This is a genomic window from Actinoplanes sp. NPDC000266 (assembly GCF_042899005.1).
Lineage (GTDB): Bacteria > Actinomycetota > Actinomycetes > Mycobacteriales > Micromonosporaceae > Actinoplanes.
Map to the genome: position 1 here is coordinate 622,943 of NZ_JBIAZI010000002.1, position 109,011 is coordinate 731,953.

Annotated in this window: 116 protein-coding genes and 2 riboswitches (2 of these 118 only partly in view); of the genes, 58 read left to right on the forward strand and 58 right to left on the reverse strand. The window is 71.5% G+C overall.

Annotated elements, in window-relative coordinates:
* The 5 genes in view from ACFY36_RS09225 to ACFY36_RS09245 are tightly spaced (at most 19 nt apart) and all read left to right on the forward strand, a layout consistent with a single transcriptional unit that may run on beyond the window.
* Positions 1–1,870 carry the 3' portion of a DUF4132 domain-containing protein gene (locus tag ACFY36_RS09225; RefSeq protein WP_499745408.1) on the forward strand. 1,466 nt of this gene lie to the left of the window's left edge, so only the last 1,870 of its 3,336 coding nucleotides appear in the window; the start codon falls outside the window, past its left edge; the stop codon is at positions 1,868–1,870.
* Positions 1,867–2,982 carry an ATP-binding protein gene (locus tag ACFY36_RS09230; RefSeq protein ID WP_499745409.1) on the forward strand — a complete coding sequence of 372 codons (1,116 nt, stop codon included), beginning with the start codon at positions 1,867–1,869 and terminating at the stop codon, positions 2,980–2,982. The genes ACFY36_RS09225 and ACFY36_RS09230 overlap by 4 nt, the downstream gene beginning before the upstream one ends.
* Before the next feature lie 3 nt (positions 2,983–2,985).
* Entirely contained in the window at positions 2,986–5,538 is a 2,553-nt protein-coding gene (locus ACFY36_RS09235; protein ID WP_499745410.1) for a DUF5682 family protein, read from the forward strand.
* Positions 5,535–6,644 carry a VWA domain-containing protein gene (locus tag ACFY36_RS09240; protein ID WP_499745411.1) on the forward strand — a complete coding sequence of 370 codons (1,110 nt, stop codon included), beginning with the start codon at positions 5,535–5,537 and terminating at the stop codon, positions 6,642–6,644. Before ACFY36_RS09235 ends, ACFY36_RS09240 begins: the two co-directional genes overlap by 4 nt.
* Before the next feature lie 19 nt (positions 6,645–6,663).
* The gene (locus ACFY36_RS09245) at positions 6,664–8,808 is read left to right on the forward strand and encodes a YehQ family protein (RefSeq protein ID WP_499745412.1); all 2,145 of its coding nucleotides are present in this window, start codon (positions 6,664–6,666) and stop codon (positions 8,806–8,808) included.
* Between the two features lie 15 nt (positions 8,809–8,823).
* Here ACFY36_RS09245 and ACFY36_RS09250 read toward each other — a convergent pair whose 3' ends face one another.
* On the reverse strand, positions 8,824–9,507 hold the full coding sequence (locus ACFY36_RS09250) for a FadR/GntR family transcriptional regulator (RefSeq protein WP_499745413.1): 684 nt from the start codon (positions 9,505–9,507) through the stop codon (positions 8,824–8,826).
* A gap of 157 nt (positions 9,508–9,664) precedes the next feature.
* Here ACFY36_RS09250 and ACFY36_RS09255 point away from each other — a divergent pair, with 157 nt between their 5' ends.
* Positions 9,665–11,182, forward strand: coding sequence for a 2-isopropylmalate synthase (locus tag ACFY36_RS09255; protein WP_499745414.1), 1,518 nt, complete (start codon positions 9,665–9,667; stop codon positions 11,180–11,182).
* A gap of 12 nt (positions 11,183–11,194) precedes the next feature.
* On the opposite strand, the gene ACFY36_RS09260 is transcribed toward ACFY36_RS09255, so the two are convergent.
* From ACFY36_RS09260 to ACFY36_RS09270, 3 genes are all read right to left on the reverse strand, one after another.
* Positions 11,195–12,667 (reverse strand): tripartite tricarboxylate transporter permease, encoded by a 1,473-nt coding sequence (locus ACFY36_RS09260; protein ID WP_499745415.1) that lies wholly within the window; start codon positions 12,665–12,667, stop codon positions 11,195–11,197.
* 1 nt (position 12,668) lies between these two features.
* A complete protein-coding gene (locus ACFY36_RS09265; protein WP_499745416.1) occupies positions 12,669–13,127 on the reverse strand; it encodes a tripartite tricarboxylate transporter TctB family protein in 459 nt (152 codons plus the stop codon).
* Between the two features lie 65 nt (positions 13,128–13,192).
* Positions 13,193–14,167, reverse strand: a complete 975-nt coding sequence (locus ACFY36_RS09270; RefSeq protein WP_499745417.1) for a Bug family tripartite tricarboxylate transporter substrate binding protein — start codon at positions 14,165–14,167, stop codon at positions 13,193–13,195.
* A 65-nt stretch (positions 14,168–14,232) separates the two neighbouring features.
* On the opposite strand from ACFY36_RS09270, the gene tcuA reads away from it, so the two are divergent.
* The gene (tcuA, locus tag ACFY36_RS09275; RefSeq protein WP_499745418.1) at positions 14,233–15,666 is read left to right on the forward strand and encodes an FAD-dependent tricarballylate dehydrogenase TcuA; all 1,434 of its coding nucleotides are present in this window, start codon (positions 14,233–14,235) and stop codon (positions 15,664–15,666) included.
* Here tcuA and ACFY36_RS09280 read toward each other — a convergent pair.
* Genes ACFY36_RS09280 through ACFY36_RS09305 form a run of 6 tightly spaced genes read right to left on the reverse strand, consistent with a single transcriptional unit; the run spans position 15,663 to position 19,177 of the window.
* On the reverse strand, positions 15,663–16,454 hold the full coding sequence (locus tag ACFY36_RS09280; protein WP_499745419.1) for an SAM-dependent methyltransferase: 792 nt from the start codon (positions 16,452–16,454) through the stop codon (positions 15,663–15,665). The two genes, tcuA and ACFY36_RS09280, sit on opposite strands and share 4 nt — an antisense overlap.
* A gap of 39 nt (positions 16,455–16,493) precedes the next feature.
* Complete coding sequence (locus ACFY36_RS09285) at positions 16,494–17,447, reverse strand: S1 family peptidase (RefSeq protein WP_499745420.1); 954 nt, start codon at positions 17,445–17,447, stop codon at positions 16,494–16,496.
* A gap of 53 nt (positions 17,448–17,500) precedes the next feature.
* Positions 17,501–17,803 (reverse strand): GNAT family N-acetyltransferase, encoded by a 303-nt coding sequence (locus tag ACFY36_RS09290; RefSeq protein ID WP_499745421.1) that lies wholly within the window; start codon positions 17,801–17,803, stop codon positions 17,501–17,503.
* An 11-nt stretch (positions 17,804–17,814) separates the two neighbouring features.
* The gene (locus tag ACFY36_RS09295) at positions 17,815–18,120 is read right to left on the reverse strand and encodes a hypothetical protein (protein WP_499745422.1); all 306 of its coding nucleotides are present in this window, start codon (positions 18,118–18,120) and stop codon (positions 17,815–17,817) included.
* Between the two features lie 11 nt (positions 18,121–18,131).
* Entirely contained in the window at positions 18,132–18,515 is a 384-nt protein-coding gene (locus ACFY36_RS09300) for an AraC family ligand binding domain-containing protein (protein ID WP_499745423.1), read from the reverse strand.
* The gene (locus ACFY36_RS09305; protein ID WP_499745424.1) at positions 18,512–19,177 is read right to left on the reverse strand and encodes a (2Fe-2S)-binding protein; all 666 of its coding nucleotides are present in this window, start codon (positions 19,175–19,177) and stop codon (positions 18,512–18,514) included. The genes ACFY36_RS09300 and ACFY36_RS09305 overlap by 4 nt, the downstream gene beginning before the upstream one ends.
* Before the next feature lie 102 nt (positions 19,178–19,279).
* On the opposite strand from ACFY36_RS09305, the gene ACFY36_RS09310 reads away from it, so the two are divergent.
* Both ACFY36_RS09310 and ACFY36_RS09315 read left to right on the forward strand, forming a co-directional pair.
* Positions 19,280–19,717: an acyl-CoA thioesterase gene (locus tag ACFY36_RS09310; RefSeq protein ID WP_499745844.1), complete on the forward strand. Its 438-nt coding sequence runs from the start codon at positions 19,280–19,282 to the stop codon at positions 19,715–19,717.
* Between the two features lie 113 nt (positions 19,718–19,830).
* Complete coding sequence (locus tag ACFY36_RS09315) at positions 19,831–20,058, forward strand: hypothetical protein (RefSeq protein ID WP_499745425.1); 228 nt, start codon at positions 19,831–19,833, stop codon at positions 20,056–20,058.
* Positions 20,059–20,073: 15 nt separating this feature from the next.
* Here the strand turns inward: ACFY36_RS09315 and ACFY36_RS09320 are convergent, their stop codons facing one another.
* Positions 20,074–20,499 carry a nitroreductase family protein gene (locus ACFY36_RS09320; protein WP_499745426.1) on the reverse strand — a complete coding sequence of 142 codons (426 nt, stop codon included), beginning with the start codon at positions 20,497–20,499 and terminating at the stop codon, positions 20,074–20,076.
* Between the two features lie 36 nt (positions 20,500–20,535).
* On the opposite strand from ACFY36_RS09320, the gene ACFY36_RS09325 reads away from it, so the two are divergent.
* The 3 genes from ACFY36_RS09325 (at position 20,536) to ACFY36_RS09335 (ending at position 24,633) form a co-directional block, all read left to right on the forward strand.
* A complete protein-coding gene (locus tag ACFY36_RS09325) occupies positions 20,536–20,895 on the forward strand; it encodes a hypothetical protein (protein ID WP_499745427.1) in 360 nt (119 codons plus the stop codon).
* Between the two features lie 81 nt (positions 20,896–20,976).
* A riboswitch (cobalamin riboswitch) is annotated at positions 20,977–21,183 on the forward strand.
* A 112-nt stretch (positions 21,184–21,295) separates the two neighbouring features.
* Positions 21,296–23,638, forward strand: a complete 2,343-nt coding sequence (locus ACFY36_RS09330; protein WP_499745428.1) for a ribonucleoside-diphosphate reductase subunit alpha — start codon at positions 21,296–21,298, stop codon at positions 23,636–23,638.
* On the forward strand, positions 23,638–24,633 hold the full coding sequence (locus tag ACFY36_RS09335) for a ribonucleotide-diphosphate reductase subunit beta (RefSeq protein ID WP_499745429.1): 996 nt from the start codon (positions 23,638–23,640) through the stop codon (positions 24,631–24,633). Before ACFY36_RS09330 ends, ACFY36_RS09335 begins: the two co-directional genes overlap by 1 nt.
* Here ACFY36_RS09335 and ACFY36_RS09340 read toward each other — a convergent pair.
* From ACFY36_RS09340 to ACFY36_RS09380, 9 genes are all read right to left on the reverse strand, one after another.
* Positions 24,588–25,424, reverse strand: coding sequence for an ABC transporter ATP-binding protein (locus tag ACFY36_RS09340; protein WP_499745430.1), 837 nt, complete (start codon positions 25,422–25,424; stop codon positions 24,588–24,590). The genes ACFY36_RS09335 and ACFY36_RS09340 overlap by 46 nt on opposite strands.
* A complete protein-coding gene (locus ACFY36_RS09345; RefSeq protein ID WP_499745431.1) occupies positions 25,421–26,428 on the reverse strand; it encodes a FecCD family ABC transporter permease in 1,008 nt (335 codons plus the stop codon). Before ACFY36_RS09345 ends, ACFY36_RS09340 begins: the two co-directional genes overlap by 4 nt.
* Positions 26,425–27,390, reverse strand: coding sequence for a FecCD family ABC transporter permease (locus ACFY36_RS09350; RefSeq protein ID WP_499745432.1), 966 nt, complete (start codon positions 27,388–27,390; stop codon positions 26,425–26,427). Before ACFY36_RS09350 ends, ACFY36_RS09345 begins: the two co-directional genes overlap by 4 nt.
* 23 nt (positions 27,391–27,413) lie before the next feature.
* A complete protein-coding gene (locus tag ACFY36_RS09355) occupies positions 27,414–28,433 on the reverse strand; it encodes an ABC transporter substrate-binding protein (protein ID WP_499745433.1) in 1,020 nt (339 codons plus the stop codon).
* Between the two features lie 29 nt (positions 28,434–28,462).
* Positions 28,463–28,635: riboswitch (cobalamin riboswitch) on the reverse strand.
* Between the two features lie 35 nt (positions 28,636–28,670).
* Positions 28,671–29,414, reverse strand: coding sequence for a class I SAM-dependent methyltransferase (locus ACFY36_RS09360; RefSeq protein ID WP_499745434.1), 744 nt, complete (start codon positions 29,412–29,414; stop codon positions 28,671–28,673).
* A 595-nt stretch (positions 29,415–30,009) separates the two neighbouring features.
* Positions 30,010–30,543: a copper resistance CopC family protein gene (locus tag ACFY36_RS09365; RefSeq protein ID WP_499745435.1), complete on the reverse strand. Its 534-nt coding sequence runs from the start codon at positions 30,541–30,543 to the stop codon at positions 30,010–30,012.
* Positions 30,540–31,682 carry a Dyp-type peroxidase gene (locus ACFY36_RS09370; protein WP_499745436.1) on the reverse strand — a complete coding sequence of 381 codons (1,143 nt, stop codon included), beginning with the start codon at positions 31,680–31,682 and terminating at the stop codon, positions 30,540–30,542. Before ACFY36_RS09370 ends, ACFY36_RS09365 begins: the two co-directional genes overlap by 4 nt.
* Positions 31,679–32,188, reverse strand: a complete 510-nt coding sequence (locus ACFY36_RS09375) for a copper chaperone PCu(A)C (RefSeq protein ID WP_499745437.1) — start codon at positions 32,186–32,188, stop codon at positions 31,679–31,681. The genes ACFY36_RS09370 and ACFY36_RS09375 overlap by 4 nt, the downstream gene beginning before the upstream one ends.
* Positions 32,189–32,220: 32 nt before the next feature.
* Positions 32,221–34,194 carry a bifunctional copper resistance protein CopD/cytochrome c oxidase assembly protein gene (locus ACFY36_RS09380; RefSeq protein WP_499745438.1) on the reverse strand — a complete coding sequence of 658 codons (1,974 nt, stop codon included), beginning with the start codon at positions 34,192–34,194 and terminating at the stop codon, positions 32,221–32,223.
* 103 nt (positions 34,195–34,297) lie between these two features.
* Here ACFY36_RS09380 and ACFY36_RS09385 point away from each other — a divergent pair, with 103 nt between their 5' ends.
* Positions 34,298–34,843, forward strand: a complete 546-nt coding sequence (locus tag ACFY36_RS09385; RefSeq protein ID WP_499745439.1) for a hypothetical protein — start codon at positions 34,298–34,300, stop codon at positions 34,841–34,843.
* Here ACFY36_RS09385 and ACFY36_RS09390 read toward each other — a convergent pair.
* Positions 34,812–35,168 carry a hypothetical protein gene (locus tag ACFY36_RS09390; RefSeq protein WP_499745440.1) on the reverse strand — a complete coding sequence of 119 codons (357 nt, stop codon included), beginning with the start codon at positions 35,166–35,168 and terminating at the stop codon, positions 34,812–34,814. The two genes, ACFY36_RS09385 and ACFY36_RS09390, sit on opposite strands and share 32 nt — an antisense overlap.
* Before the next feature lie 123 nt (positions 35,169–35,291).
* Here ACFY36_RS09390 and ACFY36_RS09395 point away from each other — a divergent pair, with 123 nt between their 5' ends.
* From ACFY36_RS09395 to ACFY36_RS09415, 5 genes are all read left to right on the forward strand, one after another.
* Positions 35,292–35,870 carry a sigma-70 family RNA polymerase sigma factor gene (locus ACFY36_RS09395; protein WP_499745441.1) on the forward strand — a complete coding sequence of 193 codons (579 nt, stop codon included), beginning with the start codon at positions 35,292–35,294 and terminating at the stop codon, positions 35,868–35,870.
* An 82-nt stretch (positions 35,871–35,952) separates the two neighbouring features.
* Positions 35,953–37,410: a PepSY-associated TM helix domain-containing protein gene (locus ACFY36_RS09400; RefSeq protein WP_499745442.1), complete on the forward strand. Its 1,458-nt coding sequence runs from the start codon at positions 35,953–35,955 to the stop codon at positions 37,408–37,410.
* Between the two features lie 23 nt (positions 37,411–37,433).
* The gene (locus ACFY36_RS09405) at positions 37,434–37,661 is read left to right on the forward strand and encodes a zinc-ribbon domain-containing protein (RefSeq protein ID WP_499745443.1); all 228 of its coding nucleotides are present in this window, start codon (positions 37,434–37,436) and stop codon (positions 37,659–37,661) included.
* Positions 37,661–38,458, forward strand: coding sequence for a carbon-nitrogen hydrolase family protein (locus tag ACFY36_RS09410; RefSeq protein WP_499745845.1), 798 nt, complete (start codon positions 37,661–37,663; stop codon positions 38,456–38,458). Before ACFY36_RS09405 ends, ACFY36_RS09410 begins: the two co-directional genes overlap by 1 nt.
* Positions 38,459–38,499: 41 nt before the next feature.
* Positions 38,500–38,871, forward strand: a complete 372-nt coding sequence (locus ACFY36_RS09415) for a helix-turn-helix domain-containing protein (RefSeq protein ID WP_499745444.1) — start codon at positions 38,500–38,502, stop codon at positions 38,869–38,871.
* On the opposite strand, the gene ACFY36_RS09420 is transcribed toward ACFY36_RS09415, so the two are convergent.
* From ACFY36_RS09420 to ACFY36_RS09430, 3 genes are all read right to left on the reverse strand, one after another.
* Positions 38,872–39,489 carry a ClpP family protease gene (locus tag ACFY36_RS09420; protein WP_498688783.1) on the reverse strand — a complete coding sequence of 206 codons (618 nt, stop codon included), beginning with the start codon at positions 39,487–39,489 and terminating at the stop codon, positions 38,872–38,874.
* Positions 39,486–40,112: a ClpP family protease gene (locus tag ACFY36_RS09425; RefSeq protein ID WP_499745445.1), complete on the reverse strand. Its 627-nt coding sequence runs from the start codon at positions 40,110–40,112 to the stop codon at positions 39,486–39,488. The genes ACFY36_RS09420 and ACFY36_RS09425 overlap by 4 nt, the downstream gene beginning before the upstream one ends.
* A gap of 94 nt (positions 40,113–40,206) precedes the next feature.
* Positions 40,207–40,383, reverse strand: coding sequence for a hypothetical protein (locus tag ACFY36_RS09430; protein WP_499745446.1), 177 nt, complete (start codon positions 40,381–40,383; stop codon positions 40,207–40,209).
* Between ACFY36_RS09430 and ACFY36_RS09435 the strand changes: the two genes are divergently transcribed.
* Positions 40,382–41,239 (forward strand): hypothetical protein, encoded by an 858-nt coding sequence (locus ACFY36_RS09435; RefSeq protein WP_499745447.1) that lies wholly within the window; start codon positions 40,382–40,384, stop codon positions 41,237–41,239. The genes ACFY36_RS09430 and ACFY36_RS09435 overlap by 2 nt on opposite strands.
* 59 nt (positions 41,240–41,298) lie before the next feature.
* Entirely contained in the window at positions 41,299–42,000 is a 702-nt protein-coding gene (locus ACFY36_RS09440) for a hypothetical protein (RefSeq protein WP_499745448.1), read from the forward strand.
* A 41-nt stretch (positions 42,001–42,041) separates the two neighbouring features.
* On the opposite strand, the gene ACFY36_RS09445 is transcribed toward ACFY36_RS09440, so the two are convergent.
* The 7 genes from ACFY36_RS09445 to ACFY36_RS09475 are packed head-to-tail and all read right to left on the reverse strand — an operon-like array spanning position 42,042 to position 49,651.
* Positions 42,042–44,117, reverse strand: a complete 2,076-nt coding sequence (locus ACFY36_RS09445) for a PQQ-dependent sugar dehydrogenase (protein ID WP_499745449.1) — start codon at positions 44,115–44,117, stop codon at positions 42,042–42,044.
* A 5-nt stretch (positions 44,118–44,122) separates the two neighbouring features.
* Positions 44,123–45,022, reverse strand: a complete 900-nt coding sequence (locus ACFY36_RS09450; protein ID WP_499745450.1) for a LamG-like jellyroll fold domain-containing protein — start codon at positions 45,020–45,022, stop codon at positions 44,123–44,125.
* A 57-nt stretch (positions 45,023–45,079) separates the two neighbouring features.
* Positions 45,080–45,835, reverse strand: coding sequence for an ABC transporter ATP-binding protein (locus ACFY36_RS09455; RefSeq protein WP_499745451.1), 756 nt, complete (start codon positions 45,833–45,835; stop codon positions 45,080–45,082).
* A complete protein-coding gene (locus ACFY36_RS09460) occupies positions 45,825–46,541 on the reverse strand; it encodes an ABC transporter ATP-binding protein (protein ID WP_499745452.1) in 717 nt (238 codons plus the stop codon). The genes ACFY36_RS09455 and ACFY36_RS09460 overlap by 11 nt, the downstream gene beginning before the upstream one ends.
* A complete protein-coding gene (locus ACFY36_RS09465) occupies positions 46,538–47,563 on the reverse strand; it encodes a branched-chain amino acid ABC transporter permease (RefSeq protein ID WP_499745453.1) in 1,026 nt (341 codons plus the stop codon). The genes ACFY36_RS09460 and ACFY36_RS09465 overlap by 4 nt, the downstream gene beginning before the upstream one ends.
* A complete protein-coding gene (locus ACFY36_RS09470; protein ID WP_499745846.1) occupies positions 47,547–48,422 on the reverse strand; it encodes a branched-chain amino acid ABC transporter permease in 876 nt (291 codons plus the stop codon). Before ACFY36_RS09470 ends, ACFY36_RS09465 begins: the two co-directional genes overlap by 17 nt.
* 5 nt (positions 48,423–48,427) lie before the next feature.
* Entirely contained in the window at positions 48,428–49,651 is a 1,224-nt protein-coding gene (locus ACFY36_RS09475) for an amino acid ABC transporter substrate-binding protein (protein WP_499745454.1), read from the reverse strand.
* 100 nt (positions 49,652–49,751) lie between these two features.
* On the opposite strand from ACFY36_RS09475, the gene ACFY36_RS09480 reads away from it, so the two are divergent.
* Together ACFY36_RS09480 and ACFY36_RS09485 are read left to right on the forward strand one after the other, a co-directional pair.
* The gene (locus tag ACFY36_RS09480; protein WP_499745455.1) at positions 49,752–50,780 is read left to right on the forward strand and encodes a LacI family DNA-binding transcriptional regulator; all 1,029 of its coding nucleotides are present in this window, start codon (positions 49,752–49,754) and stop codon (positions 50,778–50,780) included.
* Positions 50,777–52,528: a Gfo/Idh/MocA family oxidoreductase gene (locus tag ACFY36_RS09485; protein ID WP_499745456.1), complete on the forward strand. Its 1,752-nt coding sequence runs from the start codon at positions 50,777–50,779 to the stop codon at positions 52,526–52,528. Before ACFY36_RS09480 ends, ACFY36_RS09485 begins: the two co-directional genes overlap by 4 nt.
* 1 nt (position 52,529) lies before the next feature.
* On the opposite strand, the gene ACFY36_RS09490 is transcribed toward ACFY36_RS09485, so the two are convergent.
* Entirely contained in the window at positions 52,530–53,246 is a 717-nt protein-coding gene (locus ACFY36_RS09490; RefSeq protein ID WP_499745457.1) for a hypothetical protein, read from the reverse strand.
* 104 nt (positions 53,247–53,350) lie between these two features.
* On the opposite strand from ACFY36_RS09490, the gene ACFY36_RS09495 reads away from it, so the two are divergent.
* Positions 53,351–53,962, forward strand: coding sequence for a DUF1345 domain-containing protein (locus tag ACFY36_RS09495; RefSeq protein ID WP_499745458.1), 612 nt, complete (start codon positions 53,351–53,353; stop codon positions 53,960–53,962).
* Between the two features lie 53 nt (positions 53,963–54,015).
* Here the strand turns inward: ACFY36_RS09495 and ACFY36_RS09500 are convergent, their stop codons facing one another.
* From ACFY36_RS09500 to ACFY36_RS09515, 4 genes are all read right to left on the reverse strand, one after another.
* Positions 54,016–54,219: a cold-shock protein gene (locus ACFY36_RS09500; RefSeq protein ID WP_097323584.1), complete on the reverse strand. Its 204-nt coding sequence runs from the start codon at positions 54,217–54,219 to the stop codon at positions 54,016–54,018.
* Between the two features lie 139 nt (positions 54,220–54,358).
* Positions 54,359–54,544: a hypothetical protein gene (locus ACFY36_RS09505; protein ID WP_499745459.1), complete on the reverse strand. Its 186-nt coding sequence runs from the start codon at positions 54,542–54,544 to the stop codon at positions 54,359–54,361.
* A 165-nt stretch (positions 54,545–54,709) separates the two neighbouring features.
* Positions 54,710–55,357 carry a hydrogenase nickel incorporation protein HypB gene (gene hypB, locus ACFY36_RS09510; RefSeq protein ID WP_499745460.1) on the reverse strand — a complete coding sequence of 216 codons (648 nt, stop codon included), beginning with the start codon at positions 55,355–55,357 and terminating at the stop codon, positions 54,710–54,712.
* Between the two features lie 21 nt (positions 55,358–55,378).
* On the reverse strand, positions 55,379–55,708 hold the full coding sequence (locus ACFY36_RS09515; protein ID WP_499745461.1) for a hydrogenase maturation nickel metallochaperone HypA/HybF: 330 nt from the start codon (positions 55,706–55,708) through the stop codon (positions 55,379–55,381).
* 132 nt (positions 55,709–55,840) lie between these two features.
* Here ACFY36_RS09515 and ACFY36_RS09520 point away from each other — a divergent pair, with 132 nt between their 5' ends.
* From ACFY36_RS09520 to ACFY36_RS09580, 13 genes are read left to right on the forward strand one after another with little or no spacing between them, the layout of a single operon-like run.
* The gene (locus tag ACFY36_RS09520; protein ID WP_499745462.1) at positions 55,841–56,857 is read left to right on the forward strand and encodes an NADH-quinone oxidoreductase subunit B family protein; all 1,017 of its coding nucleotides are present in this window, start codon (positions 55,841–55,843) and stop codon (positions 56,855–56,857) included.
* The gene (locus ACFY36_RS09525; RefSeq protein ID WP_499745463.1) at positions 56,854–58,617 is read left to right on the forward strand and encodes a nickel-dependent hydrogenase large subunit; all 1,764 of its coding nucleotides are present in this window, start codon (positions 56,854–56,856) and stop codon (positions 58,615–58,617) included. Before ACFY36_RS09520 ends, ACFY36_RS09525 begins: the two co-directional genes overlap by 4 nt.
* Positions 58,614–59,072, forward strand: coding sequence for a NifU-related iron-sulfur-binding protein (locus ACFY36_RS09530; RefSeq protein WP_499745464.1), 459 nt, complete (start codon positions 58,614–58,616; stop codon positions 59,070–59,072). Before ACFY36_RS09525 ends, ACFY36_RS09530 begins: the two co-directional genes overlap by 4 nt.
* Complete coding sequence (locus ACFY36_RS09535; RefSeq protein WP_499745465.1) at positions 59,069–59,632, forward strand: DUF5947 family protein; 564 nt, start codon at positions 59,069–59,071, stop codon at positions 59,630–59,632. The genes ACFY36_RS09530 and ACFY36_RS09535 overlap by 4 nt, the downstream gene beginning before the upstream one ends.
* Positions 59,629–60,267 (forward strand): DUF6084 family protein, encoded by a 639-nt coding sequence (locus tag ACFY36_RS09540; RefSeq protein WP_499745466.1) that lies wholly within the window; start codon positions 59,629–59,631, stop codon positions 60,265–60,267. The genes ACFY36_RS09535 and ACFY36_RS09540 overlap by 4 nt, the downstream gene beginning before the upstream one ends.
* Positions 60,264–61,283, forward strand: coding sequence for a hypothetical protein (locus ACFY36_RS09545; protein WP_499745467.1), 1,020 nt, complete (start codon positions 60,264–60,266; stop codon positions 61,281–61,283). The genes ACFY36_RS09540 and ACFY36_RS09545 overlap by 4 nt, the downstream gene beginning before the upstream one ends.
* On the forward strand, positions 61,280–61,399 hold the full coding sequence (locus ACFY36_RS09550) for a DUF6893 family small protein (protein WP_499745468.1): 120 nt from the start codon (positions 61,280–61,282) through the stop codon (positions 61,397–61,399). The genes ACFY36_RS09545 and ACFY36_RS09550 overlap by 4 nt, the downstream gene beginning before the upstream one ends.
* The gene (locus tag ACFY36_RS09555) at positions 61,399–61,860 is read left to right on the forward strand and encodes a hydrogenase maturation protease (protein ID WP_499745469.1); all 462 of its coding nucleotides are present in this window, start codon (positions 61,399–61,401) and stop codon (positions 61,858–61,860) included. The genes ACFY36_RS09550 and ACFY36_RS09555 overlap by 1 nt, the downstream gene beginning before the upstream one ends.
* A 5-nt stretch (positions 61,861–61,865) precedes the next feature.
* Positions 61,866–64,451 carry a HypC/HybG/HupF family hydrogenase formation chaperone gene (gene hypC / locus ACFY36_RS09560; RefSeq protein WP_499745470.1) on the forward strand — a complete coding sequence of 862 codons (2,586 nt, stop codon included), beginning with the start codon at positions 61,866–61,868 and terminating at the stop codon, positions 64,449–64,451.
* A 15-nt stretch (positions 64,452–64,466) separates the two neighbouring features.
* Positions 64,467–64,709, forward strand: coding sequence for a HypC/HybG/HupF family hydrogenase formation chaperone (locus tag ACFY36_RS09565; RefSeq protein WP_097323615.1), 243 nt, complete (start codon positions 64,467–64,469; stop codon positions 64,707–64,709).
* On the forward strand, positions 64,706–65,809 hold the full coding sequence (gene hypD / locus ACFY36_RS09570) for a hydrogenase formation protein HypD (protein WP_499745471.1): 1,104 nt from the start codon (positions 64,706–64,708) through the stop codon (positions 65,807–65,809). Before ACFY36_RS09565 ends, hypD begins: the two co-directional genes overlap by 4 nt.
* Entirely contained in the window at positions 65,806–66,870 is a 1,065-nt protein-coding gene (hypE, locus tag ACFY36_RS09575; protein ID WP_499745472.1) for a hydrogenase expression/formation protein HypE, read from the forward strand. Before hypD ends, hypE begins: the two co-directional genes overlap by 4 nt.
* A 1-nt stretch (position 66,871) precedes the next feature.
* Positions 66,872–67,600 (forward strand): DUF6390 family protein, encoded by a 729-nt coding sequence (locus ACFY36_RS09580; protein WP_499745473.1) that lies wholly within the window; start codon positions 66,872–66,874, stop codon positions 67,598–67,600.
* On the opposite strand, the gene ACFY36_RS09585 is transcribed toward ACFY36_RS09580, so the two are convergent.
* The 4 genes from ACFY36_RS09585 to ACFY36_RS09600 all read right to left on the reverse strand — a co-directional run bounded on the left by ACFY36_RS09585 (position 67,564) and on the right by ACFY36_RS09600 (position 70,213).
* Positions 67,564–68,103, reverse strand: coding sequence for a hypothetical protein (locus ACFY36_RS09585; protein WP_499745474.1), 540 nt, complete (start codon positions 68,101–68,103; stop codon positions 67,564–67,566). The genes ACFY36_RS09580 and ACFY36_RS09585 overlap by 37 nt on opposite strands.
* A gap of 123 nt (positions 68,104–68,226) precedes the next feature.
* Positions 68,227–68,781, reverse strand: a complete 555-nt coding sequence (locus ACFY36_RS09590) for a DUF5947 family protein (protein WP_499745475.1) — start codon at positions 68,779–68,781, stop codon at positions 68,227–68,229.
* Positions 68,778–69,257, reverse strand: coding sequence for a NifU-related iron-sulfur-binding protein (locus ACFY36_RS09595; RefSeq protein ID WP_499745476.1), 480 nt, complete (start codon positions 69,255–69,257; stop codon positions 68,778–68,780). Before ACFY36_RS09595 ends, ACFY36_RS09590 begins: the two co-directional genes overlap by 4 nt.
* On the reverse strand, positions 69,254–70,213 hold the full coding sequence (locus tag ACFY36_RS09600; RefSeq protein ID WP_499745477.1) for an NADH-quinone oxidoreductase subunit B family protein: 960 nt from the start codon (positions 70,211–70,213) through the stop codon (positions 69,254–69,256). The genes ACFY36_RS09595 and ACFY36_RS09600 overlap by 4 nt, the downstream gene beginning before the upstream one ends.
* A 123-nt stretch (positions 70,214–70,336) precedes the next feature.
* Between ACFY36_RS09600 and ACFY36_RS09605 the strand changes: the two genes are divergently transcribed.
* Positions 70,337–70,870, forward strand: coding sequence for a helix-turn-helix domain-containing protein (locus ACFY36_RS09605; protein WP_499745478.1), 534 nt, complete (start codon positions 70,337–70,339; stop codon positions 70,868–70,870).
* Positions 70,871–70,878: 8 nt separating this feature from the next.
* On the opposite strand, the gene ACFY36_RS09610 is transcribed toward ACFY36_RS09605, so the two are convergent.
* Together ACFY36_RS09610 and ACFY36_RS09615 are read right to left on the reverse strand one after the other, a co-directional pair.
* A complete protein-coding gene (locus ACFY36_RS09610) occupies positions 70,879–71,760 on the reverse strand; it encodes an alpha/beta fold hydrolase (protein WP_499745479.1) in 882 nt (293 codons plus the stop codon).
* A gap of 124 nt (positions 71,761–71,884) precedes the next feature.
* Complete coding sequence (locus ACFY36_RS09615; protein ID WP_499745480.1) at positions 71,885–73,702, reverse strand: glycoside hydrolase family 15 protein; 1,818 nt, start codon at positions 73,700–73,702, stop codon at positions 71,885–71,887.
* 126 nt (positions 73,703–73,828) lie between these two features.
* Between ACFY36_RS09615 and ACFY36_RS09620 the strand changes: the two genes are divergently transcribed.
* Positions 73,829–74,263: a VOC family protein gene (locus ACFY36_RS09620; protein ID WP_499745481.1), complete on the forward strand. Its 435-nt coding sequence runs from the start codon at positions 73,829–73,831 to the stop codon at positions 74,261–74,263.
* Here the strand turns inward: ACFY36_RS09620 and ACFY36_RS09625 are convergent.
* Together ACFY36_RS09625 and ACFY36_RS09630 are read right to left on the reverse strand one after the other, a co-directional pair.
* Positions 74,235–75,095: a DUF6910 family protein gene (locus ACFY36_RS09625; RefSeq protein ID WP_499745482.1), complete on the reverse strand. Its 861-nt coding sequence runs from the start codon at positions 75,093–75,095 to the stop codon at positions 74,235–74,237. The two genes, ACFY36_RS09620 and ACFY36_RS09625, sit on opposite strands and share 29 nt — an antisense overlap.
* A gap of 10 nt (positions 75,096–75,105) precedes the next feature.
* Positions 75,106–75,708: a GDSL-type esterase/lipase family protein gene (locus ACFY36_RS09630; protein WP_499745483.1), complete on the reverse strand. Its 603-nt coding sequence runs from the start codon at positions 75,706–75,708 to the stop codon at positions 75,106–75,108.
* Between the two features lie 74 nt (positions 75,709–75,782).
* Between ACFY36_RS09630 and ACFY36_RS09635 the strand changes: the two genes are divergently transcribed.
* On the forward strand, positions 75,783–77,216 hold the full coding sequence (locus ACFY36_RS09635) for an amino acid permease (protein ID WP_499745484.1): 1,434 nt from the start codon (positions 75,783–75,785) through the stop codon (positions 77,214–77,216).
* A gap of 72 nt (positions 77,217–77,288) precedes the next feature.
* Positions 77,289–77,741 carry a hypothetical protein gene (locus tag ACFY36_RS09640; protein ID WP_499745485.1) on the forward strand — a complete coding sequence of 151 codons (453 nt, stop codon included), beginning with the start codon at positions 77,289–77,291 and terminating at the stop codon, positions 77,739–77,741.
* Between the two features lie 655 nt (positions 77,742–78,396).
* Here the strand turns inward: ACFY36_RS09640 and ACFY36_RS09645 are convergent.
* Positions 78,397–78,750 (reverse strand): STAS domain-containing protein, encoded by a 354-nt coding sequence (locus ACFY36_RS09645; RefSeq protein WP_499745486.1) that lies wholly within the window; start codon positions 78,748–78,750, stop codon positions 78,397–78,399.
* 161 nt (positions 78,751–78,911) lie between these two features.
* On the opposite strand from ACFY36_RS09645, the gene ACFY36_RS09650 reads away from it, so the two are divergent.
* The 3 genes from ACFY36_RS09650 to ACFY36_RS09660 are packed head-to-tail and all read left to right on the forward strand — an operon-like array spanning position 78,912 to position 80,275.
* The gene (locus tag ACFY36_RS09650; RefSeq protein ID WP_499745487.1) at positions 78,912–79,256 is read left to right on the forward strand and encodes an STAS domain-containing protein; all 345 of its coding nucleotides are present in this window, start codon (positions 78,912–78,914) and stop codon (positions 79,254–79,256) included.
* Positions 79,257–79,266: 10 nt separating this feature from the next.
* On the forward strand, positions 79,267–80,004 hold the full coding sequence (locus tag ACFY36_RS09655) for an STAS domain-containing protein (RefSeq protein WP_499745488.1): 738 nt from the start codon (positions 79,267–79,269) through the stop codon (positions 80,002–80,004).
* A gap of 28 nt (positions 80,005–80,032) precedes the next feature.
* The gene (locus tag ACFY36_RS09660) at positions 80,033–80,275 is read left to right on the forward strand and encodes a hypothetical protein (RefSeq protein WP_499745489.1); all 243 of its coding nucleotides are present in this window, start codon (positions 80,033–80,035) and stop codon (positions 80,273–80,275) included.
* Between the two features lies 1 nt (position 80,276).
* On the opposite strand, the gene ACFY36_RS09665 is transcribed toward ACFY36_RS09660, so the two are convergent.
* The 3 genes from ACFY36_RS09665 to ACFY36_RS09675 form a co-directional block, all read right to left on the reverse strand.
* Positions 80,277–81,059 (reverse strand): polysaccharide lyase family 7 protein, encoded by a 783-nt coding sequence (locus ACFY36_RS09665; protein WP_499745490.1) that lies wholly within the window; start codon positions 81,057–81,059, stop codon positions 80,277–80,279.
* 80 nt (positions 81,060–81,139) lie between these two features.
* Positions 81,140–81,643: a hypothetical protein gene (locus ACFY36_RS09670; protein WP_499745491.1), complete on the reverse strand. Its 504-nt coding sequence runs from the start codon at positions 81,641–81,643 to the stop codon at positions 81,140–81,142.
* A 116-nt stretch (positions 81,644–81,759) separates the two neighbouring features.
* Positions 81,760–82,914, reverse strand: coding sequence for an ROK family transcriptional regulator (locus ACFY36_RS09675; RefSeq protein ID WP_499745492.1), 1,155 nt, complete (start codon positions 82,912–82,914; stop codon positions 81,760–81,762).
* A gap of 156 nt (positions 82,915–83,070) precedes the next feature.
* Between ACFY36_RS09675 and ACFY36_RS09680 the strand changes: the two genes are divergently transcribed.
* A complete protein-coding gene (locus ACFY36_RS09680) occupies positions 83,071–85,137 on the forward strand; it encodes an alpha-galactosidase (protein WP_499745493.1) in 2,067 nt (688 codons plus the stop codon).
* Positions 85,138–85,160: 23 nt separating this feature from the next.
* Entirely contained in the window at positions 85,161–86,105 is a 945-nt protein-coding gene (locus tag ACFY36_RS09685) for an acetylxylan esterase (protein ID WP_499745494.1), read from the forward strand.
* On the opposite strand, the gene ACFY36_RS09690 is transcribed toward ACFY36_RS09685, so the two are convergent.
* Positions 86,088–86,768: a hypothetical protein gene (locus tag ACFY36_RS09690; RefSeq protein WP_499745495.1), complete on the reverse strand. Its 681-nt coding sequence runs from the start codon at positions 86,766–86,768 to the stop codon at positions 86,088–86,090. The genes ACFY36_RS09685 and ACFY36_RS09690 overlap by 18 nt on opposite strands.
* Before the next feature lie 24 nt (positions 86,769–86,792).
* Between ACFY36_RS09690 and ACFY36_RS09695 the strand changes: the two genes are divergently transcribed.
* The 3 genes from ACFY36_RS09695 (at position 86,793) to ACFY36_RS09705 (ending at position 89,768) form a co-directional block, all read left to right on the forward strand.
* Positions 86,793–87,749, forward strand: coding sequence for an RNA polymerase sigma-70 factor (locus ACFY36_RS09695; protein ID WP_499745496.1), 957 nt, complete (start codon positions 86,793–86,795; stop codon positions 87,747–87,749).
* 81 nt (positions 87,750–87,830) lie between these two features.
* Positions 87,831–88,988, forward strand: a complete 1,158-nt coding sequence (locus tag ACFY36_RS09700; protein WP_499745497.1) for an NAD(P)/FAD-dependent oxidoreductase — start codon at positions 87,831–87,833, stop codon at positions 88,986–88,988.
* A 12-nt stretch (positions 88,989–89,000) separates the two neighbouring features.
* Positions 89,001–89,768 (forward strand): aminotransferase class IV, encoded by a 768-nt coding sequence (locus ACFY36_RS09705; RefSeq protein WP_499745498.1) that lies wholly within the window; start codon positions 89,001–89,003, stop codon positions 89,766–89,768.
* A gap of 37 nt (positions 89,769–89,805) precedes the next feature.
* Here the strand turns inward: ACFY36_RS09705 and ACFY36_RS09710 are convergent, their stop codons facing one another.
* Together ACFY36_RS09710 and ACFY36_RS09715 are read right to left on the reverse strand one after the other, a co-directional pair.
* A complete protein-coding gene (locus tag ACFY36_RS09710) occupies positions 89,806–91,854 on the reverse strand; it encodes a M14 family zinc carboxypeptidase (RefSeq protein WP_499745499.1) in 2,049 nt (682 codons plus the stop codon).
* Positions 91,855–91,914: 60 nt separating this feature from the next.
* The gene (locus ACFY36_RS09715) at positions 91,915–92,502 is read right to left on the reverse strand and encodes a class I SAM-dependent methyltransferase (RefSeq protein WP_499745500.1); all 588 of its coding nucleotides are present in this window, start codon (positions 92,500–92,502) and stop codon (positions 91,915–91,917) included.
* Between the two features lie 99 nt (positions 92,503–92,601).
* On the opposite strand from ACFY36_RS09715, the gene ACFY36_RS09720 reads away from it, so the two are divergent.
* Entirely contained in the window at positions 92,602–93,327 is a 726-nt protein-coding gene (locus ACFY36_RS09720) for a YwiC-like family protein (RefSeq protein ID WP_499745501.1), read from the forward strand.
* On the opposite strand, the gene ACFY36_RS09725 is transcribed toward ACFY36_RS09720, so the two are convergent.
* Entirely contained in the window at positions 93,320–94,285 is a 966-nt protein-coding gene (locus tag ACFY36_RS09725) for a helix-turn-helix transcriptional regulator (RefSeq protein ID WP_499745502.1), read from the reverse strand. The genes ACFY36_RS09720 and ACFY36_RS09725 overlap by 8 nt on opposite strands.
* Positions 94,286–94,339: 54 nt before the next feature.
* Between ACFY36_RS09725 and ACFY36_RS09730 the strand changes: the two genes are divergently transcribed.
* Positions 94,340–94,738: a VOC family protein gene (locus tag ACFY36_RS09730; RefSeq protein WP_499745503.1), complete on the forward strand. Its 399-nt coding sequence runs from the start codon at positions 94,340–94,342 to the stop codon at positions 94,736–94,738.
* A 7-nt stretch (positions 94,739–94,745) separates the two neighbouring features.
* On the opposite strand, the gene ACFY36_RS09735 is transcribed toward ACFY36_RS09730, so the two are convergent.
* From ACFY36_RS09735 to ACFY36_RS09745, 3 genes are all read right to left on the reverse strand, one after another.
* Positions 94,746–95,660 carry an alpha/beta hydrolase gene (locus ACFY36_RS09735; protein WP_499745504.1) on the reverse strand — a complete coding sequence of 305 codons (915 nt, stop codon included), beginning with the start codon at positions 95,658–95,660 and terminating at the stop codon, positions 94,746–94,748.
* 10 nt (positions 95,661–95,670) lie between these two features.
* Entirely contained in the window at positions 95,671–96,342 is a 672-nt protein-coding gene (locus tag ACFY36_RS09740; protein ID WP_499745505.1) for a GNAT family N-acetyltransferase, read from the reverse strand.
* Between the two features lie 89 nt (positions 96,343–96,431).
* Positions 96,432–97,484, reverse strand: a complete 1,053-nt coding sequence (locus ACFY36_RS09745) for a P1 family peptidase (RefSeq protein WP_499745506.1) — start codon at positions 97,482–97,484, stop codon at positions 96,432–96,434.
* 23 nt (positions 97,485–97,507) lie between these two features.
* Here ACFY36_RS09745 and ACFY36_RS09750 point away from each other — a divergent pair, with 23 nt between their 5' ends.
* A complete protein-coding gene (locus tag ACFY36_RS09750) occupies positions 97,508–98,533 on the forward strand; it encodes a LacI family DNA-binding transcriptional regulator (protein WP_499745507.1) in 1,026 nt (341 codons plus the stop codon).
* On the opposite strand, the gene ACFY36_RS09755 is transcribed toward ACFY36_RS09750, so the two are convergent.
* Together ACFY36_RS09755 and ACFY36_RS09760 are read right to left on the reverse strand one after the other, a co-directional pair.
* Positions 98,481–99,215 (reverse strand): siderophore-interacting protein, encoded by a 735-nt coding sequence (locus tag ACFY36_RS09755; RefSeq protein WP_499745508.1) that lies wholly within the window; start codon positions 99,213–99,215, stop codon positions 98,481–98,483. The genes ACFY36_RS09750 and ACFY36_RS09755 overlap by 53 nt on opposite strands.
* On the reverse strand, positions 99,212–100,231 hold the full coding sequence (locus tag ACFY36_RS09760) for an iron-siderophore ABC transporter substrate-binding protein (protein ID WP_499745509.1): 1,020 nt from the start codon (positions 100,229–100,231) through the stop codon (positions 99,212–99,214). Before ACFY36_RS09760 ends, ACFY36_RS09755 begins: the two co-directional genes overlap by 4 nt.
* A 99-nt stretch (positions 100,232–100,330) precedes the next feature.
* Between ACFY36_RS09760 and ACFY36_RS09765 the strand changes: the two genes are divergently transcribed.
* The 4 genes from ACFY36_RS09765 (at position 100,331) to ACFY36_RS09780 (ending at position 105,333) form a co-directional block, all read left to right on the forward strand.
* On the forward strand, positions 100,331–101,290 hold the full coding sequence (locus ACFY36_RS09765) for a FecCD family ABC transporter permease (protein WP_499745510.1): 960 nt from the start codon (positions 100,331–100,333) through the stop codon (positions 101,288–101,290).
* On the forward strand, positions 101,287–102,249 hold the full coding sequence (locus ACFY36_RS09770) for a FecCD family ABC transporter permease (RefSeq protein ID WP_499745511.1): 963 nt from the start codon (positions 101,287–101,289) through the stop codon (positions 102,247–102,249). Before ACFY36_RS09765 ends, ACFY36_RS09770 begins: the two co-directional genes overlap by 4 nt.
* 118 nt (positions 102,250–102,367) lie before the next feature.
* Entirely contained in the window at positions 102,368–102,646 is a 279-nt protein-coding gene (locus ACFY36_RS09775) for a hypothetical protein (protein WP_499745512.1), read from the forward strand.
* Between the two features lie 35 nt (positions 102,647–102,681).
* On the forward strand, positions 102,682–105,333 hold the full coding sequence (locus ACFY36_RS09780) for a cation-translocating P-type ATPase (RefSeq protein ID WP_499745513.1): 2,652 nt from the start codon (positions 102,682–102,684) through the stop codon (positions 105,331–105,333).
* Here ACFY36_RS09780 and ACFY36_RS09785 read toward each other — a convergent pair.
* Positions 105,320–106,501: a cation:proton antiporter domain-containing protein gene (locus ACFY36_RS09785; protein WP_499745514.1), complete on the reverse strand. Its 1,182-nt coding sequence runs from the start codon at positions 106,499–106,501 to the stop codon at positions 105,320–105,322. The two genes, ACFY36_RS09780 and ACFY36_RS09785, sit on opposite strands and share 14 nt — an antisense overlap.
* Before the next feature lie 87 nt (positions 106,502–106,588).
* Between ACFY36_RS09785 and ppk2 the strand changes: the two genes are divergently transcribed.
* From ppk2 to ACFY36_RS09800, 3 genes are all read left to right on the forward strand, one after another.
* Positions 106,589–107,365 (forward strand): polyphosphate kinase 2, encoded by a 777-nt coding sequence (gene ppk2, locus ACFY36_RS09790; protein WP_499745515.1) that lies wholly within the window; start codon positions 106,589–106,591, stop codon positions 107,363–107,365.
* Between the two features lie 159 nt (positions 107,366–107,524).
* Complete coding sequence (locus ACFY36_RS09795; protein ID WP_499745516.1) at positions 107,525–108,385, forward strand: sulfotransferase domain-containing protein; 861 nt, start codon at positions 107,525–107,527, stop codon at positions 108,383–108,385.
* Between the two features lie 22 nt (positions 108,386–108,407).
* A protein-coding gene (locus ACFY36_RS09800; RefSeq protein WP_499745517.1) for a molybdopterin-binding protein crosses the window boundary here: on the forward strand, positions 108,408–109,011 show its 5' portion. It continues 551 nt past the right edge of the window; the window shows 604 of its 1,155 coding nt (coding positions 1–604); it begins with the start codon at positions 108,408–108,410; the stop codon falls past the right edge of the window.

The following is a 109,011-nucleotide window of genomic DNA, read 5'->3' on the forward strand; positions in this document are numbered from 1 at the left end:
CGCGTACGACGCCGACACGTGGATGCGGGTCGCCGCCGACCGGTTCGGGACCGCGCTGCTGCCGGTCATCGTCTCGCTGGCCCGGCAGGCGCCCGGCGAATACGCGCCGCTGCTGGCGCCGTACACCTCGCCCGAGCTCGCCGTGCTCATGGCCGGGTGGCTGGCCCGGCTCAAGACCACCCGGCAGCACGCGCTGCAGTGGCTTCTGCGCCACCCGGCCGCGGCCGCCCGCGCTCTCGTGCCGCCCGCCCTGCAGAAGGCCGGGGCGCCGCGGCGCGAGGCCGAGCAGGCGCTGCTCGCCCTGCACCTCAACGGTCACGGCGACGCCGTGCGGGCCGCCGCGTCGTCGTACGGGCCGGAGGCGGCCGCGGCGATCGGCGTGCTGCTCGACACCGACCCGCTGACCGTGCTGCCGGCCAAGATGCCGCCGGTGCCGTCGTGGGCCGTGGCCGGGCTGCTGCCGCCGGTACGGCTGCGCGACGGCTCGGGGGCGCTGCCCGCCGAGGCCGTGACGAGCCTGGTGAGCGTGCTCGCCATCTCGCGGCTCGACGATCCGTACGCCGGCCTGGCCCTGGTCCGTGACGCCTGCGAGCCGGAGAGCCTGGCCGAGTTCGGGTGGGGCCTGTTCCAGCGCTGGCAGTCGGCCGGGGCCAACGCCAAGGAGAACTGGGCGCTGACCGCGCTCGGCCTGATCGGCGACGACGAGACGGTCCGGCGGCTGACCCCGCTGATCCTCACCTGGCCGGGCGAGGGCGGGCACGCCAAGGCGGTGACCGGCGTGAACATCCTGGCCGCCATCGGCAGCGACGTGGCCCTCATGCGGCTGCACGGCATCGCCCAGCGGGCCAAGTTCAAGGGCCTGAAGAACACCGCGAACGAGAAGATGGCCGAGGTGGCGGCCGCGCTCGGGCTCAGCGCCGAGCAGCTCGCCGACCGGCTGGTGCCCGACTTCGGGCTCGACGCGGCGGGCAGCCTGCGGCTCGACTACGGCGGCCGTGAGTTCACGGTCGGCTTCGACGAGCAGCTGCGGCCGTTCGTGGCCGACGGGGCCGGCAAGCGGCTCAAGGCGCTGCCCAAGCCGGGCGCGCGGGACGACGCCGAGCTGGCCCCGCAGGCGTACAAGCAATTCTCCGCCTTGAAGAAGGACGTGCGGACCGTGGCCACCGACCAGGTCCGTCGCCTGGAGCGGGCGATGGTCACCGGCCGCCGATGGAGCGCCGGCGAGTTCCAGCAGCTGTTCGTCGACCATCCGCTGCTGTGGCACATCGTGCGGCGGCTCGTGTGGGCGGTGTGGGACGCCTCCGCCGAGCCGCTCGGCGCGATCCGGGTGGCCGAGGACCGTACGTTCTCCACCGTGGATGACGAGGAGACGACGCTGCCCGACGGCGCGACCGTGGGCGTGGCCCACCCGCTGCACCTGGGCGGCGACCTGGCCGCCTGGTCGGAGCTGTTCGCCGACTACGAGATTCTGCAACCCTTCCCGCAGCTGAGCCGGCAGACGTTCGCACTGAGCGCCGAGGAGGCGGCGGGCAGCCGTCTCACCCGCTTCGAGGCGGTCACCGTGCCCACCACCAAGCTGCTGGGGCTGGAGCGGCGCGGCTGGCGGCGCGAGGCGCCGCAGGACGCGGGCATGCAGAGCCGCATCGAACTGGCCGTGGCCGACGGCGTCGAGGTGGCCGTCGAGATCGAGCCCGGCATCGCGGTCGGCTACGTGGGCGAGTTCACCGACCAGAAGATCACTATGGTGATGCTGCACAACGGCACCGGCAGCCGCTGGCACAGCGACCCGCGCGGCCAGATCGCGCTGGGCGAGCTCGATCCGGTCGTCGCGTCCGAGATCATCCGCGACCTCACGGAGGTGACCGCGTGAGCCTCACCGAGATCGAGGTGACCGAGCCCGCCGACAGCGTGCAGCGGCCGCCGGCCGAGGTGCGCTTCGCCGGCGAGCTGGCCCGGCTGCGGGCGGCCGACAGCGCGGCCCGGCCGCCCGGCTGGGCGCTGAGCGTCCAGTCGGCCCGCCGGTTCGTCGTCGGCGACCCGGCGCTGAAGGTGAGCCGCAAGTTCGTGGGCGACCCGTCGCTGATCGACCGGGCCCTGATCACGCTGGCCACCAGCCGGGGGCTGATGCTGGTGGGCGAGCCGGGCACGGCCAAGTCGCTGCTGTCCGAGCTGATCGCGGCGGCGGTCAGCGGCGACTCGACGCTGACCATCCAGGGCGGGGCGGCCACCACGGAAGACCAGATCCGCTACTCGTGGAACTACGCGCTGCTGGTCGCCGAGGGGCCGTCCACCCGCTCGCTGGTGCCGGCGCCGCTGCTGCGGGGCATGGCCGAGGGGCGCACGGTCCGGTTCGAGGAGATCACCCGGTGCCCCCTCGAAGTGCAGGACTGCCTGCTCTCCCCGCTGTCCGACCGGGTGCTGGCCATCCCCGAGCTGACCGGGCCCGAGTCGATGGTGTTCGCCCGCGACGGCTTCAACATCATCGCCACCGCCAACACGCGCGACCGGGGCGTCAACGACATGAGCTCGGCCCTCAAACGCCGCTTCAACTTCGAGACGGTCTTCCCGATCGCCGACTTCGCCACCGAGCTGACCCTGGTCGCCGACGAGGCGGCCCGGCTGCTGGCCCGCTCCGGGGTGACGGCGGAGCCCCGGCGTGACGTGCTCGAGGTGCTGGTGACGACGTTCCGCGAGCTGCGCACCGGGGAAACCGCGCGGGGCGACTCGATGGACAAGCTGTCGGCGGTGATGAGCACGGCCGAGGCGGTGTCGGTGGCCCACGCGGTCGGGCTGCGCGGCTGGTTCCTGCGCGGCGAGGCCGGCAACGCCGAGGACATCGTGGCCTGCCTGGCCGGCACGGCGGCCAAGGACAACGCGGACGACCTCGCCAAGCTGCGCCGCTACCTGGCCCAGCAGATCACCTGGCGGGACGGCAATCAGTGGCAGGCTCTCCACCAGGCCCGCCACCTGCTGCCGGGCTGAGCCGTGCCGGTCACGTTCATCGGGGTCCGCCACCACAGCCCCGCCTGCGCCCGCCTGGTGGCCGACACCATCACCCGCCTCCGGCCGGCGTACGTCATGGTCGAGGGCCCGGCCGACGTCAACGGCCGGATCGGGGAGCTGCTGCTCGGCCACCGGCTGCCGGTCGCGGTGTTCAGCAGCTACCGCGACGACACCCGCCGGCACGCGTCGTGGGCCCCGTTCTGCGAATACTCGCCGGAGTGGGCGGCGCTGACCCACGGGCGCGCGGTGGGCGCGTCGCTGCGCTTCATCGACCTGCCGGCGTGGCACCCGGCGTTCGAGGGGCGTAGCAACCGTTACGCCGATGCGGAGCTGCGCTACGCCGACGTGATGGAGCGGTTGTGCCGCGCTTTCGAGGTCGACAATGTGGACGCGCTGTGGGACCACCTGGTCGAGATCGCGCCGGCGGAGGGCCTCGCGGAGAGACTGGAGGCTTACTTCGACCTCGTACGGGGCGAGTCCGCGGCCGGCGACTCCGACACCGCCCGCGAGGCGTACATGGCCTCATGGGTAGCGGCCGCCGCATCCGCCGCCGGCGACCGGCCCGTGGTGGTCGTGACCGGCGGCTTCCACCGGCCGGCGTTGGTGCGGGCGCTCGCCCTGCACGGAACGGCCGCCCAGCCGGGCACCGGCCTCGACCAAGCCGCCGACCGCCTCAGCCCTCGCCTCAGCCCCGGCCAGCCCGCCGCCGGCGCGGGCGCCACCACTCACCCCTGGCCGGACATTCCCGAAATGCCGGATGGGGCCATGGGTGGGAGCTTTCTTGTGCCGTACTCGTTTCGGCGCCTCGACTCCTTTGACGGCTATCAGTCGGGGATGCCGTCGCCCGGGTACTACCAGGAGTTGTGGGAGTCGGGGGTGGACGGGGCGGCCCGGCATCTCGTCGAGGCGGTGGCCGAGCGGCTCCGGAAGAAGCGGCAGCCCGTGTCCACGGCCGATCTCATCGCGGCGCGGGCCACGGCCGAGGGGCTGGCGACCGTACGCGGGCATCACCGGCCCGGGCGCACCGACGTGCTCGACGGGCTCGCGTCGGCTCTGGTCAAAGAGGCCCTGGACGTGCCGCTGCCGTGGGCTCGGCGCGGGACCCTCGAAGCCGGCAGCCATCCGGTCGTGGTCGAGATGGTGGCCGCGCTCAGCGGCACCCGGGTCGGACGGCTTCATCCGGAGACGCCGGCGCCGCCGCTCGTGCACGACCTGGACGCCGAGCTGGAACGCGCCGGGCTGAACGGGGCAGCCCAGCTGGAGCTCGATCTCACGGTCGAAGGCGACCGGGAACGCAGCCGGCTGTTGCACCGGGTGCGGTTGCTCGGTGTGCCGGGGTTCCAGCGGGAGAGCGGGCCGGCCACGGGGCTCGACCCGGTGCTGCGCGAACGCTGGACGCTGCGGCCGGGGCCGGAACGGCTGACCGCGGTGATCGAGGCCGGGGCGTACGGGGCGACGCTCGCCGACGCCTGCGCGGCCGTGCTCGCCGAGCGGGCGGCCGGGGCCGGGCGGGACGTGGACGCGCTCGCCCTCGTCCTGTTCGACGCCGCCCTGTCCGGGACGGCCGACGTCTCCGACCGCACCCTGGCCGACATCGAGGCGGCGGTCGGCGCCGCGCCCGACCTCGGGCCGCTCGGCCGCATGCTGGCCGTGGTGCTGACCATGTGGCGGCACGACGGGCTGTTCGGCACCGCCCGCAGCGCCACCCTCGCCATCGTCATCGCGGCCGCCGTCCGGCGTGTGCTGTGGCTGGCCGAGGGTGTCCGCGGCGGCGAGGCGCCGGCCGACCCGGGGCGCATCGGCGCGCTGGCCGCCTGCCGTGACGGGCTGCGGCACGCGGGCCGGGCGCTCGGGCTCGACCGGGAGGCCGCGATCGAGGTCGCCACCCGCGTTTCCACCGACCGGGAGGCGCCACCCGATCTGCGCGGCGCCGCGTTCGGGTTCCGCTGGGCGCTGCACGACGATCCATCCACGGTCGAGCCGCTGCGCGGGGTGCGCGGCGCCTTCGTGCCCCGCTCGGCCGGCGACTGGCTGGCCGGGCTGTTCGCGGTGGCCCGCGAGGAGGTGCTGCACTCCCCCGACGTGATCGGGCTGCTCGACGAGCTGCTCTCCGGCATGTCACCGGACGACTTCCTCGTCTCGCTGCCGGCGCTGCGGCAGGCCTTCGAATACTTCCCGCCGCGCGAACGCGAGACCATCGCCGGTCAGGTCCTGGCCCGGCGCGGCCTGTCCGGCACCGGGCGCGCCCTGCTCCGCGCGGCCGGGCCCGACCCGGCCGTGGTCGCGGCCGGAATGCTCCTGGACAGCCGCGCCGACACCGTCCTGCGGCGCGAGGGGCTGATCGGCGGCGACCCGGCTCCCGCCGACACCGCGGCCGTCCCGGCGGTCACGCCCGCCGCCGCCGTCACACCCGCCGCGACCGTCACGCCCGCCGCCGCCGTCACACCCGCCGCGACCGTCACACCCGCCGCCGCCGTCACACCCGCCGCCGCCGTCACGCCCGCCGCGACCGGTTCGAACGGAGACACGCTGTGACCGATTCTGATCTCGAACGCTGGCGGCTCGTGCTGGGTGAGCCGGCCGGCGCCATGGGCGATCTGGGTCCCGAGGCGATGCGGCGGGACGCCGCGTTGCGGTGGCTCTACGGGCGCGACGAGGAGCACGCCAAGCGCGACGTGCGCAGCGGCGGGGACGGGGCTTCGACGCTGAACACCGTGGACTGGCTGGACGACATCACGCGGCTCTTCCCGAAGGAGACGGTCGAGCGGCTGCAACGGGACGCGGTGGAGATCTACGAGATCACGGATGTGGTCACCGACCCCGAGGTGCTGCGGACCATCGAGCCGAACCCGGGGCTGCTCCGAGCCGTACTCCAAACCAAGCATTTGATGAACCCCGAGGTGTTGCGGCTGGCCCGGTGGATCGTCGAGGCCGTCGTCCGCGACCTCATGGCGAAGATGGCGACGGAGGTGCGGGCGGCCTTTACCGGGACCCGGGCGCGCCGGCCGAGCCGCTGGCGGCAGGCCCGCGACTTCGACGTCACGCGGACGCTGCGGGCCAACCTGGGGCACTACCGGCCCGACGAGCGGCGGCTCTACATCGAGACGCCGCACTTCTTCTCCCGTACGCGTAAGCAGGTCGACCAGTGGCAGGTGATCCTGCTCGTCGACCAGTCGGGCTCGATGACCGATTCTGTCATCCACTCGGCGGTGACCGCGGCGTGCCTGTGGGGCCTGCCGGGGGTGCGCACGCACCTGGTCGCCTTCGACACGGAGGTGGTCGATCTGACCAGCGATGTGGACGATCCGGTCGAGCTGCTCATGAAGGTCCAGCTCGGCGGGGGCACGGACATCGCGAGGGCGGTCCTGTACGGCGCCGGCCTCATCGAGCAGCCCCGGCGGGCGATCGTGGCGCTGATCAGCGACTTCTACGAGGGCGGCTCCGAGCAGCTGCTGGTCCGGGCGGTCCGCGACCTGGTCGAGCAGGGCACCAAGGTGCTCGGCCTGGCCGCCTTGGACGGCCAGGCCAATCCGGCGTACGACCGTGAGACCGCCCAGAAGCTGGCCAATGTGGGCGCCCCGGTCGGTGCGATGACTCCGGGGCAGCTGGCCCAGTTCATCGCCGAGCAGGTGGCGCGATGAGGCCCGGAAGGAGCGCCCGATGAGGGCGGATCTGCGGGCGCTCACGCCGGCCACGCTGGCCGAGCTGACCAATCGGGGGCTGGTCAAGCGGGCGGCGCGGGAGCTGGAACGCGAGACGCCGAAGCTGTCGGAGGACACGGACGGGACGGTGCACGCGGTCTTCCCGGACGGGACGAGCACCGGCCTGCCGCCGGGAGGTCTCGACGCGGGCACGTGCGGTTGCGGCGCCACGGGAGTGTGCCGGCACGTCGTCGGCCTCGTGTTGGCCTATCAGACCTGGTCGGACGGAGCGCCGGCCGACAGCACGGCTGCCACGTCCGGCGAGCCGGCGGCGACCGCTGCGACCGCTACGACCGCTACGACCGACGCTGCTGGGAGAGGCGCGGGCGCGCTCGCAGACGGCCGCGGCGCAACGGAATCCGGGGGCGGCGCACGGATACCCGGGGGCGGCGCACGGATACCCGGGGACGGCGGGAACGTGGCTGGAAAAGGCAACGACGCGGCGGAGGTCGGGCCGGCGGAGCTGTGGTCTCCGGGCGAGTTCACGGATGAGCAGCTGGACGCTCGGGTCGGGGCCCGGATGATGGTGGCGGCCCGGCGGGTGTTCCGGGGCGGGTTCGTGGCTCGGGTGCATCGGGGGCGGGTGGGGGATCCGGTTCCTACTGTGGAGTTGCCTACCGCCACCGTGCGGTTTCTCGTGCCGCATGACCTCGGGTTCGCGCGGAGCGACGCCGCGGCGGGGAGCCGGGATGATGTTCTCGCGCTCGCCGTGTGGGCGTTTCGGGCGGCCGACGCGCTCGGTGGGGAAGACGCCGATGTTCAGGTGCAGGTGGGTGGGGCGCCGGCCGGGACCACCGGGTTCGAAGCGCTGGGGCGCGCCGTTCAGCTGGCCGGGGTCGTGGTGCGGGAAGGGGCCGTTCATCTCGGGGCGGGGATGGGCGGGGAGATCGCGGCCGTGCGGGCCGGGCTCGAGGCGGCTCGGATGCGGTGGCCCCTGGGTGCTGTCGACGACCTGGTGGGGCAGCTGGAGGCGTACCGGGAACGCAGTGCTCGTTATCGGCCGGAAGCGCTGGCTGATCATGTGGCCGAGCTGGTGGCGCGGCATCGCAGTGTGACCCGTGGCGGGATGGCGCCGGTGTCGCGGGTGCTGGGGACCGACGAGGCGTCGGAGACGCCGTTGCGGCGAGCCCGGCTGGACGGGCTCGGTGCGCGGGTGTCGGCGGTGGGGGACGAACGTACGGTCGAAGTGTTTCTGGCCCATGCGGACAGTTCGGCGGTGCTCGTGTTGCGGCGGCAGTACGCGACCGACGAGAGCGGGCCGGCGCTCGGGCGGCGGCGGGTGGCCGGGGTGACCGTGGGGGCGCTGGCCGGTGGGGCGGTGATCACCGAGTCGGCGTCGCGGAGTGCCAGCCGGGCCGTGCGGCTGGGTACGCGGAGGCTGAGCCGCACCGAGGCGATGACCACCCGGGACACGTGGCGGCATCTGCCGCGGACCCTGCTCGTGCCGGATCTGGCGGCGCTGGCCGGGGAGCTCGACGCCCTGCCGCCGCGGCCGGTCCGGGCGCGGGTGGAGGCCGAGCTGGTGCGGGTGGTGCCGATCGCGGAGGTGCGGTCCGTGACGTACGCGCCGGGGGCGCAACGCGTCGACGCCGAGATCGCGGACGGAGCCGGGGTGACGGCGCGGGTCAGCGCGGTCCACGCGGCGTGCGCGCCGGGGCGGCTGGACGCGGTGGTGGCGGCCCTGGAGGGCGGGGCCCGGTTCGTGGCCGGCAGCGTGCGGCGCGGCGGCGGCACCGTCGTGATCGACCCGATCGGTTTCGCCTCGGACGACGGCGTCGTCGTGCCCGACCTCGCGGCGGCCGGCGGCGGGAACGATCCGCGGGACCGGCCGGGCGAGGGCGGCGATCCGCTGGGGCTGGCCGTGATGGACGCCGTGGGGCTGCTGGCCGAGGTGGCGCACCGCGGGCTGCTGCACCTGCCGTCGCCGATGACCGGGCGGCTGCGCGACGCCGCCAAGCGGCTCGAGACCGTGGGGCTGCGCCAGGCCGGCGCGGCGATCAGCGCGCTGGCCGCCCGGCTCGGACCCGATCCGGGGGACGACGCGGTCGAGGCGTGGGCCGACGCCTACCTGAGGTTGGGGCTCTGCGCGGAACTGCTGCCGTGACCGGCCGGCGGCGGTTCAGTCGCGCCGCAGCAGGGCCAAGGTGTTTCGCAGCTCCTGGCGCAGTGTCCGCTCGGCTGCCTCGGGATCCTGGGCGCCGACCGCGGCCACCAGCTGGGCGTGGGTGTCCTCGCCCGGGTTCGGGCGCCGGGCGCGCAGGCCGAGCAGGCGTACGAGGTCGATCAGTCCCTCCCGCAGCACCGGCAGGAACTCGGTGAACAGGTTGAGCAGGATCGGGTTGTGCGCGGCGGCGACGATCGCGGCGTGCAGGGCGATGTCGGCGTCGACGAACGCGGCGTCGTCCTCGCCGGCCGCCTCCACCCGGCGGGACATGGCGGCGGTGATGGCGGTCATGTCGTCGCCGGTGCGGCGGGCCGCGGCCAGGCGGGCCGCCTCCACCTCGAGGGCCACGCGGACCTCGTACACGTCGGTCAGCGCGGCCCGGCGCAGCTGGACCGCCCAGTTGACGCGGGGCTCGGCCGCGACCACGAAGACGCCGGCGCCCTGACGGGACTCGACCAGGCCGGCGCCGGCCAGGATGCGCATGGCCTCGCGCAGCGTGGGACGGCTGACGCCGAGCAGGGGCGCCAGTTTGTGTTCGCCCGGCAGCTTCGTGCCGACGCCCCACTCGCCGGAGCTGATCCGGCCGCGGACCCGCTCGGCGACCTGGGCGACGAGCGGTGACGGGCTGACCGGATCCATCGCACCAGACTAACTTGTCATACAACCTGACAAGTTCTATCGTGGGCGCATGGCGCTTCTTCTCCTTGGTCGCCGCTGCGGGGCCTGACACGGCCGGCACCCCGCAGCGGGTGGTCCGCGCGCCGGTCGATCAGAACCGACCGACCTGGAGACGAGAATGAATCCGCAACGACCCAGCGGCATGCCCTTCCACCGTTACCGCCCTGTTCACGACCGTGTCGAACTGCCCCTGACTGAGCGCGACTGGCCGACCAACCGCATCACCGAGGCCCCGCTCTGGGTGCCGGTCGATCTGCGCGACGGCAACCAGGCCCTGGCCGAGCCGATGGACACCGGCCGCAAGCGCCGCTTCTTCGACCAGCTCGTGGCGATGGGCTACAAGGAGATCGAGATCGGTTACCCCTCGGCCAGTCAGACCGACTTCGATTTCGTCCGTCACCTGGCCGCGACCGGCGTCCCCGACGACGTCACGGTCGTCGTCTTCACGCCGGCCCGCGAGGAACTCATCGACCGCACCGTGGCCTCGGTCGACGGCATCGACCGGGCGATGATCCACCTGTACACCGCGACCGCGCCGGTCTGGCGGGACGTCGTGCTCGGGCGTACGAGAAACGACGTCAAGTCCTTGATCCTTCAAGCCGCCGCCCATCTGGCCCGGCGCGCGCCCGGGCGCCGCTTCCAGTTCTCGCCCGAGGTCTTCAACCTGACCGAGCCCGACTTCATCCTGGAGATCTGCGACGCGCTCACCGCCCTGTGGGCGGCGAGCCCGGACCACCCCGTCGTGCTCAACCTGCCGGCGACGGTCGAGGTCGCCACCCCCAACGTGTACGCCGATCAGATCGAATACATGCACAAGAACCTCGCTCGCCGCGACGCGGTCATCCTGTCCGTGCACCCGCACAACGACCGCGGCACCGGCATCGCCTGCGCCGAGCTGGCGGTGCTGGCCGGCGCCCAGCGCGTCGAGGGCTGCGTCTTCGGCAACGGCGAGCGCACCGGCAACGTCGACCTGGCCACGCTGGCCCTCAACCTGTACGCGCAGGGCGTCGACCCGATGATCGACTTCTCGGACATCGACGCCGTCGTCCGTACCGTCGAACACTGCACCCGCCTGCCGCTGCACCCGCGCCACCCGTACGCCGGAAGCCTCACCCACACCGCGTTCTCCGGCACCCATCAGGACGCGATCGCCAAAGGCCTGGCCCGCCACGCCAAGGACGCGGCCGAACTGGGCCGGCCGGAGAACCAGGCGCCGTGGTCGGTCCCGTACCTGCCGGTCGACCCGGGCGACCTCGGGCGCGATTACGAAGAGGTCATCCGGATCAATTCACAATCCGGTAAGGGCGGCATAGCCCACATTCTCCAGACCCACCACGGCCTGGACCTGCCGCCGGCCATGCGCCCCGACTTCTCCCGCACGGTCCAGGCCGTCACCGACGAGACCGGCCGCGAGCTGCGCCCGGCCGAGCTGTGGCAGCTCTTCCAGGACACCTACGTGGAGCCCGCCGCCACACCCTCACTCCAACCCGGCGAGGTGCTGACCATTCACAAAGACACTTCCTGGGTGTACGTCCAATGCGCCGTCGACGGGCGCACGGCCTGGGGCGCCGGGCCGGACGAGGAGCACGCGCTCCGGGCCGCCGTCAACCGGGCGTCCCTGAATCGACGCTCATAAAAGCCGCCACGCTCACTCGCGGCGACGCCAGGCCAGGAACGGCGGCAGCGCCAACGCGAGCAGGACGAACGCCCACAGGACGATCGTCAGTGGACTGGAGACCAGGGTGGACCAGTCGCCGTCGGAGAGGGCCAGGGCGCGGCGCAGCTGCTGTTCGGCCAGCGGGGCCAGGATCAGGCCGACGATGGCCGGGGCCACGGGCACGCCGGCCTCGCGCATCAGCAGGCCGAGCAGGCCCAGGACGGTCAGGACGAGCAGGTCGGCCACCGTGCCGCCGGTGGCGAAGGTGCCGAGGCAGGCGAAGACCAGCACCCCCGCGTAGATGCCGTAGGCGGGGATCGTGAGCAGCCGGGCCCAGGCGCGGACCAGCGGGAGGTTCAGCACCAGCAGCAGCACGTTGCCGATGTAGAGGCTGGCGATCAGGGCCCAGACCAGATCGCCGGACTCGGTGAACAGTTGCGGGCCGGGCTGGAGGCCGTACGACTGGAACGCGGTCAGGATGACGGCGGCGGTGGCCGAGGTGGGCAGGCCGATGGTCAGCAGCGGGACGAGGACGCCGGCGGCCGCCGCGTTGTTGGCGGCCTCCGGCCCGGCGACGCCCTCGATGGCGCCGTGCCCGAACTCGGCGCGGTGCTTGGACAGGCGTTTCTCCAGGCTGTAGCTGAGGAAGGTGGGCACCTCGGCGCCGCCGGCCGGAAGGCTCCCGATGGGGAAGCCCAGGGCGGTGCCGCGCAGCCACGCGGGCCATGAACGGCGGAAGTCGGCGCGGGACAGGACGGCGGCGCGGCGCACCGGTTCGACCCGCGCCGACCCGGTGCCGGCGACGAGGTGCCAGAAGGTCTCGCCGAGCGCGAACAGGGCGACCACCACGATCACCACGTCGACGCCGTCCAGCAGGGACGGCACGCCGAAGGCGAGGCGCGGCTGGCCGGTCAGGGTGTCGATGCCGACCAGGCCGATGCCGGCCCCGATGACCAGACTGGCGGCGCCCTTGAGCAGGGACGGGCCGAGCAGGGCGCTCACCGTCACGAAGGCGACGGCCATCAGCGCCACGTACTCGGGTGGGCCGAAGCCGATCGCGATGTCGGCCACGACGGGGGCGGCGACGGAGAGCAGAACCGTCCCGATCGTTCCCGCGACGAAGCTGCCGATGGCGGCCGTGGCCAGGGCGGCGGCGGCCCGCCCGGCCCGGGCCATCTTGTTGCCCTCCAGGGCGGTGGCCACCGACGAGCTCTCACCGGGGGTGTTCAGCAGGATCGAGGTGGTCGACCCGCCGTACATGCCGCCGTAGTAGATGCCGGCGAACATGATCAGCGCCGCCGCCGGGTCGAGCCGGAACGTGACGGGCAGCAGCAGGGCCACGGTCAGCGCGGGCCCGATGCCCGGCAGCACGCCGACCGCGGTGCCGATCGTGACGCCGACCAGCGCCCACAGCAGATTGCCGGGTGTCAGCGCGTCGGCGAAGCCGGTGAGCAGGTCGCCCATCTCAGAACCCCCACGGCCCGGCCGGCAGCGACAGCCCGATCAGCCGGTCGAAGACGAGGAAGACCACCGCCGCGAGCGTCCATCCGTACGCCACGACGCGGGCCGGCCGCGGAGCGCCGAGGAGCAGCGCCGCCGCCGTGAACAGGCCGGCCGAGCAGACCACGAACCCCAGGAACGGCAGCAGAAGAGCGAACGCGATCAGAGTGACCACCATGGCCGTCAGGCGCCAGAGGCGCCGTGGGCTTCCCCAGGGTGTACGCCACGTCGAGCGCGCCGAGAACACCAGGGCCGCGCCGAGAAGCGCGAGCAGCACACCGATCACCACCGGCACGGCCGCCGGCCCGATCGGATCGTCGGCGCCCCGCAGCCGGGCCGCGTCGATCAGCACCACCACCCCGAGGACGGCCATCACGACGCCGAGAAGCCCCGAAGCGCGGAGTTGAGACTGTTCCTCGGTCATGCTGGGCTCGCCTTCGGCATGCCCTCCTGGCCCTACGCCCGCTCCGCTCGCTTCGGTGCAGTCGGTCATGCCAGCCCCATCTTCTTCAGGACGTCCGTCACCGTCCGCCGCTCCTGGTCGATGAACTGCTCGAACTCCGGCCCGGCGAGCGTTGCCTCACCCCAGCCCCGCCGCCCGAGCGTCTCCTTCCACTCGGCGCTCTGAGTCATCCGGAGCAGAAGGTCCTCCAGGTCCCGCTCGTCCGAGGCGCTGATCCCCGGCGGCGCCACCACCCCGCGCCAGTTCGCCAGTTCGACGTCGACGCCCTGCTCCTTCAGCGTCGGCACGTCCGGCAGAGCCGGCAGCCGTTCGGCGCTGGACACGGCGACCGGCCGTACCGTCCCGGCCTCGATCTGCGCCTCGAGCTCGGAGATGCCGGAGACCCCGGCCGTGGCCCGCCCCGACAGCAGCGTCGCCAGCGCCTCCCCTCCCCCGGAGTGCGCCACGTAGTTGACCCGGCCCGGGTCGGCGCCGATCGCGTCCGCCACCAGCCCGGCCAGGATCTGCTCGACCCCGCCGGCCGATCCGCCCGCGAAGGACACCGCGCCCAGGTCCTGCTTCATCCGGGCCACCAGGTCGGGCATGCTCCGCACCGGCGACGACGACGGCACCACGATCACCTCGTAGTCGGTGACGAGCCGGATCAGCGGCGTCGTCCGGTCGAGCCCGATCGGCGCGTCGTTGCTCTCGATCGCGCCCAGCATGATCAGGCCCATCACCATCAGCTGGGTCGGCTCGCCGTCGTGCCGTACGAACTGGCTCAGCCCGATCGTCCCGCCGGCGCCGGTCACGTTGTAGACCTCGGTGCGCCCGGCCAGATCGCGCAGCGCCGCCTGCATCTCGCGCGCGGTCTGGTCCCAGCCGCCGCCGGGCGCGGCCGGCGCCATCAGCCGCAGCTGCCGCCCGTCGAGGAAGCCCTCGTCGTCGTCCGCCCAGGCCGCGCTGACCACCAGCAGGACGGTCGCCAGGGCGGCGGCCAGGTAGGGGGCCCACCGTCGCATCGGTCTCACCACGCTTCCGTGACGTACCGTTACATCGATGTCCCCAGTTTGATGCAGGAGGCAGCGTGGCGCACGTCGTGGTGGTCGGAGGCGGCAACGCCGGTTTCAGCGCGGCCCACGCCGCGGCCGCCCGGGGCCGTGAGGTGGTGCTGCTGGAGCGGGGCCGGCCCGAGGAGTCGGGCGGGAACAGCTTCTACACGGCGGGCGCCTTCCGGGTCGCCCACGACGGCCTGGCCGATCTGGCGCCGGTGCTCGATCCGGATCCGCGGCACGCGTCGACGGTGCTGGCGGCGTACACCCCGCGGGACTTCCTCGACGATCTGCGCAAGGTGACCGCCGGCCGCACCGATCCGGTGCTCTCGGCCGTTCTGACCGAGGAGAGCGGCGCCGCCCTGCGCTGGCTGCACGGCTGGGGGCTGCGCTTCCGCCTGATGTACGAACGGCAGTCGTACCAGGACGGTGAAGGCCGCCACGTGTTCTGGGGCGGGCTGGCCGTGGGCAGTACCGACGGCGGCAAGGGGCTGATGGCGCAGCACACCCGCGCCGCGTCCGCGAACGGGGTCGAGGTCCGCTACGGCGTCCGCTGCACCTCGTTGATCGTGGCCGAGGGGCGGGTCGCCGGGGTGCGCTGGGAGGGCGGCGAGGAGCGGGCCGAGTCGGTGATCCTGGCCGCGGGCGGCTTCGAGGCCGATCCGGTGTGGCGGCGCGAGCATCTGGGACCGGGCTGGGAGCGGGCCCTCGTGCGCGGCACGCCGCTGAACACCGGCGACATGCTGCGGGCGGCCCTGGACGCCGGCGCGGCGCGGGGCGGCGACTGGGGCTCCTGCCACTCGGTGGCCTGGGACGCGGGGGCGGCGGCCACCGGCGATCGTGACCTGACCAACCGCCTGACCCGGCAGAGCTATCCGCTCGGGATCGTCGTCAACGCCCAGGGGCGGCGGTTCCTCGACGAGGGCGCCGACTTCCGCAACTACACGTACGCGCGCTACGGCGGGGAGATCCTGCGCCAGCCCGGCGGCGTCGCCTATCAGGTCTTCGACGACGCCATCCGGCCCATGCTGCGCACCGAGGAGTACGACGCCCCCGGCGCCAGCGTCGTGATCGCCGACAGCATCACCGAGCTGGCCGCACGGCTCGGGGCGGAGGGCCTGCCGTCGACCGTCGAGGAGTTCAACGCCGGGATCGACGAGAGCGTCCACTTCGATCCCTCGGTCAAGGACGGGCGGGCGTCACGCGTCTCCCCGCCCAAGAGCAACTGGGCGCTTCCGCTGCGCACGCCGCCGTTCTACGCCTTCCCGGTGACGTGCGGGATCACGTTCACCTTCGGCGGTCTGCGCGCCGACGAGCACGGCCGCGTCCTGCGGGAGGACGGTTCCGCCATGCCGGGCCTGTACGTCTGCGGAGAGATGCTCGGGGGTCTGTTCAGCGGCAACTATCCGGGCGGCAGCGGCCTGACCGCCGGCACCGTCTTCGGCCGCCGCGCCGGGAGCCTCGCCTAGGGTTTGCGCCCGGCACCGCCGTACAGGGCGACCTGGGCGTCGGTCAGCTCGGCCGGGCCGGCCGGGCGCCACTTCAGGATCGGTACCACTCCCGGGTCGAGCAGGTCGAGGCCGGTGAAGAAGCGGGTCACCTCGGCCTGCGACCGCAGGCGGGTGGGTATGCCCTGGTCGCGCATGATGGCGGTGAAGCGGGCCCACGACTCCGGGTCGTGATCGGCGGTGATGTGGGAGAGCACCAGATAGCTGCCGCTCGGGAGGCGGGACATCAGGCTTTCCACGATGTCGTACGGCTTCTCGTCGTCCTCGATGAAGTGGAGGATCGCGAAGAGCAGCAGCGCCACCGGCTCGGTCAGGTCGAGGGTGTCGCGGACCTCGGGGGTGTCGAGGATCTTGTCCGCTTCCTGCAGACGGGCGCCGAGATAGGCCGTACGGCCGGAGGGGTTGCTCGTCAGAAGGGCCCGGGCGTGGCTGAGGACTATCGGGTCGTTGTCGGCGTAGACGACGCGGGCGGCCGGGTCGATCTCCTGGGCCACCTCGTGCACGTTCGGTTTCGTGGGCAGGCCGGTGCCGATGTCGAGGAACTGGCGTACGCCGGCCTCGGCGGCCAGATGGCGCACCGTGCGCTGGAGGAACGCCCTGTTCTGCCTCGGGGCCGTGGCCGCGTTCGGGTTGGCTTTCAGGCCCTGCTCGGCGGCGGCCCGGTCGGCGGCGAAGTTGTCCTTGCCGCCGAGCAGGAAGTCGTACACCCGCGCGGGATGGGGTCGGCCGGTGTCGAAGGCGTCCGTCACCGGGTCAGGATATCGCCGGAGATCGCTGCGCGGCGATCCCTATCTGCGGTGCGTACCCCGTCGGGGTTTCCGCAGCCAGAGGGCACCGGCGACGAGCAGCATGGCGACCGGGACCGCGGCCAGCCAGAGGAACTTGTCGTTCTTGTTCTCGGCGGGTGGAGCCGCCGGCCCAGCGACGCTGCTGGACGGGGCCTTGACCGGCGGTTTGGGCGGCGGTGTCGTCTGCAGGTCGGCCTTGATGACACCGAGGATCCACGCGGCGACCGCGTCCACCCGGGTCGCCGTGTCGGCGCCGGTGTGCGGGCAGGTCGGTCCCCGGCTGACCACGGCCACCACGGTGGCCACGCCGGTGGGGCCGCCGCTGAAGTACGGGCCGCCCGAGTCGTGCGGGCAGGCGCTGGTGCTCTTGCTCGGCGCGACCCCGGCGACGCCCATCTCGACCTTGTCGACGTTCGTGACCCGGAACTGGCCGGTCTGCAACGTCGGACTGGTCTGCTTCGCGTCGCCGTCGGTGAGGCCGAACCCGACCAGCCGCAGCCGCTGGCCATTGGCCGGCTTGACGCGGCTCAGCTTGAGCGGGGCGATGCCGGTGATCGGGCGGTCGAGCCGGGCCAGCGCCACGTCGGCGCTGCCGTGCTGGCGTACCTGGATCACGTTGGCGCTCAGGCCCACCTTGCTCTTCAGGTCGGCCCGGCCCACGGTGGCGATGGTGCGCTCGGCGACCGGCCGGGAGACCCGCCGGCCGCTGGCGTCCTTGAAGCAGTGGCCGGCCGTCAGCACCCAGCGCGGCGAGATCAGGCCACCGGAGCACGAGCTGTCCCGGCGCCCGCCGTCGGCGGTGGGGATGCCGAGGTCGGTCAGCTTCACCGCGAACTGGTACTGCCCGTTGGCGACGGTCTCGCCGTCGGCGATCGCGTGCGCGGGCGTGCCGGCGGCGCCGGCTCCGAGCACGGCCGCGACGAGCGCGACGACGACCCTCGATAGCGTCTTCATCGGCGTCGAGCCTACGGCCGGCCCGCCAATCACGGACGGGCGTCAGATGATCACTACTTTATGCGGCGTCCCCGCTGGGCCAGGATCGCGTCGTAGTCGTGGTGGGTCTCGAGCCAGCCGCTGATGAAGGGGCAGATCGGCACGACCGTACGGCCTTTCGCGCGGGCGTCGTCCATGACGGCGCGGGCCAGCTGCGAGCCCAGGCCGTGCCCCTCGTACCGCGGCTCCACCTCGGTGTGGGTGTAGGCGATGATGCTGCCGCTGAGCTGATAGGTGACGAGGCCGGCGAGCTCGCCCTGCTCGTCACGCGCCTCGAACCGCTCCTTGTCGGGCACGTCGGTGATCACGAACGTCATGCCTCATCCAATCACAGGGCGCCCGAGCTGGTAGCGCGGCGTGAACCGGGCCCGGTACTCGGACGCGGGCATCCCGTAGTGCGCCCGGAACCGCCGCCCGAAGTAGTTGGCGCCATCGGGGGCAGGCCCGTCACGGATTTGAACAGGCGTACGACATAACCCGGCGCCAGATGCAGCAGCTCGGCCAGCTCGGTCAGCGTCCACGGATGGGCCGGCCGCCCCTCGATGAGCCGCATCGCCTCGACCACCGCGGGATGGATCACCTCGGGCCGGGTGTCGCCGCCGACGGCACGGGCGACATGACCCAGGGCCAGCATGAGCTGGGCGATCAGATCGCCCCGGTGCCGATGCCGCGGCGCTGCTCCACGTACGGCCCGGTCCACAGCAGGTGCCCCAGCAGCGGATCGTCGCGGGTCCAGCTCAGCTCGCGGCGCAGCAGCTCGGCCGAGAAGCAGAGGTTGTAAAGGAGCAGGTCGTCGCAGTCCTCGTATCCGTGCCACACACCGGGCCGCAGCAGCACGACGTCACCGGCGTCCAGGCGCCGCCGACCGTCGACGCTGTGGTGCACACCGCTGCCCGAGATGACGAAGGCCACCTCGATGAAACTGTGCGTGTGCACGGGCAGGGTGTCCTCGTGCAGGTGCCGGCCCGCGTACGCGAAGGTGTCGTTCCCGAAGTAGACCAGGGTGAACTTCTGCTGGATGGCCGTCATGTCGCGAGCACACAATCGCCGCAGGTCCCGCCGCCCGGAATGCGGTAGTACAGGCAGCAGTTGCGGCGGCGCAGGCGCCGGCCGTCCCAGGTGGCCATCCCCCGCAGCTGCCGCAGCTCGAGCGTGGCCGCGACGATGGCGCCGGCCTCGGCCCGCCCGGTCATTCCGGCGGCCCCGCCCAGGGCCGAGGCGACGTTGCCCCACAGCACCTTTTCCGAGAGCACGAACCGGCGCCGGAACACGTCGAGCACCGGCTCGACCAGCTCCAGTGTCAGGGCGCCCCCACCCGCGACGGCGGTCAGGCCGCGCTGCGCGAACGGGACCGGCCCGCCGGCGACCGGCCGCCACCAGAGCTTGGCCGGATCGGGCACGGGCACGGCCCCACCGGCGACGGCCGCGCCGAGCACGGGCGACAGCAGCCGCGAGGCCAGCCCGAGGAAGGTCACCGACGCGACCACCCGCTCCTCGATGGCGTCCGGCCGCAGGCCCGACATCCGCACCAGCGTCTCCCGGGCCGCGCCGACCCGCTCCGCGACCACCTCGGGTTCGAGCAGATCGGAGTACGGCCGCCACGAGCTCCCACCGTCGTACGGCTCCCACACGAAGTAGGCCCCGAACCGGGCGGCCGCGCTCAGCGCGGGTGTGGCGTCGACCTCTGGCACGCACCCACCCTACGGACCCGCCCCCGCGCCGTGGCTAGCCTCTTTTCCGTGTCACAGCCCGGCCGTCCGCCTTCAGCCTCCGAACTGACCCTGTCGCAGATCATGGATCAGCACCACACCAACTTGATGGGCACGGTCCACGGCGGCCGCATCCTCAACCTGATCGACTCGGTGGCCGGCGTGGTGGCGGCCCGCCACTCGGACGGCCCCGCGGTCACCGCCGCCATGGACGAGACGTTGTTCCTCCAGGCCGTCCGCGTCGGCGATGTGGTGCACGTGGCCGCCCGCATCACCTGGGCCGGCCGCAGCTCGATGGAGGTGGCGGTGAAGGTCACGGCCGACCGCTGGGACAGGGCGGTGCCGGCCACCACGGTCGCCACCTCCCACCTGGTGATGGTCGCGGTGGACGACGACGGCAAGCCCCGCCAGGTGCCTTCACTGCTCCCGCAGACCGACGACGACCACCGCGCCTTCCACGAGGCCGAGATCCGCCGCAAGCACCGCCTGACGTTGCGGGCCGCCCTGGCCTCCGGCAGCTGACCGGCGCGACCCCCGCAGCCTGGTTACCGAATCGGCCGTTCGGCTGTTGTTTTCCACCCCGCAACCGGGCCACCATCTGGAGCCACGCGACTCCGGAGTGTGGAGGTGGACAGGTGGAGCGCCGAGTCCCTCTGGGCAACCGCAAGATCGCCGGAGCGACGCTGACCGTCAGCACGATGGGCGGCTACAGCGTCAGCCTCGACGGCGCCGACATCGGCTACGTGCACGCGGGCGTCGGCGACGAATGGCACGCCTACCGCCGCCGGGGCGGCCAGCCCGACGAATATCTGGGCCGCTTCGCCATGGAGGAGGCGGTGGGCCGTATCACCCACACCCCCTAGCTCACCGCAGCCAGGTCACCATCTCGCCGAGCGGCAACCGCCGCCTCGCCAGCTTCTCCGGCCAGGGAATCTCCTCCCCCAGCCGGCCTCGAGCTTGTCGGCCTCGGTGTAGCGCTCGTGGTACGAGGCCTCCCGGATGCCGAGCGCCACCTGAACCGGCGCCTGCGAGATCCACGGCTGGAACCCGTGCTGGAGATAGAAGGGCTTGCCGACGACAGCGATCCGGTGCCCTTGGCTGAAGCCGGCGCTGGGCGCCCGGTGCAGCACCTTCACCACTCGCTCGGCAACGTCGTCGGCCACCGGTTCACCGCGGTAGTTACGCCCCGGCAAACCTCTCCGTCGACGAAGGGTGCTCTTGCTGGAGGCCGTTCCGACGGAAGTGTCACCGGCCGCGTCCACGAAGTCCAGCACGGTGCGGGCCGGCGTTGTCACGATCGTCACGATGAGCGGTGCTCGCCTGTCGGTGATCATTGGCCGGTGATCTCTGATCTGGTGGGCGAGGTGATCGGGGGTGTCGTGGCCGGCAGCCTGGGTGTGGTGCTCGAACGGCGGCGGATCAGGCGGGCTCCGGTGGGCATCGTGCGGGTCGCCGCGGCGATCAAGGTTCCGGGACGCCGGTGGCGGCACGGCTATCTCGACCGGAGACCCGATGGTTTCGCCGTCTGGGCGCCGCGGTGGGGCCGGCGGATCGAGCTGGGCGAGCTCCGGATGGGGCGGGAACTGGGGATGACGCGGGCTGAGCGCACGTTGTGGCTCGATCCCTCGTTGCGGGTGTTCGCGCACGGGGAGATCAAGCTTGCCGTTGGTTCGGCGGATGTCGGGAAAGTGCGGGGATGAGGGCCGGGCGGCCCGTCGACGCCGCGAGGCGACACGCTGATCACAGCATCTGGTGTTGTCACTTTGGGGGTCTGCCCATATATGGTGTCTCTCGCAGCTGGTTCGGGCTCGCCTTCATGGTGTGCCCGAGGCAAGAGGGAACCCGGTGTGAGTCCGGGACTGCCCCGCAGCGGTGAGTGGGAACGAAAGCCGTCACACAGCACTGGGCGCGAGCCTGGGAAGCGACGGCCGGTAGGAGAGAGCACAGCGCCCACGAGTCCGAAGACCTGCCAGCGCGCCGCACGCCGACCGGTGTGCGGCGGTCGAAGGCCGCGTGGGACGGCCGGCGCCAACCAGTCGGCCCCGCCGTGGCCGTCGGCGTCTCCCGCGTGCCTTCACCCAGGCGAGGGAGACGCGGGACATGACGGTCACCGAGGACAGAACCAGCGTGCCGGAGCAGCGGCGGCACGTGATGCGGGTCCGCAAGCGCGACGGCGAGCTGGAGACGGTCGACGTCAACAAGATCGTCAAGGCGGTCGAGCGGTGGGTGGGCGACCTCGACGAGGTCGACCCGTTGCGGGTCGCCACAAAGACCATCAGCGGCCTGTACGACGGCGCGACCACCGCCGAGCTCGACAAGCTCTCCATCCAGACGGCGGCCGAGCTCATCGGCGAGGAGCCGCAATATTCGAAGCTGGCCGCCCGATTGCTGGCGGCCTATGTGGACAAAGAGGTCCGTCTCCAGGAGGTGGCGAGCTTCTCCCAGTCCATCCGCTACGCCCACCAGCAGGGCCTGATCGGCGACGAGACGGCCGCCTTCGTGCGCCGCAACGCCCGCAAGCTCGACGATGCCGTCGACCTCAACGGTGACCTGCGGTTCGAATACTTCGGCCTGCGCACCGTGGCCGACCGCTACCTGCTGCGCCACCCGCAGTCCCGCCTGGTCGTGGAGACCCCGCAGTACTGGCTGCTGCGGGTGGCCTGCGGGCTCAGCGAGACCCCGGCCGAGGCGATCGGCTTCTACCGCCTGATGTCGTCGCTGGCCTATCTGCCCAGTTCGCCGACCCTGTTCAACTCCGGCACCCGGCACACGCAGATGTCGTCGTGTTTCCTGGTCGACTCGCCCCGGGACGAGCTCGACTCGATCTACGAGCGTTACCACCAGGTCGCGAAGCTGTCCAAGTTCTCCGGGGGCATCGGCATCGCCTGGTCGCGGATCCGGGGCCGGGGCGCCCTGATCCGCGGCACCAACGGCAAGTCCAACGGCATCGTCCCGTTCCTCAAGACGCTGGACGCCGGTGTCGCCGCGGTCAACCAGGGCGGCCGGCGCAAGGGCGCCGCGTGCGTCTATCTGGAGCCGTGGCATCCCGACGTCGAGGAGTTCCTGGAGCTTCGGGACAACACCGGCGAGGAGTCACGACGTACACATAATCTGAATCTGGCCAACTGGATCCCGGACGAGTTCATGCGCCGGGTCGAGGCCGACGGCGACTGGTCGCTGATCGACCCCTCCGACGCGCCGGAGCTGCCCGACCTGTTCGGTGAGGCGTTCGACGAGGCGTACAGAAGGGCCGAGAAAAAAGCCGTCAAGACCGTCAAGGCCCGCGACTTGTACGGCCGGATGATGCGCACACTCGCACAGACCGGCAACGGCTGGATGACGTTCAAGGACCGCTCGAACGCCCTGTCCAACCAGACCGGCGCGCCCGGCAACACCATCCATCTGTCGAACCTGTGCACCGAGATCCTCGAGGTCAACGACGACGCCGAGACGGCCGTCTGCAACCTCGGCTCGATCAACCTGGGCGCGCACATCGCGGGCGGAACCGTCGACTGGGCGAAGTTGCGCGAGACCGTGCGCACGGCCGTGACCTTCCTGGACCGGGTCATCGACATCAACTACTACCCGTCGCCGCAGGCGGCCGCGTCCAACCCGCGCTGGCGGCCGGTCGGCCTCGGGCTGATGGGCCTGCAGGACGCGTTCTTCCAGCTGGGGCTGCCGTTCGACTCCGTCGAGGCCCGGGAGCTGTCCACCCGCGTACAGGAAGAGATTTTCCTGACCGCCCTGGAGTCGTCGGCCGCGCTGGCCGAGCGGTTCGGCGCGCATCCGTCCTATGCGGAGACCCGGGCCGCGCAGGGCGATCTGCACCACGAGCTGTGGGGCGCGACCCCGGCGCAGGCCGAGCGCTGGTCGGATCTGAAGGCCCGGATCGCCGAGCACGGCCTGCGTAACTCGCTCATGATCGCTATCGCGCCGACCGCGACCATCGCGTCGATCGCCGGCTGCTACGAGTGCATCGAGCCGCAGGTGTCCAATCTTTTCAAGCGCGAGACGATGTCCGGCGAGTTCCTTCAGATCAATTCCTATCTCGTACGGGAGCTGAAGGCGCGCGGTCTGTGGACGGCGCCGGTGAGGGAGCAGATCAAGCGCGCGGAGGGTTCGGTGCAGGGCATCGCCGAGCTGCCCGGCGAGGTGCGCGAGCTTTTCCGTACGGCGTGGGAGTTGCCGCAGAAGGCGCTGATCGAGCTGGCGGCCGCCCGTGCCCCGTACATCGATCAGTCGCAGTCCTTGAACCTGTTTCTGAGCGCGCCGACGATCGGCAAACTTTCGTCGATGTACCTCTACGCCTGGAAAGCCGGGCTGAAGACCACGTATTACCTGCGCTCGCGTCCCGCGACGCGCATTCAGCAGGCGACGGTTTCCCTGACGCCCGCCGAAGCCTGCTCCCTGGAGAACCCCGAGTCTTGTGAGGCCTGCCAGTAATGCTGCTCGACCCCGGAATGGACCTGACCCTGCGGCCGATGAAGTACCCGCACTTCTTCGACCGGTTCAAGGACGCCATCAAGAACACGTGGACCGTCGAGGAGGTCGATCTGCACAACGACCTCGCCGACCTCGCGAAACTGTCGCCCGCCGAGCAGCATCTGGTGTCCCGGCTCGTGGCTTTCTTCGCCACCGGCGACACGATCGTGGCCAACAACCTCGTGCTGAACCTCTATCAGCACGTCAACTCGCCGGAAGGCCGCCTCTATCTTTCGCGGCAGCTGTTCGAGGAGGCCGTGCACGTCCAGTTCTATCTGAACCTGCTGGACACGTACGTGCCTGATCTGGCCGAGCGCGCGGCGGCGTTCGCGGCGGTCGAGAACATTCCGTCGATCGCCCGCAAGGCCGAGTTCTGCTTCAAGTGGATCGACTCGGTCTACGAGCTGCGCTCTCTCCGGACGAAGGAGGACCGTCGCGCGTTCCTGCTGAACGTCATCTGCTTCGCGGCGTGCATCGAGGGGCTGTTCTTCTACGGCGCTTTCGCGTACGTCTACTTCCTGCGCTCCCGGGGTGTGTTGCAGGGCCTCGCCTCCGGTACGAACTGGGTCTTCCGCGACGAGTCGATGCACATGGCGTTCGCGTTCGACGTGGTCGACCAGGTCCGCGCCGAGGAGCCCGATCTGTTCGACGCGGACATGGAGAAGCAGGTCACCGAAATGCTCGAAGAGGCCGTCGAGTGTGAGGTGCAGTTCGCCGAGGATCTGCTCGAACAGGGCGTCTCCGGAATGTCGCTGGGCGACATGCGCGAATATCTCCAGCACGTGGCCGACCGGCGCCTGGTCGCGCTGGGCATCATGCCCCGCTACGGCAGCGGGAACCCGTTCGCCTTCATGGAACTCCAGGACGTCCAGGAGCTCTCGAACTTCTTCGAGCGCCGCGTCTCGGCCTATCAGGTCGGCGTGACCGGAAGCGTCAGCTTCGACGACGACTTCTGACCGGGTGGTGCTGCCCGCCGAGGTTCGGGCAGCACCAGCGGGGTTCCCGTCGTCGGGTCGGTGATGACCCGGGCACGGACGCCGAAGACCTTCTGGACCAGTGGAGCGTCGACGATGTCGGCGGGTGGGCCCTGTGCGATCACGGCGCCCGCCCGCATGGCGACGATCTCGTGGGCGTAGCGGCAGGCCATGTTGAGGTCGTGGAGCACGGCGACGACCGTGCGGCCGGCCGCGTTGAGGTCGGCCAGCAGGTCGAGCACCTCGAGCTGGTGGGCCAGGTCGAGGAAGGTGGTCGGCTCGTCGAGCAGCAGCAGGCCGGTCTCCTGGGCCAGCACCAGGGCGATCCAGACCCGTTGCCGCTGGCCGCCGGAGAGCTCGTCGACCGGCCGGTCGGCCAGGTCGGCCACGCCGGTGGCGGCCAGGGCGGCGGCGATCGCGTCCTCGTCCTGCGCCGACCACTGGCGCAGCCAGCGCTGGTGCGGGTGGCGGCCCCGGGCCACGAGGTCGCCCACGGTGATCCCGTCCGGCGCGACCGGCTGCTGCGGCAGGACGCCGATGCGGGCCGCGACGTCACGGGTCGGCAGCCGGTGGATGTCGGCGCCGTCGAGAAGCACCGTCCCGGCCGCCGGGCGCAGCAGCCGGGCCAGCCCGCGCAGCAGCGTCGACTTGCCGCAGGCGTTCGGCCCGACGATCGCGCTGATCCGGCCCGGCGCCACCTGGAGGTCGAGGCCGGTGACGACCGGCCGGCCTTCGTAGCCCAGGCCGAGCCCGGCCGTACGCAGGTCAGTCATCCGGTTCTCCCGATGCGGTTGGCTCTGGCCAGCAGCCAGACGAGGAAGGGTGCGCCGAGCACTGTCGTCAGCACCCCCACGGGCAATTCGGCCGGGGCCAGCACCCGGCGGGCGGCCAGGTCGGCCAGGGCCAGCAGGGCCGCGCCCACGGCGGCCGAGGAGACCAGGGCGAGCCCGCGCTCACGGACGAGGCGGCGGGCGATCTGCGGCGCGGCCAGGGCGACGAACGCGATCGGCCCGGCCGCCGCCGTGGCCACGGCGGCCAGCGCGACCGCCGTCACCAGCAGCCCCGCCCGCGCCCGTTCGGCCCGCACGCCCAGCGCGAGCGCGAGGTCGTCGCCCAGCTCCAGGGCGCGCAACGGCGCGGCCAGCCGCAGCGCCACCGGTAGCAGCACCACCACCGTGACCACGACCGGTGCGACCTGCGACCAGGAACGGCCGGCCAGGCTGCCGGTCAGCCAGATGGACGCCTGCTCGGCGGTGTAGATGTTCGCGGTGTTGAGCAGATAGGCGGTCACCGAGGTGAGCATGGCGGTGACGCCGATGCCGACCAGCACGAGCCGATATCCGGTGACTCCGCGGCGCCGCGACAGCAGGTAGATGGCGGCCGCGGTGGCCGCCGCCCCGGCCAGCGCGCCCACGGCGACGGTCCGCGGGCCGGCCGCCAGCACGACGATGAGGAACACGGCCACCGCGGCCGCGCCGGCGTTGATGCCCACGATGTCCGGGCTGGCCAGGGGGTTGCGGACGACCCGCTGCACGATGGCGCCGGAGAGCCCGAACGCGGCGCCCACGGCGATCGCGCCGAGCGCGCGGGGCAGGCGCAGTTCGAGGACCACGTACGCGCTGCGCCGGGTCGCGCCGTCACCGCCGGCCAGCACGGTGAGCACGTCGGACAGCGGCATCGGATAGTCGCCCCGGGCCAGCGAGACGAGCAGCGCCGACAGCGCCACCAGCAGCGCGGCGACCGTGACGACGACGGCGCGCCGGTCCACCCGGGTCACAGCTCGGCCAGCTTCCGCCGGCGCACCAGCGCCACGAAGAACGGCGCCCCGGCGATCGCGGTGACGATCCCGGCCTGGAGCTCCTGCGGCCTCGCGACCACGCGGCCGAGCACGTCGGCCGCCAGCAGCACGATCGGGGCCAGGACGGCCGCGTACGGCAGCAGCCATCGGTGCGCGGGGCCGACCAGCGCCCGCGCCATGTGCGGCACGGTCAGCCCGACGAACGCGATCGGCCCGGCCAGCGCCACGGCCGTTCCCGTGAGCACGACGGCGGCCAGGGCGGCCGTGGCCCGGCCCACGAGCAGGCCCTGTCCGAGCGAGCGGGCCATGTCGTCGCCCAGGGCCAGCGCGTCCAGCGCCCGCGCCGACACGACGGCCAGCACGGCGCCCACGGCCAGGAAGGGCAGCGCGATCCGGATCACCGAGACGTCGGCCGAGGTCAAAGCGCCGACCGACCAGTACCGGTAGGCGTTGAAGGTGTTGATGTCGAGCAGCGTGAGAGCGGTGGTCAGGCCGCCCAGGAACGCGGTGGCGGCGGCCCCGGCGAGCGCCAGTTTGACCGGCGTGGCGCCACCCCGTCCGTACGAGCCGAGGGCGTAGACCCCAGCGCCGGCCAGCGCGGCGCCGGCGAAGGAGAACCAGACCCAGCCGCCGAAGCTGTGCACCCCGAAGACCGCGATGCCGAGGACCACGGCCAGCGCCGCGCCGGCGTTCACGCCCAGCACCTCGGGGCCGGCCAGCGCGTTGCGGGTCAGCCCCTGGAGCAGCACGCCGGAGACGCCGAGCGCGGCCCCCGCCAGCAGGCCGACCAGGGTGCGCGGCACCCGCAGGTACTCCACGATCCGCTGCACGTCCGAGCCGTCCGGGTGCGTCCAGGTGCCGAGCGCCGCCCGTACGCCAATGGTCTGGTTGCCGAGCAGCACGGAACCGGCTGTGGCCGCCGCCAGCACGGCGACGGCCACGGCCAGGCCCAGGGCGCGCCGGCTCAGAACTTCTCCGGGTGCAGCAGTTTCGCCAGGTTCGCGACGGCGTCGGCGTTCCGTACGCCCGGGGTGACCTCGGCAAAGGTGACGGCGTAGATCCGGCCGTCGCGCACCGCGGGCACGTTGGCCAGAGCCGGGTCCTTCCTGAGCCCGTCGATGACCTCCTGGGCCCCGGACGGGCCGACGTCGGCGCCGCAGCAGGCCGGCACGACGATCACGTCGGGCCTGCGCTTGATGAGCTCCTCGGTGCCGACCCGGGTGAGCCGGCCGGGCACGTCGCCGAACGCCTGCGTGCCGCCGGCCTTCTCGATGATGGTGGTGGCGACGTCCCCACTGCCGAAGACGCGCAGCTCGCCGCCGCCGGGCCGGTTGAGCATGGCGACCCGGGGCTTCGTCACCCCGGCCAGCCTGCTCTCGGTGTCGGCGACGGTTTTCCTCATCTTCTCGACCAGGGCCCGCGCTTCGGCCGTACGGCCGAGGACCCGGCCCAGATCGGTGAGGTCGCCGTAGACGCTGTCGAGCGAGACGTCGTTGTCGGCCAGGTCCTTCTGGTCCTTGCCGTCGGCCGACGGGCAGTACTGGGTGAACAGGTACGACCCGATGCCGATCTTGTTCAGCTCGGCCCGCGTCCCGAGGCCCTCGGCGGTGAACGCGCCGGTGAAGCCGGAGACGACGAAGTCCGGATCGAGCCGCAGGACCTCCTCGCGGCTCGGGTACTCCTCGGGGTAGTAGGCCGTTGTGAACTGCGAGGCGTATTCGGGGAGCAGGGGATTGTCGAGGTAGGCGGCGCCGACCAGCTTGTCGCCGGCGCCGAGCGCGTACACGGCCTCGATGCCGTTGTGGAAAGCGGCGAAGATGCGCGCCGGCGGGGTGCCGGTGGGCACGGCGACGCCGCAGTTCTGGAGCGAAGCGGTGGCCGGCTTGTCCGAAGCTTCGGACGCGCCGCCACAGCCGGCTAGGAGACCCGCGGCCAGAACGGCAGCGAGCCAGGACAGAGGGGACCGTGAAGCGCGCACGCGCATCGGGACCACCTTCCAGCACCTCGTGGACGGGTCGTTGCGGTGCCGTGGCCGGTCTCCTGGCTGACGGGTGGCGCTCCGGCGGCCGGCCTTCCCAGGCTCACGCCCAGTGACCTCGCGGTGGCCTCCGGCATCCCGTTCACAGTGGCGAGGGCCGCGCCGGTCTCACACCGGCTTCCCGAACACCACGGCCCGACCACCATAGCCGCCCCGCCGCGCCATGATCATCCGGGGCGCGGGTCAGCGGATCGCGGCCAGCACCCGCTCCTCCAGGTCCTGCCAGACGACGCCGGCCTCGGCGAAACCGGCCTCGGTCAGCGCGGCCGTCTGGAACTCCAGCGAAGCACCGGTCCACTCGCGGGAACCCTCCGGCCACAGTTCGCGCCGCTCCTCGAGCGCCTGAGCCAGCTCCGGCCGTTCCCCGGCGGCGGCCCACCAGTCCGCCCACGAGTCGGCGCCGCCCTCGATCGCGGCCCGCTGCCGGGCCTCGTCGATCGCCACGCAGGCGGCCCGCAGCCGCCCACCGGCCGGCAGCGGCATGTAGTCGGCGTTGATCAGCACCCCGCCGTCGCGCAGCAGCCCCGCCGCGGCCCGGTAGACCCCGGCCAGATCGGCCGGCGACAGCCAGTGCAGAGCCGTGCTGGAGAGCACGGCGTCGAACGAGCCGGCACCGAGCGCCTCCGGCCAGGACGGATCACGCAGGTCGGCCCGCACCCACCGGAGCCGCCCACCCTGGTCACCGAGCGCACCTTCGCCGACCGCGAGCAGCACCGGGTCGACGTCGACGGCAACCGAGCGCCCCAGCGGGAAGCGGCTCAGGAACCGCTGGCTGATCGCCCCGGGCCCACAGGCGAGATCGAGCACGGTCAGTTCCGGCTCCGGCCGAACCCGCGCGAGCACGTCGAACATCACGTCGTACACGCGGTCACGCTGCTCGATGTAGACGCTCTGCTGGTCATCCCAGCGGCGCAGCAAGTCGATCATGCAGCCATCCTGCCAGCGCCCGCACACCCACACGCCCCACTGTGCGCCGAACGACAAACCTTCCGCCCAGCACGCGACAGCGAACTCCTTCGAACGCCTCGCCGAGACCACAACAAGAGCGGCTGCTCGGCGCTGGTCGGCCTTGAGATGCAGGCGCTCGACCGCTCAAGGCATTCGTGAGGGGACCTGGAAGCCGCGATCATCGAGCACTTCAGCGAAATGCTCTTGGTCGGATTCGACCCGAACGGCGCCTCGCCAAGAGGCTCTAATTCTCGCCGTGCGATTCCGGTTCGACGGCGTCGAGTAGTTTGCCGACGGCTCCGTTGTACGCCTTCGTTGCCTCTCCGCCGCCGAGTAGTGCTCATTACCAGTGCGCCTGAACTCGCGCTGACACCTCTGGTACGTCTCCACACTTTCGTCGAAGGCTTTGCGAATGCCGTCGGCTTTCTCGTCATCAGTCACGTCTCTGACTAGCACGCTGATCCCGCATGGCTCGGCGAATCGAAGAACATACGTAGCTTGCTGGCGCGAATGACGTTCCTGTTCTGGCTTCCGGATTACTCAAGGCTGTCACCCGGTGTGCGAGGGGTCGAGGTCAGGTGGGGGCGGACGAACGGCGCTTCGTGGTGACGAACAAGTAGGCCGCGGCTCCGGCGAGCGCCAAGCCCAGGGCGGCCAGGCCGATCACGACGCCGATGGGGATGCCGCCGGAGTCCGCGGGTGGCGTGGTGGTGGTCGCCGGGGCGGCCTTGGGCAGCGCCGGGTCGTCGACGGTGAAGACGTATGAGCCCTGGACCGTGTGGCCGTCGACCGACACCACCCGGTAGGCGACCGTGTACGTGCCGTTGGCCAAGGGTTCGCGAGGGAGGATCGTTCCCTTCGCCGTGTCGATGGCCGGGCTGGAGGCGTCGACCCGCCGGCGGGCCGCGTCGCTGAGGGCGATCGTGGTGAAGTCCGGGTTGAGGCGCTGGCTGAACTCCAGCGTGATCGCCCCCGGCGCCCTCGTCAGCACTGCGTCCTTGGCCGGCGTCGTTGCCACCAGCTGGGTGTGCGCCCACGCCGGCGTGCCGGGCACCAGCACGGCCAGCAGCGCCGCCAGACCCAGCAAGACCTTTCCCACGTACGTCATGTGAGCACTCCCTCGCCGATCCAGCCGCCCTCGGCGCAGCCCGGTGGCACCGCGAAGACCGCCGAGCCGATCGGTGTTATCCATTCGTTGAGCAGGTCCTTCTCGGCCAGGCGCTGCTGGATGGGCAGGTACTGCCGCTCGATGTCGCCCTGGTACGCGGCGAAGATCAGGCCGCTGTCGGGGTGGCCGGCCGCGTTCGGGGCGCCGTCGTAGTTGTACGGCCGGCGCAGGATCTTCAGCGCCGGATCGGTGACGTGGGCCCGGGTCACGTGGGCGAAGTCCGGCATGACCGGCAGGCCCGTCGTGTCCAGCGCGGCGAAGTCGGGCTCGTCGTGCTCCCTCACTCCCGTGAAGGGCGCCCCGCTGACCATCCTGCGGCCGACGGCGTTCTCCTTGTCGCCGACGCTCAGCAGGTCCCACTTCTCGATCTCGGCCCGGATCCGCCGGACGACCAGCGTCGTGCCGCCGTCCGGCCGCCACACGGCGGTGTCCATGGCGTCGCCGGTCGGGTTCGCCGTGCCGTCCAGCTGGCCGAGGACGTTGCGCTGGGTGAAACCAGGTTTCTGTACGCCTGGAGCGCGCCGGAATCCGATCTGCGCCCACCGGACCGCCCCGAACGGGCGGGCGTCCTTGACGAGCATGCGCTGGGCGTGGGCGACGGTGAGCGGGTCGTCGGCGCAGATCTGGAGCAGCAGATCCCCGCCCGACCATCTCGCCTCCAGCCGGTCGATGGCGAACTTCGGCAGGTCCTTTACCGGCGACGGGAGCCCGGCGGCGCGGTAGAGCCCGGGCCCGAAGCCGAAGGTGATCGTCAGGCGGGCCGGCAGCACGGCGAGCTGGGCGTCGGTGTCGCCGAGGGCCGGCTCGCCCCGGGTGAGCCGGCGCGCGTCGTCCGAGAGCAGCCGCATCATCCGGCCCAGGGCCCGCCGGTCGGTGCCGGCGGGCAGGGTGAAGGCGACGAACGAGGCGTGCGCCGGCGGCTCCGTGGTCACACCGGCCTGGCGTACCCCGTGGAAGGGAACCACGTCCCCCGCAGCCGCGACGGCGGCCGGCTCCCCGCGGGCCGCGAGGAGGCCCGCGGTGGCGCCGGCGCCGGCCAGCGCGCCACCGGCGAGCAGATGACGACGGCGGAACTTCACATGCCCGCCATCGGAGCGGCGCTGGGGGCGTAGCTCTCCCCGGCTCCGGTGAACGGCTTGGCGACCGCGGTGAACTGGACGGTGCCGCCGTCGCCGAGGGTCAGCGTGAACCGGAGCTCGTCGCCGGGCTTGATCGGGGCCGACGGGTCCATGATCATCAGGTGGTCGCCGCCGGGCGCGAGCTCGTGGGTGCCCCCGGCCTTGACGACGAAACCGCCCTCCTTGGGCCGCATCACCATCTTGCCGTCCTGCATCGCCATCTCGTGCAGCTCCATCGGCGAGATCGAGGTGGCCGCCTTGACCACGGTCACGTCCTGGCCGGTGTCGTTGACGAGGGTGCCGAACGCGGCGGTCATGCCCTTGTCGACGGCCTTCACCCACGGGTCCTTGACGGTCAGGGTGGCGGCGGCCGGGGCCGAGGCGTCCGAAGTGGAACCGCAACCGGCCAGCGTGGCGGCGACGAGAGCGGCCGCTGTGACAAACGAACGACGAGCGATGGTTTGCATGTTTATCTTCCTGTATGAGGGGCCTTGCGCTCTTAGTCGGACACGGGGCCGCTGGAGTTCCCGGCCAGAAAGGCGTTGTAGCGGGCCAGGTCGTCCTCCTCCCCGGAGGCGTCGGCCCGGTCGGCCGCCCGGTCGAGGCGGGCCTGCTCCCGCTCGTCGCTGCGGATCCACTGCCGGACCAGCAGCAGCATGATCACGGCGGACGGCAGCTCGCCGAACGCCCAGGCCAGCCCGGCCCCGAGGCGCTGGTCGGCCATCATCGACGCGGCCCACGGCGGGTGGACGGCGCTGTACCAGTCCAGCCCGATGACGGTCGTGGCCTGGAGCAGCACGAAACCGAAGAACGCGTGCGACACCATCGCCAGGAAGTGCACCAGCGTCAGCAGCGCCGGATGCACGCGCCGACGGCCCGGGTCGACGCCGATGAGCACCCAGAACAGCAGGTAGCCGGCCAGCACGAAGTGGATCAGCATGGCCAGATGACCCAGGTGGTAGCGCATCAGGGTGCCGAGCAGCCCGCCGAAGTACAGCCCGTACAGACTCGCGACGTAGATCGTCAGAGCGACGACCGGGTGGCTGAGGAACCGCGCGCACCGGCTGTGCAGCGCGATCAGCAGCCACTCCCGCGCGCCACGGACCTGCGGATCCGAGGGGCGCCGGAGCGCGCGCAGGGCCAGCGTGACCGGCGCCCCGCCGACCAGCAGGATCGGCACCACCATCGAGAGCACCATGTGCTGGACCATGTGCACGCTGAACAGGACGTACGAGTACCGGACGACCCCTAGGCCGGTGATCGCCGCGAGCACCAGCAGGCCGCCGGTCCAGCTCGCCGTGCGGGCCACCGGCCAGGCGTGCCCGGCCCGGCGCAGGCGTACGACACCGGCCAGATAGAAGCCGATCCCGGCCAGGGCGATCGTCAGGAAGAACATGTCCGGCAGCGGATCGCCGAGCATCCGCAGCGCGGTGGCCGGCGCCGGCATGCCGAAGCCCAGCAGCTCGACCAGCGGGTCCGGTTCGGCCACGGCGTCGGGCGCCGGCGACCGCGACAGCGCCACGGCCAGCCCGACCGCCGCGCCGAGCACGGCCAGCTCCCCCACGGCCAGCCTCAGGAACGCGCCCGGCCTCCCCTCCGCGAGCGCCGGCAGGGCCCGCGTGCGATGCCGCGCCCCGATCAGGCCCACCACGGCCAGGGCCAGGACCTTCAGCAGCACGAGTACGCCGTAGCGGGTCGTACAGAGCGGCGACAGCCCGCCGAGCCGTACGGCCGCGTTGACCACCCCGCTGACGCCCGTGGCCACGAAGCAGGCCAGGGCGAGCCGGCTGTACCGGGAGGCGGTCTCCGGGAAGCGGCGGACGCGGCGGACCATCAGCAGCCCGGCCAGTCCGCCGATCCACAGCGAGGCGGCCAGCACGTGCAGGGCGAGGCTGGTCACCGCGATCTGGTGGTTGCCGGCCGAGGCCGCGTGGCCGGTGAACGCGGGCGGCAGCAACGCCGCCGACGCCGCGGCGGCGGTGACGAAGGCGAGCCCGCGCGAGACCCCGGCCCGGCTCAGCACCACCACGGCCAGGGCCAGCCCGGCCTGCACCAGGAGCGCCTGACCCTGGCCGATCGAGAAGGCGAAGCTGACCACGGCGTGCGAGCTGAGCCGGCCCACCGGCACGGCGAGCACGTCCGAAACGGTCAGCACGATCAGGGCCAGCGAGGCGAGCGCCCACCCGGCGGCCAGCCACGAGGCCCGCCGCAGCAGCAGCCAGCCGTGCGCGGCCACGCTGGGTCCGTCGCCGGGCAGCAGGAAGGCCGCCGTCATCGTGATCCCGGCCACCAGAACGCCGAGCGCGGCCGCCACGAAGGTGACCGACGGCAGCGCCCACTCGGTGACCGGGCCCGGGCTAGGAATGCCCACCAGCACCGAATCGTCCACCGCCCGGCCGAACAGCAGGGCGCCTACCAGCACAAACACGGCCGGCCCGAGAACCAGCGGAACGACCCGAACATCCGTACGCACGCAAGATGGTCGTGGTCGGGGGCCTCCCGGTTCCCGGGAACTTCGGCGACGGCCTGGACGACTTCCTCTACAGTTCCAAGTTCTCCAACGATGGCGGTGAGGCATGGCTGACGAGGCTTCGAAGACCGGCACCGGCCGGGCCTGCCTGCGCCGTGCCGCGGGCGGACGGTCCCCGGTGGTCCTGCGGCATCAGGGCGGCGATCTGACCGTGGGCGCCCGGCGCCGCATCGCCGAGCGCGCCCGTTCGCTGCGCGGCGTGATCATCGGCATGTCGCTCGCCGCCATCGCCTGGATCGCGGCCGCCGTCGTCCTCTTCGCCGGTGTGCCCATGGCGCACGCCGCCGACGCGAGCCCGTGCCCCGCCCGCAAGTCCCTGGTTTCCTCCGACGGTGACAGCACGTTGCGGGTGCGGCCCGAGTCGGCGACGCTGTTCCACCTCTGCGTCGATGAGGGCACCGAGGCCGTACGCCGATGGTCCGTCACCGCCGTCGACGGCGCCGGCCGGAGCGTGCCCGTGGCCGTCCAGCCGCTGGGCGACCGCCTGGCCATCGCCACCGCGCCGCTGACCGGCGACAGCGCCACCCTCTCGGTGCGGGCCGACCTCGAGACGGGCGCCGCTAGCTTCGAGGTGCCGCTGCGCCTGCGGTGAGCCACTCCCCGGCGGGGGTCCGCACGGCCAGGCCGACCACCTCGTCACCGGCCCGCTCCACCCGCACGGTGGGGCAGCCATCGGTGGCGCGATGCCAGCCACCCGAGGCGCTGTCGTGCACGGCCGAGTGCCGGCAGTGCTCCTCGTCGGCGTATCCCCAGGCCATCAGCAGCTCACGGCCGCCGAACGAGTAACGGCCGACGGTCGCCACCCGCTCACCGTCGGCGCGGCGGTAGAACTCGGCCGACAGGCCGGGCACCGGAACGCCCTCGAAGGGCGCGTCCGCGACGGTGCGGTGCAACCGGTACTCGGAAAGGTCAGGCAACAAAGTCGATCTCCTCATCGGCGTGGACCGGCCCGTTGGTCGCCCGGGACGGGCCGCCGGTTCCCGGCATCAAACGATCGGGTGACCCGGGAACTTTCCCCGCTTCTCCAGCGACTCATCCACGTGACCCCCTCCGAGGAGCACGCGGACGCGCTGACCCTGCTCGCCCACGACGCCGCGCGCGGCGACCGGTCGGCGCTGACCGAGCTGATCCGCGCGACACAGGGCGACGTGGCGCGGTTCCTCCATCCCCTGGCCTCGCCGGGCGAGGTGGAGGATCTGACCCAGGAGACCTATCTGCGGGCCGTACGGGCTCTGCCCGGCTTCGCCGGACGGTCGTCGGTACGCACGTGGCTGTTCGCGATCGCCCGGCGGGTCGCGGCCGACCAGGTCCGGTACGCGACCCGGCGGCCCCGGACGGCGGCGCTGCCGGACTGGCAGAGTCACGCCGAGATCGCCGACCCACACGGCCGTTCCCGGTTCGAGGAGCATCACGCGCTCACCGACCTGCTGCGCGGGCTGGCCGAGGACCGCCGCGACGCGTTCCTGATGACGCAGATCGCCGGGCTGTCGTACGCCGAGGCGGCCGAGATCTGCGACTGCCCGGTCGGCACGATCCGCTCCCGGGTGGCCCGGGCCCGTGAGGATCTGGTCACCGCGATGCGCGACCTCGGCCACGGCCGGAAGGCCGCCGTGGGCTGAGGCACATCGACGGGAACCAGTCGGCGGCGATGGACGACCAACGCTGCGAGTGCCTTCCCCCGACGACTGTGACGGAGAACAGATGTCCACCGCCGCGCCGCCTTCACGCCCCGCTTTATCCTTCGGTCCTCTGCTGCTGCGCCTGCACTTCTACGCCGGCATCCTGGTCGCCCCCTTCCTGCTGGTCGCCGCGCTGACCGGTCTCGCGTACGTCTTCACGCCCCAGCTCGACCGCGTCGTCTACGCGGACGAGCTGGTGGTCGACAAGCCGGGCGGCGCCACCAAGCCGCTGGCCGAGCAGATCGCGGCGGCCCAGGCGGCGGTGCCGGACGGCACTCTCCTCTCGCTGCGGCCGGGCGAGGGCTCGGCCACGACGCAGGTCGACTTCGCGCTGCCGTCGCTGGACGAGGAGCACGCGCGGACGGCGTACGTGAACCCGTACAGCGGCGAGGTCACCGGGCAGCTGACGACCTGGTTCTCCTATACGCCCGTACGGACCTGGCTCGACGACATGCACCGCAACCTCAACCTGGGCGTCGTCGGACGGCATTATTCGGAGCTCGCGGCGAGCTGGCTCGGCGTCATCACGATCGGCGGCCTGCTGCTGTGGTGGCGGCGGCAGCGCGGGAACCGTACAGCCCGCAAGCTCCTGGCCCCTGACCTGGCGGCCAAGAAGGGCGTGCGCCGGACCCGAGGCTGGCACGCGGCCACCGGCGTATGGCTCTCAGTCGGCCTCCTGATCCTGTCGATCACCGGCCTGACCTGGTCCCGCTACGCCGGCGGCAACTTCGGCGAGGCCCTCGACGCGATGAACGGGAGCCGCCCCGCGGTGAGCACCGACCTCACCGGCGCCGCGCCCGAGCCCTCCGGCGGCCACCACAGCAGCGGCGGCGCCACGGGCCCCACGACGGCCGACCCGGCCGCGATCGACGGGGTGCTGAAAACCGCCCGCGACAACGGCCTCGACGGGCCGGTCGAGGTGATCGTCCCGGGCGACGCCGCCGCGGCCTGGAAGGTGAGCCAGGACGACAGCCTCTGGCCGGTCCGCGCGGACAGCGTCGCCGTCGACGCCGCCACGGGCCAGGTGACCGACCGGGTGGACTTCGCCGACTGGCCGCTGACGGCCAAGCTCACGTCGTGGGGCGTCAACGCCCACATGGGACTGCTGTTCGGGCTGCCCAACCAGATTTTGCTGGCCGCCCTCGCGATCGGCCTGCTCTGCGTCATCGTCTGGGGCTACCGCATGTGGTGGCAGCGCCGCCCGACCCGGGCCGACCGCCGGGCGATCACCGGCGCGCCCCTCGGCGCCCGTGGCGCCTGGCAGCAGATCCCCTCGTGGGGCATCGTCGTGGGCGTACCGCTGGTCATCGCCCTCGGCTGGGTGGTGCCGCTGTTCGGCATCCCCCTGGCCGCGTTCCTGCTCATCGACGTCGCGGTCGGCGCCTTCCAGGGCCGCCGCCGGAAGACACCGCCGGTCCCGGTCTCGCCGGCGCCGGCGGGGGCCGAGACCCCGGCGAAATCGGCCGCGAGCGGGGGCTGACACTCCCCCGTACTGTTGGTGGGGTGCTGTTCATCTTCGGAATCCGTAGCAAGGACACCATCCTCGGTTCACGGCTGGGCCGGTGCGAGGTCTGCGGCGCCACGGCGGCGCAGACCCTCGTCCGGCGCACGACGAAGTTCAGCCTGTTCTTCGTGCCGCTGTTCCCGGTCCGCCCGGCCCGCCACTTCGTGACCTGCACCCATTGCGGCCGTTTCCGCGGCGCCGCCCGCGAGGAGCTGGTCGCGGCTTGATGATGCCGATCGTGGTCGCCCAGGTCCCGGCCGTCTGGGACGTCGAGGCCAACCTGACCACCGTGCGCGACGTCCTGGGCGAGACGCGGCCCGGTGATGTGGTCGTCCTCCCCGAGGGCATGCTGTCGGGCTACGGCGAGGATCTGACACCGCTCGCCGCGCTGGACCCGGCCGTGGTGACCGGTGCCGTCGCCCAGGTGGCGCGGCTCGTCACGCGCAAGAGGGTGTACGTCTTCTGCGGCTCGCTGCTGCCGTCCGGCGGCGGATGGTGCAACGCCGGCCTCTTCTTCTCCCCGGACGGCGGCGGACCCGCGACCTACCGGAAGATCAACCTGGCCATGAACGAGCGTGGCCCGCTGACGCCCGGCGACAGCCTGCCGACGATCGAGGTCCCGCATCCGGACGGCGCTGTCACGGCGGGCGTGCAGCTGTGCCGCGAGATCCGTTTCCCTGAGCAGTGGCAGCATCTGGCCGCCGCCGGGGCTCAGCTGTTCGTCTACCTGACCAACGCCGCCAACCCCCGGGAACCCGAAGGGGTTTGGCGCAGCCACCTGGTGAGCCGGGCCGCCGAGAACCAGCGCCACCTCGTCTCGGCGAACATCCCCGATCCCGCCCAGCACTGCCCGAGCATGGTGGTGTCGCCCCGGGGCGAGGTGCTGGCCGAGCTGCCCGCCGGCCGGCCCGGCCTGCTCCGGCAGACGATCGACCTGGCCCGGACGGCGGACTGGTATCTCGGCCAGCGCCGCCGGGACGTGGTGTCGCTGACCTATCACCCCGGCCTCTACGCTGCGGGCTGAACGGGTATCGCCCGGGCGCCGGGGCTGGGTACGGTGACGCCATGACGGACAGGTCACGTCCCCTGTTGCGCACGCTGGTCGGCCGGGTGTTGCGCCGCCACCGGCTGGAGCAGGAGCGGACGCTGGCCGAGGTGGCCCGGGAGGCCGCCGTCTCGGTGCAATATCTGTCCGAGGTGGAGCGTGGCCGCAAGGAGCCCAGCTCCGAGATCCTGGCCGCCGTCTGCGACGCGCTGCGCGTCGAGCTGTCCGACCTGCTGGCCGAGGTGGGGCGCGAGCTCGTCGAGCACCGCGCCCCGGTCCTCCGCCTGCGGCCGGTCGCGCCGATCGCACCGGTCGCCCCCGTGGCGCCCCCGATGCGCCGGCCCGCCGCACCGCCCCACCGCTCCGGCGACGTCATGCTGCTGGCGGCCTGATCAGCTCGCCGCGGACAGGCGATAAGCCCGCTCGGGGCGGCTGGTGATCACCCGGTCGGCCAGGCCGTAGGCGACCGCGTCGGCGGCCGACAGCGTCATGCTCCGGTCGGTGTCCGCTCTGATCTTCTCGACCGAGTGGCCCGTGTGCCGGCCCAGGATCGCGTCCATCTCGGCCCGCACCCGCGCCACCTCCTTGGCCTCCACCGCCAGGTCGGGCAGCGTTCCCCGGGCCTGGCTCGACGGCTGGTGCAGGGTCACCTTGGCGTGCGGCAGCACCGACCGCCGTCCCGGGGTGCCCGCCGCGAGCAGGGCCGCCGCGGCCGAGGATGCCTGCCCGACGCATATGGTGGCGATGTCACAGCGTACGAAATGCATCGTGTCGTAGATCGCGGTCAGCGCGCTGAACGAGCCACCGGGCGAGTTGATGTAGAGCCCGATCTCCTGCTCCCCCGCCGATTCGAGGTGGATCAGCTGGGCGATCACCACGTTGGCCACGCCGTCGTCGATCTCGGTGCCCAGGAAGATGATCCGGTCGGACAGCAGGCGCGAATAGATGTCGTACGCCCGCTCGCCGTTCGGGGTTTTCTCGACCACGGTGGGAATCGTGTACTGGCTCATGCGCTCAACCCCATCGGCTGACGGGACAGGGCCGGGCGTACGTCGTCGACGCTGTCCAGGATGTGATCGATGAGCCCGTACTCGAGCGCCTCCTGAGCCGTGAACCAGCGATCGCGGCGGCTGTCCCGCTCCACCGTCTCGATCGGCTGCCCGGTGTGCTCGGCCGTCAGCCGCAGGAGGGTGGCACCGACCCGCTCCAGCTGCTCGGCGTAGATCTCCACGTCGGCCGCCGTACCGCCGAACCCGGCCGATCCCTGATGCATCAGCACCTGGGCGTGCGGCAGGGCGAACCGCTTGCCCGGCGTGCCCGCCGTGAGCAGGAACTGCCCCATGCTCCCGGCCAGGCCCAGGGCGAGGGTGCTGACGTCGTTCGGAATGAGCCGCATGGTGTCGAAGATGGCCAGCCCCGCGCTGACCGACCCACCTGGCGAGTTGATGTACAGACTGATGACGCCCCGCGGATCCTCGGCCGACAGCAGCAGCAGCTGCCCGCACAACCGGTTCGCGATCTGGTCGTCGACCTCCGACCCCAACACGATGATGCGCTGATGCAGCAGCCGGGCGGCCACCTGATCGTCGATGCTCCCCGCGGTCCACGGGGTGTCTCCAGCAGCAGATCGCATGCTTGTCTCCCAGCTCTCGTGCTTCCACTCGCTGGACCCACCATGGGAGCCGCGAAGCCCGATCACCAAGCCGATCTGCCATTAGCAGATGAGGTCAGGAGTCGTACCAGTCGAAGATCTCCCACCCCGGCGGGGTGACCAGGACCAGGACCATGACGACGCTGGCGGCGCCCACGGGCCGCGCCGTACCGCCGTCGAGATCGTCGCTTCCGCCACGTCCGCAGCCTGGTGGGCGGCGTTGGGTTCGGTGTGCGCCGGAGGGAGTCGACATGATCAGGACACGGGTGGGCACGGCCGTCGCCGGGGCGCTGGCGATCGTGGCCGGGCTGGGTGGCGGCGGCCCGGACGCGGCGAGCGCGGCGGTCGGTCCGGAGGTGGTCGCGGAGACCGTCGGCCGGCTCTACGGCACGCCGGAGCAGAGAACGGCGGCCCAGGAGCTGGAGGAATACGTCGTCCGGGCGGTGATCGCCGAGTGCGCCTGGCGCAAGGACCTCGACCACCACGACACCGACTGGGATTGGCCGGTCGTTCCGATGGAGCAGCACGACATGGATCTGGAGGTTCTGTTCTGGCCGCCGCTGGCCGACTTCGGGGTGGCTCGAGAGCACGCCAGGAACGCCGAACAGGCGGCGAGACCGGCGCCGGCTCCGCCCGGCCCCGGCTGGATCGACGAGTTCAACGACTGCGAAGTGGAGGCGGCGCCGCTGGACTATCTGCACAAGCCCGCCGGGCAGCTGACCCTGATGGAGAAGTTCTACTGGGAGTTCGCGCCGGTCCGCGACGAGCACGCGCTCCGGTTGAGCGCCGCCTATGGCCGGTGCATGGCCGCCGCGGGAACGCCGGCCGCGAGCTTGCGGGACGCCCATGAGCAGGTGGAGCGGGGATACCGGGTTCGTGGGCGGGCGTGGGGCGACCTGGTGGCGTACGAGAAGAAGATCGCCGCCGCGGACGGGAAGTGCCGCCGGGCGGGCGCGGCCATGGTGTCCAAGGTGATCGCCGCCGCCACGAGGGCGTTCGCCGAGCGTCATCGGGACGAGTTGGCGGCGGTGGCCGAGGGCTGGGCCGCGATGCCGGCCGCCCGGGACGAGGCCCGGCGGCATCTGAACGTGGTGTTGCGGAAGCGCTGAACGTGGTTCACTTCTCCGGCTCGGATCAGGGCGGAGAAAGCACGGGGGCTATGCGGCACATGATGGTTGGTCTGGCGGTGGTGCTCGGGCTGTCCGCCTGCGCCGCGCCGGAGAACGACGTGCGAAAGCCGGAGGTGGCGGTCAGCGTCTCGCTGCCGGCCGATGCGAAGGCGGCGCTGGACGTCGGGGTGGGGAAGCTGGGCACGCAGTCGGCGCGGGTCGCGTTCACTCTGGGGCCGGGCGGGCCGCGGGGCGCCGGGGTGGTCGACGCTGCGGGGACCACCTACGAGATCACCGGCGAGTCCTATGTGGTGCGGCGGATCGGCGACGACGTCTGGCTCAAGGTCCTCAAGCGGCCCGAGAGTGTTCCGGCCGATCAGTGGTTCTTCCACGAGAAGGATCTGAACAAGTGGATACGGCGCTCGGTGTTCAACATCGAGACCACCCAGACCTTCCGCGAGGGCTTTCCCTGGCGGCTCCCGCGCCGGGCGGTGAAGAACGGCTCGGAGATCGTACGGGCCGGCGAGCGCTCCTTCCGTGGCGCGACGCCGACCGACTCGCTGAAGGCTTCGCACTTCTCGGCCGACCTCGACGAGGCGGGCCGCATCACGCGGCTGGGCGTCGGGACCGGTGGATCGCCGAACGACGTCTACGAGTACAGGTTCTCCGATTTCGGGCTTTCGGTGGAGCTTCAGGCGCCGCCCGCGGCCGAGGTGATCGAGCTCGAGTACGTGGACACGCTCGCGGCCGGGATCTGGTGAAGCCGGCCGGGTGGGCACAAACCCACCCGGCCGGTCTCCGGTCAGGTGGCCGGGGTTCCGGTCACCTTGAAGTCGCGGGTGCGGCCGATGTTGTCGAAGGAGCCGAAGCCGACCCGGCCCGAGCCGAAGGTGGTGTCCCGGGCGGTCATCAGCGGGTCGCAGTTGCCGTCGACGTAGACGGCGATCTCGCCGGTCGACGGCACGTGCTTCACGCGGACGTTGTGCCAGGCCGCGTCGACGATGGCCGGGTTGGCGCCCCGGGAGCGGCCGTTCCACTGATAGTCGATGCGTTCACGGTCGGCGTTGTTGACCTTGAAGATGCCGTTGTGCGGATAGATGGTGTTGTCGGTCGAAAGATGTGCGTAGTAGAACTCCGTGTCGGACTTGTAGCCGAACACGATGATCACGTCACGGTTGGTGACCTCGACCGGTTCGTCCAGGCGCACCTGGGCCGTGATCTCGACGCTGGAGAACGCGGGACCCTTGGTCAGCACGGCGTACTCGAACGGGCGGCGCGGGCCCGGCCGGGCCTCGCCGGCCTCGGCCAGGATGACCTGGCCGTTCTCGAAGCGCCACTTCGACGGGGTCACCGGCGCCCAGTTGGCCGCGGCGGCGGTGTTGGTCACGCGCGTGTTCCCGACCTTCTCGTCGGCGAAGTACGCGGCGTCGGTCACCTTCCAGATCTTGCCGTTGGCCTTGGCCAGGATGTAGAGCTCGCCCTTGGCGTCAGTGCCGAAGCGCAGGTCGACGCGGTTGGGGTCACCGGGCGCGCCCGGCGAGGAGAGTTCCTGCATCCGTACGGACTGACCGGCCGGCGTGAACAGGTGCAGCCGGTGGATGGTGGCCGGGGCCTGCCCGCGCCGCATCTCGTTCGCCTCGGTGTAGAAGACCGTGCCCGCGACCAGGTCGCCGAAGATGTATTTGCCGCGCAGCTTCGGAATGTCGGTGCCGCGGTAGACGAAACCGCCCGCGACGGCCACGCCGACGTCGTCCGTGCAGTTCCAGCCCGGCGCCGGATTGTGGTCGTAGGACGCCACCGGATAGGTGTAACCGTATTGCGCGTCGTCCGCCGGAAGCGGGTAGAGCCGGTCGCAGACATTGGTCGCGGCGCGGTCGAACAACAGCCGGCCCTCGCGCTCGCTCCAGCCCATGTTGTCGCCGGCGCGCACCTCGTAGATGGCCTCCGTCGACTTCTCGCCGATGTGCCCGAGATAGAGCTTTCCGGTCGCCCGGTCCCAGCTGAACCGGTGCGGGTCACGGAATCCGAGCGCGTAGATCTCCCCGAGCGCCCCCGCGCGCCCCACGAAGGGATTGTCGGCCGGGATGCCGTACTTCCCGTTCGGCGCGTTCGTGCCCCGGGGGTCGATCCGCAACAGCTTTCCGTGCGGCAGGGCCAAATTCTGAGGATCGGTGTTCCGTACGCCCAGACCGCCGTCCCCGACCGCGAGATAGAGCTTGCCGTACTCGGCCGTGCCCTTGCGGGCCGTGGGGTTGAAGTTGATTTCCTGAATGCCGTGGATCTGCCCGCCGAACCCGATCCGCAGCACCTCACGATGGGTGCCGGCGAACGTGTCGGCCTTGGGGTCGGTGGCCGTCCACTCGTTGATGACGCCGTGGAACAGCGTGCCCGTCTGCTGATAGTCGGGCACCGCGGTGGTCTGCGACGCCTGCTCGGTGTGGATCGTGTAGAAGACGCCGTTCTGCTTGAAGTCCGGGTGGAACGTGACGTAGCCGAAGCCCTGCCCGAGCCCGCGCCCGGAGAAGAACTGCGGCTGGAACTGGGCGCGCACGTCGAGATAGACGTGCGGCACGCCGTTCTTCACCAGATAGAGGTTGCCGTTCAGATCGGGCACCGCGCGGCGTCCCGAGCCGTCCGGCACCTCGAGAATGGTGTTGATGCGCGCGATCCGGTTGAGCCGCTGATCGGTGAGCGGCGGCTGGGTGAACGACTGCGGGAACGACGCGTACTCGGTGAGTTCGAGCCCGAGCGACGAGGCGACCGGCTCGACCGGGATCGGGTCGTCGATCGGATCACCGACGGGCGCGGCGAGCGCCACGGTCGGAGCGGCCACCAATGTGGACAGAATGACCGCGGCTGATAGGAGGAACCGTCTCATGAACATCATCCCCGTTGGAAGTAATAGCGGTACTGGGCGGCGACCTCACGCGCGGACAGCGACCGGTCGAGGAAGGTGAGCGCGTCCATCCGGCAGTCGCACGGATTGCGCTCGACCGTGTTCTGCGGGAAGCTCCCGCCGATCTTGATGCCGCGCGGGTCGCTCGCGGTGGTGACGTGCGGGCCCGGCCCGGCGACCAGCCACGGGTCGTCCGTGCGCGTGTAGAAGCCCTCGACCGGCCGGCCGTCGCGGTAGAGCGCCATCGTCCCGGCGTTGAAGTCGAAGGTCGCCGCGATGTGCACCCACCTGTCCTTGGGCAGCAGCGTCTTCCAGTCCTCGTTCGCCGCGAAGGTCTGCGAGTTCCCGCCGTCGAGCCGCCGGCCCAGCGCGACCAGCCGCAGGGTGCCGTTCACGTCGATCAGTTCGAGCAGGGCTCGTACGCCATGCCCGTCGGAGTCGCCCGTGAGAACGCCCGCGAGCCCGATCGCGTTGTAGAGGTCATCGGGGTCGGCCGTGACGGTGTTCGGAGCGGGACCGTCCATGGAGCGCTTGAACCAGCCCATGACGGTCGTTCCACCGACCGCGTTGAAGGCTCGCAGCGTCCGTACGCCGGGCTGCGCGAAGATCCCGGCCTTCCAGTCGTCGTTCCCCAATGAAGCCGGATTGATCTGGCGGGTCTGGAGCGCTTTTCCCGCCCCGCGATAGGCCGCGTCGCGCACGCGCTGGGCGGCGCCGCCGTTGATGAGCTCGATCTCGGTGCCGGAGCGGCCCTGGTCCCGTTCGAGGGCCGTGTCGCCGGGGACCGGATGGTCGAAGTCGTAGAGCGCGACGACCGAGGAGCGTAGGGACGGATGGACGTCATGCGGACCCGGTGCGTCCGCGCTTACAGGTGATCCCGCTGCCACTAGCGCGATTCCCAACGCGACAGCGATTCCTCCAGTTCGTCTCACAAGGACGACCTTTCAGATTTTCGGTGGCACCTGGACCTCGGCGGGACGGCCGCCGAGATAGAGCTCCCCGAGCTGTGGATCGGCCAGAAGCTGCCGGGCAGGCCCGGAGATGTGCACGCGCCCGAGATCGAGCACGCACCCGAGGTCGGCGGTCTCCAGCGCGCGCCGGGCGTTCTGCTCGACGAGCAGCACCGCCGTTCCGGCGTCGCGCATCCGCACGACCTGTTCGAACACCGTGCTGGTCGCCTTGGGGTCCAGTCCCATCGAGGGCTCGTCCAGCAGGACGACCTTCGGATCCACCATCAGCGACCGGGCGAACTCCACCTGTTTCTGCTGCCCGCCGGAGAGCAGACCGGCGAGCGATCCCCAGCGGTCGGCCACCACCGGGAAGATCTCCTTCACGAACGTGACGCGCTCGGCCTTCTTCACCGGGTCACGCAGCGTGTAGGCGCCGAGCAGCACGTTCTCCTCGACGGTCATCTCGCGGAACACGGAGTGTCCCTGCAACACCAGCGACACTCCGTGACCGAGCATCTGCTGCGGCCCGGCGCCGGTCACGTCCTTCCCGGCGACGATCACCCGGCCCTCGCGAGGCTTGAGCAACCCGCCGGCGACCTTCAGCACCGTCGACTTGCCGGCGCCGTTGGGCCCGACGAGACAGACGATCGCGCCCGCCGGGACGCTGACGCTGAAGCCGCGCAACACCGGCGCCGCCCGGCCGTATCCGGCCTGGACATCGACCAGTTCAAATTCAAATTCAGACGCCAAGGTACGCCCCCAGCACGCGCTCGTCGGTGCGGATGACCGAGGGTGGTCCCTCCGCGATGGGCCGTCCCCGGTCGAAGACCACGATGTGGTCGCTGATGCTCATGACCAGGTCCATGTTGTGCTCGACGATGACGAAGGTGCGCCCCTCGGCGTTGAGCTCGCGGATCAGGGTGCCGATCCGGTCGAGCAGCGCCGGGTTGACGCCGCCGGCCGGCTCGTCGAGCAGCACCGTCTCGGGCTCGGCCATCAGCACCCCGGCCAGTTCGAGCAGCTTCTGCTGCCCCCACGACATGTCGCGGGCCTCGCTCTGCGCCAGGTGCTCGATGCCGAGCCGGGTCAGCCAGCTCATGGCCCGCTCGATGTCGTTTTGTGTCCGGAACGAGCGCAGACCGCCATGCGGAACGGCCGCCAGGACATTTTCGAGCGCCGTCATGCGCGGAAACGTGCGGCACAGCTGAAACGTGCGGCCGAGCCCGGCCCGCGCGATCCGGTGCGGCGCCTTGCCCGTGAGGTCACGGTCCTTGTAGGTGACGCGCCCCGAGTCCGGCTTGATCATGCCGGTGACACAGTTGAAGTAGGTCGTCTTCCCGGAGCCGTTCGGCCCGATCAGAGCGTTGACCTTGCCCGCCTGGAACTCGACGGTGGCCCCGTCGAGCGCGGTCACACCACCGAACGCCTTCCGCAGCTCGTGCGTCGCGAGGCTCATACCGCCGCCTTTCGCTGTTCGGCCAGTTCGGCTGCTGTCACCTCGCGGATGGAAGACTTCCTCGTGCGGTCGAAACGTTTGAGGAGGTCACCGATGGCCGGGAGGACGCCGTCGGGCATGAAGAGCACGACCAGGCCGAGCAGCACGCCGGTGGCGACCAGATGGAGCGGGGTGTCGCCGTACTCGACCTTGAAGTATTCGAGGGCCGTGCCGACCAGGATGGCCCCGGCCACCGGGCCGAACAGGTTGCGCACGCCGCCCAGCAGGGCCATCAGCACGAGATAGGAGCCGGTCAGGATGGAGAACTGGAACACCGGGTCGAGGTCGCCGAACCACAGCGCGTACAGACCACCGGCGAGGGCGGTGAAACCCGCGGAGACCACGAAGACGATGAGTTTGTAGGCGAATGTGGGCGTACCCAATGCCTCGGCCTTGTCCTCGTCCTCGCGGATCGACTTGAGGCCGAGCCCGAAGCGCGACCGGTCGATCAGCCACCACGCCAGCACCGCGATCGCGAGCAGCGCCGCGAACAGGTAGTAGAAGACCCGGTGGTGCTCGGGGCGGCTCAGGTCGAACGGGCGGGGCACGACGAGGCCGCGGGAGCCGCCGGTGAACGACGCCCAGCTCTGGAAGACCAGCAGCAGGATCAGCACCAGCGCGATCGAGACGATGACGAACGAGGCGCCGCGCACCCGCAGGGCGGCCATGCCGATCGGCACGGCGAGCGCGGCCACGAGCAGGGCGGCCACCGCCAGCGCGGCGAACGAGGGCAGCCCGGCCTTGACGACCAGCAGCGCCGTCGCATATCCGCCGAGGCCGGCCAGGGCGCCGTGCCCGAGCGAGATGTAGCCGGTGAAGCCGCCGACGAAGTTCCACGACGTGGCCAGCACGGCGTAGTTCAGGACCAGGACGCCGGAGGACAGGATGTACGGGTTGGGGGCGAGGCTCGGGAAGACGAGGATCGCGGCGGCGAGCAGCGCTATCGCCGCGCCGATGAGGATTTTCCTAGAAGCGTTGGGCAAGGCGTCCTCCGAAGAATCCCTGCGGCCGGAACGCGAGCGTCGCGAACAGCGCCACGTAGAAGACGGTCTGGGCCCACGTCGTGCCCATCGGGATCTGCAGCAGGCTCTGCGCCATCCCGAGGACCATGGCCGCGGCCGCCGCGCCGGGCACGCTGCCCAGGCCGCCGACCACGATGATGGCCATCAGCGGGCCGATCCAGTGCCAGTGCAGCGACGGATAAATGGTGGTGTCGAGCGACAGCGCCGTGCCGCCGATCGCCGCGGTGGCCAGGCCGATGCCGAAGCCGTACCCGGCCACCCGCTCGGTGTCGATGCCCAGGAGCCGGGCCGCGTCACGATGCTGGATGGTCGCCCGCAGGGCCCATCCGAACCTGGTGCGCTTCATCAGGACGTACAGGCCGGAAAGCGCCACGACGGCCAGGACGAACGCGATCAGCTTGACCACCGCGATCCTGGCCCCGAAGATCTCGAAGCTGGCCGAGCTGTAGCCGAGCTGGACGCGGCGCTGTGTGCCGGAGAAGGCGTAGCCGAGCAGGCCCTCGACGGTCAGCGCGATGGCGAAGGTCAGCAGCACCGACATCATGGTGAGGGTGGCCGGCCGGAGCCGGGTCAGCAGCAGGCGCTGCAACCCGACACCGGCCGCGAAGAACAGCGGAACCGTGACCACCATCGACAGCAGCGGGTCGATGCCGACCCGGTCGTGCATCCACCACGCCAGATAGGCGGCGAGGATGAGGAACGCCGAGTGGGCGATCATCACGACCCGCATGATGCCGAAGTAGAGCGTCAGCCCGGAGGCGAGCAGGGCGTACAGGCCGCCGAGCAGCAGGCCGAGCAGGATGCTCTGGAAGACCAGCATCAGCGTCACCAGGCCGGTTTCGGATAGACGAAGTCGGCCTCCTTGACGTCCGCGGGCAGGACGATCTTGATGTCGTTGTCCACCCACTGCTGAATCATGTGGGCGCCCTGCGGCTTACCGGTCTGGTCCCAGCTCAGCGGGCCGACGACGGTGTCCACCTTGTTCGAGTGCAGCCAGTCGACCAGCTTCTTCTGGCACTCGCCCTGCTCGGCGCAACCGGCCGCGGTGACCGCGGCCGCGACGACCTGGCCGGTGGTGTAGCCGTTGGCCTGGTCCTCCTCGGGCGCCTTGCCGAACTGCGCCTTGAACTTCTCGACGAACTCCTTGTTGCTCTCGTACGGAGCGTCCTGGCTGTACCCGGTGGGCGACAGGATCCCGGTCGTCTTGTTCCCGATCGCCTTGGCGAACTCGGGGTTCGTCGGCGCGGTCGAGAACGCGGCCAGCTTCGGCTGGTAGCCCAGCTGCTGGAGGGCGACGATCAGGTTCACGCCGTCCTGGTACTGGGATCCGCCGACGAGCACGTCGGCCTTGGCCGCCGCGACCTTGGCCGCGATGCCGCTGAAGTCGGTCGTGTTGGGCGGGTAGACCTCGTTGACGACGGTCTTGACGCCGCCGGCCTCGAGCTTCTCCTTGAGGCCGTACGCCGTGCCCTGCGCGAACGGGTCGTCCATGGCGGCGTAGGCCGCCGTCTTGGGCCGCTGGTCGGGCGGCAGGGCCAGGATGTGCTCGGCCAGGTGGTTGTAGTGGTCGTTGGCGACGGCCGGGGCGGCGTAGAACAGGTTTTTGAAGCCCTGCTCGAAGACCTCCTTGGCGGCGCCGGCGGGCTCGACGAAGAGCATGTCGTACTCCTCGGCGACGCGGGCCGAGGGCACCACCAGGCGGGTGGAGAACGGGCCCACGACCAGGTCGACCTGGTCCTTGCCGATCAGTTGCTCGTAGTCGGCGACCACCCGGTCGGCATTGGACTGGTCGTCCAGGATCTTCAGCTCGACCTGGCGCCCGAGCAGGCCGCCCTTGTCGTTGACGACCTTGGCCCAGGCCTCGTAGCCCTCCTGGACACCCTTGCCGGGCTCGGAGAAGTCGCCGGTCAGCGGCAGGGAGATGCCGACGACGATGGGGTCGTTGCTGTTTCCTTCGCCGCCTTGATCATCTCCCGAACACCCGGCCGTCAGGGCCAGGGCGAACACGGCGGTCGCGGTAGTTATGGCGCGGAAAGAATTTATCGGCATTCTCGGACGCTCCTCTGCACCGAGCACGAAAGCGCTTCCGAAAGCGCTTACGTACGCTAACCTGTGCCATAGATCACTGGCAATAGCTGGGGAGTTAACGATGCCGAAACCGGGCCCCGGGCTTCGCCTCATCGATGTCGCTCAACGAGCGGGTGTCTCCCTCGCGACCGCCTCCCGCGCCCTGTCCGGGCGCGACGGCGTCAGCGAGGAGGTGGCCGACCGGGTCCGGCAGGTGTCGCTCGAGATGGGGTACGTCGCCAATCCGTACGCCCGCACCCTGGCCGGCGGGGCCAGCTCGACCGTCGGCCTGGTCGTCCACCAGGTCGACGACCCGTACTTCTCGGAGATCGCCGGCGGCGTCATCCAACTGGCGGGCGAGCAGAGCCTGCTGGTGCAGATCTGCCACTCGGGCCGCGACCCGTCGCACGAGCTGCGGCAGATCCGCAGCCTGATCGCCCAGCGGGTCGGCATCATCATCGTGGCCGGCTCCGGATACAGCGACCCCCAGGTGGAGTCGTCGGCGCGCGAGGTCCTGAGCCTCTACGAGCGCAACGGCGGCCGCCTGGCGGTGATCGGCCGCCACAGCCTCGGCGCCGACGCGGTGCTGCCGGACAACGAGGCGGGCGGGTTCGCGCTGGGCGAGCACCTGATCGGGCTGGGACACCGGAACATCGCGATCGTGGCCGGCACGGCCGCCCTGACCACGGTCACCGACCGGATGGCCGGCGTAGCGGCGGCGATGAGGGCCCACGGCCTCGACCCGGCAGCGATGCCGGTGCTGCACACCGACTTCATCCGCGAGGGCGGCCGGGTGGCCACCGAGCGGATCCTGCGCGACCACCCGTCGACGACGGCCATCATCGCCCTGAACGACGCGATGGCGATGGGCGTGCTGTCGGCGCTGCGCGAGCACGACATAGCGGTGCCGGCCCGCATGTCGGTGGTCGGCTTCGACGACGTCTCGGTGGCGGCCGACCTGGCCCCGAGCCTGACCACGATCCGCCTGCCGATGACCGACATGGGGAGAATGGCCCTCGACCTGGCCCTGAAGCCGAGGGCGACCCGCCCCCGCCGCCGCCGAACCGGCCACCAGCTGATCGTCCGAGACTCCACCGGCCCGGCCGCATGACGTCGTTCGCTTTGGTGGGCTTCGGTTTCCGGGCCGCCGCGTACTACCGCTTGGCCCAGTCCCTACCCGGCCTGGAATGCGTGGGAGCGGTGGTGCGCACACAGCGCCAGTTGCCGGTGCCGACCTTCCTGACCCTGGAAGAGTGCATACGCCAGACCCGCCCTGACTTCCTGGTGACCGCGATCCCACCGGCGGCCAATTACGTGTTCATCCTCGAGGCCGTGGCCCTGGGCCTCCCCGTCCTGGCCGAGACGCCACCGGCCAACCCCACACCCCGCCCCAGCGCGCCGCACTCGTCCGCCAAGCTGCCGTCGCTCACCCAGCCGTTCTCCCCCGCCAAGCCGTCCTCACTCACCCAGCCGTCGCCCGCCAAGCCCTCCTCGCCCGCCGAGACGCCGTCATTCACCCGGCCGCCCTCACCCGCCGTGTCATCCTCACTCACCCAACCGGCGCCGCCCGCCAAACCGTCCGCCCCCGAAGCGACGCCGTCCCTCACCCAGCCGCCCTCACCCGCCGCGTCATCCTCACTCACCCAACCGCCGCCGCCCGCCAAACCGTCCGCCCCCGAAGCGACGCCGTCTCTCACCCAGCCGCCCTCGCCCGCAGAGCCGTCCTCACCAACGCATTCGCACAATTTTCCGCATATTTCCGGCACCTCGTCGTTGTTCGGCTTACGGGAGGCGCGGGAAACCGGCGAAGCGCGGACGACGGGCGAAGCGCGGAAGACCCGGGAGGCCGGCGAAGCGTGGACGGTGGGCGCGGAGCGGACGGCGGGCGAGGCGCGGACGACGGGCGAAGCGCGAGAGGCAGGCACGGCACGGGAGGCCGGCGAAACCCGGACGGCGAGCGCGGCGCGGGAGATGGGCACGGCGCGGGAAGCCGGCACGGCGCGGGAAGCCGGCACGGCGCGGGAAGCCGGCACGGCGCGGGAAGCCGGCACGGCGCGGGAAGCCGGCACGGCGCGGGAAGTGCCCGGGCTGTGGGGACTGCGGGAGCTCTGGGCGGCGGTTGGTGAATCGGGGCTTGTGCAAGTCGCCGAGCAATATCTGCTGATGCCGTCGCATGCTGCTCGGCTTGCCGCGGTTCGGTCGGGGATCATCGGAGCCGCCACTCAGGTGCACGTCTCGTCCACCCAGCAGCATCATGCGATCTCGCTCATTCGCGGGATGCTGGGCGTAGGGCTTGCCCCGGCGTCCGTTCGGGCCGTGCGCACCGAGGCGCCGCTGCTCGCCCCGCTCGACCGGTCCGGGTGGACTGACGATCCAATGCCGCGGCCGGCCACCACGACCATTGCCACGCTCGACTTTCGGGACGGGCGCTCGGCCGTCTACGACTTCACCACCGGGCAGACCCGCAACCTGCTGCGCCACCGCCGCCTGCTGGTTCGCGGCACCCACGGTGAACTCCACGACGACGACATCGTCCACATGCCGGCGCCGCGAACCGTCGCGCACACCCCGCTGATCCGCCGCCAGAGCGGGCACGACCTCGACCTCAACGGCTTCGACACCGAGACCATCCTCTGCGGCGACCGGGTCCTCTACCGCAACCCCTACCCCGGCCACCGCTTCAACGACGACGAGATCGCCACCGCCACCCTGCTCGACGCGATGGCCGCCTGGATCCGCGGCGACGGCCCACCGCCGTACCCCTTGGCCCAGGGCCTGCAGGACCAGGCCCTGGCCCTGGCCATCGAGGAGGCCGCCGACACCGGCCGCGAGGTGGTCGCGACCGGTCCTGCAGGATGATCTACCGGATCCACACGACGGACAGGTTGATGGCGGGCTGGTCGATCACCTCGGCGGCCGGGGGCGCCTCGAGTGGGGCCGGCGTGCCGAAGTCGGAGAACTCGAGCACGTAGAGGTTGTCGAAGGACTCGCCGATGCCGCTGGTCACCCGCGTGAGGCGGCCCGACTGGTCGAGTTCCGCGGCGAAGTGCCCGTCCTTCGCCTTCGGCTGCCGGATCGAGGTTCCCCGGAACGAACGGTCGGCGGAACGAGTGACGTCCGAGCCCTCCGTCACCGTTCCCCGCGGGAGCTCCCAGGGGAAGCCGGAGCCCAGCGTGATCGTGTCGTCCAACTCGGTCGCGGACATCGGGACCCATTTGCCGATGTCCTTCTCGTCGATCGGCTCCTGTTCCGGCTTCGTGGTCAGCTTCAGCCAGGCGTCGTCCCCGACGCGCCGGATGGCGTAGCCCGGCGCGGCGATCTCGTAGTTCCGGCCCGTCTCGTCGACGACTCCGGTGATCTCGCCGTCGTCCATCCATTCGCCGGTTCCGATGCGGAACCTCACCCGGGCCGACTGCGTGCCCAGCTTGCCCACCCCGACGCCCAGGGCCGCCTTCGGGTCGGCCGGCAGCGAGACGCTGGGTGCCGCCTCCGGCCGGCGTACGGCCTCCTCAGGTTCCGGCGCGGAGCATCCGGCCAGGCCGAGCACCACCGCCAGACCAACCACCATGTGTCGCATAGCCCCCGTGCTTTCGTCGAGATCGTGAGCCGGAGAAGTGAACCACGGTCGATGGGGGCCGTCTTAGCGGTGCATCTATCGATCTGATCACTTCTAGGGACGTCATGACCGGCAAGGCCACGCTCGTCCTGTCTCGCATCATCGAGGCAGCGCTCGTCATTCTCGGCGTACTCGTCATCTCGCTCGAGGATCCGTGGGAGTTCGCCGCCCTCGGCTTCTGGGACCTCATCGCGGTCCTGTACCTGGCGATCCGCATCAAGCGGCTGCGGCGCAGCCATCGCAACGACAGCAACGACTGGCTCGCCCGCGGCATCGGCGGCCGGATGGGGCTGGCGTTCACGATCTTCACCAGTCTGGTCGGCATCTCGTCGGGGCTGGCCATCGTGATCAGCGACGGGGACCAGCAGCTGCTGGCCAAGGTCGTCGGGCTGCCGGCCGTGCTGTTCGCGTGGGGCATCCTGCACTTCGGTTACGCCGAGCGTTACGCGAAGACCTTCTACGCGGCCGATGAGCGACCGCTTGCTTTCCCCGGCACCGAGCGGCCGACGTTCGTCGAGTTCGCGTACTTCTCGTTCACGCTCGGGACGACCTTCTCGGTGTCCGACGTCGAGACGCGGACGTCGAAGATCAGGGCGCAGATCCTGTCGCACTCGATCCTGTCGTTCGTCTACAACACGGCGACGATCGGTATCGCGGTCAGCGTCATCACCGGCTGACATGCCGATGGCCGGCCTCCCGCGCGGGAGGCCGGCCATCGGTCAAGTGGAAGTCAGAGCGGGCGGATGTTCTCCGCCTGGGGGCCCTTGGCGCCCTGCGCGATGTCGAACTCGACGCGCTGGTTCTCCTCGAGGCTGCGGAAGCCGGACGTCTGGATGGCCGAGAAGTGGGCGAAGACGTCGGCGCCGCCGCCGTCCTGGGTGATGAAGCCGAAGCCCTTGTCGCCGTTGAACCACTTCACTGTGCCGGTAGCCATGATCTTTTTCTCCCTGCGGACCTGCGGACATGAAAGACGCGGTACGTCACCGAATTGATCACGCTGGCGAAAGGAATGGAAAGAAACGCCTAGGGAAAATCAACACCGCAACGCGGGCCACCGTAGCACAGAAAGCAATTTAATCGGCCGATCGGCGCTCCGCGGCCTCGGTCAACTCGGTCAGGTCGATGTGCAGGGTGGCGAGCAGACCACCGTGCCGCGTGGAGTCGACCTCGTCGGGCAACTGCTCCTCGACGAACTCGGCCCGCCTGGACTGGCCGCGCCGGCGCAGCTCATCGACGATGAGCTGCCGTGCAACGATCATTTGTTCCCTCGTTTTCCGGAGCGCTCCGGCAGGATGGTGCCCGCCTGCGGCGACCGCTGAATCAGTCGGCCGCCGCAGACGGAAGATCGGCCGCCCGCAGACGGAAGAAATGAGAGCAGACCGTAGCACGAATCGGCAACGCGAAACGATTTCAGGACCACGAAATCATAAGACGGCGAAAATACCGGCGAGCCACTCGTACCAGGCCGCCGTTCCCGCGCCCGTGGCCGCCGAGAGATCGATGACCTTGGCCGCCGGGCTGACCATGGCGACGTGCCGGCGGCACGCGTCCAGGTCGAAGGGCACGTAGGGCGACAGGTCGGTCTTGTTGATCAGCACGAGGCCGGCCGCGGCGAACATGTGCGGATATTTCAGCGGCTTGTCGTCCCCCTCGGTCACCGCCGTGATCACCACGCGGGCCGCCTCGCCCAGATCGAACAGGGCCGGGCAGACCAGATTGCCGACGTTCTCGATGAACAGCAGCGCGCCGTCGGGCGGGTCGAGGTCGTCGAGGGCACGGGCGACCATCGCGGCGTCGAGGTGGCAACCGGCGCCGGTGTTCACCTGCACCACGGCGCAGCCGGTGCGGCGGATGCGCTCGGCGTCCAGCGGCGTCGCCTGGTCGCCCTCGATCACCGCGATCGGCCGCGACGGGCCGAGCTCGCGGATGGTCCGCTCGAGCAGGGTGGTCTTGCCGGCCCCGGGGGCGCTCATCAGGTTCACCGCGACGATGCCGGACGCGGCGAGCCGATGCCGGTTGGCCGCGGCCAGAGAGTCGTTCTTGGCCAGCACCCGCTCTTCCAGAGTGACCACTTCATGCGAGAGACACACGGCTCAGCCCACCTCCATCGACACGATGTGAAGCTCGTTCCCGGCGACGACCCGCACGTCGGCGCTGCCGCAGGGGCACAGCAGCAGAAAGTCCGTCAACTCGGTGTCGGCACCGCAGTCCTGGCAGTGCACGGCGCCCGCCCGCCGCTCGATGTCGAGCCGCGCCCCCTCGGCCGCCGTGCCCCGGGTGGCCACGTCGAAGCAGAAATGCATGGCGTCCGGCAGGACGGCGGTCAGCGCTCCGATCAGGACGCGGACGCTGACCACGCGCCGGCCGGCGGCCCGATCGCAGCAGATGTCGACAATACTCTGAGTGATCGACAACTCGTGCACCCGAGCCTCCGCAAGGCCATGATCAGCACAGATGTCAGCCGTTCGTTCGTTGACATGGTTACACAGTGCTCCACTAAGGTGTTAGGCGCGTCACAGACGGGATCAGTGTCGACCCGGAGGGGCGGTCCTGCCATGCCCTCAGCACAGGATCAGAAGATCCACCTACTGTGGATCAACGCGGGGCTCAGTTGCGACGGCGACTCGGTCGCCTTGACCGCCGCCACCCAGCCCAGCATCGAGGAGATCGCCCTCGGCGCGCTGCCCGGCCTGCCCGAGGTGGCCGTGCACTGGCCGCTGATCGACTTCGAGTGCGGGCCGGCCGGCGGCGCCGACGACTTCCTCTCCTGGTTCTTCAAGGCCGAGCGGGGCGAGATCGACCCGTTCGTGCTGGTCGTCGAGGGCTCGATCCCCAACGAGGGGCTGCACGAGGAGGGCTACTGGTCGGGCTTCGGCAACGATCCCGGCCAGGACCAGCCGATCACCACCAGCGCCTGGCTCGACCGGCTCGCGCCCAAGGCGCTGGCCGTGGTCGCCGTGGGCACCTGCGCGACGTACGGCGGCATCCACGCCATGGCCGGCAACCCGACCGGGGCGATGGGCGTCCCGGACTATCTGGGCTGGAAGTGGAAGTCGTCCGCCAGCATCCCGATCGTCTGCGTCCCGGGCTGCCCGATCCAGCCCGACAACCTGGCCGAGACGCTGACCTACCTGCTCTACCAGGCCACCGGTCAGGCGCCGATGATCCCGCTGGACGACGCGCTGCGCCCGGTCTGGCTGTTCGGCGGCACGGTCCACGAGGGCTGCGACCGGGCCGGATATTACGAGCAGGCCGACTTCGCCCAGGCGTACGGGGAACCGCAATGCATTGTGAAGTTGGGGTGTTGGGGCCCGGCCGTGCGGTGCAACGTGCCCAAGCGGGGGTGGATCAACGGGGTCGGCGGTTGCCCGAACGTGGGCGGTATCTGCATCGGGTGCACGATGCCCGGCTTCCCCGACAAGTTCATGCCGTTCATGGACGCGCCGCCCGGCGGCGGCCTGTCGACCAGGGCGATCGGCGCCTACGGCAAGACGGTCAAGCGACTGCGCGGCATCACCACGCACACGCTCGACCGCGAGCCGAAGTGGCGCCGGCGGAAGGCGGCGCGATGACCACCCGGAACACCGAGCTCGTGGACATGGCGTGGGACCCCATCACGCGCATCGTCGGCAGCCTCGGCATCTACACCAAAATCGACTTCAAGCAGCGGGTCGTGGCCGAGTGCAAGAGCACCAGCTCGATCTTCCGGGGCTACTCGATCTTCATGAAGGGCAAGGACCCGCGCGACGCCCACTTCATCACCAGCCGCATCTGCGGCATCTGCGGCGACAACCACGCCACCTGCTCCTGCTACGCGCAGAACATGGCGTACGGGGTGAAGCCGCCACCCCTGGGTGAGTGGATCGTCAACCTGGGCGAGGCCGCCGAATACATGTTCGACCACAACATCTTCCAGGAGAACCTGGTCGGGGTCGACTACTGCGAGCGGATGGTCGCCGAGACCAACCCGGGCGTGCTGGAACGGGCCAACCACACCGAGGCGCCGCACGCGGGAGCGCACGGCTACCGCACCATCGGCGACATCATGCGCTCGCTCAACCCGTTCAGCGGCGAGTTCTACCGCGAGGCGCTCCAGGTCAGCCGGATGACCCGCGAGATGTTCTGCCTCATGGAGGGCCGCCACGTGCACCCCTCCACGCTCTATCCGGGTGGCGTCGGCACGGTCGCCACGATCCAGCTGATGACCGACTATCTGAGCCGGCTCATGCGCTACGTCGAGTTCATGAAGAAGGTCGTGCCGATGCACGACGACCTGTTCGACTTCTTCTACGAGGCGCTGCCCGGCTACGAGCGAGTGGGTGACCGGCGCGTGCTGCTCGGCTGCTGGGGGTCCTTCCAGGACCCGGAACACTGCAACTTCAGCTACGCCGACATGACGGCCTGGGGTCAGAAGATGTACGTCACCCCGGGCGTCGTGGTCGACGGCAAGCTGCTCACGACCGATCTCGTACGGATCAACCTCGGCATCCGGATCCTGCTCGGCTCCTCCTACTACGACGACTGGGCCGGCCAGGAGATCTTCGTGAACCGGGACCCGCTGGGCAACCCGGTCGACCACCGCCACCCGTGGAACCAGCACACCCATCCCCATCCGCAGAAACGCGACCTGGACGGCAAGTACAGCTGGGTGATGTCGCCGCGCTGGTACGACGGGCACGACTACCTGGCCCTGGACACCGGCGGCGGCCCGCTGGCCCGGCTCTGGACGACCGCCCTGGCCGGCATGGTCGACATCGGATATGTCCAGGCCACCGGCAACAGCGTGCGGATCAATCTGCCCAAGACCGCGCTCAAGCCCCCGGTGGAGCTGGAGTGGACGATCCCGCGCTGGAGCAACACGATCGAGCGGAACCGCGCCCGGACGTACTTCCAGGCGTACGCCGCCGCCTGTGCCCTGCATTTCGCCGAGAAGGCCCTGGCCGAGATCCGGGCCGGGCGCACCAAGACGTGGGAGCGCTTCGAGGTGCCCACCGACGGCATCGGCTGCGGCTTCACCGAGGCCGTGCGCGGCGTGCTGTCGCACCACATGGTCATCCGCGACGGCAAGATCGCCAACTACCACCCGTACCCGCCGACACCGTGGAACGCCAGCCCGCGCGACAGCTTCGGCACCCCGGGCCCGTACGAGGACGCGGTCGAGGGCCAGCCCATCTTCGAGGAGAACGACCGGGACAACTTCAAGGGCATCGACATCATGCGTACGGTCCGCAGCTTCGACCCGTGCCTGCCGTGCGGCGTGCACATGTATCTGGGCGGGGGCAAGGAGCTGGAGCTGCTGCATTCACCGGCCCAGTCGGCGGGTGCGGTGTGAGCGGCGACGACTGGCGGGCGGCGGGCGACCGGATCGACGCGCTGATCGCGGCCGGCGGGGAGCCGGCCGAGGACCTCGTCCGGCTCGTGGCCGACCTCTACGGGGCCGGGCTGCACCGGATGCTCGACCTCGCGCACGAGCACGGGGCGCTGAGCGACGGCCTGCTCGACGCTATCGCCGGTGACGAACTGGTAGCGAGTCTGCTGCTGGTGCACGGCCTTCATCCGTACGACCTGACGACGCGTGTCGAACAAGCCCTGGCCGCCTTCGGCGACCTCGAGATTCTTCAGACCGGCGAGGTGGTACGCCTTCGTGTGCGCCCGCACCACGACACCACCGCCGTCCGGGAGGCCGTCGAGGCGGCCGCGCCCGAGGTCGAGGAGATCCACATCGAGCATTCGCAGGCCGTGATCCCGGTGTCGGCGCTGTTCGCCCGGGTGGCGGAGCGGCGATGACCGGGCCGCCGCTGGCCGCGCTGCGGCGGGCCGTCCGGCACCGGCCCGCGGCGGCCGGCGAGCGGTGCGAGATGTGTGCCGAGCCGATCGGGCCCGAGCACGGGCACGTGGTCGACCGGGAGACCCGGCGGCTGATGTGCGGCTGCCGTCCCTGCTACCTGCTGTTCACCGATCCGGCCGCGCGGCAGCGCTACCGCTCGGTGCCGCGCCGCTACCTGTCCTTCCCCGACGGCCTGCCCCTGGAGGTTCCGGTCGGGCTGGCCTTCCTGTTCCACCACTCGGCCCTGGGCCGGGTGGTCGCCCTCTATCCGGGACCGGCCGGGGCCACCGAGTCCGAGCTGCCGCTGACCTTCCACGATCCGCGGCTCGATCTGCTGGTCCCCGACGTCGAGGCGCTGCTGGTGTACGACGGCACGTGCCACCTGGTGCCCATCGACGCCTGCTACGGCCTGGCCGGGCGGCTGCGCGACAAGTGGCGGGGCTTCGACGGCGGTCCCGAGGCGCGGGCCGTGCTCGACGGCTTCTTCGCCGGGGTGCGCGAGCGGAGCCGGCCGGCGTGAGCGGCGGATACGACTTCAGCGTGCTCGACGTGACCGCCGAGCCGTGGGCGGTCGCCCCGCAGCTGACCGCCCGGCTGCGGATCGCGCAGACGACCGGTGAGCGGGTGCACGCCGTCGCGCTGCACTGCCAGGTGCGGATCGAGCCGCATCTGCGCACCTACACCGGCGCCGAGGAGGACGGCCTGCTCGGCCTGTTCGGCGAGCGCGCCCGGTGGGGGCAGACGCTGCGCCCGTTCGTGTGGATGCAGTGCGACACCACCGTGCAGGGCTTCACCGGGCACACCGAGGCCGATCTGGCACTGCCCTGCACGTACGACCTCGAGGTCATCGGCACCCGCTATCTGCACTCGCTGGAGGCCGGTGAGGTGCCGCTGAGCCTGCTCTTCTCGGGCACGGTGTTCCTGCGCGGCGGCAGCGGTTTCGAGGTGACCCGGGTGCCGTGGGACTGCGAGGCCCGCTACCGCCTGCCGGTCGCGGTGTGGCGGCGGATGATCGAGTCGTACTTCCCGGGCACCGGCTGGCTGCGCCTGGAGTCGGGGCTGCTCGACGAGCTGGCCCGTTTCCGGGCCTCGCGCGGCCTGACCAGCTGGGACGAGACCGTGCGGGCGCTGCTGGCGGCGGGCGGGAAGACATGAGCATCGAGGCCGTACGGGCGGTGGCCGACGCCGTTCTCTACGAGGGTTACCTGCTCTATCCGTACCGGGCCGGCGCGATCAAGAACCGGTCGCGCTGGCAGTTCGGCGTGCTCGGGCCGCCGCGGGCCACGGCCGCCGCCTTCGCCGAGGAACCGGCCATGTCGGCCCAGTGCCTGCTGACCCCGTCCGCGACCGGCGTCCGCGTTCACCTGCGTTTCCTGAAACTCCAGGGCGGCAAGCCGGTGGAACACGAGATCGCGTTGCCCCGCGTCGGCCTGCCGGCCGCGGTGACCGTGCGGGTGGAAGGACTGGCAGCCAGTGTCCGGATCACCGGCGAGCCGGTCGGCGGGTGGATCCGGCTGACCGTCGAGGTGGCCAACGAATGCCCGGACGAGGCCACCGACAAGGACGCCGCCCTGCGCGGCTCGCTGCTGGCGGCCCACCTCGTGCTGGTGGCCGAGGGCGGCCGCTTCGCCTCGGCCCAGGACCCGCCGCCCGGCGCCCCGCAGTGCCGCCAGCACCGGTGCTGGCCGGTGCTGGCCGGCGACGACGACGTCATGCTGGCCGCGCCGATCATCCTGTACGACCATCCGCGGATCGCCGAGCAGAGCCCGGGCGACCTGTTCGACTCCACCGAGATCGACGAGATCCTCACCCTGCGGGTGATGACGCTGACCGAGGCCGAGAAGGCCGAGGCCCGCGCCACCGACCCCCGCGCGGGCGCGATCGTCGACCGGTGCGACGCGCTCACCCCGGCCGGCCTCGACCGGCTGCACGGTGTGCTGCGCCCGGCCGGTCCCGAGCCGGGCGCCCTGGTCCGGGTGCGCCCGCGGCGGCGGGCCGACGCCCAGGACATGTTCTTCGCGGGCCGGGTGGCCCGGGTGGCCGCGGTCCTGGACGACGTCGACGGCGGCACCCACGTCGCCCTGACGCTGCTCGACGACCCGGCCGGCGACCTGCACGAGTGGTACGGCCGCTACCTCTACTTCAGTCCCGACGAATTGGAGCCGCTGTGAGACTCATCGGTTTCGTCACCACCGCCGCGCTCGCGGCCCTCGCCGTGACCGTCGCCGTCGAGCTCGTGAGAGCGCTGCCGGACATCCAGCGCTACGCACGGATGCGCGCGATGTGATGACGCACCGGGTGCTGGTCGCCGGGGTCGGCAACGTCCTGCTGGGCGACGACGGCTTCGGCCCCGAGGTCGTGCGGCGGCTGGCCGGGGAGGACCTGCCGCCGGGCGTGCGGGTGGCCGACTACGGCATCCGCGGCCTGCACCTGGCGTACGACCTGCTCGACGCCTACGACGCGCTGATCCTCGTCGACGCGCTGCCCGGCGGCGGCCGCCCGGGCGAGGTGGTGCTGCTCAAGGTGAACGCCGACGACCTGGCCGACCGGGACTTCGACGCGCACGGCATGGACCCGGCGGCCATGCTGGCGCATCTCGAACACCTGGGCGGCAAGCTGCCGGTCACCTATCTGGTCGGCTGCCGCGCCGCCACCACGGCCGAGTGGATCGGGCTGAGCCCGTCGGTCACGGCGGCGATCCCGGAGGCCATCGCCGCCGTCCGCTCCGTGCTGTCCCGGCTCGGGTGAGCGCCGTGTGCCTGGGCATACCCGGACGGGTGGTGGAGCTCGTCGACGGCTGCCACGGTCAGCTGGCGCTGGTCGACGTGCTCGGCGCGACCCGGCGGGTGAACGTGGGGATGCTCGACGCCCCGCCCGCGCCCGGCCAGTGGGTGCTGATCCACATGGGCTTCGCGATCGAGGTCGTCGACGAGGACGCGGCGGCGGAGGCCCTGTCCGGCCTGGAGCTGATCGGCCGGCCGGCCGAGCGGGTGCGGCGCCGCTTCACGGTGTCCGGTCTGGTCCAGGGGGTGGGCTTCCGGCCTTTCGCGTACGCGACGGCGGCCGCCCTGGCCCTGACCGGCCGGGTGGCCAACACGGCGGCCGGGGTGGTGGCCGAGGTCGAGGGCGATCCCGCGTCGGTGGCCGAGTACGGCCGCCGGTTGCGGGCCGGCGCGCCGCCGCTGGCCATGGTCACGGCCGTCGAGGAGAGCGCGATGACGCCGGCCGGCGGCACCGGCTTCACCATCGACGCCTCCGGCCCGTCCGGCGGCGCCCGCACGCTGGCCTCCCCCGACGTGGCCACCTGCGACGACTGCCGGCGCGAGCTGCGTGATCCACGGGACCGCCGCTATCGGCATCCGTTCATCTCGTGCACCAACTGCGGGCCGCGTTTCACGATCATCGAGAGCCTGCCCTACGACCGCGCGGCCACCACCATGGCCGGTTTCGCCATGTGTGCGGACTGCCGTCGCGAGTACGGGGATCCGGCCGACCGCCGCTTCCACGCCCAGCCGATCGCGTGTCCCGCCTGCGGCCCCGAGCTCGAGCTGCGCACCGCCGACGGCACCGTCGTCCCGGATCCGCTGCCCGCCGTGCGCGCTCTGCTCGCCGCCGGACAGATCCTGGCCGTCAAAGGGCTCGGCGGATATCACCTGGCCTGCGACGCCCGCGCCGAGTCGGCAGTGGCTGAGCTGCGCCGCCGTAAGCGCCGGGGCGGCAAGCCCTTCGCGGTGATGGTGTCCGACCTGGAGGTCGCCCGCGGGCTGGTCACGATGACACCGGCGGAGGAGACCCTCCTCGCCAGCGTGCGCCACCCGATCGTGCTGCTCCCCCGCCGAGATGAGGACCCGCCGGATATTTCCGACTTGCGGACTTCAAGCCACCATCGCGGCGGCGCCGATGTGGCCGAGGCCGCTGCGCCGGGCGCTCTGCCCCGCCGCGGCGGGGTGGCTGAAGCGGTCGCGCCCGGCAATCCCGACTTGGGCGTCATGCTGCCGTATACGCCGTTGCATGTGCTGCTCTTCGGGCTGCCGGGCGATCCACCGGGGCCGGACGCGCTGGTGATGACGTCCGGCAACCTGTCCGGCGAGCCGATCGTCACCGACGACCGCGACGCCGGGGATCGTCTGAGCGGGCTGGCCGACGCGTGGCTGGGGCACGATCGGGTGATCCGGGTGCCCTGTGACGACTCGGTGAGCCGGCACGTGGCCGGGGCCGAGCTGCCGGTGCGCCGGTCGCGGGGCTACGCGCCGCTGCCGATCGCGCTTCCCGTCGAGGTTCCGCCGATCCTGGCCGTGGGCGCTGACCTCAAGAACACGTGCGCGCTCGGCGCCGGCCGCTACGCCTGGGTCAGCCAGCACATCGGCGACATGGACGACCTGCGCACGATCGAGGCGCTGACCGCCACCGAGGCTCATCTGGAGGAGCTCACCGGGGTGCGCCCGGAGACGATCGCGGCCGACGCGCACCCCGGATATCGGTCGTCGGCCTGGGCCCGCGAGCACGCCGCCGGCCGGCCGGTGCGGCTGGTCCAGCACCACCACGCGCACATCGTGTCGGTGATGGCCGAGCACGGGCTCGGCGCCGGCGAGCAGGTGATCGGCGTGGCCTTCGACGGCACCGGATACGGCGACGACGGCGCCGTGTGGGGCGGCGAGGTGCTCGTCGCCGACTACAAGTCGTACCGCCGGGAGGCCCACCTCGGTTACGTGCCGCTGGCCGGCGGCGACGCGAGCGTGCGCCGCCCCTATCGGATGGCCCTGTCGCATCTGCGCGCGGCCGGGGTGCCCTGGGCGGCCGGGCTGCCGCCGGTGGCGGCCTGCCCGCCGGTCGAGCGCAAGCTGCTCGACCGGCAGCTCGCGACCGGGTTCGGCTGCGTGCCCACCTCCAGCATGGGCCGGTTGTTCGACGCCGTGGCCTCGCTGGCCGGGGTGTGCCACACCGTCGACTACGAGGCCGAGGCGGCGATCCGGCTGGCCGGTCTGGCCCGTACGGGCTTCCCGGCCGGCGCCTACCGGTTCACCTCGCAGGGCGATCCGGGCCCGGTGATCCGCGCGATCGCCGCCGACGTGACCCGCGGCGCGCCGGTGGCCGACATCGCCGCCCGGTTCCACGCCGCCGTGGCCACCCTGATCGCCGATCTGGCCGATCACGCCCGCCGGCGGACCGGCCTCGACGTCGTCGCGCTGGGCGGCGGCGTCTTCCAGAACGCGCTGCTGGTCGAGTCGGCCCGCGAAGCGCTGCGGGAGCGGGGTTTCACCGTACTGCTCCCCCGGCTGTTGCCCCCCAACGACGGCGGCCTGGCTCTCGGGCAGCTCGTGGCCGCCGCGTCGCTCTAGGGAAGGAGACCGACCATGTGCCTGGCCGTGCCGGGACGCGTCATCAGCATCACCGAGGCCGACGGCACCACGATGGCCGAGGTCGACTTCGGCGGTGTCCGCAAGAGCGTGTGCCTGCAGTACGTCCCCGACGCCGCGGTCGGCGAGTACGTCGTCGTGCACGTCGGCTTCGCCATCCAGCGCCTCGACGAGCGGTCGGCGCGGGAGACCCTGGAGAACTTCGAGCGGCTCGGCATCCTGAAGGAGGAGTTCCGGTGAGATATCTCGACGAGTTCAGCGATCCGGAGCTGGCCCGGCGCCTGCTCGACCAGATCCACGCGGCGGCCACCCGGCCCTGGGCGCTCATGGAGGTCTGCGGCGGGCAGACCCACTCGATCATCCGGCACGGCATCGACCAGCTGCTGCCGGCCGGCGTCGAGATGATCCACGGGCCCGGCTGCCCGGTCTGCGTCACCCCGCTCGAGATCATCGACAAGGCGCTGGCCATCGCCGCCCAGCCCGGCGTGATCTTCTGCTCGTTCGGCGACATGCTGCGCGTTCCCGGCAGCGGCCGGGACCTGTTCGCGGTCAAGAGCGCCGGGGCCGACGTCCGGGTGGTCTACTCGCCGCTGGACGCGCTCACCATCGCCCGGGAGAACCCGGACCGGCAGGTGGTCTTCTTCGGCATCGGCTTCGAGACCACCGCCCCGGCCAACGCCATGACGGTCCACCAGGCCGAGCGGCTCGGCGTGGGCAACTTCAGCCTGCTCGTCTCGCACGTGCTGGTGCCGCCGGCCATCGCCGCCATCATGGAGTCGCCCCGCTGCCGGGTACAGGCGTTCCTGGCCGCCGGTCACGTGTGCAGCGTGATGGGCACCGGCGAATACCCGCCGCTGGCCGAGAAGTATCGCGTGCCGATCGTGGTCACCGGCTTCGAGCCGCTGGACATCCTCGAGGGCATCCGGCAGACCGTGGTGCAGCTCGAGGCCGGCCGGCACGAGGTGGGCAACGCTTATCCACGAGCCGTGCCGGCCGAGGGCAACCCGGTGGCCAAGGCCATGCTCCAGGAGGTCTTCGAGGTGACCGACCGGACGTGGCGGGGCATCGGCATGATCCCGGGCAGCGGATGGCGGCTGTCACCGCGCTACCGGCCGTTCGACGCCGAGCACCGGTTCGCGGTCACCGGCATCCACACCGAGGAGTCCGAGCTGTGCCGCTCCGGCGAGGTGCTCCAGGGGCTGATCAAGCCGCACCAGTGCGCGGCCTTCGGCAAGCAGTGCACACCGCGCAACCCGCTGGGCGCCACGATGGTGTCGTCCGAAGGGGCGTGCGCGGCCTACTACGCGTACCGCCGATTGGATCTGGTGTCGATCTCATGACCGCGGGCCTGGACTTCGAGAACTGGAGCTGTCCGCTGCCGCTGCGCGACACCCCCACCGTCGTGATGGGTCACGGCGGCGGCGGGGCGATGAGCGGCGACCTGATCGAGCACCTGTTCCTGCCCGGCTTCGGCTCGGCCGCGCCCGCGAACTCCGGCCTGAGCGACTGCGCCGTGGTCACCGCCGGTGGAGCCCGCATCGCGCTGTCCACCGACTCGTTCGTGGTCAAGCCGATGTTCTTCCCGGGCGGCTCGATCGGCGACCTGGCCGTCAACGGCACGGTCAACGACCTGGCCATGGCCGGGGCCACGCCGCTCTATCTGTCGGCCGCCTTCATCCTCCAGGAGGGCACCGCCCTGTCCGAGCTCGGCCGGGTCGCCGAGGCGATGGGCGCGGCGGCCCGGGCGGCCGGCGTGCAGCTGGTCACCGGCGACACCAAGGTGGTGGACAACGGCAGCGGCGACGGGGTCTACATCACGACCACCGGCGTCGGCGCCGTGCCCGAGGGCGCCGACATCCACCCACGCCGGGCCACCGCCGGGGACGCGGTGCTGATCAGCGGGGACATCGGCGTGCACGGGGTGGCCGTGCTGAGCTGCCGGGAGGGTCTCGAGTTCGGCACCACGGTGTCCAGCGACACCGCCGCGCTGCACGGCCTGGTCGCGGCCATGCTGGCCACCGGGGCCGATCTGCACGTGCTGCGCGATCCGACCCGTGGCGGGGTGGCCGCCTCGCTCAACGAGATCGCCCGGGCCGGGCACGTCGGCGTCGAGCTCACCGAGCGCGACCTGCCGGTGCCGGCCGAGGTGCGCGACGCGTGCAGCCTGCTCGGGCTCGACCCGCTCCAGGTGGCCAACGAGGGCAAGCTGATCGCCCTGGTGCCGGCCGAGAGCGCGGACGACGTGCTGGCGGCGATGCGGGCCCACCCGCTGGGCGCCGGCGCCCGCCGGATCGGCGCCTGCGTGGCCGAGCATCCCGGCATGGTGGTGGCCCGCACGGCCCTGGGCGGCACCCGGGTGGTGCCGCTGCCCATCGGCGAGCAGCTGCCCCGGATCTGCTGACGTGAGCGAGGCCGGGGCGCTGCTGTTCGCCCGGTACGCGTACCCGCCGAACGAGCTGGGCTACTGCGGCCCGGCCGGCGCCTCGGCCCTGCTGGCGCCCGGAGTTCCGGGCGAGATCGCCGCACGGGCGCGGCAGTTCGAGGGCGCCTGGAGCTATCTGGAGCTGCTGGCGGCCACGGCCGGGATCGGTGACCCGCTCGACGAGACGGTGGTGCGGGCGTACTGGGTCGGCGGCGCGCTGCTCGACGAGGTGCCGCCGGCGGCGCTGGTGGCGTGGCTGGGCGACCGGTTCCGCGGGCAGCGCGGCGGAACGTGGCGGTCGGCCGGCGAGCGGGCGGTCGCGCACCACAGCTTCCACGTCTTCGAGGTCTATCCGTGGGCCGCGATGCTGGGCGCCGGCCCGTCGCCGGTGGCCCTGCGGGTCCTCGACCGGTGCCGGGTCCGCACCGGCGTCGTGCTGCGGGTCGACGGGGAGCGGGCCATCGTCCGGTCCGGTCCCCTGGTCAGTGACGGCACCTCTCTGTCCAGGGGACCGGATCGCCCGGAGGAGGTCCGGTGGTCGGCGGGCGGGCGGTCGCTGATCGGCGCTCCGGCGCCCGGTGACCGGGTCGCGCTGCACTGGGACTGGGTCTGCGACGTGCTGACGGCCGAGCAGGCCGGGCGGCTGGACGCCCTTCAGGAGCGGCAGCTCGGTCAGTTCAGGCTGAACGCGGCCCGGCTCCACACCTGATGCATCTCGACACCGTCGACCGTGCGCCGGAACCGGACCACCCGGTCGGCCGCCAGGCCACTGGCCAGCTCGGCCGTGACGTCGTGGACGAGCGGGCCCGGGGTGATGACGACGGGCAGGCTGCCGCCCTCGACGAGAGGCGCGAGGGCGGCGCTGCCCCGATAGCCCGACAGGGGAACGGCGACCACGTCGTGCCGCGGCAGGTGGCCCCTCAACCCCGCCACCACGGATCGCGGCCCCGGGCCGGGCCAGTGCTGGGCGCCATAGACGATCACCAGCTCGTCGGTGGCGGCCAGTTCAGCGAGGCGGGCCACGACAGCGCCCGTACCCCACCGGGTCTCCGCCTCGCCCACGACCGCGACCGTCACCGATCCCACCCAGGCGAGCGGCGGCTCGGGGTCCGGGAAGGCGCTCCACCACCCGGATTCCGGCTCGCGCACCGTGGTCTCGACGAGGCGGGGCGAGCGCAGTCCCTTACAGGTCTGACGAAGGTGCCGGGTCACGGTCTCACCTCATGATCGGGTCGGGGTGGGGGAAGCCACCACAGCGTGCCGCAGCCGCTACGAACCGCACCAGCCCCAGTCTTGTCCACCCGCTAGGGCGTACGGACCGGACACATGTGTCCGCTACACCCGGGCCCGCAGATCATCGAGAAAGGCCACGAGGAGTTCCCGTACGGCCGGGCCGCCGTCCCCGCCGCGCCACCGGCTCCGGACCGCGCCGGCCAGGGCGTAACACGCGTCGACCGGGACCAGGAACGCCTCCCGCCCGGTCAGGTAGACCGCCTCGACGTCAGCGACCGGCTCCCGCAGCAGCGGGTTCGCCGCCGCCAGCCGGTCCCAGGCGTCACCGTCCACCTCGCACTCGGTGGTGCCGGCCGGGCTCGGGCAGCTGGCGACCAGCCGGTCCGGACCACCGTGGGCGACGACGAAGGCGGGCGTCACCGGCACGCCCAGCGACTCCCCGTCGGCCGCGCCGAGCGCCCGGTAGCGCCGTGGCACGGCCCGGAACCGGCCGGCTCCGGGCGCCTCGAACAGCAGGTGGCAGGGGTGGCAGGCGCAGAGCAGCGAACGGTCGGCCAGGGCGAGCACGTGCCGGTGCTCCTCGCCGATCAGCGTGGCGCACAGCTCGCAGCGGGGCGCCGGCGCGTCGGTGAAGCGCCGCAGCCCCTTCCCGCTCATCCCGGGCGCCTGGTCACCTGTAGCAACGGCGGCGGCGTCTCCACCTCGACCTCGGCCGCCTCGGGGACGGCCCGCCGGACCTCCGACTCGATCAGCGACCGCTGGGCCGACCCGCAGCCCCGGCCCCCGGCCGACCGCAGCCGCACCACGCCGTCGCCGCCCTCACCGGCGCTGACCACGTCGAGCTCGCCGACCCGGGGCCGCAGGCGCTCCAGGACGCGGTCGAGGCGTTCCCGCGGGCCGGCCGGATGCAGGTCGTGCACGAGCAGCAGGCTCTCCACCAGCGGGTCGTCGCAGAGGGCGGCGGCGGCCTCGGCACCGAGCCGCTCGACGACGCGGCGCAGCCCCTCGCCGTACAGCTGCACCAGGCAGCGGACCAACTCGTCGGCGACCACCGCGGCCCGGGGATCGGGACCGGCCCGCAGCTGCTCGATCAGCACCTCGACCCGGGCCGCGGCGGCGTCGGGCGTGGTCATCGGGGCGGCCCGGTGGTCACCCGCACGGTGAAGCCGCGCAGCGTGCGCACGAGCGACCCGTACCCGGGACCGTCGTCGGCCCCGGCCGGCGCCGGCTCGTCCATGAACGGCATGAACTTGTCGGGGAAGCCGGGCATCGTGCAGGCGATGCAGATGCCGCCCACGTTCGGGCAGCCGCCCACCCCGTTGATCCAGCCGCGCTTGGCCACGTTGCACCGCACCACCTGGCCCCAGCAGCCGACCTTGACCAGGCAGGTGGGCGAGCCGTAGCCGGAGGCGAACTCGCTCTGGTCGTAGTACGCGGCCCGGTCGCATCCGGTGTGCACGGTCGCCTCGAACAGCCAGCGCGGCCGCAGGAACTCGTCGAGCGGGATCATCGGGGCCTGCCCGGACAGCTGGTAGAGCAGGTAGAGCAGCACCTCGGTGAGGTTGTCGGGATGGGTCGGGCAGCCGGGCACGCAGACGATCGGCAGCCCCGCCGCCGACCGCCAGTCCCAGCCGAGGTGGTCGGGCACGCCCATGGCCCCGGTCGGGTTGCCGGCCATCGCGTGGATGCCGCCGTACGTCGCGCAGGTGCCGACCGCCATGACCGCGGCCGCCCGCGGGGCCAGCCGGTCGAGCCACTCGCCGGCGGTGACCGGCTGCCCGGTCGACGGGTCGTTGCCGAACCCGCTCCAGTAGCCCTCGTCCTTGTTCGTCTCGTCGGCCACCGAACCCTCGACGATCAGCACGAACGGCTCCAGCTCGCCCCGCTCGGCCCGGTGGAACCACTCGAGGAAGCTCGGCCCGGAGTCGTAGTCGAAGAACGGCCAGTGCATGGCCACCTCGGGCAGGCCGGGCAGCGCGCCCTGGACGATGTCCTCGATGCTGGGCTGGGTGGCCGCGGTCAGCGCCACCGACTCGCCGTCGCAGCTGAGGCCGCCGTTCATCCAGAGGATGTGCAGGATGTCAGCCATCGCTTTCCCGCTCGGAAGATCGACATTGCCGGACATTCCGACCGGCCGATCCTATTCCCGCCGCCCGGACATGAGAAGAGCGCCGTAAGCTCCACAGGAGGCCCACGCGGAGAGGGGGAGGCGATGCAGGCTCCCCCCGGCACGGATCAGATCGAGATCGTTCCGCTGGTCATCGTGACCCGGACATTTCCGCCCCGGGCATCGTCCCTTCCGGACGTTCGTGACTTCGTCCGGCGCCGGTTGACCCCGCAGATCCTGGCCGAGGACGACGTGCGGGCCCTGTGCGACCAGGTGGCCGACCTGCTGCTCGAATCGGCCGGTCAGGAGGGGCTGATCCAGGTGTCGTTGCGGATCCACCCCAGCCAGGCGGAGGTCGATGTCGTTTTCACTCCCAGGGGGGATGACGCGGAGCAACGCCCGGGGCTCACCGCCACCGCGCCCTCGTCGCCGGCGCCCCCCGTCGGTGCGCCGGCGGTGTCGTTCGCGGTGTGGCTCTCCGGTTCCCTGCGCCGTGAGGGCATGACCCTCGAGGCGGCCGCCCGCCGCCTCGACGTGTCGGTGAAGACGGTCAGCCGCTGGGTGAACGGCGCGACCGAGCCGCGCCTGCGCGACCTGTCCCGCATCCGGGAGATCTTCGGCGAGTTGCCGTTCCCCTAGATTTTCGTCTACGCGGCCACCGCCCGGTCCCGGGTCGCCGGGGTGGCCGCGACGAAATCGAGCACGCCCTCGGCGAACCGCTCCGGCTCCTCGATGTGGCCCAGGTGCCCACTGCGGGCGAGGAGCAGCAGACGGGCGTACGGAATAAGCGAATGCAGTTCCCGGGCCCAGCGGGTGCCGCCGATGATGTCGTACATGCCGGCCGTGACCAGCGTCGGCACGCGCATGCCGGGCAGGTCGGCCCGGTCGTCGATCGGCTCCGGCGCCGCCAGGTAGGAACGGCGGATCTTCGGGCGCAGGCCGGACAGCTCGTCGCGGCGGGCCCAGTAGTGCGCGAACTGGGCCGGCAGGGCGTCGCGGGTGGCCGCGGTCAGCGCCCGGTCGTCGGCCGCGTCCTGGATGGCGTGCAGCGCGTCGAGCACCGCCGGCAGGGCCGGGTTCCACTGGTTGCGCCGCACGAAGCGGTCGAGCTGGTGCCGGGTCTCGGCGCTCTGCTCGGGACCGGTGACCGGCGAGCTCATGTGCAGGATCAGCCCGGCCAGCCGCTCCGGGTGGCGCAGCGCGTAGTACTGGGCGACCAGTCCGCCGTGGCAGTGGCCGAGCAGGTGCACCCGCTCGCGGCCGAGCCGGTCGAGGACGCGGTCGAGCGCCTCGGCGTACACGGGCCGGGTGTAACCGTCCGGATGGGACGGAAGCCGGCCCGACGCGCCGGTGCCGAGCGGCTCCACGTAGACGACCCGGACCCGCCGCTCGACCGCCGGCATCCGCAGGTACTCCCAGGACAGGCCCGGCCCGCCCGGAATGGCCACGCACACCTCCGAGCCGCTGCCGCGGACGTGGTAGCGCTGCGCGACGCCATTGACGTCGATCTCGTGTGTGCCGATCCGCAATGGATTCCTGCTGCGGTCCGCGCGAAGTTGGATTACCACGGTCGATCCCCCCAGATGCCGCTCCGTCGTTGTCCCTAACGTTCGCGCCACCAGGGTGTTCACCGAACCCGTGCAAAACCCTGGCTCAATACCGGGTGGGCCGGCCAGGGGTGCCCGGGCGGGCCCGCGTGGCCTCGGTGATGGCCCAGGCCGCGTTGACCAGGCCGATGTGGCTGAAGGCCTGCGGGAAGTTGCCGAGCAGCTCCCCCGTGCCCGGGTCCACCTCCTCGGCCAGCAGGTCCACGTCGTTGCGATATCCGGCTGCCCGTTCGAACACCTCGATTGCCCGTTCGTGCTCGCCGGCCAGGGCCAGGGCCTGCGCCAGCCAGAAGGTGCAGAGCAGGAAGGTGCCCTCGTCGCCGTCGAGGCCGTCCGCGCCCCGGTAGCGGTAGACCAGGCCGCGCGGGTCGGCCAGCTCCTTCGCGACGGCGTCGATGGTGGCCCGCATGCGAGGGTCGGTGGCCGGCAGGAAGCCGACGATCGGCAGCACGAGCACCGAGGCGTCCAGATCCTCCGATCCGAACGACTGCGTGAAGGCGCCCAGGGCCTCCGAATAGCCCTCGCGCAGCACGGTCTCCCGGATCTCGTCCCTGGCCGTACGCCAGTGGCCCGGATCCTCGAACAGCCGGAGCGCCCGGTCCAGGGCCACCCAGCACATGACCTTCGAATAGACGAAGTGGCGCGCCTGACCGCGTACCTCCCAGATCCCTTGATCCGGCTCGCGCCAGCGAGTCGCGGCGGTGCCGGCCAGCGTGATCAGGAAGCGGCGCACGTCGTCGTCCATCCCGGTGATCTGGCCTTGGAGCTTCAGGGCGGCGCCCAGCAGCTCGCCGTAGACGTCGATCTGCTGCTGCTCCCACGCGCCGTTGCCGACCCGGACGGGCCTGCTCTCGCGCCACCCGCGCAGGTGGGGAAGGGTGCGCTCGGTGAGGTCGTGCTCGCCGCCGACCCCGAACATGATCTGCAGCGGCACCGGGGCGCCGGCCGCGGCCGTGGTCATGAAGGCGAAGAAGTCGCCGGCCTCGTCCGGGCAGGCGGCCACCCACAGCGCCTCCATGGTGAAGCTGGCGTCGCGCACCCACGAGTAGCGGTAGTCCCAGTTCCGCTCGCCGCCGGCCGCCTCGGGCAGCGACGTGGTCGCCGCGGCCACGATCGCCCCGCTCGGCCGGTAGGTGAGCGCCTGCAACACCCGGCCGCTGTGCCGCACCAGGTCGCGCCACGGCCCGTCGTACGTCTGATGGATCGCCGACCAGGACCGCCAGGCCTCGATCGTGTCGGCCAGCCGCCGGGCCAGATCCTCCTGCGACCACACATGCGCCGGTGTCTCCTCCAGCGTCGACCGGTGCAGGGCGAAGGCCATCGTCCGGCCGGCGGTGAGCGAAAAACTGGCGGTTGCCGTCGATTCGCTCAGATCCGGCCGTACGGGTGTGGACAGCACCAGCCATTCGGCGCCGCCCCGGGCCGTGACGCCACCGTCGGCGTGCGCCAACAGCGGCTGGAGGATCCCGTACTCGGGTCGCGGCCGGTAGGTCATGGCCAGCGCCACTTCGCCCGAGACGGCGGTGACCGATCGGATGAGCAGATGAGGCGATCCCCGGCCCAGCTCGTGGCCCCGGTTGCCGGCGCCCATGGCCAGGGCCTCGGTGACCCGGACCACTCCGCCGGCCGTGCGGAACTCGGTCTCGAGGACCAGCGTGTCGTCCAGGTAGCGCCGGCTCGACTCGTACGGCTCCTCCGGCGCCAATGCCCAGTGACCTGCGGTTTCGTCCAGAAGACGGCCGAATACCGAAGGGCTGTCGAAGCGCGGGAAACACAGCCAGTCGATCGAGCCGGCGTCGGTGACGAGGGCGGCCGAACGGCAGTCGGAAAGAAGGGCGTGCGCGGCGATCGGGACACTGCTCATGCCTCGATTGTCGGCGCCCCAGGGTCCCGCCCAGGCACGGGAAGCCGGGGACCAGGGAGTCTCCCTGGCTCGCCCGGGACCCTCACGGAGCCAATCTGGTGTCACCACATCCGATGGAGGTCCGCCATGAATTTCCGTTTCGAGGTCACCGTGATCCCGGTCAGCGACGTCGACCGGGCCAAGGCCTTCTACCAGGGCCTCGGCTGGCGTCTCGACGCCGACTTCCCGATCAACGACCACCTGCGCGTCGTGCAGTTCACCCCGCCCGGCTCGCCCGCGTCGATCCAGTTCGGCACCGGCCTGAGCGCGCAGGAGCCCGGCTCGGCCCGCGACAACATGCTGATCGTCGACGACATCGAGGCCGCCCGTAAGGAGCTCCAGTCGCTGGGGGCCGAGGTCGGCGAGGTCTGGCACGGCCTGCGCGGCCTGGACACCAGCGGCCGCGTGTCCGGCCCCGAGCCCGACCGCAAGTCGTACGGCAGCTACGCCGAGTTCAGCGACCCGGACGGCAACGTGTGGCTCCTCCAGGAGATCACGCAGCGCATCCCCGGCCGCGACTGAGCTCCAGGTAGAGGTCCAGTTCCCGTGAGGGGATGACCGGATCGTCCGCGTCGACGACCGCCAGCAGCCCGAGGCCGCCGGCGGTCGTCGCGCGTACGGCGAGGCCTTCGACTTTGGTCTTCTCGGGGAGCGCGACGGCGTCGAGCACACTGTGGTCGTCGAGCAGGACCAGGGCGGCGCCGACCACGGGGCCGTCGTCGACCGGGTTGGGGGTGTCCTCGGCGGCGGCGCTGACCAGAATGAGCCCGTCGCCGAGCGCGACGGCGTCGGTGACGGCCAGCGGGACGCCGTCGACGTGGCCGAGGTCGTACCGGCGTACATCGAAGATCTCGCTGCTCGAAAGGGCGTTCAGGTCGACGTCGGCGCAGAAGGTGGGGGTGCCGCGCTGGAACCAGCGCAGCCGGTCGCCGGCGAGGCAGGCGCCCTCGAGGTTGAGAAGTTCCAGCGGAATGCCGAACGCGGCCGCGATCCGCCGGTAGAGCGAACTCAGGTCGGTCACCGTGAAACCGCCGGCGGTGACCAGGGAGGCCCGCATCCGCGCCGGGGTGGAGCCGGAGCCGAGAAGCAGCACGCCCTCCCCCACCGGAACGGCGGCCTCGAAGTCGGGCTTGAGGTGTTTGGTGCCGGCGGCGGAGCTGAAGACGTCGAAGCCCTCGACCGGCTCGGCCACCCGCACGGGAACGGTCGACCCGGGCCGCCGCCAGGCCGCGTGGGTGGCGTCGTCCTGGGCGATGAGCCACCCGTCGCCGAAGGGAGCGACCGCCGAGGCCGCCCGGACCGGCGCCCCGTCGTCGAAGACCAGAGCCGTGTCACCCCGAACAGTCAGCCGCATCCCCGCATTCTCACCCGGCGGCGACGCTCGCCGCCTGCCGGATGGCCGGGGCCAGGGCGGCCGCGATGACGGCGTAACCCGCGCTGGACGGGTGGAAGCGGTCGGCGCTGAACAGGCTGAGATCGCTCGCGAACCCGGCGGCGGACGTCATGCCGATGTCGGCCACATGGGCGCCCTCGGCCTGGACGGCCGCGGTCTGCGCGTCGTGCAGCACCCGGCTGCCGGCCCGGACCAGGGCGCGCATCTCGGGCGGCACCCAGGGAACGACGCTGAGATCGGGGGCCGGGGCGACAACAACTTCGGCGGCGGCCGTACGCAGGGTGCGCACGGCCGTGGTCAGCGAGGCCACCGCCTGCGCGGGCGGCACGAACCGGGTCAGGTCGTTGGCGCCGATGATGATCAGCACCACGTCAGGGCGCCAGGGAACGGCCCGGCCGGCCTGGGCGGGCAGGTCACGGCTCTGTGCGCCGGGTACGGCGAAGACGCGGGGCTCGTTGGCGACGCCGTGCGCGGTCAGGTCGGCCGAGAGGCGGGCCGCGACCGTGTCGCGCCCGGTCGCGGCGCCCTGGCCGTACGCGATGGAGTCGCCGAGAATCGCGAAGCGGAGAGTCACCCCCGGTTCAACGCGCGAGCGGGCGCTGATTAATCCACCGGCGCTTGGGTAGACGTCCGGACATCATGTCGATGATGCGGACGAAAGCCGTCGAGGACGTTCTGGCGCGCGGCGGTGAGCTACGGCGGCGGCTCGGGCCGTTCAGCCTGATGGGCTTCGGCATCGGGATCGTGATCGGCACCGGGATCTTCACGCTGACCGGCGTCGAGGCCCGGGATCACGCGGGCCCGGCCGTCACGGTGTCGTTCGTACTGGCCGGGGTGGCCAGCCTGCTGGCCGCGCTCTGTTATGCGGAGCTCGCGTCCTCGGTGCCGACGGCCGGCAGTGCCTACACGTACGCGTACGCGACCATGGGTGAGATCTTCGCCTGGATCATCGGATGGGACCTGGTGCTCGAGTTCGCGCTCGGCGCGGCCGTGGTCGCGCGCGGATGGTCGGGCTATCTGGCGTCGCTGCTCGACCTGCCGCCGAGCCTGTTCGGCGAGGACAGCCTGGTCAACGTGGGCGCGATCGTGATCACGCTGCTGCTCGGCGCGGTGGCCACGGTCGGCATCCAGCAGTCGTCGCGGGTGACGAACGCGCTGGTGCTGGTGAAGGTCGGCATCTGCGTGTTCGTGGTGGTGGCCGGCCTGTTCTTCCTGAAGACGGCCAACCTGACGCCGTTCGTGCCGCCGGCGCGGCCCACCGAGGAGGGCACGTCCGGGCTGACCCAGCCGTTGTCGCAGCTGCTGTTCGGGATCGAGCCGTCGGCGTTCGGGATCACCGGGGTGCTGACGGCGGCGGCGGTGGTCTTCTTCGCGTACACCGGCTTCGAGGCCGTGGCCAACCTGGGTGAGGAGACCCGCAACCCCCGCCGTGACCTTCCGCTGGGCCTGTTCGGCACGCTGGGCGTCTCGGCGATCCTGTACGTCGCGGTGTCGTTCGTGGTGGTCGGCATGGTCGACTATCGGGACATCGACCCCGGCGCCCCGATCGCCTCGGCCTTCGAGAGCGTGGGCGCGGGCTGGGCCGCCCACCTGGTCTCGATCGCGGCGGTGGCCGGCCTGACCAGCGTGATCCTGGTCGACATCGTGGCGATCGGCCGGATCGGTTTCGCGATGTCCCGCGACCGGCTGCTGCCTCCGGCGGTCGGAAAGATCCACACCGGGTGGGGTACGCCGTACCGGATCACGATCGCGGTGACGCTCGGCATCGCCCTGCTGGCCGGCTTCGTGCCGCTGTCGTCCCTGGCCAACCTGGTCAGCATCGGCACGTTGTTCGCCTTCGTCACGGTGTCGCTGGCCGTGCCGGTGCTGCGCCGCACGAAGCCCCGTCTCGAACGCCCGTTCCGCGTCCCGCTGTCACCGGTCGTACCCGTGCTGTCGGCGCTGGCCTGCCTCTACCTGATGACCAACCTGTCGGTGGAGACATGGCTGCGCTTCCTGGCCTGGCTGGCGGTCGGCCTGATCGTCTATTTCGCGTACGGCCATCGACAGGCTTCGCTTCCTGACGTATCGTCACGCTCGTAGCCGGGTGGGAGCGCTCCCACCATCGCGGCTCATTCGTTCGTTCGGTCGATCGATCGGTTCGGGAGGTGCCGCATGCGCGGCGTTCTGGGTCTCACCGCTGTACTGCTGACCGCCGCGGCCGCCGCCGGATGCAGCACGGCCGCCGGTTCCACGACGACGCTCCCAGCGGCGCCGAGCGCCCCGGCCGAGCTGAAGTCCACATGCGACGCCTTGGGCAAGGCCTACGGCGAGCGCATGGCGCCTTTCGCCCAATCCTTGACCACCTTGGTCGGCAAACGAACACCAGACGCGCAGAAACAAGCACAGGACTCGCTGGCCGCGTTCGCCACCGCCGTGGACGACGCCACCCGCACAAGCAGCGACGCCACCTTGAAGGCCGACGGCAAGAAGACCGCGGACCAGTTGCGCACCAAGTCGGGAGACACGAAGTTCTTCGCCACCATCAAGACGGAGAAGGACGTGACCACCACTCTGGGCCCGACCCTGAAGGAGTGGCTGTCCCCGGTAACCCGCCACTGTTCTTGAGAGCCCGCAGATCCGCCTGAGTGCCTCACGCACAAAGAGCCGCCCACAAACGCCCAAACGCGCAGAACACGACGCCGCCCCGACTCCAGACGGCCCGGCACGGCGCCGCACAAACACCAGCCCGGCCAGGCAAGCGCCAAACGGCCCGGCACGGCGCTGCACAACGCCAGCCCGGCGAGGCAAGGCGCTGGACGGGACGGCGCTGCACAACGCCAGCCCGGCGAGGCGAGGTACCGGACGGGACGGCGCGGCGGAATTGCACCGCACAGGACATCCGCTCGTCTACACCGAGCGGATCGCGCACAAAACGCCACCCACCGACGCCCAAACGCGCAGAACCCGACGCCGGCCCCGAACGGCGCGAAGGGCGGCGCCAGGCAGAGCGGCGCCAGGCTGAGCGGCGCCGAGTGAGGCGGCGCCAGGTAGGGCTGCGCCGGGTGCGGCGGCGCCGCTGAGTGAGGCGGCGCCAGGTGGGGCGGCGCCGCTGAGTGAGGCGGCGCCAGGTAGGGCGGCGCCAGGTAGGGCGGCGCCAGGTAGGGCGGCGCCAGGTAGGGCGGCGCCAGGTAGGGCGGCGCCAGGTAGGGCGGCGCCAGGTGGGGCGGCGGCGCTGGGTGAGGCGGCGCTGGGTGGGCGGCGCTACCTGAGGTGGCAGCGGTTAGTGGGTGCTGCCTTTCACTGGGGCGCCGGGTTGGACGTTCAGGATTTGCAGCAAGCCGGAGATGGTCAGGACCTGGTGGGCTATCTCGCTTGTCGCGATTATCGACAGCTCAGCGCCTGCACGCTCGGCGGCTTTTCGGCATGTCAGCAAGGCCCGTAAACCGCCTGAGTCCAGAAAGGTCAGACCGCTCGCGTCGAGGTCCACTCGGTCGGGGCTGGTGGTTGTCAGCGCCTCGGTGAACTCCTCGACCAGCGGGTCGGCCTCCTGGCCGTCCAGTTCGCCGGTCAGCACCAGCAGCAAGGTGGGCGGGTCCGGGTGTGCGCTTGTCCGCAATCGCCTGTCATCGCTCATGAACGACCAGCTCCCTCGCACGAATGCGCCTTCACCCTAGCGTCATCCGGGCCGCCGGAAAGCGCACCACGAGGGAACCTGTTCCGTCCTCCAGGTGATTCGCGGGCCGGCAGGGCCTTCCGTGCCGCACAATCAACGCCGGGGAAGCGCGAAAGGACACCATGAACGGGCCGTTCACCATGAGCAAGCACGACAGCGGCGACGGGATCGTTCGCATCGTTCTCGGCGGGGAGGTCGATGCCGATGTCAGCAACGCGCTCACCATGATGCTTCTCAACGCTGTCGAGCAGGGCGGCGCCTCGGTGCTGCTCATCGATCTCGAGCGGCTCGGGCTGATCACCGCGGCCGGCATTCGCAGCCTGCTGGAGGGGCGTCAGGCCGCGATGAGCCGGGGGCTGGCGTACGGGGTGGTCAACGCGCACGGCATCGTCCGGGAGACGCTGATCGCCGCCGGTGCCTCAGGTTTACTGGCCACGCATCTCGCGCCGACCGGCCGCGGCGCATAACAATCGGAGGATGAGCGGCGTACGCTGCGAGGTCGAATCGGCGGGGACGCGTCTTCTGGTCCGCGTCGTCGGGCGGCTGTCGCTCGCTTCTGTGCCCGAGGTGCGGGCCACGCTGCTGAAATGCCTGACCGAGCGGCCCGATGCGGTGGTCGTCGACCTCGGCCGGGCGACCGTGGTCGACCCGCCCGCCGCCACGGTCTTCCTGGCCGCCTCGCGGCAGGCCTCCCTGTGGCCGGGCACTCCCCTGCTGATCGTCGCCCCCGATCCGCGCATGGCCCAGCTCCTGCATGTGAGCTACGGGCAGGTCGCGGTGGTGGCCACGGTCGAGGAAGCCCTGGCCGTGGAGCCCCATCGCCACATGCCCTCGATCAGCGAGGTGCTGCTGCCGGTCTCCGGGGCGGCCCGCCGCGCCCGCGACCTGGCCACCGAGGCGTGCCTGCGGTGGAGCCTCGACCATCTGACCGCCCGGGCCAGCCTGATCACGGCCGAGCTCGTGACGAACGCGGTCGTGCACGCCAACACGATGATCGACCTGCGGCTGACCCAAGGGAGGCGCTACCTCATGGTGGCGGTGCGCGACGGCAGCGGCGAGCCGCCCGTCCTGCCGCCGGGCGGCTCGCTCGACCCCGGCGCGCCGCGCGGGCTGCTGCTGGTCGACGCGACGGCGCTGCGGTGGGGCACCCTGCCGGCGCTGGGCGGCAAGGTCGTCTGGGCGGCGCTGCGGCTGCGCGACGATCCGGCCGCCTAAGTCTGACGTTCCCGGGTACTCGCCGTACATGACGAATCCTCAGGTGCCGGGACTTCCCGTGGCGGCGGAGCTGGCCGCGGAGCGTACGAAAGAAGATGTCGAAAGCAGTGGGAACGGCGAAGGCGGCGCGCTGGTCGGCGCCTCGGACGCCGAAGCCGACGCGGCCCGCTCGGGAGCGGACGCGGACCTCGCCGACCCCGCCCGCGACTCGGACGGGGTGGCGGTCGGCGAGGCCGACGTGGAGGCGGACAAGCGGCGATCCGGCGCCTAGATCAGCTGTGGGTGATCACCAGGCTGTAGAACTTGACCTTCGCGCCGTTGGTGGTGCTCTGTGAGGACGACTGGTTGTACGAGCCGGCCTTGAAGTACTGCTTGTACGGGTTGAACGACGACGGGATCGTGTAGCTGGTCCTCGAGCCGTTCACCGTGAGGTTGATCTTGTTGCCGGTCACGTTGATGACGTACGTCCACTTGACGCCCAGGGCGACGTTGCCGACCTTGTGCAGCGTCTGCCCGCCGGCCGGTGAGTTCTCGGTGCCCAGGTAGATGTCGCCGTTGGGCCGGTAGTACAGCTCCAGCAGCGGCTTGGTCGAGCTGCCGCCGGAGCCCAGGTGCACCTGCCCGACGGCGACGTTCTTGGTGACCTGCGGAACGCGCAGCTGCGCGCTGAGCGTGTGGTTGCCGGCGAGCGGCCAGTCGGCGGCCGAGCCGTCGGCGTTCATCTCGCGCAGCTCCGAGCGCGCGTAGTTCGAGTTCGGGGTGGTGACGCCCTTCTCCGGAGCCCAGAAGGTCATCGACCCGTCGTTCTTGTCGGTCCAGAAGTACGCCGGGTTGCTGTATCCGTTGGCGCCCTTGAGACGCGCCGGCGAAATGGTGTCCGGCTTGCCGGGCGAGCCGATCGGGAGCTGGAGCTGCCACACCGCCAGGTTGAAGTTGCCACCGGGCGGCAGCGACGGGTCGAGAGTGGCCGCGTTCGCGCTGGTGATGCCGATGACGCCCAGCGTGCCGACCACGGCCGCCGACACGGCGACGGCGAGGAACTTGCGCTTGTTCATGGGGGAACCTGCCCTACGGGGGATTGGCAAGACGGTTAACAATAAAGCCGTCCGTCGATGCCCCGGCAAGCCCCGAGACCTTAAATATCCTTAAAAGCGCGAAAGACGGCGCCCGTGGTGGTGCCGAAAACGAGGTGAGCGCTCAGGTCCTTGGCCAGCGTCTTGCGGTCGTACTCCCAAATCTGCTTGTAAAGACCGGCGGCGGGAAGAACCGCATAGCTGGTGCCCCAGACGGCGGCGCCGAACGGGGGCCCGTAAGCCACGCGGGGCTTGCGCAGCGAACCGGCGAGCAGGCCGTAGGCGGCGCCGGCGCTCATCCCGTACCCCCAATGGGTGATGTTGTTGACGACGGCGGCGTAGCGGTCGTCGAGCTTGCGCTGGAAGAGCCCCTCGAAGAGCCGCCGGCCGACCTGCGCCGGGGCGGGAGCCTCGTCCCAGGTCTTGACGCCGGCGGAGAACTCCCACGTCTTGAAGCTGTCCTGGCCGCCGCCACGCCGATAACGCAGGTACCAGAGCGTGTCCATGGCAAGCGTGCCGACGGCACCGGCCACCAGACCCCGAACCACCGCACCGAGAGGTGTCATCACGTTTCTCCTTCCAAGGCTGCGACCCATACTTCTCCCGTACGCAGCCGGAAGGACCCCGAAAGTGACGAGCGCGTCGTCACGTGAACCGAGGCGACTGCTCCGCGTTGTGGGCCTCAGGCCAGGGGGACCAGGCGGGACTGGATGCTCACCGCGGCGGCGCCCCGGGCCCACTCCTCGAACGGGAGGGGGCGGATCGACAAGGGACAGTCGGCGGCGGCGCCGAAGGCCTGGCGTTCGAAGCCGGCTCGGATGTGGGGCTCGAAGAGGTCGTACGCCGACAAGCCCTCACCGGAGACGACTATGTGGGCCGGGCCGACCAGGTTGGCCACCGCGGCGATGCCCAGGCCGATCGCCTCGCCGGCCCGGGCGAAGACCGCCGTGACCCTGGGGTTGCCGGCTCGGGCCTGGCTCACCGCGTCGTCGATGGTTTCCGTGCCGGCCGCGGCCACTATGTATGACGTTCCGGCTATCGCCTCCACGCAGCCGCGGCTTCCGCAGTGGCAGTCGGGGCCGTTCGCGTCGACGCTGATGTGGCCTATCTCGCCGGACACGCCGTGGGAGCCGGAGACCGGGCGGCCGTTGACGACCAGGCCGCAGCCGATGCCCTGGCCGACCGTGACCAGGGCGAACGAGTCGGCGCCGGCGCCCTCGCCGAACCAGTGCTCGGCCGTGGTCAGGGCCTTCACGTCGTTCTCGACCGTCACCACCAGGCCCGTGGCGGCCGCCGCCAGCTTGCCCAGCAGGACGTTGTGCCAGCGCAGGAACGGTGAATAGCGGACCAGTCCGGACGCCCGGTCGACGTCGCCCGAGACGGCCAGGCCCAGGCGGCGGGTGCGCTCTCGATAGTTCTGCGGGCCGTCCAGCAGTTCCGCCGTCATCGCCGTGATCTCGGCCAGCACGTCGTCGACGGCCGACGAGGACAGCGGGCGGTGGGACACCGCGCGGATCTCGGCCGTCAGGTCGCAGACCACGCCGATGAGCTCGTCGCCGGTGAGCTTGATACCGACGAAGAACTCGCGGTCGGCCCGCACCGTGAGCGGGCTGGCCGGGCGGCCGGCGCCGGGGCCGGTGCGCTCGGTGGCCTCGCCCTCGCTGAGATATCCGGCGTCGATCAGGGGGCGGGCCGACTTGGTCACGGCGGCCGAGGAGAGCCCCAGCTTGCGGGCCAGGCTGACCCGGCTCTGCGGTCCCGAGGTGACCAGGGCGGTCAGGATCGCGGCGGACGCCGGTGAGGAGGCGAGCGCGGAGTAGTCGTCAGCCGGAGACATGCTTCGGAAGTCAACCGTACCCACGACATGAAAGCTAGGAGTATTAATTAACTTCGTCAAGTATTGATTTCGGCGCGCGATCGCTCATACGCTCGGCGCCACGTCACTGCGGTGACATCGACGCTGTGGTGATATCGACGTACCCCGAGGACTCACATGCACATCTCGTACGAAACCGACCAGCGGCTCTGGCTGCTGACCGGCGACACCAGCGCCTACGCCGTCCGGCTGGACGCCGACGACCGCCTGCGGCATGTGCATTGGGGCCCGAGGATCACGCTAGCCGAGGCGGTCGCGCTCGGCCAGGAGATCGCCGACCCGGCCGCCAGCAGTTTCGAGCAGGGACCGGGCGCGGCCGAGCTGACCGTCGAGGGCGGCGACCACTTCGGGCCGGTGTCGTTGCAGGTCCGCTTCGCCGACGGCACCCGCGGCGTCGAGTGGCGCTACCTCGGCCACGAGGCCGACGGCAACCACCTGCGGATCGACCTGGCCGACCGGTACTACCCGCTCGAGGTCCGGCTCCACTACGTGGTGCACAACGACGTGCTCGAGCGCTGGGTCGACGTCGTCAACAAGGGGCCGGAGACGCTCGACGTGCTCCGGGCCGACTCGGCCGCCTGGAACGTCCCGAACCGGGAGGGCTACCGGCTCAGCCACCTGGTCGGCGCCTGGAACAGCGAGTTCCGGCTCCAGCGGGCCGCCCTGCCGACCGCCGAGACCGTGCTCACCAGCCGCCGCGGCGCCACCAGCCACCACGCCAACCCGTGGCTGGCGATCGACGACGGCACCGCCGGCGAGGAGCACGGCGAGGTGTGGAGCACCGTGCTGGCCTGGAGCGGCAGCTGGCGGGTCAGCCTGCACCGCGACCCCGGCGGCCGCACCGGCTGGACCGGCGGGTTCGGTCACGAGGGCCTGACCTGGACACTCGAGGCGGGTGAGACCCTCACGACGCCGGTCTTCGCCGGCGTCTGGACCGGGTCGGGCTTCGGAGCGGCGAGCCGGGCCTGGCAGACGTACGTCTCGGAACAGGTCCTGCCCTATCCCGGGGAGGACCGCCCGGTCCTCTACAACAGCTGGGAGGCGACCGGCTTCGACGTCGACGAGGCGGGCCAGATGGCGCTGGCCGCGAAGGCCGCGAGCCTCGGCGCCGAGCTGTTCGTGATGGACGACGGCTGGTTCGGCGCCCGCCTCAGCGACCACGCCGGCCTCGGCGACTGGGAGCCCAACCCGCGCCGCTTCCCGAACGGGCTGCGACCGCTGGCGGACGAGGTGCGGCGGCTCGGCATGCGGTTCGGCATCTGGGTCGAGCCCGAGATGGTCAACCCGGACAGCGACCTCTACCGCGCCCACCCCGACTGGGTGCTGCACCAGCCCAACCGGCGCCGCACCGAGATGCGCAACCAGCTCGTGCTGAACTTCGCCCGGCCCGACGTCGAGCAGTGGGCCCACGCCTGGCTCGACCGGCTCGTCGGCGACCTCGACCTCGACTTCCTCAAGTGGGACTTCAACCGCGCCTTCACCGAGGCCGGCCCCGACCGCGTGTTCCTGGAGCACACCCGGGCCGTCTACCGGGTCATGGACCGGCTGCGGGCCGACCACCCCGGACTGCGCATCGAGGCCTGTGCGGGCGGCGGCGGCCGGGCCGACCTCGGCATGCTCGCCCGCACCGACCAGATCTGGACCTCCGACAACACCGACGCGGTCGACCGGATCGCCATCCAGAACGGCTTCAGCCAGTACTTCCCGGCCCAGGTCATGAGCGCCTGGGTCACCGACAGCCCGAACGTCACCACCGGGCGGACCACCCCGCTGCGCTTCCGCTTCCACGTCTCGATGGCCGGCGTCCTCGGCCTCGGCGGCGACCTGACCACGTGGACCCCGGACGAGCTCAAGGAGGCGGCCGAGCACGTCGCCACGTACAAGCGGATCCGGCCGATCGTGCAGCACGGCACCGCGTACCGGCTCACCGGCGCCGGCACCCTCACCGGCGTGCAGTTCGTGCGCGGCGACGAGCACGTGATCCTCGCCTGGTGCCCGTCCCGGTCGTACGGGTACAGCCCCGGGCCGCTCCCGCTGCCGGCCGTCCTGCCCGGCGCCGGCTACCTCGACCTCGACACCGGCGTCACCCACTCCGGCGCCGTCCTGCGCCAGCGTGGCCTGCCCCTCGACCTGCCGCCGGGCGACCACGCGAGCACCCTCGTACGGCTGCGCCGCCTGCCCTGACCCCTGAAAGCGAGACCGTCCCGATGGCACACTTCGACCTCTCCCCCGACCAGCTCGCGGTCTACGACCCGGACGTCGCGCGGCCGGCCGACTTCGACGAGTTCTGGAAACAGACTCTGACCGACTCGCCGGCGGCGGAGGCGACCTTCACTCCGTACGACGCCCTGCTGCCGGGCGTGACGATCCACGACGTCCGATTCCCGGGCTACGGCGGCCAGCCGGTCGCGGGCTGGTTCCTGGTGCCCGCCGGCGCCACCGGCCCGGTGCCGTGCGTGGTCCAGTTCATCGGGTACGGCGGCGGGCGCGGCCTTCCGCACGAGTGGCTGCTCTACCCGGCCGCCGGCTACGCGGTCTTCGTGATGGACTCCCGCGGCCAGGGCGACGGCGACACCCCCGACCTGCCCGGCGTCGGCCCCCAGCACAAGGGCCTGCTGACCCGCGGCGTGCTGGCCCCGGAGGACTACTACTACCGGCGCCTGTTCACCGACGCCGTGCGGGCGGTCGACGCCGTCCGGTCCCGCCCCGAGGTCGACACGTCGAAGATCGTGGTGGCCGGGGCCAGCCAGGGCGGCGGCATCGCCCAGGCCGTGGCCGGGCTGCGCTCCGACCTGGCCGGCGCCATCATCGACGTGCCGTTCCTGACCCACTTCCGGCGGGCCACCGAGATCACCGACGCCTATCCGTACCGCGAGCTGCCGGACATGCTGGCCAGCAACCGCGACACCCTCGACCGGGTCTTCCACACACTGTCCTACTTCGACGGTGTGAACCTCGCGGCCCGGGGCACGGCGCCCGCCCTCTACGCGGTCGGCCTGATGGACGCCATCTGCCCGCCCTCGACCGTCTACGCGGCCTACAACCGCTACGGCGGCCCCAAGGAGATCCGGATCTGGCCCTACAACGGCCACGAGGGCGGCGGCAGCGTCCAGCAGGCCATCAACGTGCGCTGGCTACACGACCTGCTCTGAGACGCCGATCGGGCGCGGCGGGGCCGGTTCACCGGCCGCGCTCCGCCGCAACGCCGTCGCCGTCTCGTAGTCCACCTCGACCCGCGGCAGGGGCCGGCCGTCGACGAGAAGCGGGTGCCGCTGAGGGCGTACGCCGACATAAGCGAGTGGCCGCGGCACCCGGACCCCGTTCTCCAGCGTCACGCGGCCGGTGTGCAGCGTCTGGAGCGCGTAGACGCCCGCGTGCCGCCCCTCGACGGCGTCCAGCACGGCCAGCTGGGCCGGAACGGCCATCGTGACCACCGCGGTCTCCCGGTGGCCGGGCATCGCGGTCAGGGTGCAGGGTGTACGCCCGCCGCGGGTCGGCCCGGCGCACCAGACCGAGGCCAGGCCGGTCATCTCGCAGGCCAGGTTCACCACCGGCAGCGGCGTGCCGTTCAGCATCACCTTGCCGGGGCACGCGTTGGCCCCGTAACTCAGCAGCGGCACCCGGCCGGCGAGGGGTGCGGCGTCATGGCGTACCAACCAGGCATCGAGACACTCCGCACCCTGGACCGACCAGCCGCTGGGCATCGCGCCGTCCGGCCCGGCCGGCAGGCACATGCCGTCGGCATCGACCAGCCACGAGCCGTCCGGGCGTTCTCCCGGGTAGGGGTCGACGAGGAAATCCACGGCCGGGCGCATCATGCCGCACGCTAACATCGGGCCATGTCGCTGGTCGCCGAGGACGTCGCACGCTTCGAGTCGTCGCGCCCCCGGCTGGAGGCGATCGCCTACCGGATGCTCGGATCGGCCGGCGAGGCCGAGGACGCGGTGCAGGAGACGTTCCTGAAGTGGCAGGCGGCCGACCCGCGGCGCATCGAGGTGCCTGAGGCGTGGCTGACCAAGGTGCTCACCAACCTGTGCCTCAACCAGCTGACCTCGGCCCGGGTGCGGCGGGAGACGTACGTCGGTCAATGGCTTCCCGAACCCCTGCTGGCCGGCGACCCCATGCTCGGGCCGGCCGACAGCGCGGAGCAGAGAGATTCGGTGTCGTACGCCGTCCTGGTGCTCCTGGAACGCCTCAGCCCCAACGAGCGGGCCGTCTACGTGCTGCGCGAGGCCTTCGAATATCCGCACGCCGAGATCGCCGGCATCCTCGACATCAGCGAGGCGGCCAGCCAGCAGATCTTCCACCGGGCCCGCGAACACGTCACCGAGGGCCGGGCCCGCAGCGAGGTCGACGAGGCCGCGGCCAAGCGGATCGTCGAGGAGTTCCTGACCGCGGCCACCAGCGGCCGCACCGACCTGTTGGTGCGGCTGCTCACCGGCGACGCGATGGGCGTGGGCGACGGCGGCGGCAAGGTTCCGGCCCGGTCCAAGCCGTTCGTGGGGGCCGAGGCGGTCGCGAAGTTCTTCCGGGGCCTGTTCCGCCCCGGCGGTGGGTCCAAGCGGGCCCTGGTCGGCGGGGCGCCGGGCATCTACGCCTCGACCGCGAACGGCGAGCCGGCCGTGGTCGCCGTCCTCGACGGGCGGGTCATCGGCGTGCTCTGCCTGGAGGTCACCGCCGACGGCGTCGCCGCGCTGCGCGCGCAGGCCAACCCCGACAAGCTCGTACGGGCCACCGAGCGCTGGGCCGCCGCCGACCACGGCGAGCCCCTGTTCGTCGCCTTCAGCGAGGAGTGACCTGGTTCACATCGTCACCTGTCAGGAAATCGCGGGCCGCCCGGTTCAAGAGGCGAACCCGCGCAGAACAGGAGCGACGACATGCAGCACCGCATCATCGTTCTCGGAGCCGGATACGCCGGCGCCATCACCGCCGGCCGCCTGGCCAAGCGCCTCCGCCGCGAGGACGTCTCCATCACCCTGGTCAACGCCTCGCCCGAATTCGTGGAACGCGTCCGTAACCACCAGGTCGCGGCCGGCGGATCCGTGAAGCCGCGCCCGCTCACGGCGATGTTCGCGGACACCGGCGTGGCCCTGCGGATCGCCTCGGTCACCGCGGTCGACGTATCCCGCAAAACCGTTTCTCTCACCGACGGCGAGCTTTCGTACGACACCCTCGTGTACGCGCTCGGCAGCGCCGCCAACGGCACTCCCGAGCACGCCTACGAGCTGGCCGGCCGTCCCGGCGCGCAGCGGCTCCGCGAGCGTCTCGCCACCCTGTCCCGCAACGACACCGTGCTCGTGGTCGGCGGCGGCCTCACCGGCATCGAGGCCGTCACCGAGATCGCCGAGGCCCGGCCCGACCTCGACGTGGCCGTGGCCACCCGGGGCGCGTTCGGCGACTGGCTGTCGCCGAAGGGCCGCGCCCACCTGCGCAAGGTCACCAACCGCCTGGGCATCGCCGTGCATGAGAACGTGGCCGTCGACCGGGTCGGGGCCGGCCACGTCGAGCTGGCCGACGGCCGGACGCTCCCGGCGGCGGTGACAGTGTGGACGGGCGGCTTCGCGGTCCACCCGCTCGCCGCCGCCACGAGCCTGGAACTCGGGCCGGACGGCCGGATCGTCGTCGACGGCACGATGCGCTCGGTCTCGCACCCGGACGTGTACGCGGTCGGCGATTCCGCCCTGGCCATGGGCGCCGGCGACAAGGCGATGCGGATGGCCTGCGCCTCCGGCGTCCCCCAGGCGTGGCAGGCGGCCGACTCGATCGCGGCCCGCCTGACCGGCGGCAAGCTCCCGAACGCGCCGTTGAAGTACTTCAACCAGTGCATCTCGCTGGGCCGTGGCGACGGCCTCATCCAGTTCGTCACGGAGGACGACGTCTCACGGCCGGGAGTCGTGACCGGGCGGGCCGCGGCGATCTACAAGGAGATGGTCGTCAAGGGCGCCTACTGGGGCGTGGCCAACCCCATGCTGCGGCTCCCCGTCCGCCGCCGCGCCGTCACGCGGGAGCCGGCGGCCGTCTCCACGATGGACTGACACCATAGGGCCATGACGTACGTGGAGATCAACGGTGCACCGGCGTCCCTGGAGGCGGTGCACCGGGCCGCCACGTGGAACTACGGGCACTTCTCGTCGATGCAGGTGCGCCGCCGGGCCGTGGCCGGGCTGGAGTTCCATCTGCGCCGGCTGCGGGCGGCCTCGGCCGTCCTGTTTCCCGGCGACACGCCGCCCTCCGACGACACCGTGGTGGGCCTGATCGAGCACGCGCTCGGCGAGCGTCCGGACGCGTCGGTGCGCGTCACGGTTCTGCCCGGTCTCGACGTCATGGTGTCGGTCTCGGATCCCGCTCCGGACACCCCGCGACCGCCGCTGCGGGTTCGGACGGCCGTGTACGAACGGGATCTGCCCGATCTGAAGCACGTGGCGACGATGGGGCTGACCTACCACTCGCTCGAGGCGCGGCGGGCCGGGTTCGACGATGTGCTGTTCCTGGGGGCGGACGGAGCCGTACGGGAAGGGTCGGTCTGGAACGTCGTTTTCTGGAACGGCGAAAGGGTGGTCTGGCCCGAGGCGCCCATGCTGGCCGGCGTCACCACGCAGGTGCTGCGGCGCGGGCTGGAGAAGCTCGGCGTCCCCTCGGAACGGCGGAAGATCAGTTCGCTGGAAGGGCTGCGAGGCGCGGCCGCGGCGAACTCCCACTGCCCGGCACAGCCGCTGGCGAGCATCGACGGCCGGAACCTGGCGGAGCGCGCGCCGTTGACGGATCTGCTGTGGCGGGCCTGGCGGGCGGTGCCCTGGGACGAGCTCCGCGCGTAGGGCCCGCTCCCCTACGGGAACGGGCCCCCTCAGCGGATTACTGTTCGGCGGCGGCCCGGTCGCGGGCCACGCGGACCAGCTCGACCAGACCGCCCGCGTACTCCTGGGACTCGGCGTGGGCCTCGTCGAACGGGGGCTGGAAGCCCACGCCCTCCCACTGCTGGGTGGTCTCGTTCCAGCGGTCGTTGCCGACCTCGAAGTCCCAGGCGTCGATGCCCAGCTCGTAGTAGAGCTGGTCGGCCGAGTTGCCGGCGGCCGAGTAGAGGACGTCGGCGACCGGGCCGGTGTACGAGGGCCAGGTGACCGTGCCCCGTTCGGTGGCGATGGCGCCGACGATGCGGCGGGCCGAGTCGAGGAAGAACTTCGACTCGTCGATCGACGGGCGGGGCAGGGTGACCCGGCCGTCGGCCTTGTAGGCGCCGGGCGGCCACATGAAGTAGCCGCCGTAGCTGTGCACGTTCATGGCCAGGTTGATGTTGGGGTGGGCCTTGGCCAGGGCGATCACGTTGCGGGACTCGGTCTCGGAGAGTTCGGCCGTGCCCGCGTACGTGCCGGACAGGCAGTTGGCGCTGGCGCCGACGTAACCGTCGAAGTAGGAGCCGACGGTGTAGTTGCGGTTGATGTCGACGCCCCACGAGTTGCGGTAGCGGGGGTCGCGGGTGGCGCCGGTGCAGTGGTTGACCAGGTTCTTGCGCTGGAAGTTGAAGTCGTTGAACGAGTAGTTGGCGCCGTCGGGGTTGACGGTCGGGATGATGAAGATGTCGGTCGCGTCCACCAGCTCTCTGGTGGCCGGGTCGGTGGCGTAGTTGGCGAGCAGGCGCTCGGCGAATTCGAGGGTCACGAGAGGAGTGGCCCATTCGCGGGCGTGTTCCTGGCTGTACGACAGGATGCCGGGCTTCGAGCCGTCCCGGGTCTTGCCGATGCGGAGCGCCTGTACGGTCCACGGGCCCTTCGGCACCTCGGTGCCTTGCAAGCCGTCGTCGAGGCGGGCCGGGCCGGTGACCGGCATGGGCAGGCCGGCCGAGCCCTCCTCGACCGCGGCGCGGAACCGCTGCGGGTAGCGGGCGGAGATGAACGCCGCGACGTCGTCAGTCGTGCTGATCGTCTTGCCGGTGTTGTCTGTCGCGAGACGTACCGTGAGAACCCGGTCTTTGTATGTTGCTGAGAGTGGCCGGTTGGCCGCCCCGGGGTCGACCGTGCGGACCTGGACGCCGTTCATGCCCTGATCGCCGAAGGCGACCGACTCGACGACCACGGCGGCGGCGTTGGGATCTCCGAGATAGGCGACGGCCGTACGCCGGTAGCCCTGGGTCCTGTTCGGCAGGTTGATGACGTCGACGAGCTTCGGATACTGCCGGGCCAGGCGCTTGATCCGGGCCTTGATGTCGACCGGCGTCATGTACGCGTCGACGAAGTCCTTCTGATATCCGGTCGGGAGAGCGGGCGGGGTGGCGCCCGGCCAGACAGCCGGGGTGATCGCCCGTGAGGTGCCGCCGAGGCTCGAGGAGGCGGTCACCTGGACCGGCTTGGCGGGCATCGGCTGTGGCAGAGCGTAGTGGTACTGGTATTCCCCTGAGTCCTCGAAGCGGACCAGCGGGAACGATCCGGTGGCGCCGTCGGCCGTACGCCAGGTGACGGTGATCTCGACGTCGGGGTCGTCGGTGGCGGTGGTCGCGACCTGCGTCTGCAGGAATGTCCGGCCGTTGCTGGTCCACCAGTAGGCCTGGAGGAAGTGCAGGGTGTCGGCCTGCGCGGCGAGCCGGGTCGAGCGGGCGGCCCCGCTCGACGCGCGCTGGATCACCTGGAGCGGCTCGGCGCCCTGCGCGGTCAGCGCGGCCAGCCGGGCGTCGTCGACGACGATGTCGGCCAGGACGGCGCCGTTCTGGGTGCGGGGACGGGCGGCCAGATCCTCCCCGCCGGCGACGAGGCGTTGCAGCATCGCCTCGTCGGGAAGGCGGAAGCGGATGAGCGCCGATTCGCCGGCGCTCAGCTGGTCTCCCGCGGCCGCCTCGGCGGCCCGCGGGATCGGCGTGACGATCAGGGCAAGGGCGGCGGCGACGGCCACCCAGCGAGGACGGAACGACATCGAACCTCCTGCTTCATCGAAGGATGTCGTTCCTCACCTCACCTTCCACATAGTCAGTTGTCAATTGAACACCGCTACCAGAAAGTCGCTGTCCGGTCCGAAGGGGCGCAGATCCCACGTGCTCAGCAACAGCTCCTCGCTCAGACCGGCGGCGGCCGCGTCGCCGCGGAAATCGCCGAAGTCGTACCCGCGCCCGGCCCCGAAGCCGATCACCGCGCGGCCGCCCTCGGCCAGGTGCGCGCGGAAGCGCTCGAGGATGGCCCGGCGCGTCGACGGCGCCACGAAGGTCATGACGTTGCCGGCGCAGACCAGGACGTCGAACGTCGCCTCCAGACGCAGCTCGGCCAGGTCACCGACCATCCAGGTGGCCTCCGGGTGGTCCTTGCGGGCGGCGGCGATCAGCTCCGGGTCGAGATCGACCCCGACCACCTGGTGCCCCTGCTCGGCCAGGTGGCCACCCAGCCGCCCGGTGCCGCAGCCGGCGTCCAGGATCCGCGATCCGCGCGGCACCATCGCGTCGATCATCCGGGCCTCGCCGTTGAGGTCGACGCCGCGCGCGGCCATGTCCTGGAACCGCTTGATGTACCACTGCGAATGCCCCGGATTCTCGGCGATCTGCCGGAGCCAGAGGTTCTCGTGCTCGCTCATACCAGTACCTCCCCCATGATCAGGCCATACCAAGGTATTACCCCACCAGGGACCAAAGTCCCTGGGCGTCCACTCGGGCCGCCCGCTAGCGTCCTGAACGTGAAAACCGCGCCGGTAGTGACCCGCCGCCGCTACGTGCCTCCTCAGCACGGAGCGTGGGCAATGCTGCTGCTCCCCTATGTCACGGGCGTGGCCGCCGCCGGTTTCCGCTGGCCCGACGTGCCGCTGCTGGGCGCCTGGCTGTCCGGTTATCTGCTTTCCTACTTCGCCTTTCAGGCGATCAAGTCCCGTCGCCCTCGGCGTTTCCAGAGCCAGATTCGGCTGTACGGGGTGAGCACACTGCTCCTTGCCACTCCCGTGCTCGTCGCGCGGCCGGAGGTGTTGCGCTACGCCCCCTTGTTCGCGGTGCTGATCGCCGTCAACGCCTGGTATGCCCATCGCCGCCGCGAGCGCGCCCTCCTGAACGATCTGGCCTCGGTGGGGCAGAGCTGCCTGATGATCTTCGTGGTGGCCACCGTGGCCGCAGTGCCCGCGGGCGACGTTCTGGCCCCGTTCACGCTGATCCTGCTCTATCTGACCGGCACGATCCTCTACGTCAAGACGATGATCCGCGAACGCGACAGCCAGTCCTACCGCACCGCCTCCGTCATCTACCACGCGGCGGCTCTGGCCGCCGTCGTCACCCAGGGCCTGTTCCCGGCGGCCGTGTTCGCCCTGCTGCTCGGGCGCGCCTGGCTCCTGCCCGGCCGCGGGCTGGTCCCGAAACAGGTGGGCCTTCTGGAGATCGTGGCCAGCGCTCTGGTGCTGGCCGCCGCGGTCACCTGACGTGGCGGGCGTGTGCGGCCAGTCGTGCGGCGAGCTCGGTGACCAGGTCGCGGAGCTCGGGCGGCTCCTCGATGACGAACGGGCGGTCCAGGGCGGCCAGCGTGCCGGGGATCCAGTCGAGCCGCTCGGCGCGGATCTCCACCTCGTGCCAGGAGTCGCCGGCTTCGGTGATCACCGCCAGCGCGGCTGGGAAGCGGGCGCGGATCTGGTCGCCGGTCGCCTGGATCCGCAGCCGGACCCGATGGCGGTAGCCGGCCCGGGCCAGGCCGGTCAGCACCTCCTCCGCCGGGTCGTATCCGGCCGGCGGGTCGAAGGTGCCGGGCAGGGGGCGTACGTCGGTCATCCGGTCCAGCCGGAACGTGCGCTCCTCGCCGATCGCCGGGTCGGCGCCGCGGGCGTACCAGCGGCCGGAATGAGCGACCAGGCCGTACGGATGCAGGAGGCGGTCGCCGCGCCGGCCGTTCCCGGCCGTGTAGCGGAACGTCACCGGGCGGCGGTGACGCACCGCGTCGGCCACGGCCAGCAGCGTCGCCGTGTCCGGGGTGGCCGGCGCACGCTCCGTGGTCGTAAGGGTGAGTGTTTCCAGCACGCTCTCCACCCGTCCGGCGAGACGCCGGGGCAGCACCCGCCGGATCTTCGCCGCCGCCGTCTCGTCGGCGGCGCCGGTCATCCCGATCAGGCCGGCCCGGCGGCCCGCCACCAGCCCGAGCAGCACGGCGAGGGCCTCGTCGTCGCTGAACATCAGGGGCGGCACCCGATAGCCGCGGGCCAGCCGGAATCCCCCGTAGCGCCCCCGCACCGCCTCGACCGGGATGTCGAGCTCGACCAGATGAGCGACATAGCGCCGGACGGTCCGCTCGTCCACGCCGAGCCGATCGGCCAGCTCGGCCGCCCGGCGGACCCCGCCCGACTGGAGCAGCTCCAGCAGGGTGAGCACCTGAGCTGTCGGCCGCGCCACACGGCAGACAATACCGGGCGGAAGCTGCCCGGTATTCGCTCTAGCGTCACCGCCATGAACCTCATCTCCCTGCGCGTCATCACGGCCGACATCGCCCGGCTGGTCGCCTTCTACGAGCGGGCCACCGGCACCACGGCCACCTGGTCGACGCCCGACTTCGCCGAGATCACCACGGCCGGGGCGACGCTCGCCATCGGCAGCGAGAAGACGGTGCCGCTGTTCTCCCCCGGCTCGGCCCACGCGGCCGACAACCACTCCGTGATCATCGAGTTCCTGGTCCCGGACGTGGACGGCACCCACGGGAAGCTGCACGACGCCGAGACCGTGGCTCCGCCCACCACCATGCCGTGGGGAAACCGCTCCCTGCTGGTCCGCGACCCCGACGGCAACCTGGTCAACTTCTTCACCCCGGCGACCCCGGCCGCGAAGGCGAAGTTCGGCCTCCCGGTTTAGCGGCGGGTCAGGTGGACGCGGCGGCCAGCTCCACGATGGCCTCGATGAGCTGGGCGCCGTCGAGCAGCGCGGCGTCGTTGTGGTCCGCGCCTTGAACCGCTTCGACCCGCACGGGTTTCCGGGGTTCGCCGGACACGGCTGCGTCCCGCACCGGTTGCCGGGGGTCGCCGGACACGGCTTCGTCCCGCACGGGCTTCCGGGCCTCGGCGGCCACGGCCAGGCTCTGCCTCGGCGGCACGATCGAGTCGGCCGTGCCGTACACGATCAGCGTGGGCGACGCGACCCGCGCGACCAGATCGGCCACCGGGAAGCGGTCGCGCGCCAGCAGCCGCACCGGCAGGAACGGATAGTGCACACTGCCGGCGGCGGGCAGATCGGTGAACGGCGACCGCAGGATCAGCCCGGCGGGCGGGTGTTTCACCGCCAGCGCGGTCACCACCGCCGCGCCGAGGCTCTCGCCGTAGTACAGCAGCCGCTCGGCCGGTATGCGGGCCTGCTCGACGAGGAACGCCCGCGCCGCCTCGATGTCGCGGGCGAGCCCGTCCTCGCTCGGACGGCCGGGGTTGCCGCCGTAGCCGCGATAGTCGACCAGCAGCACGGTCATGCCCCGGCCGGCCAGCGCGGCGGCGAGCGGAGCCCGGGCCAGCCGGTTGCCGGCGTTGCCGGGCGCGACCAGCACCGCCAGGCGACCGCCGGGCGTCGCCGTCGAGGGCTCGACCAGCCACGCCGTCAGGCTCAGCCCGTCGGTGGTGCGCAACGTGACATCACGCGCCGCGGGGAACACCTGGGCCGCCGCGCCCGGCGACGACCGGTCCGGAAGGTAGATGAGCCGCCGCTGCAGCAGCCAGGCCGCCGCGACGATCAGCGCCCACAGCACAATCAGGACGAGCGCGACGCGAAAAAGAGCCGACACCCGGGACATCGTCCCATTGTCAGGCCGGCGTCCACTCCTGCCAGGTCCCGACGCCGCGGAAACCGAGACGGCGATAGAGACGCAGACCCTCCGGGGTCGATTGCAGGGTCGCGTGGGTCTCGCCGCGGGCACGGGCGTCGTACAAGGCTCGCGTCATGACGGCTCGTCCCAGACCGCGCCGCTGAAACTCCTCACGTGTGGTGACGAAGGAGACGTTGGCGACCGGTCCAGTGCTCATCGTGATCGCCCACGACTCCCACGCCGGGGTCGCGTAGCCGTGCGTATGCGGCACCTCCGCCAGCATCAACCGGTCGACGCCGCTGTGCTCGGCCACGTCGCCCGGATCAACCCGCGCGACGGCAACATCGGTCGTTTCTGTCCACTCACGCAGATCCAGCACCATCGGCACGGTGTGTTCGTCGCGCCGATAGCCGGCAGCCGCCAGTGCCCGGTCGAGGCGGGCTTGCGGTTCCCGGACCCACACGGCGTGGTGGCGGCCGGCGAAGACCTCGCGGATGCGTTCAAGACCTTGGGGTGTACGCAGCAACGCGTTGCACAACGCGGGATGTGAATGAACCATGGTGACCGCGCCGGGGCCGGCCATCACCGCAGCCGCCGGATCCACCGAGGCCAGGAGCCGCCACGAGTCGATCAGCGAGGCTTCGTGAAGCGCGAAAAGGTCGTCATCCACGACGCCGAACCTAGCCAATGTCCCCGTCGCGGCCGGGGGCGGTGCTCGAGGCTCCCGGCCGCGCCCGTACGCCGTGAGAGGCCCCCGCCTCACGTCGTGGAGAGCACCGCGTCCCAGGCCAGTTCGGACGCCAGCGCTCCCACCGCCAGCGAAGGGGTCGCGACGGTCACCTCGTCCGTGGTGACCGCGAACAGGGTGTCGCCGTCGGCGATCGTGTGGAACGGCTGGATCGCCCGGTGCATCGAGCTGTGCACCTGGGTGGCGAACTGGCTCAGTTCGAAGTCGTCCATTCGAACATTAGTGAGCACGACAGTGAGCGTTGTGTGGCCGGTTGTGGACGGCGCGGAGGGTGAGCCGGGGGACCCGGTGGCGATGCGGGCGGTGTAGTCGGGGTAGGTCGGGTGGCGTTCGCCGGTGGCCGGGCCGAGGTTGCCGCGGCGGACGGATCCGGCCCGGTCGACGATGACGCCGATGGCGTTGACGATGGTGACCACGAGGACCTTTGCCGGGCCGACGGCGGTGAAGGCGGCGCCCTGGCCGGCGTACTCGGCTCGGGTGTCGACGGCCTTTCCCACGGTGGCGGATATGCCGGCGCCGACCCGGCCGACCGCCACCCGGTCGGTGCGGGCGCTGATGAAGGCGGCCCGGCCCAGTTCGGCGTCGGGATAGACGGCGTTGTCGCGCGGGGCGAAGTCGTACACGACGGCGCCGGAGACGACGGGCAGGGCGGCGAAGTCGGTGCGGTGGCCGCTGCGGCGCAACATCTCGTCGAGGACGCCGGTGGCGGCGGCCAGGCCGAAGGTGGATCCGCCGGCCAGGCAGATCGCGTCGTTGACCGGGAAGGCGCCGAGCAGACCGGCCGAGCCGCCCCGGCGGTCGACCGCGGTCCGGGACCGCGGCGGCAGCGAGATCACCGTGGCGCCGGTGGGGCCGGCGTCGTATTCGGCGGTGCCTACGGCCACGCCGGGCATATCGAACGTCACCCAGCCCGCCCCCGCCCGGCCGGTTTCCGCCCGCAGCGAGGCCTGCGCATTGCCGAAGTCCCGCCCGGCCACCGGCCGCGCGGGCGCGCCGGAATGAGCGGATGCCGAGCCCGGCGCGGGAGCGGGAGCCGTGGGGTCGTGGTGGGGGGAAGGGGGCATCAGGGGGCTCCTAGACTGTGGGGATGTCCGACCGCCGAACTGCGACGCTGCATGATGTGGCTCGGCGAGCGGGAGTGGGGAAGTCGACCGTGTCCAACGTTCTCGGTGGTACGGGGCGGGTCTCCGCCCCCACCCGCGAACGCGTGCTGGCCGCCGTCGACGAGCTCGGCTATGCGCCCAACCGGGCCGCGCGGCGGCTGCGGGGTGGGCGTACGGGGACCGTCGGCGTCTATGTGCCCGGTGTGCCGTCCACGTCGGAGTACTACATGCGGTTCGTCTTCGGGGTCATGGAGCATCTGTCGTCTCAAGGGCGGGACACCGTGATCCTCGGCGGGGAGTCGCTTCCCCCGATGGACGGGGTGATCCTGTCCGATCCTCATGAGGATGATCCGGCCGCCGCCAAGCTGCTCGAGTCCGTGCATCCCAGTGTCTGCTTCGAGCGGCCCTTCGGCGCCGGCATGGCCCGGCCCGATGTTGTTCTCTGGTGTGACCACTACCGGGCCACCACCGACCTGCTCGACGCCATGCTGGCCGGGGGTGCTCGGCGGCCCGCCCTGATGATGCCGCCCGAGACCGGGGACTGGGCCTTTCAGGTCGGGTCGGCCTATCGGGACTGGTGTGGGCGTCATGGCGTGCCGCCTGTTGTCGCCGGCATCGACTGGGTGCCTACGGCCCGGCAGATCGATGACGCGGTCGGCGGGCTGCTGGAGGCGTACCCCTCGGTCGATGGGTTGATCTGCGGTCCGACCGACACCGCTCCCGCCGCCCTGCCCGCGCTGCGTGCGCACGGGCGGACGCCCGGGGTTGACTTCTCGCTGGCCACCGGGACCGAGACGACGTCGGCCCGGCTCGGGCAGCCGCCGATCACCTCCGTCGACCTCGATCCGCTCGACGCGGGGCGCAGGTGCGCGGCGCTGCTCGACGGGCTGCTGGCCGGTGACTCGGGCGGCGAGATCGAACATCCGGTGCGCCTGCACCTGCGGGAATCAACCGTTCTCACAAGCCCAGCCGCTCCAGCTCCTCCTCCACCCGGTCTCCTGCCTCGGTGACCGAGTCGCCGGCGTCGAGCCGGTCCTGGTAGTAGCGCTCGATGTCGTCGCTGACCTTCTCGTAGCGGCGCTCCCAGTCCTCGGCGTTCAGCCGCCAGTAGCCGACCGCGGCGATCTGGTCGCGGGCGAAGCCCCGCTCGTCGCGCCAGAACGAGCGGGCGCGGCGCGCCTCGGCGCACTCCCCCGCGAACCAGACGTATCCGCGGCCCGGCGGCGTATCGAAGGCGCGCATGCCCTCGATGAGCGGGCCTTCCACAGAAGGAACGGACAGATAGCCGCCGCTGTCCGAATCGACGTAAACGAACATCGGCTTGTCGCCTGGGTGCTGCTCCAGGATCCGGGCCACCGCGGGCAGTCCGGTCAGGTCCGCCGCGAGCAGGATCCAGTCGGTGCCGGCGGGCGGCGCGTACCAGGACCGTTGCCGGGCGAACTTCAGCGTGTCCCCGGGCTGAGCCCTCTCGGCCCACGTGGAAGCGATGCCGTGCTCATGGCGTACGAAATCAATGGTTATGACGCCGTTGTCCACAGACCGGATGGTGTAGTTGCGCCCCTCCCGCGGAAACTCCAAAGTCACCGCTTCGTCCGGCGCTCCGATGGTCTGGAAAGAATCCGCGCTCAACTCGACCCGGATGAAACGCGCGCCGAGCCGGTGGACGGCCAGAACCTCCGCCTCCGCGCTCACTTGGCCGAGAATTCACTGGTGGTGGCCGGATCGCCGTCGGCCGCGGTGGCCAGTGCCGGTACGACCTTGTCGAGCAGGTAGGGCAGGCTCAGCACCGAGGAGAACGACAGCGCGCCGTTGGCCTCCAGGCCGAGGAAGACGTCGCGGCCCTCCTTGTGGACGGCCTTGTCCGCGTAGAGCGGGTTCGCCAGAAGCGACTTGATGAGCGGGTCGCTCGCCGCCTCCGACCAGACGGCCACCTTCACGTCGAGCAGGTCGAAGCGTTCCTTGCTGATGGTGAAGTACTCGTCGGCGTTGTCGGTCAGCTTGGCCACCTCGTCCGACATGGTCAGGCCGAGGCTGGTCAGCACCTGCGAGCCGGTCGCCTTGGGGCTGAAGACGTAGAACTGGCCCTCGAAACCGGAGGCGAAGACGGACGACGCGCCTTTCAGGCTCGGATATTTGTCGCCGGCGGCCTTGATGCGGCCCTCCAGATCGGCCACGAGTTTGGTGGCTTCAGCCTCCTTGCCGAGAATCTGACCGGTCTTGAGCGTCATGTCCTGCCAGGTCACCGCCCAGTTGTCGTCGGACGACGGCTGGGCCACGGTCGGCGCGATCTTGGCGAGGGTGTCGTACTGCTCCTTGGTGAGCCCGGCCGACATGCCGACGATCACGTCCGGGTCGAGGCCGATGATCTGCTCGTAGTCGAGTTCGGCTCGCGGCAGGACGGTCGGCTTGGCGCCGTTGAGGTACGACTGCGCCCACGGCCATGTCGCGGAAGGCTGATCGCCGTACCAGTCGCGGATCGCCACCGGCACGGTGCCCAGCGCCAGGTAGTAGTCCTGCTCCTTGAAGCCCACGACGACGACGCGCTCCGGCTTCTGGGTGAGGTGCGTTTCCCCGTACGCGTGCTTGATCGTGACCGAGAAGCTGTCGTCGCCGGCGGCGGGCGACGGCTCCGCGGAACCGCAGCCGCCGGCCGCGAGAAGGACGCCGACGAGCAGCGCGCCGAGAGCACGGCGCCGAATTCTGGGCATGGCGATGAGGCCTTTCCGAAGGGGGACTTGATCACTGCGAATCGCCGTTAGGGTAGCCTAACTTCACCTCAAGATGGAACGTTCCACCGGGATGTGATCGTGCGCTCTCGCCTGACCGCCGGCTGGGTGGTCTGCCTCCTGCTCCTGCTCTGCACGACGGTGGCCTCGCTCGCCGTCGGCGCGCGCTCGCTGCCCATCACGTCCCTGTGGGCGGCGCACGGCGAAGCCGCCCAGATCGTGTGGACGGTGCGCCTGCCCCGCACGGTCCTCGGCCTCTGTGTGGGCGCGGCCCTGGCCGTGGCCGGGGCGCTGATGCAGGCCCTGACCCGCAACCCGCTCGCCGACCCGGGCCTGCTCGGCGTCAACGCGGGCGCGGCCGCCGCCGTCGTGCTCGGCATCGTCCTCGGCCTGCCGTTCCCGCTGCCGCTCGCCCTGGCCGGCGCCACACTGGCCGCGATCCTGGTCGTGGCCCTCGGCGGCACCTCCCGCTCGGGCGGCCGCCTGATCCTGGCCGGGGCGGCGATCAGCGCCAGCCTGACCGGCCTGGTCGCCGGGCTCACCCTGATCGACCAGAACGCCTTCGACCACTACCGCTTCTGGGTCGTCGGCACCCTGGCCGACCAGTCTCTGGACGCCCTGGCCCCGGCGGCGCCGGCGCTGGTGGCCGGTCTTCTGGTCGCCGCGCTGATCGCCCGGCCGCTGGACGTGCTCGGCATCGGCGACGACGGCGGGGCCGCCCTGGGCGCGCATCCCGCCCGCACCCGCCTGTGGGGCCTGGCCGCCGTGGCCCTGCTCTGCGGCGCGGCCACCGCGCTGGCCGGGCCGATCGGCTTCCTGGGGCTGGCCGTCCCGCACGCGGCCCGGCTGATCTGCGGGCCCCGGCTGGGCTGGGCGCTGGCGTACAGCGTGGTCCTGGGTCCTCTGCTGTTGCTCCTGGCCGACATCGCGGGGCGCCTGGCCGCCCGGCCGGGTGAGATCGAGGTGGCCATCGTCATGGGTGTCATCGGCGCGCCGATCTTCATCGGCCTGGTCCGGGCCCGGAAGGTGGCCGTGCTGTGACCCGGCGGCTCCCCCTCACCGTCGGCGTTCTCGTGGCGGTCGCACTCGTGCTCAGCGTCGTCGCCGTGTCGACCGGAACCCTGTCCCTCTCGCTCGGTGAGCTGCTGCGTCCCGACCGGAAGGCCATGTTCGTGCTGACCGAGCTCCGTCTGCCCCGGATCGGCCTGGCCCTGACCGTGGGGGCGGCCCTCGGCGCGGCCGGGGCGCTGTTCCAGAGCGTCACCCGCAACCCGCTCGGCAGCCCCGACATCGTCGGCTTCACCAGCGGCGCCGCCACCGGCGCGCTGGCCGCGATCCTGCTGCTGCCGGCCGGCGTGCTCTCGGCCGGGGCCGGCGCCGTGCTCGGCGGCCTGGCCGTCGCCGCGGTCGCGCTGCTGCTCGGCGGCACCGGTGACCGGCTCATCCTCGTCGGCATCGGCGTGGCCGCCCTGCTCACCTCGGTGAACGCCTATCTGCTGACCCGGGCCGACATCACCGACGCCCAGAACGCCGCCGTCTGGCTGGTCGGCAGCCTCAACGGCCGCGGCAGCCACCTGGCCGTCACCGCGATCGCGGTCGCCGTCCTGCTCCCCCTGGCCGCTCTCTGCACCCCGGGGCTGCGCATCCTGGAGATCGGCGACGAGAAGGCGATCTCCCTCGGCCTCGGCCTGCGCCGCCAGCGCCTGGCCGCCATCGGCGTCGGCGTCGCCCTGACCGCGGCCGGCGTGGCGGCGGCCGGCCCGATCGCCTTCATCGCCCTGGCCGCGCCCCAGCTGGCCCGGCGCGTCACCCGCCAGGCCTCCCCGGTCGTGCTCACCTCGGCCCTGTTCGGCGCGGTCCTGCTGCTCGCCTCGGACATGCTGGCCCAGCGCGCCCTGGCGCCCCGGCAGATCCCGGTCGGCGCCATGACCGGCTTCCTGGGCGGCGTCTACCTGGCTTTCATCCTGGCCCGGCGGCGCCGTGGCAGGCTGAGCTCATGACACCGCCGGTCGCTCTGAAACCCGTCGACCGTACGCATCGGGCCGCTTCCTCACCGGGCTGGAGCCGGATCGGCACGCCTTCCTGATCACCGTCGGCGGGCGCACCGGCGGCTACGTCATGACCGCCCCGGCCGAGGGCGGCGGCACCTCGATCGCCGCCTTCTTCGTGGTCAGGGCCCTTCGCCCTACGGGGGTGGGCCGTTCCGCCGCCGTCCAGGTCGTCTCCCGGTTCCCGGGCCGGTGGCGGATCGGCTTCCAGCGGTACAACCCGGGCGTCGAGGCCTTCTGGTCCGGCGTGGCCACCGAGGTGGCCGGCGACAAGTGGGAGATCCACGACGGGGCGCTCCTGGAGGACCGGCCCCCGGACACGTTCATCACCTTCATCCTCACCGGATGAGGTAGCGGCCCAGGCCGGGCGCTCAACCTAGGGCGATGACGAGCACGATCGACCATTGGTACGACCAGCGCGCCGACGAGGTGGTCGCCGCCGTCCACAGCGACCAGGAACGCGGGCTCACGAGCGCCGAGGCCGCGGACCGGCTGGCCCGCAACGGGCCGAACACGATCGCCGCCGAGAAGCCACCGTCGATCCTGGCCGTGGCGCTGGAGCAGCTGCGCGACCCGATGAACCTGATGCTCGTCGCCGTCATCGTGGTGAGCGTCCTCATCGGCGAGGTGTCGACGGCGCTCATCGTCGGCTTCCTGATCGTGCTCAACGTCGTGCTCGGGGCCCGGCAGGAGCTGGCCGCCCGGGCCAGCGTCGACGCGCTGTCGCGCATGCAGGTGCCGCAGGCGCGGGTGATCCGCGACGGTGAGCTGGCGCTGGTGCCCGCGCCCGGGGTCGTGGCCGGCGACATCGTGCAGCTCGAGGCGGGCGACCTGGTTCCCGCCGACGGGCGGATCCTGCGCTCGGCCACCTGCGAGACGCAGGAGGCGGCGCTGACCGGCGAGAGCGCGCCCGTGGCCAAGAGCGCCAGCGCGCTCGACGCGGACGACGTCGGCCTCGGCGACCAGGCGAACATGCTGTTCCAGAACACCTCGGTCACCCGCGGCACGGCCACCATGGTGGTCACCGCGACCGGCATGAACACCCAGATGGGCCAGATCGCGACGATGCTCACCAGCGTCACGCGTACCCGGTCGCCGCTGCGCAAGGAGCTCGACACGCTCACCCGGGTGCTGGGGATCATCGCGTGGACCGCCGTGGCGTTCATCGTGGTGGTCGGCTGGATCCGCGGCATGGAGATCGACGAGCTGTTGCTGCTGGGCACGGCCATGGCCATCTCGGCCATCCCGACCGGCATGCCGGCCTTCGTCTCGGCGCTTCTCTCGCAGGGCGCGCAGCGCCTGGCCGCGGCCAAGGCCGTCGTGAAGAACCTGACCGACGTGGAGACGCTCGGCGCGACCAGCGCCATCAACACCGACAAGACCGGCACGCTGACGATGAACGAGATGATGGTCTCGACCGTCTACTCGGCCGGCAACTGGTTCGGCGTCACCGGCGAGGGATACGCCAAGACCGGCCGGCTCACCTCGGTCGCCGGCGTGCCCGTCCCCGACTTCACCCGGCTCGCGCTGGGCCTGGCCCTCGACAGCGACGCCACGGTCAGCGACCAGGGCGACGTGGTGGGCGACCCGACCGAGGCGGCGCTGGTCGTGCTCGCGGCCAAGCTGGGCGTCGACGCCGAGCAGACCCGCCGCGCCTATCCGCGGCTGGCCGAGGTGCCGTTCGACTCCGACTACAAGTTCATGGCCACCTTCCACCGGATCGAGCTCGACGGCGTCACCCAGGTCATCGAGCTGGTCAAGGGCGCGCCCGACGTCGTGCTGGCCCGCTGCACCCGGTCCGGCAAGGCGGTGGGACCGCAACAGCCGATCGAGGACGTACGGGCCGAGCTCGCGGCCGCCAACGAGAAACTGGCCTCGGACGGGCTGCGGGTGCTGGCCTTCGCGGCCCGGATCGTGGACCCGCCGGAGTCGCTCGACGACCCCATGGCGCTGACCACCAACCTGGTCTTCGTGGGCATGGTCGGCATCATCGACCCGCTGCGCGCCGAGGCCCGCGACGCGGTCCAGGTCGCCCTGCGCGCCGGCATCGACGTCCGCATGATCACCGGCGACCACGCGGTGACCGCCCAGGCCATCGGCCGCACCCTCGGGCTCGGCCCGGGCGCGGTCAGCGGCCCCGAGCTGGCCACCATGAGCGAGGACGAGCTGACCCGCCGCCTGCCCGAGCTGCACGTCTTCGGCCGGGTGTCGCCCGAGGACAAGCTGCGCCTGGCCCGTTCCATGCAGGCACAGGGCCTGATCGTGGCCATGACCGGCGACGCCGTCAACGACGCGGCCGCGCTGAAGCAGGCCGACATCGGCGTCGCCATGGGCAGCGGCAGCGAGGTCACCAAGCAGGCGGCCCGCATGATCCTGACCGACGACAACTTCGGCACCCTGGTCCGCGCCATCGAGATCGGCCGCCGCGTCTACGACAAGATCGTGGCGTACGTCCGCTATCAGATGACCCAGCTGCTGTCGCTGGTGCTGCTGTTCGTGTCGGCCACCGCGTTCAACCTCAACGACGGCGTCGCCCTGACCCCGTCGATGGTGCTCTATCTGCTCTTCACCTGCACCGTCCCCGGCGTGGTCATCATCGCGATGGACCCGGGTGACCCCGAGGTGATGAACCGCCCGCCACGCGACCCCCAGATGCCGATCAGCAACCGCACGGCCGTGAGTTTCTGGCTTCTGTACGCCGTGGCGCTGTTCCTGGCCGCCCTGGTGCCCCTGGTGTTCGGTCCCAACGTCACCATGGCGTTCGCCGTGATGGGCCTCGGCACCGTCTTCAACGCCCTGGCCAACCGGCGCGACCCGGCCAGTGGCCTGCTGCCGCCGCTGCTCAAGGCCCTGGGCGTCGGCCTGATCCCGGTCGCCTTCATCGTCCTGGCCACCCGCGCCGACTTCCTGCGCAGCAGCCTGGGCTCCGAGCCCCTCGACGGCCGGCAGTGGCTGGCCTGTCTCGGGCTGGCCCTGGTCCTGCCGCTGACGATCGAGGTCAGCAAGCTGATCCGGCGCCGGCTCAAGGCTGCGTGAGATGACGAGCGGCGGGAGCCGGGCCGCTCTGGGCCGCCGTGCCGTATCGAGCGGCCAGGGGACCGGCCGTCAGGCCGTGGACGACCACGCTGATCAGGACGGTCAGGACGATGACGGCGACCGCGGTGTCGGCCGACGGGCCCAGTTCCTCGACGGCCAGCAGGGCGAAGACGATCGACGCCAGACCACGCGGGCCGAACCAGCCCACGAACAGGACCGTACGCCGGCCGAAACGGGCGCCGATCAGGCTCAGCGCCACCGGGACCATCCGGATCAGCGTCAGGCTCAGCACGGCGTACAGCAGCATTGCCCAGGTCCAGCGCTCCGGCAGCAACGGCACCGCGATCGCTCCGAAAGCCGTCCACACCAGCAGTGACGCCAGTCCGGCGGTCTGCTCCACATAGAACACCTCGCGCGGCCCGCCCCGTCCCGCGACATGACCGAAAGCGAGCCCCGCCGCGAAGGCCGCCACGAATCCGTTGGTGTGGGCCGCCACCGCTCCCGCGTACGCCAGAAGCGCCAGCGCGAGCACGGCGGGACCGGCGAAGCTCTCCCCCGCCGTCCGCAGCAATCGGCCACCCACCACGCCGGCGGCGACCCCGATGAGCGCCCCACCGGCCAGCTGAAGAACCGCCGTCAGCAGTGGCGCCCCCGACGCGGCGCCGGCCAGCGCGATCACGACGACCGGGGTGACGATGCCGTCGTTGACGCCGCTCTCCACGTTGAGGATGCGGCGGATCCGGGCCGGGACCGCGGGATGCGTGATGACCACGGCGCCCAGCGCGGCGTCGGTCGGTGCGAGCGCCGCCCCGATCAGCAGCGCCAGCCACAGATCCGGCAGGTCCAGGAGCCACCAGGCCAGGACCGTTCCGGCCATCACCGTGACCGGCAGGGCCAGGCCGAGCAGCCGCCCGTAGACGCCGGCGTCGTGGCGCAGCTCGCGCGGGCCGACCCGGGAGGCGTCGGAGAACAGCACCCACACCAGGGTGGCCTCGGTCAGCACGGCCACGCCCTCGGTGTGCCGGTCGACGTCGAAGGCGAGCGCCAGCACCACGCCGACCGCGACGAACACCATGGGCGCGGTCAGGTTGAGGCGTTCCAGGCGGGTGGAGACGACGCCCCACCCGAAGACGGCGAGAGCGATCAGCACCAGGGCACCGGCGGTCATGGCCGATCCGACCATGACGCCGTACGGCCCGAAACCACCCCGGGCGGATGAGGGGCGCGCCTTCGCACACCGAAGAAGATGAAGGCCATGAAGCGCAAGGTGTACGACCACGAGCTGCGCCGCCTGCACGGCGAGCTGGTCGCGTTGCAGGAGTGGGTGAAGGACACCGGCGCCAAGATCTGCGTGGTGTTCGAGGGACGCGACACGGCCGGCAAGGGCGGCATGATCAAAGCGATCACCGAGCGGGTGAGCCCTCGCGTCTTCCGGGTCGTCGCGCTGCCCGCGCCCAGCGACCGCGAGCGCTCGCAGATGTACCTCCAGCGCTACGTGCCGCACCTGCCGGGCGCGGGCGACGTGGTCATCTTCGACCGCAGCTGGTACAACCGGGCCGGCGTGGAGCGCGTCATGGGCTTCTGCAGCGAGGATCAGGCCCAGGGCTTCCTGCGGGTCGTGCCCGGTGTGGAACAGGCCATGGTCGACTCCGGCATCATCCTGATCAAGTACTGGCTCGAGGTGACGCCGGAGGAGCAGACACGGCGACTGGAGAGCCGGATCAACGACCCCCGCAAGGTGTGGAAGCTGTCCGATCTGGATCTCCGGTCCTACAGCCGGTGGTACGACTACTCGCGGGCGCGCGACGACATGTTCCGCGCGACCGACACCGAGTGGGCGCCGTGGCACGTCGTGGACAACAACGACAAGAGGACCGGGCGGCTCAATCTGATCACGCATCTGCTCGCCACCATCCCGTACCAGCCACTGAAGCCGGGCGACGTGAAGCTTCCGCGACGGCAGAAAGCGAACGGATACCGCGAGCCGAACCTTCCCGTCGCGCACATTCCGGCGCCGTTCTCCAGGGACTGAGAAACGTACAGCAACCACACAGGCGTCGTTCTGCACCAATCGGGTCGACTTTGTTGTAAAGTCCGTCTACCCAACATTTACGCAGGTCACACCGCGTATTTGAAGATCAACTTGGGTTGAAACGTCTCCCCCTGCCACCGAAAGACAAGGGCTCAGACGATGTTCAACAACGCTGTCCTGTTCGCCAAACATCACACGCCCAACGCAGCGCGAGTTCTCGCCCGGCGGGCCATGTTGGAGGCTCACAACACCAAATTGCGGATCACCGTGCCGGTCGTGGCGCGATCCGAGTTCACCAATGTCTACCACTGCGCGATCCGCAAGACCGCCAGCCAATGGGTCAAGGCGGTCTTCAGCGATCCGATCGTGTTCCGGCACTCGGGGCTGCTCACCTACGACCCGCGCTACTACAACTGGAGCCATCCGAACCTGTGCCCGCCGGGCCGGGTGGCGCTGTCGCTGTTCATCGCCCGCGACCGCTACGACAAGGTGGACAAGCCGGCCGACCATCGCGCCTTCTACGTGCTGCGCGACCCACGCGATCTCGTGGTCTCCAGTTACTTCTCCAACCGCGACTCCCACTCGCCGATGGGCGACGTGCTCGAGCTGCGCCGCGAGTTGCAGGCCCGGCCCAAGAAGGAGGGCCTGATCTTCCTGATCGAGGATCTGGCGGCCAAGGGCCGGTTCAACTCGCTCAAGTCGTGGGTGAACGCGCCCGAGTCCGAGGAGGTGCGCCTGTTCCGGTACGAGGACCTGACCGGCGAGCACCAGGCGCGGGAGGTCGACGCGCTGATGCGCCACTGCGGCATCGACATCCCGCCGGACGACATGGCGACGCTGCTGGCCCGCTACAGCTTCTCGCGGATGAACGACCGGCAGGGCACGGGCGCGGTGTCGCACTACCGCAAGGGCGAGCCGGGCGATTGGCGCAACCACTTCGACGACGACATCCAGGAGGCCTTCGTCAAGGCCGCGGGTGACATGGTGGAGCGGCTGGGCTACCCCGCCTACCGAGTCTAGGGGGCGCAAGTAAGGTCGTTGTGTGCAGACGGCCTGGTACGAGGCGTACGTCATCGCCACGACCACGCCGAAACCGCTGCCGGCCGCAAGCGTCGCGGTCGAGGCGGCGGCCGGGCGTGTCCTGGCGGCGCCGATCGAGGCCGTACGGCCGGTTCCGGCCTTCGACACCGCGGCCATGGACGGGTACGCGGTGTCGGGTTCCGGGCCCTGGACGGTGACCGGGCGGGTGCTCGCCGGGGCCGCGCACACCGAGCCGTTGCGGGACGGCGCCGCCGTGGAGATCGCCACCGGCGCCGTCGTCCCGGACGGCACCAGCGCGGTTCTGCCGTACGAGGACAGCACTCTCGACGGGACGATCGTGACCGGCCGGCTCGGCCGGCGGCCCCACATCCGCCGGGCCGGTGACGACGTCCGGCCCGGCGACGTGCTCGTCGCGGCCGGGCGGGCCGTCAACGCCACCGTCGTCGCCGCCGCCGTGCAGGCCGGGGCCGAGCGGGTGACGGCCCACCGCGCGCCGGCGGTCACGCTGCTGGTCACCGGCGACGAGGTCGTCGACAGCGGGGTGCCGGGGCCGGGCCAGGTGCGCGACAGCTTCACCGGGCTGGTCTCGGCCGTTGCGGGCCGGG

What these genes read in the sequence shown, in the direction of transcription:
- ACFY36_RS09730 (WP_499745503.1), top strand. Translation starts at nt 94,340, where the DNA reads ATGAACCTCATCTCCCTGCGCGTCATCACGGCCGACATCGCCCGGCTG.
- ACFY36_RS09635 (WP_499745484.1), top strand. Translation starts at nt 75,783, where the DNA reads ATGCGGACGAAAGCCGTCGAGGACGTTCTGGCGCGCGGCGGTGAGCTA.
- ACFY36_RS09335 (WP_499745429.1), top strand. Translation starts at nt 23,638, where the DNA reads ATGCTGCTCGACCCCGGAATGGACCTGACCCTGCGGCCGATGAAGTAC.
- ACFY36_RS09685 (WP_499745494.1), top strand. Translation starts at nt 85,161, where the DNA reads ATGGCACACTTCGACCTCTCCCCCGACCAGCTCGCGGTCTACGACCCG.
- ACFY36_RS09290 (WP_499745421.1), bottom strand. Translation starts at nt 17,803, where the DNA reads ATGACGTTCGTGATCACCGACGTGCCCGACAAGGAGCGGTTCGAGGCG.
- ACFY36_RS09340 (WP_499745430.1), bottom strand. Translation starts at nt 25,424, where the DNA reads ATGACTGACCTGCGTACGGCCGGGCTCGGCCTGGGCTACGAAGGCCGG.
- ACFY36_RS09400 (WP_499745442.1), top strand. Translation starts at nt 35,953, where the DNA reads ATGTCCACCGCCGCGCCGCCTTCACGCCCCGCTTTATCCTTCGGTCCT.
- ACFY36_RS09475 (WP_499745454.1), bottom strand. Translation starts at nt 49,651, where the DNA reads ATGCCGATAAATTCTTTCCGCGCCATAACTACCGCGACCGCCGTGTTC.
- ACFY36_RS09490 (WP_499745457.1), bottom strand. Translation starts at nt 53,246, where the DNA reads ATGCGACACATGGTGGTTGGTCTGGCGGTGGTGCTCGGCCTGGCCGGA.
- ACFY36_RS09420 (WP_498688783.1), bottom strand. Translation starts at nt 39,489, where the DNA reads ATGAGCCAGTACACGATTCCCACCGTGGTCGAGAAAACCCCGAACGGC.
- ACFY36_RS09295 (WP_499745422.1), bottom strand. Translation starts at nt 18,120, where the DNA reads ATGCTGGCCCTGGGTCATGTCGCCCGTGCCGTCGGCGGCGACACCCGG.
- ACFY36_RS09445 (WP_499745449.1), bottom strand. Translation starts at nt 44,117, where the DNA reads ATGAGACGGTTCCTCCTATCAGCCGCGGTCATTCTGTCCACATTGGTG.
- ACFY36_RS09710 (WP_499745499.1), bottom strand. Translation starts at nt 91,854, where the DNA reads ATGTCGTTCCGTCCTCGCTGGGTGGCCGTCGCCGCCGCCCTTGCCCTG.
- ACFY36_RS09300 (WP_499745423.1), bottom strand. Translation starts at nt 18,515, where the DNA reads ATGACGGCCATCCAGCAGAAGTTCACCCTGGTCTACTTCGGGAACGAC.
- ACFY36_RS09355 (WP_499745433.1), bottom strand. Translation starts at nt 28,433, where the DNA reads ATGCGCGTGCGCGCTTCACGGTCCCCTCTGTCCTGGCTCGCTGCCGTT.
- ACFY36_RS09470 (WP_499745846.1), bottom strand. Translation starts at nt 48,422, where the DNA reads ATGCTGGTCTTCCAGAGCATCCTGCTCGGCCTGCTGCTCGGCGGCCTG.
- ACFY36_RS09480 (WP_499745455.1), top strand. Translation starts at nt 49,752, where the DNA reads ATGCCGAAACCGGGCCCCGGGCTTCGCCTCATCGATGTCGCTCAACGA.
- ACFY36_RS09440 (WP_499745448.1), top strand. Translation starts at nt 41,299, where the DNA reads ATGATGGTTGGTCTGGCGGTGGTGCTCGGGCTGTCCGCCTGCGCCGCG.
- ACFY36_RS09495 (WP_499745458.1), top strand. Translation starts at nt 53,351, where the DNA reads ATGACCGGCAAGGCCACGCTCGTCCTGTCTCGCATCATCGAGGCAGCG.
- ACFY36_RS09745 (WP_499745506.1), bottom strand. Translation starts at nt 97,484, where the DNA reads ATGCCCCCTTCCCCCCACCACGACCCCACGGCTCCCGCTCCCGCGCCG.
- ACFY36_RS09535 (WP_499745465.1), top strand. Translation starts at nt 59,069, where the DNA reads ATGACCGGGCCGCCGCTGGCCGCGCTGCGGCGGGCCGTCCGGCACCGG.
- ACFY36_RS09590 (WP_499745475.1), bottom strand. Translation starts at nt 68,781, where the DNA reads ATGAGCGGGAAGGGGCTGCGGCGCTTCACCGACGCGCCGGCGCCCCGC.
- ACFY36_RS09650 (WP_499745487.1), top strand. Translation starts at nt 78,912, where the DNA reads ATGAACGGGCCGTTCACCATGAGCAAGCACGACAGCGGCGACGGGATC.
- ACFY36_RS09665 (WP_499745490.1), bottom strand. Translation starts at nt 81,059, where the DNA reads ATGAACAAGCGCAAGTTCCTCGCCGTCGCCGTGTCGGCGGCCGTGGTC.
- ACFY36_RS09775 (WP_499745512.1), top strand. Translation starts at nt 102,368, where the DNA reads ATGACCGCCCCGGCCGAGGGCGGCGGCACCTCGATCGCCGCCTTCTTC.
- ACFY36_RS09260 (WP_499745415.1), bottom strand. Translation starts at nt 12,667, where the DNA reads ATGGGCGACCTGCTCACCGGCTTCGCCGACGCGCTGACACCCGGCAAT.
- ACFY36_RS09680 (WP_499745493.1), top strand. Translation starts at nt 83,071, where the DNA reads ATGCACATCTCGTACGAAACCGACCAGCGGCTCTGGCTGCTGACCGGC.
- ACFY36_RS09695 (WP_499745496.1), top strand. Translation starts at nt 86,793, where the DNA reads ATGTCGCTGGTCGCCGAGGACGTCGCACGCTTCGAGTCGTCGCGCCCC.
- ACFY36_RS09655 (WP_499745488.1), top strand. Translation starts at nt 79,267, where the DNA reads ATGAGCGGCGTACGCTGCGAGGTCGAATCGGCGGGGACGCGTCTTCTG.
- ACFY36_RS09365 (WP_499745435.1), bottom strand. Translation starts at nt 30,543, where the DNA reads ATGACGTACGTGGGAAAGGTCTTGCTGGGTCTGGCGGCGCTGCTGGCC.
- ACFY36_RS09780 (WP_499745513.1), top strand. Translation starts at nt 102,682, where the DNA reads ATGACGAGCACGATCGACCATTGGTACGACCAGCGCGCCGACGAGGTG.
- ACFY36_RS09785 (WP_499745514.1), bottom strand. Translation starts at nt 106,501, where the DNA reads ATGACCGCCGGTGCCCTGGTGCTGATCGCTCTCGCCGTCTTCGGGTGG.
- ACFY36_RS09605 (WP_499745478.1), top strand. Translation starts at nt 70,337, where the DNA reads ATGCAGGCTCCCCCCGGCACGGATCAGATCGAGATCGTTCCGCTGGTC.
- ACFY36_RS09265 (WP_499745416.1), bottom strand. Translation starts at nt 13,127, where the DNA reads ATGACCGAGGAACAGTCTCAACTCCGCGCTTCGGGGCTTCTCGGCGTC.
- ACFY36_RS09250 (WP_499745413.1), bottom strand. Translation starts at nt 9,507, where the DNA reads ATGGATCCGGTCAGCCCGTCACCGCTCGTCGCCCAGGTCGCCGAGCGG.
- ACFY36_RS09520 (WP_499745462.1), top strand. Translation starts at nt 55,841, where the DNA reads ATGCCCTCAGCACAGGATCAGAAGATCCACCTACTGTGGATCAACGCG.
- ACFY36_RS09430 (WP_499745446.1), bottom strand. Translation starts at nt 40,383, where the DNA reads ATGTCGACTCCCTCCGGCGCACACCGAACCCAACGCCGCCCACCAGGC.
- ACFY36_RS09750 (WP_499745507.1), top strand. Translation starts at nt 97,508, where the DNA reads ATGTCCGACCGCCGAACTGCGACGCTGCATGATGTGGCTCGGCGAGCG.
- ACFY36_RS09375 (WP_499745437.1), bottom strand. Translation starts at nt 32,188, where the DNA reads ATGCAAACCATCGCTCGTCGTTCGTTTGTCACAGCGGCCGCTCTCGTC.
- ACFY36_RS09360 (WP_499745434.1), bottom strand. Translation starts at nt 29,414, where the DNA reads ATGATCGACTTGCTGCGCCGCTGGGATGACCAGCAGAGCGTCTACATC.
- ACFY36_RS09555 (WP_499745469.1), top strand. Translation starts at nt 61,399, where the DNA reads ATGACGCACCGGGTGCTGGTCGCCGGGGTCGGCAACGTCCTGCTGGGC.
- ACFY36_RS09410 (WP_499745845.1), top strand. Translation starts at nt 37,661, where the DNA reads ATGATGCCGATCGTGGTCGCCCAGGTCCCGGCCGTCTGGGACGTCGAG.
- ACFY36_RS09795 (WP_499745516.1), top strand. Translation starts at nt 107,525, where the DNA reads ATGTTCAACAACGCTGTCCTGTTCGCCAAACATCACACGCCCAACGCA.
- ACFY36_RS09565 (WP_097323615.1), top strand. Translation starts at nt 64,467, where the DNA reads ATGTGCCTGGCCGTGCCGGGACGCGTCATCAGCATCACCGAGGCCGAC.
- ACFY36_RS09245 (WP_499745412.1), top strand. Translation starts at nt 6,664, where the DNA reads ATGAGGGCGGATCTGCGGGCGCTCACGCCGGCCACGCTGGCCGAGCTG.
- ACFY36_RS09415 (WP_499745444.1), top strand. Translation starts at nt 38,500, where the DNA reads ATGACGGACAGGTCACGTCCCCTGTTGCGCACGCTGGTCGGCCGGGTG.
- ACFY36_RS09270 (WP_499745417.1), bottom strand. Translation starts at nt 14,167, where the DNA reads ATGCGACGGTGGGCCCCCTACCTGGCCGCCGCCCTGGCGACCGTCCTG.
- ACFY36_RS09595 (WP_499745476.1), bottom strand. Translation starts at nt 69,257, where the DNA reads ATGACCACGCCCGACGCCGCCGCGGCCCGGGTCGAGGTGCTGATCGAG.
- ACFY36_RS09600 (WP_499745477.1), bottom strand. Translation starts at nt 70,213, where the DNA reads ATGGCTGACATCCTGCACATCCTCTGGATGAACGGCGGCCTCAGCTGC.
- ACFY36_RS09640 (WP_499745485.1), top strand. Translation starts at nt 77,289, where the DNA reads ATGCGCGGCGTTCTGGGTCTCACCGCTGTACTGCTGACCGCCGCGGCC.
- ACFY36_RS09715 (WP_499745500.1), bottom strand. Translation starts at nt 92,502, where the DNA reads ATGAGCGAGCACGAGAACCTCTGGCTCCGGCAGATCGCCGAGAATCCG.
- ACFY36_RS09545 (WP_499745467.1), top strand. Translation starts at nt 60,264, where the DNA reads ATGAGCATCGAGGCCGTACGGGCGGTGGCCGACGCCGTTCTCTACGAG.
- ACFY36_RS09505 (WP_499745459.1), bottom strand. Translation starts at nt 54,544, where the DNA reads ATGATCGTTGCACGGCAGCTCATCGTCGATGAGCTGCGCCGGCGCGGC.
- ppk2 (WP_499745515.1), top strand. Translation starts at nt 106,589, where the DNA reads ATGAAGCGCAAGGTGTACGACCACGAGCTGCGCCGCCTGCACGGCGAG.
- ACFY36_RS09435 (WP_499745447.1), top strand. Translation starts at nt 40,382, where the DNA reads ATGATCAGGACACGGGTGGGCACGGCCGTCGCCGGGGCGCTGGCGATC.
- ACFY36_RS09485 (WP_499745456.1), top strand. Translation starts at nt 50,777, where the DNA reads ATGACGTCGTTCGCTTTGGTGGGCTTCGGTTTCCGGGCCGCCGCGTAC.
- ACFY36_RS09310 (WP_499745844.1), top strand. Translation starts at nt 19,280, where the DNA reads ATGGATCAGCACCACACCAACTTGATGGGCACGGTCCACGGCGGCCGC.
- ACFY36_RS09385 (WP_499745439.1), top strand. Translation starts at nt 34,298, where the DNA reads ATGGCTGACGAGGCTTCGAAGACCGGCACCGGCCGGGCCTGCCTGCGC.
- ACFY36_RS09675 (WP_499745492.1), bottom strand. Translation starts at nt 82,914, where the DNA reads ATGTCTCCGGCTGACGACTACTCCGCGCTCGCCTCCTCACCGGCGTCC.
- ACFY36_RS09645 (WP_499745486.1), bottom strand. Translation starts at nt 78,750, where the DNA reads ATGAGCGATGACAGGCGATTGCGGACAAGCGCACACCCGGACCCGCCC.
- ACFY36_RS09525 (WP_499745463.1), top strand. Translation starts at nt 56,854, where the DNA reads ATGACCACCCGGAACACCGAGCTCGTGGACATGGCGTGGGACCCCATC.
- ACFY36_RS09285 (WP_499745420.1), bottom strand. Translation starts at nt 17,447, where the DNA reads ATGAAGACGCTATCGAGGGTCGTCGTCGCGCTCGTCGCGGCCGTGCTC.
- ACFY36_RS09705 (WP_499745498.1), top strand. Translation starts at nt 89,001, where the DNA reads ATGACGTACGTGGAGATCAACGGTGCACCGGCGTCCCTGGAGGCGGTG.
- ACFY36_RS09330 (WP_499745428.1), top strand. Translation starts at nt 21,296, where the DNA reads ATGACGGTCACCGAGGACAGAACCAGCGTGCCGGAGCAGCGGCGGCAC.
- ACFY36_RS09625 (WP_499745482.1), bottom strand. Translation starts at nt 75,095, where the DNA reads ATGCGGCTGACTGTTCGGGGTGACACGGCTCTGGTCTTCGACGACGGG.
- ACFY36_RS09690 (WP_499745495.1), bottom strand. Translation starts at nt 86,768, where the DNA reads ATGCGCCCGGCCGTGGATTTCCTCGTCGACCCCTACCCGGGAGAACGC.
- ACFY36_RS09500 (WP_097323584.1), bottom strand. Translation starts at nt 54,219, where the DNA reads ATGGCTACCGGCACAGTGAAGTGGTTCAACGGCGACAAGGGCTTCGGC.
- ACFY36_RS09660 (WP_499745489.1), top strand. Translation starts at nt 80,033, where the DNA reads ATGACGAATCCTCAGGTGCCGGGACTTCCCGTGGCGGCGGAGCTGGCC.
- ACFY36_RS09700 (WP_499745497.1), top strand. Translation starts at nt 87,831, where the DNA reads ATGCAGCACCGCATCATCGTTCTCGGAGCCGGATACGCCGGCGCCATC.
- ACFY36_RS09460 (WP_499745452.1), bottom strand. Translation starts at nt 46,541, where the DNA reads ATGAGCCTCGCGACGCACGAGCTGCGGAAGGCGTTCGGTGGTGTGACC.
- ACFY36_RS09620 (WP_499745481.1), top strand. Translation starts at nt 73,829, where the DNA reads ATGAATTTCCGTTTCGAGGTCACCGTGATCCCGGTCAGCGACGTCGAC.
- hypE (WP_499745472.1), top strand. Translation starts at nt 65,806, where the DNA reads ATGACCGCGGGCCTGGACTTCGAGAACTGGAGCTGTCCGCTGCCGCTG.
- ACFY36_RS09735 (WP_499745504.1), bottom strand. Translation starts at nt 95,660, where the DNA reads ATGTCCCGGGTGTCGGCTCTTTTTCGCGTCGCGCTCGTCCTGATTGTG.
- ACFY36_RS09615 (WP_499745480.1), bottom strand. Translation starts at nt 73,702, where the DNA reads ATGAGCAGTGTCCCGATCGCCGCGCACGCCCTTCTTTCCGACTGCCGT.
- ACFY36_RS09670 (WP_499745491.1), bottom strand. Translation starts at nt 81,643, where the DNA reads ATGACACCTCTCGGTGCGGTGGTTCGGGGTCTGGTGGCCGGTGCCGTC.
- ACFY36_RS09255 (WP_499745414.1), top strand. Translation starts at nt 9,665, where the DNA reads ATGAATCCGCAACGACCCAGCGGCATGCCCTTCCACCGTTACCGCCCT.
- ACFY36_RS09425 (WP_499745445.1), bottom strand. Translation starts at nt 40,112, where the DNA reads ATGCGATCTGCTGCTGGAGACACCCCGTGGACCGCGGGGAGCATCGAC.
- ACFY36_RS09760 (WP_499745509.1), bottom strand. Translation starts at nt 100,231, where the DNA reads ATGCCCAGAATTCGGCGCCGTGCTCTCGGCGCGCTGCTCGTCGGCGTC.